This window comes from Zoogloea dura (genome assembly GCF_012927165.1).
Lineage (GTDB): Bacteria > Pseudomonadota > Gammaproteobacteria > Burkholderiales > Rhodocyclaceae > Zoogloea > Zoogloea dura.
The window spans coordinates 55,492-152,398 of sequence record NZ_JABBGA010000011.1; the positions used below are offsets into that span (position 1 = coordinate 55,492).

Sequence of the window (96,907 nt, forward strand, 5' to 3'; positions counted from 1 at the left end):
CGAGCTTGAGGATCTCCTGGTGGGCCGCCAGCAGGTTGCCTTCGACATGATCGGCGATGAAGCCCAGGGCGTCCGCGCTGGCCTTCTGCTGCTGATTCGCGAGGCGCCGGGCGATCCACTCGGGCAGGCGGTCCCGTTCCGGGGCGTTGAGTTCGACCGCCACGCCGGCTTCGGCCAGGGCGGTGAACCAGGCGGCCTTGCGCGTGGCCCAGTCGAGCTCGGGCAGGGTGATCAGCGTGACGACGCCGTCATCCAGGTTGCGCGCATAGCGCTGCAGGGCCTCGCCGCCGTCGCGGCCGGGTTTGCCGTTGGGGATGCGCAGGTCGACGAGCTTGCTGGCGCCGAACAGCGACATGTTACCGGCCGCCGACTGCAGGCTTTCCCAGCGGAAGCCCTGGCCGGCGACCAGCACTTCGCGTTCGGCGTAGCCCTGGCGGCGGGCCGCGGCGCGGATGGCGTCGCCCGCCTCGAGGACCAGCAGGGGCTCATTGCCGTGCAGGACGTAGAGGGGGGCGAGGGCCTTGTCGAGCTGGGAGGCGAGCTGCTCGGGGCGGAGGATCACGGCTTGGGCTGTGCGTCCGGCATCCTGGCAGCAGCCAGCCGGCGCATGAGCTGCTGCACGAGGTCGCTCTGCATGTCGCGGTAGAGCAGGATCTCTTCCTGTTCCTTGGCGAGGACCTGGGAGTCGTCGAAGGCCAGGTCGCGGCGCAGCAGGATCTCGTTGGGGGCCAGGACTTCCTGGTTGTTCTTGTCCACCAGGCGGAAGGCGTAGCGCAGGCGCAGCTGGTATTCGCGGACCCGGCCCTGGGTGTTGAGGGCCAGGATGACCTTTTCCTTGGCGTCGGCCAGAACCTCCAGGCGGACCTGGGCCTCTTCCTTGTTGCTGACCACCCGGGTGTTGCTGCCAGCATGGATCTGGCGCCGGATGGCGGCGGCCAGGTCGGAGTACTCCGACATGCCCAGGTAGAGGGTGTCGAAAGGCAGCGGCCGCTGGCCGCGCAGCTGGAAGCCGCAGCCGGTGGCAAGCAGGGGTAGGGCGCCGAGGGCGGCGAGGGCGCGGCGTCGGCCGGGCCGGGGCGGGTAAGTCATTGGAGCGGGTCCTCCTTGAGGCGCTGGCGTTCCTTTTCGTAGGCCTCGTAGCTGGGGGGCGCCGGGTCGCGGCTGATGTCGCGGCCCGGTTCGTACTGGCGGCGGAGGTTCTCCTGGCGGAGTCCTTCATAGAGGCCCCGCTCACCCGGGGTGTTGGCGCAGGCGGCCAGCAGGGCGAGGCAGGGGGCGAGGAAGATGTGGCGCATGGAGAGCCTCCGGGCGTTCAGCCGACGATGTTGACCAGGCGGCCGGGGACCACCACCACTTTTTTGGCGGGCCGGCCTTCGAGGAACTTGATGGTCGCCTCGTGGGCCAGCGCAGCCGCTTCGATGGCCTCCTTGGCGGCTTCGGCCGGCACCCGCAGGGCGCCGCGCAGCTTGCCGTTCACCTGCAGCATGAGCTCAAGCTCGTCCTGGGCCAGGGCGGCGTCGAGGGGCTCGGGCCAGGCGGCCTTGAGGATGTCCTCGCCATAGCCGAGGGCGGACCACAGGGCGTGGCTGATGTGAGGGGTGAGGGGCGACAGCACGCGCAGCAGGATGCCGAAGCACTCCTCGATCACCTCGGCGGCCAGGGCGCCCTGGCGGGGCGCCTTCTCGATGGCGTTGAGCATCTTCATGGTGGCCGAAGCCACCGTGTTGAACTGTTGCTTGCCCAGGTCGTAGTTGGCCTGCTTGAGGAGCAGGTGGATCTCGCGGCGGAAGGTGGCCAGCTCCTCGGGCAGCTTGGCGCCGGCCAGGCTGCGCTGGGCGCCGATCTGGCCGCGGATCTCGGTGGAGAACAGGTGGCCGAAGCTCCACACCCGGCGCAGGAAGCGGTAGGCGCCTTCAACGCCAGCGTCGGACCATTCGAGGGTCTGCTCCGGCGGCGCCGCGAACATCATGAAGAAGCGGGCGGTGTCGGCGCCGTATTGCTCGATGAGGGACTGCGGGTCCACGCCGTTGTTCTTGGACTTCGACATGGTGGTGAGCTCGTGCTCGAGCTCCGTGCCGTCCTTCTTGAGAGTGGCGCCGGTGATCTGGCCCTTGGCATCCTTGCGGATGTCGATCTCGCTCTCCCAGAAGTAGTTCTTGCCGCCGCCTTCGGGCTTGTGGAAGAAGGCGTTGTTCAGGACCATGCCCTGGGTCAGCAGGTGGGCGAAGGGTTCCCGGTAGGTGACCAGGTCGAGGTCGCGCATCACCTTGGTCCAGAAGCGGGAGTAGAGCAGGTGCAGGATGGCGTGCTCGATGCCGCCGATGTACTGGTCGACGGTCATCCAGTAGCCGGTCTCGTCGTCCACCATCTTGTCCTTGCCGAAGGTGGTGGCGTAGCGGGCGTAGTACCAGGACGAATCCACGAAGGTGTCCATGGTGTCGGTTTCGCGACGGGCCGGCTTGCCGCAGCACGGGCAGGCCACGTTGAGGAAGTCCTCGCGCTTGTGCAGCGGGTTGCCGGAGCCGTCCGGCACGCAGTCCTCGGGCAGCACCACCGGCAGCTGGTCGTCAGGTACCGGCACCGAGCCGCAGCTGTCGCAGTGGATGATGGGGATCGGGCAGCCCCAGTAGCGCTGGCGGGAGATGCCCCAGTCGCGCAGGCGCCACTGGATTTTCTTGTCGCCGATGCCCAGGGCGGTCAGGTCGGCGGCGATGGCGTCCACCGCGGCTTCGTAGTTCAGGCCGTCGTACTTGCCGGAGTTGACGCAGCTGCCGTCCTTGCTGCCGTACCACTCCTGCCAGGCATCCAGGCTGTAGGGCTTGTCGCCGAGGGCTACTACCTGCTCGATGGGCAGCGAATATTTCTTGGCAAAGGCGAAGTCGCGCTCATCGTGGGCGGGAACGCCCATCACGGCGCCGTCGCCGTAGCTCATCAGCACGTAGTTGCCGACCCACACTTCCACCTGCTTGCCGGTGAGGGGGTGGGTGACGAACAGGCCGGTGGGCAGGCCTTCCTTCTCCATGGTGGCCATGTCGGCCTCCATGACGGAGCCGTGCTTGCACTTCTCGATGAAGGCGGCGAGCTCCGGGTTGGCCCTGGCTGCATGCAGGGCCAGCGGGTGTTCAGCGGCGACGGCGCAGAAGGTGACGCCCATGATGGTGTCGGCGCGGGTGGTGAAGACCCACAGCTTGCCGTCGCCGATCAGGCCGCCAGCGTTGTCAGGGGCGGCGATGTCGTGCTTGAAGGCGAAGCGCACGCCGGTGCTCTTGCCGATCCAGTTGGCCTGCATCAGCCTGACCCGTTCGGGCCAGCCGTCGAGGGTGTCCAGGTCGCCCAGCAACTCGTCGGCGTAGTCGGTGATCTTGAGGTAGTAGCCCGGGATCTCGCGCTTCTCGACGAGGGCGCCGGTGCGCCAGCCGCGGCCGTCGATGACCTGCTCGTTGGCCAGTACGGTCTGGTCCACCGGGTCCCAGTTGACCACCTGGGTCTTGCGCTCGGCGATGCCCTTCTCGAGCATGCGCAGGAAGAACCACTGGTTCCACTTGTAGTACTCGGGGGTGCAGGTGGCCAGCTCTCGGTTCCAGTCGATGGCAAAACCCAGCGACTTGAGCTGCTGCTTCATGTAGGCGATGTTGTCGTAGGTCCACTTGGCAGGCGGCACCTGGTTCTTGATCGCGGCATTCTCGGCGGGCAGGCCGAAGGCGTCCCAGCCCATGGGCTGGAGGACGTTGAAGCCCTTCATCTTGTGGAAGCGGGACAGCACGTCGCCGATGGTGTAGTTGCGCACGTGCCCCATGTGCAGCTTGCCCGAAGGGTAGGGGAACATGGACAGGCAGTAGTACTTGGGCTTCGACGCGTCGGCGGTGACGCGGAAGGCTTCGGTGCTGTCCCAGTGCTGCTGGGCGGCGCGCTCGATGTCGGCGGGAAGGTATTTGTCCTGCATGGGCGGGAAATGGGTCGGTGGAGGGTCGGTGGAACGGAACTCCGCATTATAAACTGCCCATTGAAAAGCCTGCTGTAGTGCGCTCAAGACATTGATGTGACGAGATATTTCCCCCCGGGTGCATACGTTCCGGCATGTCAGGAACGAATCGCTCTGCTACAATCCGCGTCCCGCGTTGCAACAAAATCTCATGTCCGAGCCTCTTGTTCGTCTCGAGAACGTGCGTTTCGCCTATGGCGAACGGGCGATCCTGCGCGACATTTCCCTGTCAATCCCCCGTGGCAAAGTGGTGGCCATCATGGGCGGGAGCGGTTGCGGCAAGACGACCTTGTTGCGCCTGATCGGCGGCCAGGAAAAGGCCCGTTCGGGGCGCGTGCTGGTCGACGGCCAGGATGTGGCGCGGCTTGGGCGCGACGACTTGTATGCCATGCGCCGGCGGATGGGCATGTTGTTCCAGTTCGGCGCCTTGTTCACCGACATGTCGGTCTTCGACAACGTGGCGTTTCCGTTGCGCGAGCATACCGAGCTGTCGCCCGAGCTGATCAACGACCTGGTGCTGATGAAACTGCATGCCGTGGGTTTGCGCGGTGCGGCCAAGCTGATGCCGGCCGAACTGTCCGGCGGAATGGCGCGGCGGGTGGCGCTGGCCCGCACGATCGCCCTCGACCCCATGCTGCTGATGTACGACGAGCCCTTCACCGGCCTCGATCCGATTTCCCTGGGGGTGATCGGGCAATTGATCCGGCGCCTCAACGACGCGCTGGGGGCCAGTTCGGTCATCGTCACCCATGACATCCAGGAGTCGCTGCAGATCGTCGATTACATCTATTTCATCTCCGAAGGGCGGGTGGTGGCCGAAGGTACGCCGGATGACATCCGCAACACCTCCGATCCCTTCGTGCACCAGTTCGTGCACGCCGAGGCGGACGGCCCGGTGCCCTTCCACTATCCGGCAGGCGATTACGCCACGGCATTGACCGGGGGGGCGGCCTGATGCTGGGCGTGTTGCGCAAGCTGGGGGCGCTGGCGATCAACGGCGTCTGGCGCCTGGGCTTCATCACCCGCTTCTTCTGGATGGTCCTGCTCTATTCGGGGCAATCCTTCACCCGCCTGCACCTGACCATCCGCGAGCTTTATTTCAGCGGCGTGATGTCGCTGCTGATCATCCTGGTGTCGGGGCTGTTCGTCGGCCTGGTGCTGGGCCTGCAGGGCTATGAAACCTTGCAGCGCTATGGCGCCAGCGATTCCCTGGGCACCCTGGTAGCCCTGTCCCTGGTGCGGGAGCTCGGCCCGGTGGTGGCCGGCCTGCTGTTCGCCAGCCGGGCCGGCTCGGCGGTGACCGCCGAGATCGGCCTGATGAAGGTCACCGAGCAGCTCAAGGCCATGGACATGATGGCGGTGAGCCCGATCGCCCGGGTGGTGGCGCCGCGCTTCTGGGGCGGGGTCATCTCGATGCCGCTGCTGGCCGCCCTGTTTTCGGCGATGGGCGTGTTTGGCGGCTGGTTGATCGGCGTGGTGGCCATCGGTGTGGACGATGGCGCGTTCTGGGCCCAGATGCAGGCGGCCGTGGATTTCCGCTACGACGTGATCAACGGGGTCATCAAGAGCTGCGTCTTCGGCGTGGCGGTCGCCCTGATTGCCGTTTTCGAGGGCTACGACTGCGTACCCACCGCCGAGGGTGTTTCCCGGGCCATCACCCGTACCGTGGTGAGTTCGGCCCTGGCCATCCTGGCGCTTGATTTTGTAATGACGTCTTTCATGTTCCGAGGTTAATGATGAGTCGTACCACGCTTGATCTGTGGGTCGGGGTGTTCGTGGCGATGGGTATCGCCGCGCTGTTCTTCCTGGCGATCAAGGTCGGCAGTGTCTCGGGGTCCGACATCAAGTCGCCCTACACGCTCACGGCCCGCTTCGATAACATCGGTGGCCTCAAGGTGCGGGCGCCGGTCAAGGTTGCCGGTGTGCTGGTTGGGCGCGTTTCCGAGATCCACTACGACAATGAACGCTTCCAGGCCGAAGTGGTCTTCACCGTGGATGGACGCTACAAGTTCCCCACCGACACCTTTGCCAACATCCTCACTTCCGGCCTGCTCGGTGAGCAGTACCTCGGGCTTGATCCCGGCGGTGAGGAAAAGATGCTGGCACCGGGCGATGTCATCAAGAAGACTCAATCGGCCGTTGTACTCGAGAAGCTGATCAGCCAGTTCATGTTCAGCAAGGCGGCCGAGGGAGATACGGCGCCGGCCAAATAAGCCCTGGCACAACACAACAGAGAGCATGCGGCGGGGATGCCCGTGCATGAATCGCAATGAAGAACAGGAAAGCAGAATCGGGAACCGTATCGAGGGGGCTTGCCTGCCTTGCGCTGGGGCTTGGCCTGACGGCCTGTGCCGGCCCGGGCGGCCACCCCAAGGACCCGCTGGAGCCCCTCAACCGGGCAACCTTCGCCTTCAACGAGACTGCCGACAAGTACGTCATGCGGCCGGTGGCGCAGGTGTACGACTATGCGCCGCTGCCCATCAAGGTCGGCGTAGGCAACTTCTTCGGCAACATTGGCGACATCTGGATCGGAGTCAATAATCTCCTCCAGGGCAAGGTCACCGACGGTCTGTCCGATGGCGGCCGGGTGCTCGTCAATTCCACGGTCGGCATCTTCGGCCTGTTCGACATCGCCACCGAGCTGGGTCTCGAAAAACACGACGAAGACCTCGGGCAGACGCTGGGCAAGTGGGGCGTTGGCGACGGGCCCTACCTGGTGCTGCCCCTGCTGGGGCCGAGCAACGTGCGTGACACGGTCGGCCTGATCGGCGATCTCAGCGTTGACCCGGTCTTCCAGGTCGAGGAAGTCGCGACCCGCAATTCCCTTACCGGCCTGCGCTTCGTGAGCAAGCGGGCCCAGTTGCTGGGCGCCGATACCACGGCGGAGCAGGCGGCCCTGGATAAATACGGTTACCTGCGCAGTTTCTACATCCAGTATCGCCTCAACCAGGTTTACGATGGTCAGCCGCCGCGGGTCAAGGACCCGGACGATGACGAGGCGAGCGGCGATGATGGCGCCTCCGCGCCGCAGGCCGCCCCGCAATCCGACAAGAAAGAGACTCAGGAATGAAACGTATCTCCACCGTGCTTGCCGCCCTGGCCCTCAGTGTCGGCGTCCAGTTCAGCGCCTTCGCCGAGGGCATGGCGCCCGACGCCCTGGTCAAGGGTGTGACCGACGACGTGATCACCATCGTGCGCCAGGACAAGGCCATCCAGTCCGGTGACACCCGCAAGGCGGTCGAGCTGGTCGAAACCAAGGTCATCCCCTATTTCGACTTCGCCCACATGACCCGCCTTGCCGTGGGCAAGGACTGGAAGCAGGCCAGCCCCGAGCAGAAGACCGTGCTGACCCAGGAGTTCAAGAGCCTGCTGGTGCGCACCTACTCCAATGCCCTGACCCAGTACCGCAACCAGCAGATTGACTTCAAGCCCTTCAAGGCCAAGCCCGAGGACACCGATGTGGTGGTGCGCACCGAAGTGCGCCAGCCCGGTGCCAAGCCGGTACAGATCGACTATGCCCTCGACAAGCAGGGCGATGCCTGGAAGGTCTACGACGTGATGGTGGCGGGCGTCAGCCTGGTCACCAACTATCGTGACAGCTTCGGCCAGGAAGTCCGTGCCGGCGGTATCGACGGCTTGATCAAGTCCCTCAAGGACAAGAACAAGCAGCTCGATACCACGGCCTCCGCCAAGAAATGATCCGTACCGAAGGCGACCGGCTGAGTCTTTCAGGCCCCGTCACCCTCGCCACCGCAGCCGCGCTGGCGGAGGAGGGGCGCGGGCCGGTGGCCGCGGCCGATCTGGTCGTGGACCTGTCCGGGGTGACCCAGGTGGACTCATCGGCCCTGGCCCTGCTGCTCAGCTGGGTGCGCGTCGCGCGTGGCGCCGGGCGCACCCTGTCCATCGACCAGCCGCCCGCGGCGCTGGTCAGCCTTGCGTCCCTCTACGACGTCGACTCCATCCTGCCGCTGGCCCGTTGAGGCCAGCCTTTCCCTCCGCTCTTTCCCCGCCCATGATTCCTGCGATCCGCATAGCCGGCGTCACCAAGCGTTTCCGTTCCCTCCAGGCTCTGGCCGGCGTGGATCTGGAGGTGGCCCAGGGTGAATTCTTCGGCCTTCTGGGCCCCAACGGGGCCGGCAAGACCACCCTCATATCGTCCCTGGCCGGCCTCGCCCGGCCAGACTCCGGGACCCTCGAAGTGATGGGGCACGACGTGGTCAAGGACTACCGGGCGGCCCGCCTGGCGCTGGGGGTGGTGCCCCAGGAGCTGGTCTTCGACCCTTTCTTCTCGGTGCGCGAGATGCTGCGCATCCAGTCCGGTTACTTCGGCATCCGCAACAACGACGACTGGATTGACGAGATCCTTCATCACCTGGACCTCACTGGCAAGGCCGGCGCCAACATGCGCATGCTCTCTGGTGGCATGAAGCGGCGCGCTCTGGTGGCCCAGGCGCTGGTGCATCGCCCGCCGGTGATCGTCCTCGACGAGCCGACGGCCGGGGTGGACGTGGAACTGCGCCAGGGCCTGTGGCAGTTCATCCGCAAGCTCAACCAGGACGGCCACACCATCGTCCTGACCACCCACTACCTCGAAGAGGCCGAGACCCTGTGCGGGCGCATCGCCATGCTCAAGGCCGGCAGGGTGGTGGCCCTGGATACCACGGCCAATCTGCTGCAGCGCTTTGCCAGCCACACCTTGCGGGTCAGCCTGGAAGAAGCGATCACCCTGGCCGGGCCGCTCGCCGGCAAGCTGCTCAAGACCGAGGGCAGCACCCTCGAGTTCGGCTTCGACGCCTTCGACGAGGTGGCCGACCTGCTGGCCGGCGTGCGTACCTGTGGCGGCAAGGTCGTGGACATGGTCCTCGGCAAGCCCGACATGGAGCAGGTCTTCGTCGGCATCATGAACCAGAACTGAGGCGACCCATGGAAGGCTTCAAGACCCTGCTTTACAAGGAATGCCTGCGCTTCTGGAAGGTCGGCTTCCAGACCGTGCTGTCGCCGGTGCTCAATGCTGTGCTCTACCTGCTGATCTTCGGCCATGTGCTGGAAGACCACGTGCAGCCCTATCCGGGCGTCAACTACACGGCTTTCCTGGTGCCTGGTCTGGTGATGATGACGGTGCTGCAGAACGCCTTCGCCAACAGCTCGTCGTCGCTGATCCAGAGCAAGATCACCGGCAACATCGTGTTCGTGCTGCTGCCGCCGATCTCCTATCGGGAGTTCTACGCCGCCTACGTGCTGGCGGCGGTGCTGCGCGCCACGCTGTGCGGCATCGGTGTGCTACTGGTGTCGCTGCCCCTGACCGATCTGCACTTTGCCGCGCCGGGCTGGATCATCGCCTTCACCCTGATGGGCGGCGCGTTTCTTGCAAGCCTCGGCGTGATCGCGGGAATCTGGGCCGACAAGTTCGACCAGCTGGCAGCTTTCCAGAACTTCCTGATCATGCCGCTGACCATGCTCTCCGGCGTGTTCTATTCGATCCATTCCCTGCCTGCAGTGTGGCAAGGGGTGTCGCATTTCAACCCGTTTTTCTTCATGATTGACGGGTTCCGTTACGGCTTTTTCGGTGTCTCCGACGTGTCCCCGTGGGCCAGCTTCGGAGTCGTTTCTGTCTGTTTTGTCGTGCTCGCCGCCATCACCCTGCAAATGCTTGCCAGGGGCTACAAGCTGCGGGCCTGAGGATCTGAATCATGTTTCTGGCCAGTGAAATCGAACGCCTCGTCGCCGCCGGGCTCGAGTGCGAATTCCTGAAGATCGAAGGGGATGACGGCACCCACTTTGCCGGCGTCGTCGTCAGCGCGGCCTTCGAAGGCAAGCCCCGCGTGCGCCAGCACCAGGCCGTCTATGCCACCCTCGGCAAGCTGATGGGCAACGAGATCCACGCCCTCCAGCTGACCACCTACACGCCCGCCCAATGGGCCGAATTTCAGAAGGAACTGGGCTGAAACACGCCCTTGATGCATGGATAAACTGTTGATCGAAGGCGGCGCCCGCCTGTCGGGCGAGATCGCCATTTCCGGTGCCAAGAACGCGGCCCTGCCCATCCTGTGTGCGGCGCTGCTGACGGCCGAGCCGGTCACCTTCACCAATGTGCCGCGGCTCAACGACATTGCCACCCTGCTGCGCCTGCTCGAGCAGATGGGGGTCAAGGTCAGCCGTGATGGCGACAGCGTGACCCTCGATGCCGCCGGGGTGAACAACCCGCTGGCCTCCTACGAGATGGTCAAGACCATGCGCGCCTCCATCCTGGTGCTGGGCCCGCTGGTGGCCCGCTTCGGTGAGGCGCGGGTCAGCCTGCCCGGTGGCTGTGCCATCGGCGCGCGTCCGGTGGATCAGCACATCAAGGGCCTGCAGGCCATGGGGGCCGAGGTCAAGGTCGAGCATGGCTACGTCCATGCCAAGGTGCCGCGCCTGAAGGGCGCCCGCCTGTTCACCGACATGGTCACCGTGACCGGCACCGAAAACCTGATGATGGCCGCCTGTCTGGCCGATGGCGAGACGGTGATCGAGAACGCCGCCCGCGAGCCCGAGGTGGTCGATCTGGCCAACTGCCTGGTGGCCATGGGCGCGCGCATCTCCGGTGCCGGTGGCGACGTGATCCGCATCCAGGGCGTGCCCGCCCTGCACGGTGCCACCCACCGGGTGATGCCCGACCGCATCGAGACCGGCACCTACCTGTGTGCCGCCGCCGTCACGGGCGGTGAAGTGCGCCTGACCGGCACCTCGGCCAGCTACCTGGACGCGGTGGTGGACAAGCTCATGGATGCGGGCTGCGAAGTCTTCGCCGAGCGGGATGCGGTGCGCCTCAAGGCACCGGCCCGCCTCAATGCGGTGAGCCTGCGCACGGCGCCGTACCCGGCCTTCCCGACCGACATGCAGGCCCAGTTCATGGCCCTCAACGCGGTGGCCGACGGTACCGCGGTGATCCGCGAGACCATCTTCGAGAACCGCTTCATGCACGCGGTGGAGCTTCAGCGTCTTGGCGCCGACATCAAGATCGACGGCAACACGGCCTTCGTGAAGGGCGTGGCGAAGCTGCAGGGCGCCACCGTGATGGCGACCGACCTGCGCGCCTCGGCGAGCCTGATCATCGCCGGCCTGGTGGCCGAAGGCGAGACCATCGTCGACCGGATCTACCACCTGGACCGTGGCTACGAGAAGCTGGAAGAAAAGCTCACCGCGCTGGGCGCCCGGGTCAGCCGCATCCGCTGAGGTGGCCTGTAGGGGCGGCTTCAGCCGCCCACAGGTGCCTGAGCAGAGTCAGGGGACGGCTGAAGCCGCCCCTGCAACGCCCCTGCCATTGCCCCTACAGCACGGTGAGCACACGCAGCTGGATGGCGTGGCCCTCGGGGGTCTTCCAGTCGATCACCTGGCCGGCGGACAAGCCAAGAAGGGCGCTGCCGGCGGGCGAGAAGATGGAGACGCGGCCCAGGGCGGCGTCGGCCTCATGGGGCCAGGCCAGGGTCAGTTCGTATTCGCGGCCCGAGTGTTCCTCGCGGAAGCGGGCGCGGCGGTTGATGGCAATCACATCGGCGGGAAGCTCGTCGGTGTCGACGATAAGGGCGCGTTCCAGCTCGGCGCGCAGGCCGTCCAGGTCGCTGCGGTTGCGGGTGGGCGGCTTGGAGAGCAGGCCCTCCAGGCGTTCCAGGTCGTCGGTGGAGACGGTGATTTCGGGTTTCATGACGAGATCCTCGTTGAATGACAAAAGAAAATGGCCGAGCCGCCTGAGGCGGACCAGCCATGCACCGAAGGCTAACAGAAGCCGGTACGGGGGACAAACCTTCGGACTGGCCCGGCGGCGGATCGTTGCCCGATCGGCTAGAATCTCTTTTTACGCAGACAGATCATCATCTTGAACGGCATTACGCTTGCCCTCTCGAAGGGCCGAATTTTCGAGGAGACCCTGCCGCTGCTCGCCGCCGCGGGGATCACGCCGACCGACAACCCGGAAAGCTCGCGCAAACTCATCATCGGCACGAACCGGCCGGACGTGCGCCTGGTCATCGTGCGCGCCACCGACACGCCGACCTACGTGCAGTACGGTGCCGCCGACATGGGCATTGCCGGCAAGGACGTCCTGATCGAGCACGGCGGCGCGGGCCTCTACCAGCCCCTCGACCTCAACATCGCCAAGTGCCGCCTGTGCGTGGCGGTGCCCAAGGAGTTCGACTACGCCGCAGCCGTGAAGCGCGGCGCGCGCATCCGGGTCGCCACCAAGTACGTCAAGGCCGCCAAGGAACACTTTGCCGCCAAGGGCATGCACGTGGACCTGATCAAGCTCTACGGTTCCATGGAGCTGGCGCCGCTGGTCGGCCTGGCCGACGCCATCGTCGACCTCGTATCCACCGGCAGCACCCTCAAGGCCAACAATCTCGTGGAGGTGGAGGACATCATGCCCATCAGCTCCCGTCTCGTTGTCAATCAGGCGTCCCTCAAGCTCAAGCGCGAGCTCATCCAGCCTGTGCTGGACGCCTTCGCCGGAGCAATCAGGCCATGACTGAAGCCCTCATCCGCCGTCTCTCGTCCAGTCAGGCCGGGTTCACGGCCACCCTCGACGCGCTGCTGGCCTTCGAGGGCAGCACCGACGCCGCCATCGAGCAGGCCGTGGCCGACATCCTGCAGGCGGTGCGCCGCGACGGCGACCAGGCTGTCGTCGAATACACCCGCCGTTTCGACCACCTCGACGTGGCCGACATGACCGCGCTGGAGCTGCCCCGGGCCGAGCTGGAGGCCGCCCTTGCCGGCCTCTCCGCCGAGCAGCGCCAGGCCCTCGAGACCGCCGCCGAGCGGGTACGCAGCTACCACCAGCGCCAGGTGATCGAGTCCTGGCGCTACACCGACGAATCCCCGGGCATGGACGGTACCCGCCTGGGGCAGAAGGTCACCCCGCTCGACCGGGTCGGCCTGTATGTGCCTGGTGGCCGCGCCTCCTATCCCAGCTCGGTGCTGATGAACGCCATCCCCGCCAAGGTGGCCGGGGTGGGCGAGCTGATCATGGTGGTGCCGACCCCCCGCGGTGAGAAGAATCCGCTGGTGCTGGCCGCCGCAGCCATCACCGGGGTGGACCGGGTGTTCACCATCGGCGGCGCCCAGGCCGTGGCCGCCCTGGCCTATGGCACGGCGACCATCCCCCAGGTGGACAAGATCGTCGGCCCCGGCAACGCCTACGTGGCCAGTGCCAAGCGCCGGGTCTTCGGCACCGTCGGCATCGACATGGTGGCCGGCCCCTCCGAGGTGCTGGTGATCTCCGATGGTTCCGGCGAGCCCGACTGGGTGGCGATGGACCTCTTCGCCCAGGCCGAGCACGATGAGCTGGCCCAGTCCATCCTGCTGTGCACCGACGAGGCCTTCATCGGCCGGGTCGAGGCGAGCATCGCCCGTCTGTTGCCCGAGATGCCGCGCCGCGAGACCATCGCCGTGTCCCTGAAGAACCGTGGTGCGTTGATCCACGTGAAGGATCTGGCCGAGGCCTGCGCCATTGCCAACCGCATCGCGCCGGAGCACCTGGAGCTATCCCTGGACGACCCCTACCAGTGGATCGACGAGATCCGCCATGCCGGGGCCATCTTCATCGGCCACTACTCGGTCGAGGCGCTGGGTGACTACTGTGCCGGCCCGAACCACGTGTTGCCGACCATGCGCAGCGCCCGTTTCTCGAGCCCGCTGGGGGTCTATGACTTCCAGAAGCGCACCAGCCTGATCGACATCTCAGAACAGGGCGCCCAGACCCTTGGCCGCATCGCCTCGGTGCTGGCCCACGGTGAAGGCCTGCAGGCCCACGCCCGCTCGGCGGAGATGCGCCTCAAATCCTGAACGGCTTTCCAGCCCAGTCGCACCCATCAAGCCCGGCCCTCGCGCCGGGCTTGTGCTTTCTGGTCAGTCCACCCCGGCCAGCAGGCCGAGGATGTCAGCCCCGTAGGCGTCCAGCTTGCGGTCGCCCACCCCCGAGATGGTGCCCAGCGCGGCTATGCTGTCCGGCCGCTGGCGGGCGATGTCGCGCAGGGTGGCGTCGTGGAAGATCACGTAGGCCGGTACGTTGCGTTCCTTGGCCGTGCTGGCCCGCCAGGCGCGCAGGCGCTCCAGCAGGGCGGCCTCGGCGCCGGTGGCCTCCGGCCAGTCGCGCAGCTTGCGGGTGGTGTCGGCCTTGCGGCCTTTCTTGGCCGGCGCTGCGTCGATGCGCAGGGTGAAGCTGCTCTCACCGCGCAGTAGCGGCCGGGCGGTCTCGGTGAGGGTCAGGGCGCCGTAGCGCTCGTGATCGACCGCCAGGGCGCCATGGGCCACCAGCTGGCGGATCAGGGTGCGCCAGCCCTTGTCATCCAGCTCGGAACCGATGCCGAAGGTGCTGACCTGGTCGTGCTGCCACTCCTTGACCTTGTCGGTGGCCTTGCCCAGCAACACATCCACGATATGCCCGGCGCCGAAGCGGCTGCCCGTGCGGAACACGCAGGACAAGGCCTTGCGCGCCGATTCGCTGGCGTCGCGGACCTGGGGCGGGTTCAGGCAGGTGTCGCAGTTGCCGCAGGGCTCGGAGGCCTCGTCGAAATAGCCCAGCAGGCGCTGGCGGCGGCAGCCGGTGGTCTCGCACAGGCCCAGCAGGGCGTCCAGCTTGGCGGTGGACACGCGCTTGACCTCGGCATTGGCCTCGCCCTGGTCGATGAAGCGGCGCTGCTGCACCAGGTCGGCCACGCTGTAGGCCATCCAGGCCTCGGCGGGCTGGCCGTCGCGGCCGGCGCGGCCGGTCTCCTGGTAGTAGCCTTCGATGGAGCGGGGCAGGTCGAGGTGGGCTACGAAGCGCACGTCCGGCTTGTCGATGCCCATGCCGAAGGCCACCGTGGCCACCATCACGATGCCGTCCTCGCGCAGGAAGCGGTCCTGGTTGATGGCCCGCTCCTCGGTGCCCATGCCGGCGTGGTAGGCCAGCGCGGCGATACCCTTTTCCTGCAGCCAGGCGGCGGTTTCATCCACCTTCTTGCGGGAGCTGCAATAGACGATGCCGGCCTCGCCCAGGTGGCCGTCCTTCAGGAAGGCCAGCAGCTGGGCGCGGGGATTGTCCTTGGGGACGATGGTGTAGCGGATGTTGGGCCGGTCGAAGCTGGAGACGAACTCGCGCGCTTCGAGCAGGCGCAGGCGCTCGGCGATCTCGCGGCGGGTCTGGGCGTCTGCGGTGGCGGTCAGGGCGATCCGCGGCACCTGGGGGTAGCGCTCTGGCAGGATCGACAGCTGCAGGTATTCGGGGCGGAAGTCGTGGCCCCACTGGGACACGCAGTGGGCCTCGTCGATGGCGAAGAGGGCCAGCTGGCCGGCCTCGTGGAGGTGGTCGAGCAGATCCAGGAAGCGCGGCGTGACCAGGCGTTCGGGGGCCACGTAGAGCATGTCGAGGGCGCCGGCGAGCATCGCCCGCTCGATCTCCATGGCCCGCTCGAAGCCCAGGCTGGAGTTGAGGAAGTCGGCCGCTGCCCCCACCTCCTTGAGGGCGCTGACCTGGTCCTGCATCAGGGCGATCAGCGGCGAGACGACGATGGCCACGCCGGGGCGCAGCAGGGCCGGGATCTGGTAGCACAGGGACTTGCCGCCGCCGGTGGGCATCAGTACCAGCGCATCGCCGCCGGCCGCCACGTGTTCGACGATGTCCTCCTGCGGACCGCGGAAGCCGGTGTAGCCGAAGACGTGGAAGAGGGTTTCGCGGGCGCGGCTCATGGGGCCGGAATTCTACCCCGGCTTGGCCGCCCAGGTCAGAACAGCTTTGCGAGGTGGCCCTGCAAGCCGGAAGGGCTGACGAAGCTGAGTTCGTACATGCTGCTCAGGCCGGCCGCCTGCTCGTCGTTGAGACCAAGGCAGCACAGGACGAACTGGCTCCGGTCTATACCCAGGCGCTTGCGCAGCTTGAGGTATTTGTCGATGTCCTGGCGGAATTCGCCGGTCTTGCATTCGATGCATACGGGCGTGTTGCCCTCTATCAGGAAGAACACGTCGAGTTCGTGCAGATCCTCGTTGGGGAACACTATCGAGAGGTTCCGGGTGCACGAGAAGGTCTTCTGCTTTTCCTGGAAGAAGGCCAGCAGCTTCATCAGGGCGTACCACTCCAGCCAGTCCCCGGCAAAGAAGTTACGGATGCCCGGTGCCGTCTGGATGGTGGCTCGGCCGATCTTGTCCTGCTTCTGGTAGAAGTACTTGGACAGGAAGGTGTGTTCGTAGAGACGCTTGCAGAAAGCGTTGATGGCCTGGCCATCCTTCTGGCTGAGATCCCCGAGTTTGAGACTGAAACTGGGCACGTCCTTTTGCTGGGCCCAGCGGATCTTGCCGACCACATCGCCAAGCAGTGTGTAGTTGTCACCGATCTCCACCGCGAATTCATCGAAAAATCCTGTGGTATTGACTGCTTCGGGACTTGTACGGACCTGGATCTGCCGACGCAGGAACCAGGCCACGATCTCTGCATGCCAAGCTTCGCTGGTGAGGTGCTCGGTGTTGTGGACATCGATGTTGTCCAGCGTTGCAGGGGGACTCGCCGTGAGCGTGGGGAAGGGAGGCTCGGCGGAACGAAGCTGTTTCAGCTCGTTCTGGATGGTGAAATACTGGTGCAGCACCTTGCGCACGAAAAGCACGGTGTCGTAGACCTGGACAGGGTTCTGACAGGCGGGGCAGGGCACGCTGGTGCTGATCTGGCTGGCGGGAGCTTCGGCCACATGGCCGCATTTGTTGCAACGAAGGAGGGCCATCTGGGCGGGAGGTAAAGGACGGGTTGACCGATTATGCCAACCCGTTGTCCGTCTGACGACCCCGACGCGGCTCAGGCCGAGCCGTGATGGGCTGCCACGTAGTGCTTCAACACGGTCTTGAGCTCTGCTACGCGGACGAGGTCGCCCTTGTCGCGGGCGTGCTGGATATCGTCGGCGATCATGCGGCGGATGCTCAGGTCGCCCTCGGGGGTGTGGCAGAGATAGCAGCCCATCTCGACGGCCAGCATTTCTGGAATGTGTTCGTGCTCGGCGATGGCGAGGATTTCGTCCTCGGTAAGGTCCGACATCTCGATGCAGTCCTGCAGTGTCAACATGGGAAGTTCCTCCTTCTCGTGGGAACGGGTGAGCTCCCTGTTTACTCTGTTTGGATCCGCTTGTCTGTGCCGGGAAGTAAGCCGGAGTGAGAGGTTCTTTTTGCTGCGATGCAGCTAGAATCCGCGTTTTGCCATCAGGGGATTTCCATGCAGGGTTTGAAGGCGTTCGGGAACGGCATCTACGCGGTCGATTCGGGGTACACGGGGCCTGACGTGGCGGCCATCCACCTGATCGAGGAGGGGGGCCGGGCCGCGCTGGTGGATACCGGCAACAACGATTCCCTGCGCCATGTGCTGGAGGCGCTGGCGGCCACCGGGCTGTCGGCCGGGGCCGTGGATTACGTGTTGCTGACCCACATCCACCTGGACCACGCCGGCGGGGCGGGTGCTTTCATGCAGGCCTTCCCCAACGCGAAGCTGGTGGTCCATCCCCGCGGCGCGCGCCACATGGCCGAGCCGTCCAAGCTGTTCGCCGGGGTGTCGGCGGTGTATGGGCCCGAGCGGGCCCGGGAACTCTACGGCGAGCTGATCCCGGTGCCGGCAGAGCGCATCATCGAGGCGGGTGATGGCTACGAACTGGACCTCGCGGGGCGCACGATCCGCGTCTTCGATACGCCGGGTCATGCCCGCCATCACGTGTGCTACTTCGACACCCGGAGCCGCAGCTTCTTCACCGGTGACACCTTCGGCCTGTCCTACCGCAGCCTGGATGTGGAGGGCCGGCCCAGCATCTTCCCGACCACCACGCCGGTGCAGTTCGAGCCGGAGGCCATGCACGCCTCGATCCGCCGCATGGAGGCCGAGCAGCCGGTGGCCATGTACTTGACCCACTACGCCCAGGTTACCGATGTGCCGCGCCTGGCGGCCGACCTGCATCGCCTGATCGACGCCCACGTCGCCATCGCCGAGCGCCATGCTGCGGCCGAAGGCCGCAAGGCCCTGATCGAGGCCGACCTCTGGACCCTGCTCGGCGCGGAAGCCACCCGCAACGGCTGGACCGTGCCCGAGGCCGAATGGCGGCGCATCCTGGCGCTCGATGTGGAGCTGAACGCGCAGGGGCTGGAGGTGTGGCTGGACGGGCGGGGCGTGTAGGGGCGGCTTCGGAGGGTGTTGTAAAACTCTGCCGTCTCGCCGGGGCTGATGTTGTCCAGGTTGTGTTGGTGGTCGCACTGCGTCTGTGCCTTTGCTGGTCGGCTTTCCTTTTTTCCGCGTTGAGTCGCCCGCCGGGGCGAACTCCCGGCCAATTCAACGTGGATAAAAGGAACGCCGACCAGCAAAGGCGCACCAACTCGAACCCAAAGTGCTTACAGCACCCTCCCACAGGCCTGGACCGGTGGATTTTGCGACACCCTCGTCAGCCCCTGCAGCGCCGTGCCCGCCCTGCCAGGTGGGGCGGGCCATGCCCACGGGGTGAAAGTTGCGGGTGGATTTGCCCAGCCTGTATCCTGTCCCGATACAGCGTCACAGAAGGGGACAGGGATGCGATCACGCATGCCGCAGATCACGCCGTTTGGATTTGCGTTGGCGGTTGCTGCGGCAGCGTTGATGGTGGTGGCGATTGCCGCCGGCATCTTGCTGGACAAGGAGCGGGTTCTCAAGGAGGAGTGGCAGAGCAACCGCCTGTATGCCCTCGGCCTGGCCGAACATGTGGCGCGCTCCATCGACAGCGTCGAACTGCTGCTCGAGAACGTCCAGGAAGACCTCACCGCCAAGGCCTGGTGGGACTGGCCGGATTCCCGGCAGGGCTACCAGTACCTGCAGACCCGCCTGACGGTGCATCTGCCCCAGCTGCGCCACCTCCTCATCTTCGACGCCGACGGCAAGCAGCGCCACGTCAGCTTCGCAGCCGAGTTCAAGCCCATCCGGGTCGTCGACAGGCCCTACTGGAGCCAGTTTCCGGCAGGTGCCCGGAAGGCCAGCTTCGGCCCCTACGTGGGGCGCAACACCGGCCGCCTCACCTATGCCCAGATCCGGCGCCTGGAATATCCGGACGGGCGCTTCGCGGGCATCCTGATGGGGGCCATGGAGCATGGCTATTTCGAGGCCTACTGCCAGTCTCTCCTCAACTACCGCAGCCTGATCGGCGCCCTGGTGAACCGCAGCGGCGAGATCATCGCCCATTGCCGCACGCTGGCCGATGGGCCGGCCGGCGTGCAGAAGATCCAGTCCCTGATCCCGGAGCCGGCCATCACCCTGGCCGCCGAGATCCGGCCGGAGATGCCGCTCGAGGGCAACGACTACCTGCTGGCCGTGGTGCCGGTGGCAGGCTACGACGACCTGCGGGTGGTGACCGCGGTGCGCAAGGACGACGCCCTGGCGGGCTGGCGTGAACGGGTCGAGCAGTTCCTGCTGCTGGCCGTCCTCGGTGGCGGGCTGCTGGCCTGCGCGGGCGTCCTGATCCGGCGCCAGTTCACCAGCCTCACTGCGATGACCCGGGCGCTGGAGTCGCACGGCCGCGGGCTTGAGGCACAGATCCGCGAACGCACCCGCGAGCTCAGCGTCGCCAAGGAAAAGGCAGATGCCTCCAATGTGGCCAAGAGCGCCTTCCTGGCCAACATGAGTCACGAAATCCGCACGCCGCTGCACGGCATCATCGGCATGGCCCAACTGATCCGCCGCAGTGGCCTGTCGCCAGAGCAGGAGGCGCGCCTCGGTACCCTGGAAACCTCCGCCGACCACCTGCTGAAGGTTATCGACGCCATCCTCGACCTGTCCAAGATCGAAGCCGGCAAGCTCGATCTCGAAGCCCGGCCGGTGAGCCCCCGGGCGGTGCTCGAGGAGACCGTGGCCATGCTCGGCGAGACCGCCCGCGGTAAGCGGGTGAGCCTCGAATGGCGCGCCGGGCCGCTGCCGGAGCCCCTGCTGGGCGACGCCGGCCGACTGCGCCAGGCCCTCATCAACTACGCCAACAACGCCATCAAGTTCACCCCCCCCTCCGGGCACATCGTGCTGGCCGTGCACCTCATCGAGGAGAGCGTCGTCGACGCGCTGCTGTGCTTCGAGGTGAGCGACACCGGCATCGGCATCGAGGCCGAGGTGCTGCCGCGCCTGTTCACCAGTTTCGAGCAGGCAGACACCTCCACCACCCGCAAGTACGGCGGCTCCGGCCTGGGGCTGGCGATCACCCGCCGGCTGGCCGAGCTGATGGGAGGGAGAGCGGGGGGCCGCAGTACGCCGGGGCAGGGCAGCACCTTCTGGTTCTCGGCCCGCCTGGCCAAGCCGGCGCAAGGCATGCCGGAGGGGCAGGAGGCGCCGTCCCGGGCCGGGGAGCCGGCCGCCAGCCCTGTAGACTGCCTGCGCAGCCGGCATGCCGGCACCCCGGTGCTGGTTGCCGAGGACAACCTGGTCAATCGCGAAGTGGCACGGGCCCTGCTGGAGGACGTGGGCTTCCAGGTCGACTTCGCCGAGGACGGCGTACAGGCCCTGGCCATGGTGATGGGCGGGCGCTACGCCCTGGTGCTGATGGACATGCAGATGCCCAACATGGACGGCCTCGAAGCCACCCGGCGCATCCGCCAGACCCACCCCGCCGCCAGCCTGCCCATCATCGCCATGACCGCCAACGCCTTCGGCGAAGACCGCGCCCAGTGCCTGGCGGCCGGCATGGACGACTTCATCACCAAGCCGGTGGATACACAGGCCCTCTACGCCACCCTGCTCCGGTGGCTGGAGCGGGGCGGCTGAAGAGGCTCTGCGGGGTCGATCATGTGGCGGTGGCCCGGGCAGGGGCCGTGGCCGGGAGGAGGGAGCTTGAGCAAAGTGCTGTTGGTGACCGGCGGGTCACGGGGGATCGGCGCGGCGGTGGCGCGACTGGGGGCTGCACGGGGCTATGCGGTGGCCATCAGCTACCTGCGCAACCGGGCTGCCGCCGAGGACGTGGTGGCGGAGATTGTCGAAGGTGGCGGCCAGGCCCTGGCGGTACAGGCCGACGTGGCGCAGGAGGGGGACGTGCAGCGCCTGTTCCGCGAGGTGGATGCCACCTGTGGGCCGCTGTCGGCGCTGGTGAACAACGCGGGGGTGCTGGAGACCCAGATGCGGGTCGACGAGATGGATGCGGCGCGCCTCCAGCGGGTCTTTGCCACCAACGTGACCGGCAGCTTCCTGTGCGCGCGGGAGGCCGTGCGTCGCATGTCCACCCGCCATGGCGGCCGGGGCGGGGCCATCGTCAACGTGTCGTCGCGGGCGGCCCGGCTGGGTTCGCCGGGCGAGTACGTGGATTACGCGGCGTCCAAGGCGGCGCTCGAGACGCTGACCCTGGGGCTGGCCCGCGAGGTGGCGGCCGAGGGCATCCGCGTCAATGCGGTGGCGCCGGGCATCATCGACACGGAGATCCATGCCAGCGGCGGCGACCCCGGCCGGGTTGAGCGGGTGAAGGAGGCGATCCCCATGAAGCGCGGTGGTCAGGCGGAGGAGGTGGCCAGGGCGATCCTCTGGTTGCTGTCCGACGAAGCCTCCTACTCCACCGGGGCGATCCTCGACGTCGCGGGCGGGCGCTGAAGTCTGCCGGAGGCTATAACGACAGGGTGGGGGCGTTGCCCTCGATGGAGAGGAGGCCTGCCATGAAGCTGGATGATGTGCGCGGAGGCCTGCTGCGTTACCTGGGGCTGCTGGCGGTGCCGGGCATTCCCTGCTTCTGCTGGTATGCCTTGGGCGGCGCCGGTGATGCCGGCAGCGGCTTCCGTGCCCTGGCGCTGATCGCCTATTCCCTGGCCCTGCTCGGCGTGGGGGGCATTGCCATGGCACTCCTGGCCCGCCGCAATAACGGCGCTGTCAGAGTGCGTGAGGTGCGTGAGGCGCGCAGATCCGATCCCGGGTGATCCCAGGGGACGGGGAGGCCACGGGGGCGACATCCGTTGCCCGCTCCGCTCCGCGCCCGGCGAGTTGGGTTCAGCGCCCGGCGAGTTTCCCTCCGCCTTGAACCTGTTGCCCTGCGGGGCCAGCCAGGCTCCGGGGCCAGTGAGTTTCCATCGGAGCCCAGCTCACCGGGCTCCGAACCCGGCCATCCGGTTTTCGTGGCTGACTCACTGGCTTCGCAGGGAAGCCAGTCAGGCCCGGAGCCCAACTTGTTCTCCTCCGGGCCCAACTTGTCCGGTTCCCCTCGGGGGGGAACTAGTTCCCCCCCGAGGGGAACCGGCCTCCCCGGAGGCTAACTCACTCTCCCGGCTCCGGAGCCGGGAGAGGCTCAGCGGCGGCGCAGCATGAAGCCGGTGAGGCCCAGCAGGGCAAGGGCCAGGCTGGCGGGTTCGGGGATCTGCTGGGCGGCGAAGCCGGGGAGGACGTCGCCGGTGACGCCGAGCACGAAGAACTGGTTGGGGTTGGCGGTGTCGATGCCCTGCACCGTGGCCATGTCGAGGAAGTCGTTGTCGTTGGTGACGATCAGGGTGTGCTGCCACACGCCGTCCACCAGCACGTCGGGGCCGAAGGCCAGGCCCTCGATCTTGGCGGGGATGGTCCGGTCGGTGTAGCCGTTGGCCTTGAGCAGGGCCACCAGGTCCACGAACAGGGTCTTGCCCACGGCCTTGGCGGCCAGGGCCGTCTCGCCGGTGAGGGCGCTCACGTCCTGCGCGCCGCTCAGGTCCACCCGGTAGAGCTTCTTCTGCACGGCCTTGGAGTCGTCGCCGAGGCCCTTGCCGTCCCGTTCGTCGATGATGAATTCATGGTCGTTGATGGCCACGATCTCGCTGATGCTGCCGTACTTGGGCTTGGCGACGGTGCCGATGTTGTCGAGCTGGTAGGCGTATTCGTGGGTGACCTTGCCGGTGGCGAGGTCCACGGTGACGATGCGCACCGTGCTGGCTGCGGTGCCGCCGTCCTGGGCCAGGGGGCTCTGCATGACGCCGACCAGGGTCTTGCCGTCGGGGGTGATGGCGAGGCCTTCCATGCCCTTGTTGGTGACGCGGCCGCTGCTGTTGGCGGCGATCTCGGCGCTCTCGGTGGCGGCCGGGGTGACGGCGGCAAACTTCTCCGGCAGGGTGATCACGCCGGTGCGCTCGCCGGTGCTGCGGTCGAAGCGGTAGATGTAGGGGCCGTACTCGTCGGAGATGTACACGCTCTTGCCGTCGGCGGCGACGCGGATGCCCTCCAGGTCGAGGCGGGCGTTGTCCGGGTTGGTGGACAGGCCGGTGGCGAAGGCGTCGGAGCGGCCGGTGAAGTAATTGACGCCGCTGCCGGTGAGGGCCGGGGCACTGCCGTAGTTCAGCGCAGTGGTGCTGGAGAGCAGGGTGGTGGCGTTGAGCACCGGGCTCAGGCTGGCCACGCTGCCGGCGCTGAAGGTGGTGCTGCTGAGGCCCAGGTCCATGGTCTGGAAGCGCGGGATCCAGCTGGTGGTGTTGTCCACCGCGCTGTTCCAGGCGCTGGCGTTGGGGCCGCGGTCGGGGGTCAGCAGGAAGGTGTTGCCGCCGGCCCAGGCAATGCCCGAACCCAGGCCGCCGAGGGTGTTGGCGGCGGCGCCGTTCTCGAGCGTGCCGGTGAGGCCGGACAGGTCGCTGCCGGTGATCTGGCCGATGCCGATGAGGGAGACGCCGGCGTGGGCGGCCGGGGCAGACAGGGCGAGGGCCGCGGGCACGAGGGCGGCGAGGAGGCGCAGGGTGGAGCGGTGTTGGGCGGACATGGGTGGGTTCCGGATTCGGTTTGACTAAACCCGGAACGCTACCCAGTGCGTGTTACATGCCGGTGAAGGGGCTCGGCGAAAGGGCTCGGCGAAAGGGCTCAGCCGCCGCTCAGCGCCTGGACGATGATCAGCTCGCCGGCCGGGTCGAGGGCCTGCCCCAGGTCGAAGACCTGGGTGCCGTCGGCAAAGAAGCGGATGTGCCGGCGGATGCGGTTCTGCTCGTCGATCATGCGGAAGCGGATGCCCGGATAGCGCCGCTCGAGGTCGGCCAGGGCTTCGGCCAGGGTGGCGCCGTCGGCCTCGGCCCGGGCGCCGCCGGTGTAGCTGTGCAGGGCGCTGGGGATCAGGACTTTCATGCTGCCGGCAGCCGGGCGGTTTCGAGGGCGTAGATCTCGGGCAGGTGGCGGGCCAGGCATTCCCACTGCCGGCCCTCGTCGCGGCTTATCCACAGCTCGCCGCTGCTGGTGCCGAAGTACAGGCCCAGCGGGTCGTGGCTGTCGGCGGTCATGGCCTGGCGCTTGACGGTCCACCAGGCCTGTTCGGCGGGCAGGCCCTGGTTCAGCCGCTGCCAGCTGGCGCCGGCATCCCGCGTCCCATAGACCGCCGGCTTGCCGCCCGGGCTGGTGCGCGGCCAGACATCGGTGCCGTCCATCGGAAAGACCCAGGCGCAGTCGGCGTCGTGCGGATGCACCACCATCGGAAAGCCGATGTCACCCACCTCGGCCGGCATGGCGCGACCGATGCGCTGCCAGGTGTCGGAGGGGCGGTCGATGCGGTAGATGCCGCAGTGGTTCTGCTGGTAGAGGCGGTCCGGATTGCTTGGGCACAGGCGCAGGCAGTGGGGGTCGTGGAAGGTGATGTCGGTGGGGTCGAAGCCGTCCACCACCTGCATGCCGCCGACCAGGGGCCGGAAGCTGTGACCGCGGTCGGTGGATTCGTGGACGCCGCCGCCGGACATGGCGATGTAGAGGTGGGCCGGGTCCCGCGGGTCGACGATGATGGAGTGCAGCTTGGGGCCGTCGGGGGTGCCGTCCTGCGCGCTGCCCATCCAGGCGCGATACTGCGGGTCGTCGTTGATGGTCGAGGCCGGGGCCCAGGTGTCGCCGCCGTCTTCGGAGCGGAACAGGCCCTGGGGCGAGGTGCCGGCGTACCACACGCCGGGTTCGCTGGCGTGCCCCGGAGTCAGCCAGAAGGTGTGATCCACCGCGCGCCCCTGCTGGCCGGCGGGGGCAGGCGCGAAGGCCGGCGGCCGGGCCGCTTCCTGCCAGCTGTGGCCGAGGTCGGTGGAGCGGAACAGGGTAGGGCCGAGGTGGCCGGTCCTGGCGGCGGCGAGCAGGGTGCGCCCGTCGCGGGGGTCGAGCACCAGGTGGTGGACGCTGTGGCCCAGGAAGTGGGGGCCGTCCACCCGCCAGTGGCGGCGCTCGGGATCTGCGTGAAACAGCCAGGCGCCCTTGCGGGTGGCGACCAGCAGAACGGTGTGCTCAGCCATGGGATTCTCCTTCGGGACGGCGATGCCTGATCGAGTTGCCGATGATGCACGCTTTCGGCGTGGGTGGGGAATGCGCCCCGGGCGTCAGCCGGAAGGGGCCGCCGGGGCTGCCTTGTGCGAGGCGCCGAGCAGGCGCCGGAAGACTTGCCGGTATTGGCCCACCCGGCGTTCACCGGCATGGGAGAGGGCCAGGCAGCAGGCAAACACCAGCGCCGCCACCAGGCCGGTTTGCAGCGCGGAGCCGGGCTCTGGAGCCAGGATGGCCGTGAAGAAATAGAGCAGGGGCACATGGAACAGGTAGAGCGTGAAGGTGGAGCCGGCCAGGTAGCGGATCGCCGCGACGCTCCGGGGCCAGCGCCTCAGCGCGCCGGCCGCTGCGCGGACCGAGGCGATCAGCAGGCCCATCAGCGCCCCGACAAGCAGGTCTTCCGGGAGTTTGGGGATGTCGCCGAGGAAGATGGGCAGGCCGGCCAGGTTTATCCGGTTGTCCGGGTAGGCGGCAGCGAGGCTGTGGCGCAGCGGGGCAAGGGGGTTGCCGAAGGTCAGGATCGCCAGCAGGGCTGCGCCGCAGCCGACCAGCAGAAGCAGGCGCCAGCGTGCCGCGGGTTGCCAGTTGCGATCGAGGCGGTAGGCCAGCACGCCGAGCAGCCAGAGCGGGAAATGAGCCACGATGCGGGGGCCGGCGCATAGGCACAGCAGCACGGGCAGGACGTGCCGGGCCCGGCCGCGGGCGAACATGGCTGTGCCGAAGATCAGGTAGTACCAGAACTCGTAGCCCAGCGACCAGAAGGGGCCATTGGAGAGCGGCATCACGGTGAGGTTCCAGTTCTGCTGCAGGAACAGGCCGTTGATCAGCAGGCGCAGCGCCGGGTGATCGGCGGGGACGTCAGCGTAGAGGGCGGGAGCGGCCTGGCGACCGAAGGGGTCGAGCAAGGCGGTGAGGAGCAGGGCGGGCAGGACCACGGAATACAGTCGCCCCAGGCGGGCAGCGGCGAACTCCCGGGCATCTCCCTCCCGGCCCTGGATCACGTGGGCGATGACGAAGCCCGACATGACGAAGAAGACGACGACAGCCTCATGCCCCCAGCGCACCCAGGGCCACACGGTGTTGAACTCGCGCGCCGTGACGTGGCTGAAAAAGACCACGCAGGCTGCCGAGAAACGCAGCAGATCGAGGAAGACCGAAGTGGATGGGTGCATGGTCGCCGGACGCGGGCGGGGCCGTCAGGAGGCATTTTTTGTTATTCACTTTGTAAAAATAGGTTGCGTGAAGACAAAGTCCAGGACGTCGCGACAGGGCGTGAAAAACGACACCGGCCGCTGTCGCGGCCGGCCTTGTTGCTGCTGTGTGCCTGGAGTGGGCTCAGGCGGCGGTCTGTTCCTCTTCGGCGGCTCTTTCCTCGAGCTGCAGGGCCCACATCTGGGCATAGGCTCCGCCACGGGCGAGCAGTTCGGCGTGGCTGCCGCGTTCGAGGATGTGGCCCTGGTCCAGCACGATGATCTCGTCGGCGTTCATCACGGTGGACAGGCGGTGAGCGATGATCAGGGTGGTGCGGCCGCGGGCGGCGGCGTCGAGCTGGGCCTGGATGGCCTTCTCGGTCTTCGAGTCGAGGGCCGAGGTGGCTTCGTCGAAGATCAGGATGTCGGGGTTCTTGAGCAGTGTGCGGGCGATTGCCACGCGCTGCTTCTCGCCGCCCGAGAGCTTGAGGCCACGCTCGCCGACGCGGGTCTGCCAGCCGTCGGGCAGGCGGGCGATGAAGTCCTGCAGCTGGGCGGCGCGGGCGGCGGCCTCGACCTCCTCGCGGCTGGCCTCGGGGCGGCCGTACTGGATGTTGTAGAACAGGGTGTCGTTGAACAGCACGGTGTCCTGAGGAACGATGCCGATGGCGGCGCGCAGGCTGTCCTGGGTGAGCTGGCGGATGTCCTGCCCGTTGATGCGCACGGCGCCCTGCTGCACGTCGTAGAAGCGGAACAGCAGTCGCGCCAGGGTGGACTTGCCGGAGCCGGAGTGGCCGACCACTGCCACGGTGGCGCCGGCCGGGATGCAGAAATCCACCGCGTGCAGGATCGGGCGGCTCGGGTCGTAGGCAAAGCCGACCTGCTCGAAGCGCACCTCGGCCGGTCCGCGAGCCAGGGCTCCGGCGGTGGGGGCGTCGGCGACCTCCCGGTGGGTGCCCATCAGGCCGAACATGCGCTCGATGTCGGTGAGCGCCTGGCGGATCTCGCGGTACAGCACGCCGAGGAAGTTGAGGGGGATGTAGAGCTGGATCAGGAAGGCATTGACCAGCACCAGGTCACCGAGGGTCATGCTGCCGTTGGACACCCCCAGGGCGGCCCGCCACATCATGGCGGTGACGCCCACCGCGATGATCGCCGCCTGCCCCATGTTGAGGAGGGACAGGGACTTCTGGTTGGTGATCTGGGCGGCGGTCCACTTCTTCAGCTCGGTGTCGTAGCGGCGGGTCTCGAAGGCTTCGTTGTTGAAGTACTTCACCGTCTCATAGTTGATCAGGCTGTCGATGGCCCGCGCGTTGGCGGCGGAGTCCAGCTCGTTGGCCTGGCGGCGCAGGGCGGTGCGCCAGTTGGTGACCTTGAAGGTGAAGGTGACGTAGAGCACCAGGGTGACCAGGGTGATGATGGCAAAGCTGGGTTCGTACTTCACCAGCAGGATGCCGATGACCAGGCTGATCTCCACGAAGGTGGGCAGGATGGAGTACAGCGTGTAGCTGATCAGCGAGCCGATCGAGCGGGTGCCGCGCTCGATGTCACGGGTCAGCCCGCCGGTCTGGCGCTCGAGGTGGAAGCGCAGCGACAGGGCATGCAGGTGGCCGAAGACCTGCAGCGAGATCTCGCGCACCGATTCCTGGGTGACCCGGGCGAACACGATCTCCCGCAACTCGGTGAACAGCGAGGTGGAGAAGCGCAGCGCGCCGTAGGCCACCAGCAGGGCCGCGGGCACCACGATGATGGCCTGCTCGCGGGTGATGTCGAGCCCGTCCACCAGCTGCTTGAAGATCAGCGGCACGGTGACGTTGGCGAACTTGGCCGAGATCAGGCAGCCGAGGGCAAACAGCACCCGCCACTTGTAGGCCCACAGGTAGGGCACCAGCTTCTTGATGGTCTGCCAGTCGTGGCGGTCGCCGCTGGCGGGCAGGGCCTGGGGGCCGGAGGGGGCACGTCGCAAGGTGATGTCCTTGAAAGAGGGTCAGTCCGGACGAAGTCCGTCCGTGGCCAGGCGCAGGGCCAAGCCGATGAAGAGGATGCCGCACAGGCGGTCGAGCCAGGGGCCGAGCCGCGGACGACGGGCCAGGAGGGCGCCGATGCGCCCGGCGGCCAGGGCCAGGCCGCCGAAGATGAGGACGGTCTGGGCCGCGAAGAGCAGGCCGAGCACGCCCATCTGCAGGCTCACGCTGCCGTGGGCCGGGTCGGTGAACTGGGGCAGGAAGGCCAGGAAGAACAGGCCGACCTTGGGGTTGAGGGCATTCGCCAGGAAGCCCCGGCGCAGGTCACGTTGCCAGGCCTGGGGCTGCCCGGCGCTGGCCGGGGCGATGCTGCCGCCGCTGCGCAGGGCCTGGATGCCGAGCCACAGCAGGTAGGCCGCGCCGGCCAGCTTCACGGCCAGCAGCAGCCCGGCGGAGCTGCGGATCAGTGCGGCGATGCCGAGGGTGGCCCAGGCGATGTGGGTGAGGCAGCCGGCCGCGCAGCCCATGCCGAAGGCAAAGGCGGCGCGGCGTCCGCGGGCCAGGCCCAGGCCGATCACCATCAGGTTGTCGGGACCGGGGGCCAGGGTGATCAGGATGGACAGGCCGAGAAAGGCTAAGAGGGTGTCGAGGCTGGGCATGGCGCTCGATTCTCGGCGGGTGGGGCGGGGGAGTCAATGACGTCGCCCGGCCCGGGGGGTACTCAATGCGCGTGCCCGGCCTCCGCGCGGCTTAGTGAGTGTGCCCGCCGTCTGCGTGGCACAGGGCGGAAGGATCGTCCATGGCCGCCGTACCCATCTGCTGCAGGTTGTCGAGCACCCGCATGGAGGCCCGTTCCATGATGTCCAGCTGGTTCAGTACCGCGGCCATGTCGGACGATGCATGGGCTTCCAGGGCGGCCACGCCGGCGCGGTGCACCTCGATGTGGGGGGGTTCGATCTCGCGGTAGCCGCTCAGTTTGCTGAAGCAGGCGCGGCCTTCACCTTCGTAATACCACTTGCCGAGGCGGCAGCCGGTGTGGGTGGCCACCTCGCCGGCGCGCAGGTCGAGCAGGCCGAAGATGGCCAGGTAGATGCGGAACTTGAAGACGATGTGGTCGATCTTGGCCACCTCGACGAAGCTCTTCATGGCGCTGCCCGCGATCACGCCTTCCATGTTGCCCGACAGGCTCATCAGCAGCTTCATGTCCTCGGTGGCCTTCTGGCCCCGCTCGCTGAAGCGGCCGGCGGCCTGGGACAGGCTTTCCATGCTGTTGCGGGCGCGGGTGGAGTCCTCGCGGATACGGGTGACGAGGGTAGAGATCTCGGCGGTGGCGGTGGAGGTGCGCTCGGCCAGCTTGCGGACCTCGTCGGCCACCACGGCGAAGCCGCGGCCGGCCTCGCCGGCGCGGGCGGCCTCGATCGCGGCATTGAGGGCCAGCAGGTTGGTCTGGTCGGCCACTCCGTGGATCAGCTTGACGATGGCGCTGATCTCGTCGGCGCGCTGGGCCAGGGCGTCCACTTCCCGGGCCGAGTTCTCGGATTCGGCGGCCAGGCGTTGCAGGTTCTCGGCGATCTCGGTGGTGGCCTGGCCGCTGGTCTGGGAAACATGGGATGCCTCTACGGCCTTCACCTTCTCGTCCCGCAGCAGGCCGGCCATTTCGGCCAGGCTGCCCTGGGCGCCAGACAGGGAGTTGCCGAACTCGGCCATGCGCTGCACCACCGACAGCAGATCGTCGCAGCGGCGTTCCTTGTCGGAGTAGGTACGGCGGAGCGCATCGACTTCGCCGCGCAGGGTATTGATTTCGCCTTGCAGTGCCTGTTCCTGGTTGCGGCTGGCCTGGAGGTCGTTCTGAAGTTGCTCGTATTGCTTCCGGTTGATCCACATAGGGCGTGCTCTACTCTTTTCTTATTGATTGAATTCCGGTGGGCTCTGTATGGGCGTCGGGGGCTGCTGCAGGTCATTACGGCAGCGCCAAGGGTTTCTTGGGAATAGTTCACAATTCTTTTATGAAAATTTGACATAGGTCAGAAGGAGGTCTCTTCTGGCGCAGGGGGCGTCATGTCCTGTGGGAAAGCCGACAAATGCTGACGCCAGCGCGGCTGCCTGAGCTGTCCAGGCTTGCCCGGCGATGTGCTGCAAGTCTTTGCAGGCCCGCAGCTGCGCGGGTTTGCGGATGCAGCGCCGGCGAGTGGCAAGCCCCGGCACTGATCTTGCTGAGTGGGCGGGGAGACCTCTTTTTGTCAGCCCATGCCGACTTCTGCCCCAACGATATCCATGCCAGCCGTAAGCCTTTCGGCCGGTGAGGTGGTCGGCGTCTATCAGCGTCGTACCAAGCACCACTTCGCCGCCTTTGCGTCGGGGCCGACCACGCTGGACTGGGATGCCCGGCCCGAGCCCTTCCGCCACTACGAGGGGGCCGCCGTCCTTCCCCTGCCGCTGGCCAGGGCTGCCGAGCTGACGTCACCGCCAAGCAGGCCCGCCGTCGCCGACCTGGCCGCCCTGGGAGCCCTGCTTCATCTCTCCTTCGGCCTGACCGCGTGGAAATCCCTGGGCCCCGATCGCTGGGCGCTGCGGGCCAATCCGTCCAGCGGAAATCTGCATCCAGTTGAGGTCTATGTGCTGGCGGCCGGCCTCCCGGAAATGGCCGACGGGCTGTATCACTACCTCCCCGATCGCCACGCCCTCGAGCTGCGGGCACGCCATCCGCAGCCCTTTGCGGCGGGACGGGCGCTGGCCATCGGTTTGAGCACTGTCATGTGGCGCGAGGCCTGGAAGTACGGCGAGCGGGCTTTCCGCTACTGCCAGCTGGATACCGGCCATGCCATCGGTGCGCTGCAGTACGCCGCCGCCCTGCTGGGCTGGCGCCCGGTGGAGCAGGGGCGGGTCGGAACGGACACGCTGGCAGCCCTGCTGGGGGTGGACCGGGCCGCGGAATTCCCCGGCCGGCGCGCCGACGTGAGCCATGAGGAGGCGGAGGTGTTGCTGGCCCTCGACCTGGGCGACGGGGCGGCGGAGGTGGCCCCCGAGCTGAGCCCTGAAGCGCTGCGGGCGGTGAGTGGCGCGGCTGACTGGCAGGGAGTGGCCAGCGAGGTCGACCGTTTTCCGATGTTCCGCTGGCCACTCATCGACGAAGTGGCGCTGGCCACCCGGCGCCCCGACGATTGCGGCCTGGCCCCGGTGGTCCGGGCCTTGCCTCCGCTCCAGCCAGCCGCCCTGATCCTCGGCCGGCGCAGCGCCCAGCGCTTCGACCCCACGCACGTGATGAGCGCCACGGGCTTCGCCCGCCTGCTCGATGTCCTGCGGGCGGATGTCGAGGCACGGGTGTCGTTGCTGCTCTTCGTGCATCGGGTGGAGGGCCTGGCACCGGGGCTTTACCTGCTGCCGCGGGGCCCGTGGAGCGGGGCGCTGACCGGAGGGCTGGCACTGGCCGGCGAGCCGGTGCTGGCGCCGTCCGGCCTGCTCCGCTTGCAGGCCATGGAGCCGGTGGCCCTGCGCCGCTTTGTCCGCAGCCTGCATTGCCACCAGGACATCGCCGCCAATGCCTGCCTGGCCTTCGGCATGCTCGCGCCCCTTGAGCCCCTGGTGGAGGCCGTACCCGCCGTCTACCGGGACCTGCTGCGCGAGGCGGGGCTGCTGGGGCAGACGCTCTATCTCGAAGCCGAGGCGATGGGCCTGCGCGGCACCGGCATCGGCTGCTTCTTTGACGACCCGGTGCACGAGGCGGCCGGCATCGACGTGGCCTGCTTCCAGGCCCTGTACCACTTCACCATCGGCCTGTCGGTGGACGACACCCGTATCGAGACAACGCCGGCCTATCCATTCCTGGCCGAGGAGCCCGCAGCATGAGCCAGACCGAAACACCTGCCCGCGCTCGCCGCGGCTTTCTCCGTATTGACGCGACCCGGGCTGCCGACCTGATCCGGCGCGGGCGCAATGGCCAGTTACCCGGGCCCGCCGTGTTCGACGTGCGTGACCGGGCCAGCTTCGAGCACCGTCACGTGGAGGGTGCCGAACACCTCACCGAGGCCGGCATTGGCGAGGTGTTCGGCCGCCTGCCGCGGGCCATGCCGGTCCTGGTCTACTGCTATCACGGCAATGCCAGCCAGGTTTTCGCGGAGATGTTTGCCGACTTCCGCTACGCGGAGGTGTATAGCGTGGATGGTGGCTTCGAGCCGCTGGTGGCGGCTCTGGCGGCCAGTGAGGCGGGGCGCCGCTCGCCCGCCCTGCCCGCCGGGGCGAGCGCCGGGTTGCGTGCCTTCCTGGCCGAGTTCGGTTTCGACCCGGGCAACCTGGATGCGACCCGCGAGCATGGCCTGACGCCGCTGATGCGGGCTGCGCTGCTTGGCCGCTGCGAGCTGCTGCAGGAGCTGCTGGCCGCCGGGGCGGACATCAAGCTGCGCAATGGCGATGGCAACAATGCGCTGTGGCTGGCCTGCGTGTCGCGGGAACCGGCCGCCATCCAGATCCTGGTGGCCGCGGGCATCGACCTGGACAACCGCAATGACGTGGGAGCGACCTGCCTGATGTATGCGGCTTCCAGTGGCCGGGATGAGATCGTCGCAGCCCTGCTGGCGGCTGGGGCCGATGCCTACGTGCGCAACGACGACGACGTCCTGGCGGTGGATCTGGCATCCACGCTGGAGTGCCTCCGTTTATTGAGGCATTCGGCGCGCTGAAGGCCCGACGAGGGCCGATCGAGTTCTGGCCCGGGGAGAGGCGTGGGCGGGCAGCAGGGGGGCTGCCTGCCCACGTCCGGTTCAGGCGGCCTGCCAGAGGATGACACTGCCGCCGGCTTCGATCGGCGGGTGGCGGCGGACCAGGCTTTCGATCTGCGCCGCCGGCACGGGCGGGCTGATCAGGTAGCCCTGGATCTTCTCGCAGCCGATGCTGCGCAGGAATTTCAGCTGGGCTTCGGTCTCCACCCCTTCGGCTACCACTTCCAGCCCCAGCCGGTGGGCCAGCAGCACGGTGACGTCGCAGATGTCAGCGTCGCTGGGGTCGGTCTCGATGTCCTTGACGAAGGAGCGGTCGATCTTCAGCGTGCGGATCGGGAAGAGCTTGAGGTAGGCCAGCGAGGAGTAGCCGGTGCCGAAGTCGTCGATCGACAGGGACAGGCCGCTGCCGGTGAGGGCCCGCATCACCTCGATGGTCTCGTTGGGGGAGGCCATCGACACCGATTCGGTGACTTCCAGGTCGAGCAGGCCGGCGTGCAGGCCATGGACCTCGAGCAGCTCGGCGATACGGGCTGGCAAGGTCTTGTCGAGGAATTGGCCGGTGCTCAGGTTGATCGACATCCGCAGCGGGTCGAGGCCAGCCTCGCGCCAGGCGCCGAGCTGGCGGCAGGCTTCCTGCAGCACCCAGTCGCCGATTGCGTCGATGATGCCGGCCTCTTCCGCCACCGGGATGAACTCGGCCGGCGGGATGAGGCCGCGGCTGGGGTGATTCCAGCGGATCAGGGCCTCGACCCCCACCAGCCGGCCGCTGCGCAGGTCGAGCTGGGGCTGGTAGTGGAGCACGAACTGCTCGCGCTCCAGGCCGCTGCGCAGTTCGGACTCGAGGGACAGGCGGCGGGTTGTCGCCGCGTTCATGCCTTCCGTGAAGAACTGGAAGTTGCCGCGACCCATGGCCTTGGCGTGGTACATGGCCACGTCGGCGTTCTTCAGGAGGTCGCCGATCTCGGTGGCGTCGTCCGGGTAGAGGCAGATGCCGATGCTGGGCGAGGTGCGCTGCTCCTGGCCGTTGATCAGGTAGGGCGCGGAAATGGCGCGGACGATCTTGTCGGCCACGTGGGCCGCATCGGTGGCGTCGGCCCCGTCCGGCAGGACCACCACGAACTCGTCGCCGCCCAGGCGCGCCACGATGTCGCTGGTTCGCACCGTGGCGCTCAGGCGCTTGGCCACCTGGATCAGCAACTCGTCGCCCACATGGTGGCCGAGGGTGTCGTTGATGGCCTTGAAGCGGTCGAGGTCGATCAGCATCAGGGCCAGGGACATGCCGGTGCGCTGGCACAGCCCCACCGCCTGCGCGAGCTTTTCGTTGAGGCTGAAGCGGTTGGGCAGGTTGGTCAGGGTGTCGTGGTGGGCCAGGTGGCGGATCTGCTCCTCGGAGGCCTTCATCTCCGATATGTCGATGAAGTTGCCGATGTAGTTCTGCACCTGGCCGGCGGAATCCCGCACCATCGAGATGGACAGCCACTTGGGATAGGCCTCGCCGTCCCGCCGGCGGTCCCACAGTTCGCCCTGCCAGGCGCCGTTCTGTTCCAGGTCGGCCCACATTTCCCGATAGACCTCGGGGGGCGTGATGCCGGCTGACAGGATGCGCGGGTTCTGGCCCAGGACCTCCTCCTGACGGTAGCCGGTGAGCTTGGTGAAGGCCTGGTTGGTGGCCACTATGCGGTTCTCCGCGTCGGTGACGATGATCGCCTCGTTGCTGTTGGAGAACACGGTGGCCAGCAGGCGCAGGTGCTCGTCGTTGCGTTTGCGTTCGGAGATGTCCTGCACCGTGCCTTCGTAGCAGATGAACTCGCCCTGGGGGCCGCGTACGGTGTGGGCGTTTTCCGAGATCCAGATGCATGAGCCGTCGCGGCGCCGCACCTCGGACTCGAAGTTGATCACCTCGCCGTGCATTGCCATCAGGTGGCGGAAGCGGCGGCGCCTTTCGGGATCCACGTAGAGCCGGCTCTCGATGTCCGACAGGTCAGCCATCAGCTCCTCCGGCGTGGTGTAGCCGTAGAGGCGCGCCAGGGCCGGGTTGGCAGCCAGGTAGCGGCCTTCGCGGGTGGTCTGGAAGATGCCCTCGGAGGCGTACTCGAAGATGTGGCGGTAGCGCAGCTCGGAATGGGCCAGGGCGTCCAGGGTGGCCTGGCGGGGCGTCACGTCTTCGATGAAGCCCTCGATGACCACCCGGCCTTCTTCGTCGGGTACCGTGATGCCGCGTTCGAGCACCCAGCGGGTCTCACCGTCGGCGGTCTGGATGCGGTATTGCACGGCGAAACGCTGGCCTTCCCGCGCGGCCCGGCGGATCTGCTCGCGGATCCGGGCCCGGTCTTCCGGGTGGGTGATGTTCTCCCAGCTGATGAAGGCGTTGTCTACGATCTCGGCCGGCGCATAGCCGCACAGCCCGGTGCTGCCCTGGCTGACGAAGACCATGGTCCAGTGCTCGTCATCCAGGCAGCGGTACACCATCCCCTCCAGGTTGTTGACCAGGGTGTCGAGAATGCGGGTCCGGTCCACGGCCCTGGCGGTGAGGAAACTGTTGCGGCGGAGACGTCCTGCTTGGGCTTGCACGATGGAGTTGCCTGTCGGCGGGCTTGTTGATTGATAGACTCAAAGCAAGCGTTGTGCCGACCCTCTGCGCAGCCCCGCTCTACGGAATGGTCTTGATGCTGCACTGCGGTAGTGCGCCTTTCCGGCGCCGGGCACCGCCATGGGGCGGGTTCTCCGCGGGTGGCTTGCGCGGTGATCTATATCACTAATTTTCCTGGCATTTATGCGCTTTGCGAGTGCCTGTCCGTGCAGTTTTTGCGCCAGCCTCCAGCGCGCATGGTGTCCGGCCTGCCCTGAGTCGGTGCGGTGGTGCCGGCGGCCTGGTCCGGAGGTCCCTCACCGGAGGGCCGGGTGGCCGCGTGGCACGAGGACTGCGTTGGGGGGCATGCGGTCAGTCCGGGCCTGCGGATCGATACCGGTTGCGCGGCCTGGTCAAGAACCGGCGCAGCGACGACAGGGGGCTGGCCGGCCGCGCCGGCTCAGTGCAGGGTGCGTGGCATGGCCAGGGTGAATTCGGGGATGTCGGCATCGAAGTGCCCGCCATCCTCTCCCACCATCTGGTAGCGGCCTTTCATGGTGCCCACCGGGGTGGCGATGGTGCAGCCGCTGGTGTATTCGAAGGCTTCGCCCGGCTTCAGCAGGGGTTGCTTGCCGATCACACCGCTGCCTTCCACCTCCTGCACCGCGCCGCCGGCATCGGTGATGATCCAGTGGCGTCCCAGCAACTGGGCGCTGGCCGAACCGATGTTGCGGATGGTGATGTGGTAGGCGAACACGTAGCGGTCCGCTTCTACGCTGGATTGTTCTTCGATGAAGTGGGCAACCGCCGTGACCTCGATGGCCTTGGGGTGAGAGCTGGTGGTCATTGTCTCTGCAGGGAGGGGGTTCGAAGAGCCGTCATTGAAACGGAATTGTCGCTCAGCCGCAACAGGCGAATCCCGCAGGGCAGGCCGCGCCTGTTGCGCGTTGGCGCTGGGTGGGCGGGCGGGTACACTGCGCAGCTTCCCGCTTCCACCCCGTCAGGCATTTCCATGACTTTCCGTATCGCTCCCAGCATCCTCTCCGCCAATTTCGCCAAGCTCGGCGAAGAGGTCGCCAACGTGATCGCCTCCGGCGCCGACTGGATCCACTTCGACGTGATGGATAACCATTACGTGCCCAACCTGACCATCGGTCCCCTGGTCTGCGAGGCCATCCGTCCGTGTACCACGGCGCCGATCGACGTGCACCTGATGGTCAAGCCGGTGGACCGCATCGTCCCAGACTTCGCCAAGGCCGGTGCCAACATCATCACCTTCCACCCTGAAGCCTCCGAGCACATCGACCGGACCCTTGGCCTGATCCGCGACAGCGGCTGCCAGGCCGGCCTGGTATTCAACCCGGCCACCCCGCTGAACTGGATGGACCACGTGATGGACAAGCTGGACATCGTCCTGGTGATGAGCGTCAACCCGGGCTTCGGCGGCCAGTCCTTCATTCCCGGCGCCCTCGACAAGCTGCGCGAGGCTCGGGCCAAGATCGACGCCTACACGGCCCGCACGGGGCGGCAGATCCTGCTGGAGATCGACGGTGGCGTGAAGGTGGACAACATCGCCGAGATCGCGCGGGCCGGCGCCGACACCTTCGTGGCCGGCTCGGCTGTGTTCGGTGCCGGGAAGGACAGCGACCCGCAGCGCTACAACTCGGTGCTCGCCAATCTGCGCAGCGCCCTGGCCGGCATCTAGGCGCCAGCGCGGCGCCGGACCGAAGGGGGTACTCCCAGCACCCTCAGAAAGGCCCGGCGCATCCTTTCCCCATCGCCGAAGCCACAACGGCGGGCCACCGCCTGGACGGCTTCCTGGCTGCTCTCCAGGGCTGCGACAGCGGCCTCGACCCTCAGGCGCTCCACCGCCCGGGCCGGCGTGACGCCCACCTCCTGCACGAAGCGGCGGGAGAAATTACGGGGGCTCATGCAGGCCAGGGCGGCCAGCTGATCCACGTCCAGTCGTTCGTCCAGGTGGCGTCGCACGTGGTCGAGCAGGTTTGCGAAGGGGCTGCCCGGGGGCTGCATGTCCGCCATTTCCGAGAACTGTGACTGCCCGCCGGGGCGCCGGTAATACACCACCAGCTGGCGTGCCACCTGGCGGGCCACGGCTTCGCCGAGATCGTCGGCGATCAGGGCCAGGGCAAGGTCGATGCCGGCCGTGATGCCTGCGGAGGTCCACAGCGGGCCGTCCCGCACGAAGATCTTGTCCGCATCCAGCTGCACCGCCGGAAAGCGGCGGCTGAAGCTGGGGCCGCGCCCCCAGTGCGTGGTGGCCTTCCTGCCGTCGAGCAGGCCGGCGCTGGCCAGCAGCCAGGCGCCGGAGCAGACGCTCGCGGTGCGGCGGGCGACCCGGGCCTGGCGGATCACCCAGGCAAGGGTCAGCGAGCACTCCGAGGCCGCATCGACACCGGTCCCCCCGGCAATCAGAAGCGTGTCCGGCGCCTCCGCCGCGCTCAGGGGAACGCTCAGCAGCCGGGCCCCGCCGGAGCTCGGCACAAGGCCGCCGTCGAGGGACAGGATGTCCAGCCGGTAACTGTTGGGGACACAGTCGTTGGCGGCTTCGAAGGCGCCCAGGGGGCCGGCCGCATCGAGGAGCTGGAAGCCGGGGAAGATCAGCAGGCCGAGGATGCGGGACATGGCATGAAAAGTGGGGTGTGTGTCATTTACGCCATCACTCTAGCCGGCGAGCATGGACGGGTCAAAGTCCTCCGGAGATCTCTCCATGAACCGCAACCTGATCCTGCTGACTCTCAGCCAGGCCTTGATGATGACGGTGGTCGGGCTCCTGCTGTCCGCATCCGCGCTGGTCGGGGCCCGGCTGGCCGATTCGGCCGCCCTCGCAACCCTGCCGCTTGCCCTGCAATACCTGGTGACCCTGATGGCCCTGCCGCTCGCCTCGCGCCTGATGGCGCAGCGGGGGCGGCGGCCGGTATTCGTGGCTGGCGCGTTGTGCGGCGGGGCGGGCCTGCTGTTGGCGGCGGCGGGCATCGCTCTCGGGCGCTTCTCCCTGTTCTGCCTCGGTGCCGCCTGCGTGGGCGTGTATGGGGCGGTGGGGCAGTTCTACCGCTTTGCGGCGCTCGAGGCCGTGCCGCCCGCAGCGCGGGGCCGGGCGGTGTCCCTGACTCTCAGCGGCGGTGTGCTGGCCGCGTTTGCAGGCCCGGCGATCGCGCGGGTGACCCGGGATCTGCTGGACGCGCCTTTCCTGGCCAGCTTCCTGGGGCTGGTGGCATGCACGCTCTTGTCTGCCTTGCTGGCCATGGCGCTGCGCCTGCCCCGGGCCTCTCCCGGTGAGGCGACCCTGCCGTGCCGGCCCCTGCGCAGCCTGCTGGGTGACGGTGGCCTGCGGCTGGCCCTGGCGGGTGGGATGGTGGGTTACGGCGTGATGAACCTGCTGATGACCGCCACACCTCTGGCCATGCTCTGTGCCCGGCTGGATTTCGGGGCAACGGCTGGAGTGATCCAGTGGCACCTCGTGGCCATGTTCGCGCCGTCCTTCCTCACGGGGGCGCTGATCGGACGCGTCGGCACGCGGGCCGTGATGGGGCTCGGCGGTGTGCTGACGCTGGGGGGCGTCGCCGTGGCCCTGTCGGGGACGGCGCTGGCGCATTTCCAGGTTGCTCTGGTGCTGCTGGGCGTGGGGTGGAACTTCCTCTATGTCGCTGCGACAAGCCTGCTGGCAGAGTCCTGGCGCGAGGAGGACAAGGCGCGGGTGCAGGCAATCAATGACAGCCTGGTCTTCGGGGTGGTCAGCCTGGCCACTTTTGGTGCCGGCCCGCTGGTTGACCGCTTTGGCTGGGAGGCGGTGAACCGGTTGGCGGCGCTTCCTGTCGTGGCGCTGTTGGTGTGGGTTTGTCTCCAGCGGCTGAGGCGAGGGGGGGCGCTGGCGTCCCGGGGCTGATCTCCGTATCCTCACTCCCTTTGCATTCCTGCCCGCGCCGAGGCCAGTCAGTCTCCGCGGCCATCGCGAGTATTCATGGCCATGCACCCCCCCGCCGCTGTGCGTGCCGTCCTCTTCGATCTGGACGGCACCCTGCTCGATTCCATCCCCGACCTGTCCGAAGCCTGCCACCGCATGATGCTGGAGCTGGGGCGGGCGCCCCATGACATCGAGGTGATCCGGAGCTTCGTCGGCAAGGGCATGCTCAACCTGGTGCGGCGCTGCCTCAGCGAGCACGGCACGGCCAGCGAGGCCGACATGGAGCGGGCCGTGGCGGCCTTCCAGCGCCACTACGCCGACGTCAATGGTGCGGCCACGCTGCTTTACGACGGGGTGGTGCCGGCCCTGCAGGCCTTGCGCGAGCGCGGCGTGGCGATGGCCTGCGTGACCAACAAGCCGACCGCCTTCACCGGGCCGCTGCTGGCGCGCATGGGGCTGGCCGATTACTTTGCCGTCACCGTAAGCGGTGACACCGTGGCCGAGAAGAAGCCCCATCCGGCGCCGCTGCGGCATGCCTGTGCGCTGCTCGGGGTGACGGCGGAGCAGGCCCTGATGATCGGCGATTCGGCCAACGACGCCGAGGCCGCCCGTGCGGCCGGCATGCCGGTGCTGCTGGTCACCTATGGCTACAGCGAAGGCATGCCGGTAGACAGCATCGAATGCGACGGTCTACTATCCAGCCTCGTCGAAGCGCTCCCGCGCATTCTCGGCTGAAAAAACGGAAACCATTCCAGTGACCCGCAAGCGCACGATCTTCGTAGAGGAGTTCCCTGCCGTTCGTATCCCCCGCTCTGGCGGATGCGGCGGCCGGTCATGGCTGTTCGCCTGAATTTGCCCTGAATGGTCGCGGGCCCGCCCCGTGATACCCTCGCGAAAAAGCATCATGCACTTCCGGAGTCTCCATGACCGAAGCCGAATTCCACGCCCTGGCCGCCCAGGGCTATAACCGCATCCCGGTTACGCTCGAAACCTTTGCGGATCTCGACACCCCCCTCTCCGTCTACCTGAAGCTGGCCAATGCGCCCAACACCTACCTGCTCGAATCCGTGCAGGGGGGAGAGCGCTTCGGACGCTATTCCATCATCGGCCTGGCTGCCTCCACCCGCATCGAGGTGCATGGCCGTTCGGTGTTGCTGCTGGCCAACGACCGCCTGATCGAACGCCGCGACTACGGCGATCCGCTCAACTACGTGGCCGAGTTCATGGACCGCATCAAGGTGCCGCCGCGCGACCACCTGCCGCGCTTTGCCGGCGGCCTGGTGGGCTGCTTCGGCTACGACACCGTGCGCTACATCGAGCCGCGCCTGGCCAGGACCGAGAAGAAGGACGCCTTGGGTACGCCCGACATCCTGCTGCTGCTGTCCGAAGAGATCGCCATCGTCGACAACCTGTCCGGCAAGCTGACCCTGGTGGTCTATGCCGAGCCGGAAGTGCCCAACGCCTATCCCCGCGCGGTGCGCCGCCTCAAGGAGCTGCTGGGCAAGCTGCGCGAGCCGGTCAAGGTGCCCGACGAGACCCGCGCCGCGTCCGCCGAAGCCGTCTCCAGCTTTGGCGAGGACGCCTTCAAGGCGGCCGTGCAGAAGGCCAAGGACTACATCGTCGAGGGCGACATCATGCAGGTGGTGCTGTCCCAGCGCATGAGCAAGCCCTTCGGCGCCAGCCCCCTGTCCCTGTACCGGGCGATCCGCAGCCTCAACCCCTCGCCCTACATGTTCTATTTCAACTTCGAGGACTTCCAGGTGGTCGGCGCGTCGCCCGAGATCCTGGTGCGTCTCGAGGATGATGAAGTCACCGTGCGTCCCATCGCCGGCACCCGCAAGCGCGGTGTCAATCACGAGGAGGACGTGGCCCTCGAGAAGGAACTGCTGGCCGACGAGAAGGAGCGCGCCGAGCACCTGCAACTCCTTGACCTGGGCCGCAACGACTGCGGTCGGGTGGCCCAGACCGGCAGCGTGCGGGTCACCGAGCAATTCACGGTGGAGCGCTACTCCCACGTGATGCACATCGTCTCCAACGTGGAAGGCAAGCTCAAGGACGGGCTCAACGCCCTGGCGGTGCTGCGCGCCACCTTCCCGGCGGGCACCGTGTCCGGCGCGCCCAAGCTGCGCGCCATGGAGATCATCGACGAGCTGGAGCCGACCAAGCGCGGCATCTATGCCGGGTCGGTGGGCTACCTCGGCTTCCACGGCGACATGGACCTGGCCATCGCCATCCGCACCGCGGTGGTCAAGGACGGCCAGATCCATGTGCAGGCCGGCGCCGGCATCGTCGCCGATTCCAATCCCGAATCCGAATGGCAGGAAACCCAGAACAAGGCCCGCGCCATGCTGCGCGCCGCCGAGATCGCCGAAGCCGGGCTCGACACCCGGCTGTGATCGGAACGGGAGCGGTGGCCGCGCGCCGGCCCCTCCCCGGGTTTGCCTCCCCTGCGCACCCGCCCGCTACGGCCGGTGCCGCGACTGAACAAGACCGGAAAGGATGACCAGCCATGTTGCTGATGATCGACAACTACGACAGCTTTACCTACAACCTCGTGCAGTACTTCGGCGAACTCGGTGCCGAGGTCAAGGTGTTCCGCAACGACGAAATCACCGTCGAGCAGATCGGCCTGATGAAGCCCGACCAGATCGTCGTCTCGCCGGGGCCTTGCTCGCCGGCTGAGGCCGGCATCTCGGTGGCCGCCATCAAGGAGTTTGCCGGCAGGATCCCGCTGCTCGGCGTGTGCCTGGGCCACCAGAGCATCGGTGCGGCCTTCGGCGGCCGCATCGTGCATGCCAAGAAGCTGATGCACGGCAAGGTGTCGCCGGTGCATCACCTGGACAAGGGCGTGTTCAAGGGCCTGCCCAATCCGCTGACCTGCACCCGCTACCATTCCCTGGCCATCGAGCGGGAAAGCCTGCCCGACTGCCTGGAGGTGACCGCCTGGACCGACGACGGCGAGATCATGGGCGTACGCCACAAGACCCTGGAGGTCGAGGGCGTGCAGTTCCACCCGGAGTCCATCCTCACCGAGCGCGGTCATGATCTGCTGCGCAACTTCCTCGAACAATCCCATGCCTGACCGGAGCGCCGCCATGACCATCACCGCCCAGGAAGCCCTGCAACGTACCATCGAACACCGGGAGATCTTCTTCGACGAGATGCTCTCCCTGATGCGCCAGATCATGGCCGGCGAGGTCTCGCCGGTCATGACCGCGGCCATCCTCACCGGACTGCGGGTCAAGAAGGAGACCATCGGCGAGATCAGTGCCGCCGCCACCGTGATGCGCGAGCTGTCCACCAAGGTGAACGTGCCCTACGACTCGAAGTTCCTCGACGTGGTGGGCACCGGGGGCGACGGCTCCCACACCTTCAACATCTCCACCGCCACCATCTTCGTGGCCGCCGCGGCCGGGGCCAAGGTGGCCAAGCACGGCGGGCGCAGCGTCTCCAGCAAGTCCGGCAGCGCCGACGTGCTGGAGTCGCTGGGTGTCAATCTCAACCTCAAGCCCGAGCAGGTGGCCGAGTGCATCGAAGAGACCGGCATCGGTTTCATGTTCGCGCCCAACCACCACAGCGCCATGAAGAACGTGGCGCCGGTGCGGCGGGAGATGGGCGTGCGCACGCTCTTCAACATCCTCGGCCCGCTGACCAACCCGGCCAGTGCGCCGAACACCCTGCTCGGCGTGTTTCACCCCGACCTGGTGGGCATCTGCGTGCGCGTGATGGAGCGCCTCGGCGCCGAGCATGTGCTGGTGGTCTACGGCCGCGACAGCATGGATGAAGTGTCCCTCGGCGCCGCCACCCTGGTGGGCGAGTTGAAGGACGGCAAGGTGAGCGAGTACGAGATCCATCCGGAGGACTTCGGCATGACCATGATGTCCAGCCGCAACCTCAAGGTGGCCGATGCGGACGAGTCCAAGGCGGTCCTGTTGGGGGTGCTCGACAACAAGCCGGGCGCGGCCCGCGAGATCGTCGCCTTGAATGCCGGCACGGCGCTTTACACCGCCAACGTGGCCGGCTCCATCCGCGAGGGCATCGTCCTGGCGCGGGAGGTGATCGCCTCGGGGGCCGCCCGCGCCAAGCTGGAGGCCTTCGTGGCCGCCACCCGGAAGTTTGCCTGAGCAAAGCGAGAGTCCCCATGTCCGACATCCTCAACAAGATCCTCGCCGTGAAGCGCGAGGAGGTGACCGTAGCCCGGCTCGCCGTTTCCGACACAGCCGTGCGCGAGCAGGCTGCCGCCCAGCCGCCGGCCCGCGATTTCGTCGGCGCGATCCGCGCGAAGCTTGCCGCCGGGCGTGCCGCGGTGATCTCCGAGATCAAGAAGGCCAGCCCCTCCAAGGGCGTGATCCGCGCCGATTTCCGGCCCGCCGAGATCGCCGTCGCCTACGAGAAGGCCGGTGCCGCCTGCCTGTCGGTGCTGACCGACCGGCAGTTCTTTCAGGGGGCGCCGGAATTCCTGCAGGCGGCCCGCGCGGCCTGCGCGCTGCCGGTCCTGCGCAAGGACTTCCTGGTGGATACCTACCAGGTGTACGAAGCCCGGGCGATGGGCGCCGACGCCATCCTGCTGATCGCCGCGGCCCTGAGCCTGGCCGAGATGCAGGAGATGGAGGCGCTGGCCGAATCCCTGGGCCTGGCCGTGCTGGTGGAGGTGCATAACGGCGAGGAGCTGGATCTGGCCCTGCAGCTGCGCACCCCGCTCGTCGGCATCAACAACCGCAACCTGCGCACCTTCGAGGTGTCCCTGCAGACCACCCTCGACCTGCTGCCGCGGATCCCGGCCGATCGCATCGTGGTCACCGAGTCCGGCATCCTCACCCCGGAAGACGTGGCCCTGATGCGCGCCAGCAAGGTCAATGCCTTCCTGGTCGGCGAGGCCTTCATGCGTGTGGACGACCCGGGCGCGGGCCTGGCGGCCCTGTTCGGCTGATCCATGGGCGAGGTGCCGGGCGCGGATGAGCGCGCCGCGCCGCCATCCGACCCGGCCCCCGGGCCCGGCCGACGGCGGGGCTGGCCCGCCCGTGGCCTGAGGGCGCTGCTGGCGGCGCTCGTCGGCCTGGTCACGACGGCCATCCTGGTGCTGGGCTGGGTGGGCGGCACGGCCTCCGGCCTGCGCTTCGCCGCGGGCCTGGCGGAGCATTTCAGCGGCGGCCTGCTGGCCGTCGAAGGGGCCGACGGCTATCTGCTTGGCGGCCTGCGCATCAAGGGGCTCAAAATCCGCACGGCGGATCTACAGCTCGAGCTGCGCAATCTCGAGCTGGACTGGCGCCCGGGCGCGCTGAGCAGCGGGCTGCTGGAGGTGGACCGGCTCGCCGCCTCGGAGCTGGCCGTGGCCACGCGATCCAGCACCGAGCCCGCCACGCTCCCGGTCAATCTCGAAATTCCCTTGGCCGTCCGTCTGGGCCAGCTGCGCCTTGATCGCCTGACGCTGGCCGCCCTGGAGGGCGAGCGCGCCGCTGCGCCGCACCTGGAGCTGACCGGCCTGGCAGGGCAGCTCGACTCCGATGGACGCGTACATCGTTTTTCCGGCATCACCGCGGGGACGCCGGTCGGCCACGTCACGGCCGATGGGCAGCTCGACGGGCGGGCGCCTTTCCCGCTGAGCCTGCAGGCCGCCCTGGCCACAACCCAGGGCGGCGAAGCTTATGCGGTCAAGCTGCAGGCCGGTGGGCGCCTGGAGGCGCTGGACGTGGCGGCAACGGCCGACGGGGCCGGCATGAGCGGCAAAGCCGACCTGCTGGCGACACCTTTCGCCCTGCTGCCCCTGCGTTCCGTGCAGCTGCAGGTGACCGACCTGGACCCGCAACGCTTTCACGCCGGCGCCCCGAGCGCACGCCTGGACATCGAGGCCAGGCTGGAGCCGTCGGCCCGCAGCACTCCCGCCGCCGGGCAAAGCCTGGCGGTCGGGGATTGGGTGGTGTCGGGGCCGGTGCGCGTGCTCAACCGCAAACCGGGGCGGAATGACGCGGGCGAGCTGCCACTGGTGTCGCTGGCCAGCCGGCTGCGCTGGGCGGGTGGCGAGCTCGCGCTGTCCGATCTGGATCTGCGCCTGCCCGGCGACGGCCGCGTCTCCGGCGAGGCGAGCTGGCAGGCACCGGCCGCCGGCGAGACCGGCATGGGCCGCGTCCGCAGCGAACTGCGGGTGAGCGGGCTGGATGCGCGCCGCCTGGACCGTCGCGCGGTGGCTACGCAGATCACCGGTACGCTGGCCCTGCGGGGCGACGGCGAGGCCCAGGTGCTCCAGGCCGATCTGCGCGACAAGAAGCTCGCACTGCGTCTGAAGGCCCGCCACGGTGGCGCCCTGTTGCGTGTGGACGAGGCCGTGGTGATGGCGGGGGCGGCCCGTCTGGAGCTGTCCGGGCAGATGGCCCTGGATGGGGTGGGGGCCTTCGAGGCCCGGGGGCGGCTCAGCCGTTTCGATCCCCGCGCCTTCGTCGCGGCGGCGCCACCGGCCGATCTCAATGCGGATTTCTCCGTGCGTGGGCTGCGCAGCCCGATGCTGTCCGGCAAGCTGGATTTCGAGCTGGCGCCGAGCCGCCTCGAAGGCAAGGCCTTGTCCGGCAAGGGAGCCCTGGCGCTGGAGGGGCGCCGCCTGGCTGCGGCCGACGTGGCGGTGGACCTGGCCGGCAACCGCCTGGGTGCCAAGGGCGCCTATGGGCGTGCCGGTGACGCGCTGGAGATCCACGTGGACGCGCCCGTGCTGGCGGCCCTGGGGCATGGCCTGGGGGGCCGTCTGCGCGCCGACGGGGTGCTGCGCGGCACACCGGCCCAGCCGGCCGGCGAATTCGACGTGCAGGGCGAGCGCCTGGCGGCGGGCGGTGTGTTCATCGACAGCGTGGCCGGCCGTGGCCGGGTGTCCGAGGGCAAGGCCGGCACCCTGGCCTTGAACCTCATCGTGGGCGGAGTGCACCGCGGCGACCGGGACGAGATGCTGCTGCAGAAGGCCAATCTGGCGTTCGACGGGACGCGCGCCCGCAACACGCTGCGGCTGGATCTGGACGGCCTGCACAACCACGCCCTGACGACGACCCTGAGTGGCAACCTGGCCGACGGGCCGAGCTGGGAGGGGCGCCTGGAGAGCCTGGACGTCAGGGGGGCGTTTCCGGTGAAGCTGCTGGCGCCGGCCTCATTGCTGCTGTCGGCCGATCAGATCCGCCTGGGGCGTGCGGAATTCCGTGGTGGGGCGGGCGGGCGCTACCTGTTCGAGGACACGCGCTGGGAGACCCGTCACTTGGTGGCCAGAGGCAAGGTGACAGGCGTTCAGGTCGGCTTGATCCTCGATCCGGCCACCCGCAACGTGCAGTCGAAGGGTGACTCCCTGAGCGTCGGGGGAGAGTGGGATGTGGATATCGGCGAGCAGGCCAACGGTTTTGTCCGCTTCTTCCGCGAAAAGGGCGATCTGGTGCTGCAGGGCGACGCTCTCGTGCAGCTCGGGCTGGATGAGCTGCAGCTTACCGTGTCGGCAGCGGCCAGCCGGCTGGCCTTCGGCTTCAGTGCCCATGGCTCGCGGCTGGGCAAGCTGGCGGGGGCGGGTTCGGCCCTGCTGGAGCGGACGGCGGATGGCAGCATCCGGCTTGTCCCGGGCGCGCCGCTGCTGGGCTCGGCGAGCCTGGACATGCCTTCCATCGCCTGGGCCGGCCCGCTGGCCGACCAGAACCTGAAGACCGACGGCAGCCTGAAGGGGGAATTCACCCTGGCCGGCACGCCGGCCCGGCCGGAGGCCGCCGGGCGGATCCGTGGCGAGAAACTCGACTTCCTGATGGCCGACCAGGGGCTGCATCTGTCCGGCGGCACCCTGGTGGCCGAATTCAACCGGGAAGTGCTGCGCCTCGACGAGTTCAGCTTCGTCTCGCCCAACCGGGTGAAGCCCCGCGAAAGCCGGATCGACGTGGCGCGCCTGACGCGCCTGCCGGGCACCCTCAATGCCGCGGGGGCCATGCAACTGGCCAGTGGCGAAGGCCGTTTCACCTTCAAGGCCGAGCGCCTGCCCCTGCTGCAGCGGGCAGATCAGTGGCTGGTCCTGAGTGGTGAGGGCGAGGTGCTGACCGGCTGGCAGTCGGCCCACATCAAGGGTCGCCTGGCGGCAGACGCGGGCTTCGTGGAGTTGTCGCGCACGCCGGCCCCCAGCCTCGGGGACGACGTGGAGGTGCTCGATCCGCGGCGCAATGCGCGGGCGCCGGCCAACCCCTTCCAGACCGGGGTGGATCTGGCCATCAGCCTTGGAAATTCGCTGTACGTGAAGGCCCTCGGCCTGGATACCCGGCTGGGGGGGGAATTGCGCCTGCGCTCGGGCGAAGGCAAGCCCCTCAGTGCGTCCGGGACCATCAACACCGTGGGGGGCGTCTTCGAGGGTTATGGGCAGAAGCTGTCCATCGAGCGGGGTATCGTCACCTTCAACGGGCCGCTGGCCAACCCGGGGCTCAATGTGGTGGCTCTGCGCAAGGGGCTGGCCGTGGAGGCCGGGGTAGGGATCACCGGCACGGCCCGCCGCCCCCTGGTCAGGCTGGTCTCCGAACCCAATGTGCCGGATCCGGAAAAGCTCGGCTGGATCGTCCTGGGGCGGCCGCCCGACCAGGGCTCCGGCGGCGAAATGGCCTTGCTGCTGCCTGCGGCGCAGGCCCTGCTCGGGGGCGGTGGCGGCAACATGTCGGCCGGGCTGGCCAACGCGTTGGGGATCGACGAGCTGTCCTTCGGCTCCAGCATCGATTCCCGCAGCCGGGTGCAGACCAGCAGCGTGGCCAGCGGCAGCGTGACCGGGGCTTCTTCGAGCTACAGCGGCGAGACCGTGCCGGGGCAGGTGATCACCATCGGCAAGCGTCTGTCGGCCCAGGCCATGCTGTCCTTCGAGCAGAGCGTGACCGGCACCTCCAGCGTGGTCAAGCTGACCTACCAGCTGACCCGCCGGCTCTCGGTGATCGGCCGGGCCGGCAGCGAGAATGCGCTCGACGGCGTGTTCTCGATTTCCTTCCGCTGAGCTGCCGTGGCGGGTTCTTGATCCCGCTCATGGATTCCGTCGGCATTCCGGTGCCAGATGGGGCTCTTTGTCCGGAGTGCCGCCGTGGTCGCGTCCCCTGTTCCCCGCAGCGTTTCGTTCTCTCGGTTGAAATGGGTCCTGGCCGCCGGCTGGCGCGAGCTGTGGCGGGGCTCGTTATCCGCTCCGGCGCTCGCCCTGGCCGCCGTGCCGGCCGTGCTGGGGACGCTCATCCTGGCCGGGCTTTTGAAGGCGGGGCTGGCCCCCATGGTGCTGCCGATGGCCGGCGGATTCCTGCTGGTCGGGCCGGCCGCCTGGCCGCTGTTCCTGGCCCTGCGTCGTTGCGGAAGCTTGCACGGTGCGACCTGGGTATTGCGGGGCATGCCCAGGGGGCTGTGGGCCCTGGCGGGAGTCTGCCTGCTGCTGTTCCTGATCTGGATGTCGGACGCCGCGACGGTCTACAGCTTCATGATCGGCGGCGAGACAGGGATCGGTGGGGCACGTGTCGCCTGGTTCCTGCTGCTGACCAGCGTGATGGGGGTGGTGCTGGCCCTGATCGTGTTCTGCATTGCTGTTTTTTCCGTGCCCTTGCTGCTCGACCGGAGGGCAGGCCTGGTGCAGGCGGTGATGGCCAGCGTGAAGGCGGTGTTTGCCAGCCCGGGAACGATGCTGCTGTGGGCCGGGGTGCTGGGCGTGACCGGGATCGTCTCGGCCTTGTGCCCGCTGCTGCTGTTGCCGGCGCTGCCGTGGCTCGCCTTTGCGGGTGATCTCCTTTATCTTGAAATCTTTCCGCCGGACCATGGTCTGCCGGATGTCCCCACAACCCATCAGGACTGACATGGCAGACGACAACACGAAAAAAACCGAGGTGGCCATCCTGGCCGGTGGTTGCTTCTGGTGCCTGGAGGCGGTGTACCTTGGCGCAGAGGGCGTGCTCGGCGTGACTTCGGGCTACCTCGGCGGCCATGTGGATGCGCCCAGCTACCAGCGGGTATGCGACGGCGATACCGGCCATGCCGAGGCGGTACGCATCGAGTTCGACCCGGCCGTCATCGGCTTCGAGGACTTGCTCGACATCTTCTTCGCGATCCACGATCCGACCACGCCCAACCGCCAGGGCAACGATGTGGGTACCCAGTATCGCTCGGCGATCTTCTTCACCACGCCGGAGCAGGAAGCCCTTGCCGCGGAGAAGATCCGCCGGCTGGCCTGGGAGGGCGCCTTCGACGAGCCGATCGTCACCGAGGTGGAGCCGGCCCCGCACTTCTGGCCGGCAGAGCCCTATCACCACGATTATTTCGCCCGCAACGGTCATCAGCCCTACTGCCAGTACGTGGTGGCGCCCAAGGTGGCCAAGTTCCGCAAGGTGTTTGCCAAGCGCCTGCGGGCCGGATGACTTAGAATCCCGCGGTCTTTTACAAGGAGCGTTTCATGACCCAAACCACCACGGCGAGCGGCCTCGTCATTGAAGACCTGGAAGTCGGTACCGGCCCGGAAGCCACGGTCGGCCAGCACGTGCAGGTCCATTACACCGGCTGGCTCACCGACGGCAAGAAGTTCGACTCCAGCAAGGATCGCAACGACCCCTTCGTCTTCCCGCTCGGTGCCCGCCACGTGATCGCCGGCTGGGACGAGGGCGTGCAGGGCATGAAGGTGGGCGGCCGCCGCAAGCTGACCATTCCGCCGAACCTGGGCTATGGTGCCCGCGGCGCCGGCGGCGTGATTCCTCCGAACGCCACGCTGGTGTTCGAGGTGGAGCTGCTGGCGGTCAAGTGACGCCGGCGTGAGCCAATAAAAAGAGGGCGCTCCTGGGCGCCCTCTTTTTATTGGTGCGGAGACTTCGGTTCAGGCGAGGATCGCCTCCAGCGCCTGCACCAGCAGGGCGCACTGGGCGTCGGTGCCCACCGTGATGCGCAGGAACTGGTCGATCCGCGCCGATTTGAAGTGGCGCACGATGATGCTGCGCTCCCGCAGGGCGGCGGCCAGGGTGGCGGCGTCCCGCCCGGGGTGTCGGGCGAACACGAAGTTGGCGGCGGAGGGCAGGACCTCGAAGCCGAGTCGGGCCAGGCTGGCGGAGAGCGCGTCGCGGCTGGCGATGACCTGGCGGCGGGTCTGGTGGAACCAGGCTTCGTCGTCCAGCGCGGCACTGGCGCCGACGAGGGCCAGGCGGTCCAGCGGGTAGGAGTTGAAGCTGTCCTTCACCCGGGTCAGCGCTTCGATCAGCTCCGGCTGGCCGATCGCGAAGCCGACCCGCAGGCCGGCCAGGGAGCGGGATTTGGAGAGGGTCTGGGTGACCAGGATGTTGGGGTGGGTGCGCACCAGCTCCACCGCGGTGGGGATCGCGTCCAGGCCGCCGAAGTCCACGTAGGCCTCGTCGATGACGATGGGCGCATCGGGCAGGCCTGCGGCCAGGCGGGCGATCTCGGCCAGGGGCAGCAGGCGGCCGGTGGGGGCGTTGGGGTTGGGGAAGATCACCGCGCCCACCTTGCCGGCCCCGCGGGCCAGGTAGTCATCCACCCGGATCGCAAAATCGGCATCCAGCGGCACGGCTTCGAAGTCGATGCCGTAGAGGCCGCAATACACCGGATAGAAGCTGTAGGTGATGTCCGGGAAGAGCAGAGGTGCGTCGTGCCGGAGGAGGGCCTGGAAGGTGTGGGCCAGCACTTCGTCCGAAGAGTTGCCGACGAACACCCAGTCGGCCGGCACACCGAAATGGCGGGCCACCGCGGCCTTCAGCTGGCTGCCGGACGGGTCCGGGTAGAGCTTCAGGCGGTCGGCGTCCCCGCCGAGTTCGGCACGGATCGCCTCCAGCACATGGGGGCTGGGCGGGTAGGGGTTTTCGTTGGTGTTGAGCTTGACCAGGTTGGCGAGCTTGGGCTGCTCACCGGGTACGTAAGGCGTCAGGTCGTGGACGACGGGGCTCCAGAAGCGGCTCATGGCAGATCGGGCTCGGCGGCAGGCGCCGCCGCAAGGGACGGTAAAAACGACAGATGCTATCATGGCCCCATCCGTTCCCCAGTTTTCACAGTTTTCCGGAAAATCAGCGCAATGCGGCAAGCCGAAATCTCCCGCGATACCCTCGAGACAAAGATCCGGGTCAAGGTCGACCTGGACGGCTCGGGCAACAGTCAGCTCAACACCGGCATCGGTTTCTTCGATCACATGCTCGACCAGATCGCCCGCCATGGTTGCTTCGATCTCGATATCGAATGCCAGGGCGACCTGCACATCGACGGCCACCACACGGTGGAGGATGTGGGCATCACGTTTGGCCAGGCCTTTGCACGGGCGCTCGGCGACAAGAAGGGCCTGACCCGCTACGGCCATGCCTACGTGCCGCTCGACGAGGCCCTGTCCCGGGTGGTGGTCGATCTGTCCGGCCGTCCCGGCCTGGAGTTCGACATTCCCTTCAGCGCCGGCATGATCGGCGCGCTGGACACCCAGCTGGTGTATGAATTCTTCCAGGGCTTCGTCAATCACGCCGGCGTGTCCCTGCACATCGACAACCTCAAGGGCCGCAACGCCCACCACCAGTGCGAGACTGCCTTCAAGGCCTTCGGCCGTGCGTTGCGCATGGCGGTGACGCCGGATCCGCGCCAGGCCGGCGTGGTGCCTTCCACCAAGGGGGCACTATGAGCAGGGTGGCGATCATCGATTACGGCATGGGCAACCTGCGTTCGGTGGCCAAGGCCATCGAGCATGTGTCTGCAGGTGCCGGCGTGGTGGTGACGGCCGATCCGGCCGAGGTGCTGGCGGCTGAGCGGGTGGTCTTCCCCGGCCAGGGGGCGATGCCCGACTGCATGCGTGAGCTGGATGCCCGCGGCCTGCGCCCGGCGGTGCTGGAGGCCGCCCGCAGCAAGCCCTTCCTGGGGATCTGCATCGGCCAGCAGATGCTGTTCGAGCACAGTGAGGAGGGCAACGTGCCCGGGCTGGGCATCTTCAAGGGCGAAGTCCGGCGCTTCCCGGCAGAAAAAATGGTGGCGGCCGACGGTTCGCGCCTCAAGGTGCCCCACATGGGCTGGAACGAGGTCTGGCAGAAGCAGGCCCACCCCCTGTGGGCCGGCATCGAGGATGGGGCCCGCTTCTACTACGTGCACAGTTATTACGTGGACCCGGCCGACCCGGCACTGGTAGCGGCCACCACCGACTACGGCATCCCCTTTACCGGGGCGGTAGCGCAGGCTAATATCTTCGCCATCCAATTCCACCCGGAAAAGAGCGCGCAGGCGGGCTTGCAGCTTCTGTCGAACTTCATGTCCTGGAAGCCCTGACGCCGTTCCTTTCCATCCCGTCGCCTCGTTTCAACTCCTTTACCGCCCTCTCCTATGCTGCTGATTCCCGCTATCGACCTCAAGGACGGTCACTGCGTGCGCCTGAAACAAGGCGAAATGGACGCCGCCACGGTCTTCTCTGAAGACCCCGGTGCGATGGCCAGACACTGGATTGACCAAGGCGCCCGGCGCCTGCACCTCGTTGATTTGAATGGTGCTTTTGCCGGAAAGCCGAAGAACGGCGCTGCCATCAAGTCCATCCTCGACGAAGTGGGCGATGAGATCCCCGTGCAACTCGGTGGGGGCATCCGTGACCTGGATACCATCGAGCGCTACCTGGATGCCGGCCTGACCTACGTCATCATTGGTACCGCGGCGGTCAAGAACCCCGGTTTCCTGCACGATGCCTGCAGCGCCTTCCCCGGCCACATCATCGTCGGCCTGGATGCCAAGGACGGCAAGGTCGCGGTGGATGGCTGGTCCAAGCTCACCGGCCATGACGTGGTCGACCTGGCGAAGAAGTTCGAGGATTACGGTGTCGAAGGCGTGATCTACACCGACATCGGCCGCGACGGCATGCTCTCTGGGGTTAACATCGAGGCCACCGTCAAGCTGGCTCAGGCCCTGCGCATCCCGGTCATCGCCAGTGGCGGCATCGCCACCATCACCGACGTGGAAGCCTTGTGCGCGGTGGAGTCCGAAGGCATCTCCGGTGCCATCACCGGCCGCGCCATCTACGAGGGCAGCCTCGATTTCGGCGCCGCCCAGTCGCGGGCCGACGAGCTCAACGGAGCGAGCTGACCCCATGCTCGCCAAGCGCATCATTCCCTGTCTCGACGTCAGCGCCGGACGGGTCGTCAAGGGCATCAATTTCGTCGAGCTGCGCGATGCGGGCGATCCGGTCGAAGTGGCGCGCCGCTACGACGAGCAGGGCGCCGACGAGATCACCTTCCTCGACATCACGGCCAGTTCGGACGACCGTAACATCATCCTGCACGTGGTGGAGCAGGTGGCCGAACAGGTCTTCATTCCCCTCACCGTCGGTGGCGGTGTGCGCACTGTCGATGATGTGCGGCGTCTCCTCAATGCCGGTGCCGACAAGGTCAGCATCAACACGGCCGCGGTGAACAACCCGCAGGTGGTGGCTGATGCCTCCGGCAAGGTGGGCAGCCAGTGCATCGTGGTGGCCATCGACGCCAAGCAGGTCGCGCCGGGCAAGTGGGAGGTCTTCACCCATGGCGGGCGCAACCGCACCGGCCTGGATGCCATCGACTGGGCCCGCAAGGTCGCTTCCCTCGGAGCCGGCGAGATCCTCCTCACCAGCATGGACCGGGACGGCACCAAGAACGGCTTCGACCTGGGGCTGACCCGGGCGGTGTCCGACGCGGTGGCGATCCCCGTGATTGCCAGCGGCGGCGTGGGCAACCTGGACCATCTGGCCGATGGCGTGACCGAAGGCCGCGCCGATGCCGTGCTGGCCGCCAGCATCTTCCACTTTGGCGAGCACACCGTGCGCGAGGCCAAGGAGCTGATGCGGGCCCGCGGCATCGAGGTGCGCCTGTGAGTGCCCAGCCTGCTTCCACCGCCTGGCTCGACGAGCTGCTGTGGGACAAGGACGGCCTGATTCCCGCCATCGCCCAGGATGCCGTCACCGGCGACGTGCTGATGTTTGCCTGGATGAACCGCGACGCCCTGGCGCGAACGGTTGAAACAGGTGAGGCGGTATATTTCTCGCGTTCCCGCGGCAGGTTGTGGCACAAGGGCGAAGAGTCCGGTCATACCCAGAAGATCCGCGAGATCCGCATCGATTGCGACAACGACGTGGTGCTTCTGAAGATCGAGCAGGTGGGTGGGATAGCCTGCCATACCGGGCGGCGTAGCTGCTTCTTTCAGAAGTACTATGCGGACGGCCGCTGGGAGGCTGTCGACCCGGTTCTCAAAGACCCGAAGGATATTTACAAATGATCGATATTGAAGTGCTGCACCGTGTGTCCGAGACCCTCGCTGCGCGCAGGGAGGCGAGTCCTGATTCCTCCTATGTGTCCAGCCTGTTCCACAAGGGCACTGACGCGATCTGCAAGAAGGTGGCCGAAGAGGCAGCCGAAACCATCATGGCGGCCAAGGACAAGGACCTGCTCCATGTGGTCTGGGAAGTGACTGATGTGTGGTTCCACACCATGGTGCTGCTGACCCATTTCGGTCTTTCGGTGGACGACGTGCTGGCCGAGTTCCGGCGTCGCGAGGGTGTATCGGGGATAGACGAGAAAAAGTCGCGAACTGCCAAGTAAGGAAAGAGTCTCATGCAGGATTGCCTGTTCTGCCGTATCGTGCGCGGGGAAATCCCCGCTGCCCGGGTGTACGAGGACGAACTGGTGCTGGCCTTCAAGGACATCCAGCCGCAGCGTCCGGTGCACGTGCTGGTCATCCCCAAGCGCCACATCACCTCCCTGGCCGACGCCACCGAGGCCGATACGGAAACCCTGGGGCGGATGCTGGTGGTTGCCGGCCGGATTGCTGTTGATCAAGGCAGCACCGACGGGTTCCGGTCCATCATCAACACCGGTCGCGTCGGCGGGCAGGAAGTCATGCATGTGCACATGCACATAGTAGGTGGGCAGGAGCCTGTCGGGCCGATGCTTAAACGGTAGTTTTCCAGGAGATTTGAATGGGTTCCTTCAGCATTTGGCACTGGCTGATCGTGTTGGTGATCGTCATGCTCGTGTTTGGTACCAAGAAGCTCCGCAACATCGGGCAGGATCTCGGTGGTGCGGTCAAGGGTTTCAAGGACGGCATGAAAGAGGCCGACCAACCGGGCAGCGATGCCAACCAGAAGATTGCCGGCGGCACCGGCCAGACCATCGACGCCGAAGCCAGGGAAAAGAACAAGTCCTGATCCCGGCCCGCGGCAGGCGCGGAAAAGGGGCGGGCAGCCCCTTTTTCGTTTGTGCCGCCCGTCCCCGTATTGCGTATCTCAATTCTTAGGCGAATCGGATGTTCGACATCGGTTTTTCGGAGCTCATGGTCATCGGCATCGTGGCGCTGCTGGTGCTCGGCCCCGAGCGGCTCCCCAAGGTGGCCCGGACCACCGGGCACCTGCTCGGCCGTCTGCAGCGTTATGTCTCTGATGTGAAGTCGGACATCAACCGGGAGATGCAGCTCGAGGAGCTCAAGAAGCTCCAGGACGAGGCTCGCCAGGCGGCGATGTCCATGGAGACGAACATCCGCTCCCAGGTCGCGGAGGTGGAGCAGGGGGTTTCGTCTTCCCTCCAGAGCGCATCGTCCGCGGTGTCCGGGCTGGAGGACAGCTTCAAGGCTGCGGCTGAACCGTCGGCAGCTGAGTCTCCGGCGGCCCTCAGCGATGCGGAGGCTGCCGCCCGCCTTGATCAGCAGCTTGCCGAGGCGGAGAGCCAGTCCGGCTTTGCCGCTTTTCCCGAGACTGCCCCCGGCGCGCCGTCCGCAGCCGTCGCCGAGGATCCTGCCGCTCCGGTGGTGGATGAGCGGCAGCTCGGCCTGAATTTCGATCATTCCGCCATGCCCACCACGCCCACCCGGAACACTCAGTCATGAGCGGCCAGGAAGATACCTTCATTTCCCACCTGGTCGAGCTGCGAGACCGCCTGCTGCGTGCGGTGGTGGCGGTGGTCATCGTGTTTGCCGGCCTGATGCCGTGGGCCGGCGACATCTACGACATCCTCGCCCACCCGATGATGCAGGCGCTGCCCGAAGGCACCCGCATGATCGCGACCGGGGTGGTCACACCCTTCTTCGTGCCCATGAAGGTGACCCTGATGGTTGCCTTCGTGATCGCCCTGCCTTTCGTGCTCTACCAGGCCTGGTGTTTCATCGCGCCGGGACTCTATGCCCACGAGAAGCGTCTCGGGCTGCCGCTGGTGGTGGGCAGCACGGTGCTGTTCCTGGCGGGCATGGCCTTCTGCTACTTCTTCGTGTTTGGCACCGTCTTCAGTTTCATTGCCCAGTTCGCGCCCAAGAGCATCACCCCGGCACCGGATATAGAGCAGTACCTGTCCTTCGTGATGTCCATGTTCCTGGCCTTCGGTATCACCTTCGAGGTGCCGGTGTTCGTCATCGTACTGGTCAAGCTCGGGGTGGTCGATGTGGCCAAGCTCAAGGAGGCGCGTCCCTACGTGATCGTCGGCGCCTTCGTGGTGGCTGCCGTGGTGACGCCGCCGGACGTGGTCTCCCAGTTGATGCTGGCGATCCCCATGTGCCTGCTGTACGAGCTGGGGATCTTCCTGGCGCGCTTCGTCACCGCCAGGCGCAGCGAAGCGGTCAGCGACTGAGTCCTGCCAATCTGTCCTCAAGGTGGCGGGCTGGCACCCGATAACATGGCAATCGAATTTCCCGGTTTGCCTTCATGTCTTCGGCCAATGTCCGCCTCAAGCTGCACTTCGATCTCGATCTGGCCGTTCCGGCCCAACTGAGTGCACTCGATCACGAGCGTTTGTGCAAGGCGTTTGCCACCGCGCTTGGCGCAACCGTCATCCAGGGGCTGCCGGTCATTGCCGGCAAGCAGCTGGGCAAGGCCGGCATCACGGTGGTGGGCAGCCACCATCACCTGGACGCGGTCAGCCTGGTGGCCCAGACAGTGGACCGGCGCCGGATCATCGCCGTGGCCCCGCACCTGACCGACAAGGAGGTGGATCTCCTGGCGGCGAAGGCGGCACCCAAACTGCCGGCCAGTCCCTCCGAGGCGTCCGGCTATCTGCGTCGCCAGGCCCTGGCGCTGGTCAATGAATACCGTCTCGTCCCCTGCTCGGTTGCGGCGTTGCTCAGCAGCGGCCAGCCCACCCGCATTGCGGGGCGTCTCAACCTCACCAACGGCCATATCTTTCTCGGCGAAGAGCACCGCCAGACCCGTCTCCAGGCCAACCAGGGGCCGCTGGAGGTCAGCATTGAGGGTACCTCGATCGTGGTGGCTGCGGAGAGCTCCGGGCATACCCTTACCGGGCCGGTGCTGGACGTGCAGGTGCCTGTCCTGGTGCCCCATCGCGACGCGCTGATTGCGCTCTGGCAGGCGGCCTGACGCGCTTTTGCCGGTCAGTGCCAAATGCGTCATGCCCGTGCTCCATGGTGTGGGTCGATCCGAGAACTAGTTCTCGATCAATCCGGGCGATCTGGCCGATCCTGTTCACCAAGGAAAGAAATCTTGGAGACGGTGATGTACAAGCGCTTGAACAACCCGGAATGCAATGCGAATGAGCGAGGTCTGGAGCGGCGCTCAGGTTCCGACCGGCGCCAGCGGGAAGGACGCTCCCCCACCGGTTACGAGCGTCGTCGGCAAGTCGAGCAGCGCGCCATCGAGGTCGTTGAGCTGTTCCTGTCCAGGGAGGCGCTGGAGATGCTCAAGGAGAAGTGGCGGCATTGATCTCCCTGTTCGCCGGCCTGTAGGGCCGAATCCGATCGTTTGAATTATCAGGAACCCCCGCCGGTGCGAGCCGGCGGGGGTTTTTCATTGTTTGTGGCCATGGCCGGAATTCCGGAGTTGCGCGGAATTTGATTGGACAAATTGTGTTTTTGTCCTGGACAATAATGATTCGAATTTTTGATTTGTCCATGATGAAAAAACTGGCGCACTGCGCCCGCGGATGGGGCCTGGCCCTGTCGCTCGCCTTGCCTGCCCTGGTGACGGGCTGTGCATCGATCGGCCCGCCGCCAGGCGTCACGCCGGTGGCTCCCTTCGACTTTTCGCGCTACCAGGGGCGGTGGTACGAGCTTGCCCGTCTGGATCACAGCTTCGAGCGTGGCATGACCGATGTCTCGGCGGTGTACAGCATCCAGCCGGACGGTAGTGTGCGCGTGGTGAACCGGGGCTTCGATCCCTCAGCCGGGCGGTGGCGCGAGGCGGTGGGAAAGGCCTTGTTCAGTGGCATGCCGACCACGGGGTCGCTCAAGGTGTCGTTCTTCGGGCCCTTCTACGGCGGCTATCACGTGGTGGCCCTGGATGCGGCGTATCGATGGGCCCTGGTGATGGGCCCCGACCGCAGCTACTGCTGGATTCTGGCGCGCGACAAGCAGCTTGATCCCGTGCAGCGCGAAGTCATCACCACGCAGGCGAAGGCGTTGGGGATCGACACCGCCGCGCTGATCTGGGTGGCGCACGAGCGCCAGGATTCCACTCCCTGAGCCTGCTGAGCCTGCGCCATGACCTACTCCGTCGTCTGGTTCAAGCGTGACCTGCGGGTCCACGACCACGCCCCCTTGCTCCAGGCCGCCCGGCGCGGTCCCGTGCTGTGCCTGTACGTTGTGGAACCCAGCCTCTGGGCGCAGCCGGACTGCGCCCTGCAGCACTATCTCTTCCTGGAGGAGAGCCTGCGCGACCTCGCCCGGCAACTGCGTCACTGCGGAGCAGAGCTACAGATCGCCGTGGGTGAGATGACACAGGTGCTGGGGCGCCTGCATGCCCTTGCTCCCTTTGAGACCCTGTTGTCGCACGAGGAAACCGGCAACGGCCATACCTTCGCGCGCGATCGGGCCGTTGCCCGCTGGTGCCGTGAGCAGGGGGTGGCCTGGCAGGAGTGGCCTCAGCACGGTGTCGTTCGACGCCTGTCTTCACGTGATCTCTGGAGCGCCCGGTGGCAGGCGCACATGCAGGCCCCGTGCCTGCCGGCGCTGCTACCGGGGAGTCTGCGGGGCTGCGGCTTGCCCTGGCCCGCCCAGGCCTGGCCAGCGGCAGATGAGCTTGGCCTCGCCGCGCATGACCCACCCCGACGCCAACGTGGCGGGCGCACCCCGGGCGGGCAGGTGCTGCAGGATTTCCTGGGGGAGCGCAGCCGTCAGTACCGGGGCGGCATCTCGTCCCCGCTGATGGCACCCACTGCCTGTTCGCGGCTGTCGCCCTATCTTGCCCTGGGCTCCCTGAGCATGCGCGAGGTGGTGCAGGCTACCAAACACCGCATCGCGGAGATCAGCGACGCTGCGGTGCCGGATTCGGCCTGGCAGCGCCAGGGGCTGACGGCCTTCCTGAGCCGCCTGCACTGGCACTGCCACTTCATCCAGAAGCTCGAATCCGAGCCTGCGCTGGAGTTCCGGAACCTGCACCGGGGCTACGACGGGCTGCGTGAAAGCGAGTGGAGCGAGGCGCATTTTGCCGCTTTGGTGGCCGGGCGCACGGGCTGGCCCATGGTGGATGCCTGCGTTGCCATGCTGCGTGAGACGGGGTGGATCAATTTCCGGATGCGCGCAATGCTGGTCTCTGTGGCTGCGTATCCGCTGTGGTTGCATTGGCGCCCGGTCGGCCTGTGGCTGGCGCGGCAGTTCCTGGATTACGAGCCCGGCATCCACTGGAGCCAGATGCAGATGCAGGCCGGCACCACCGGCATCAACACGACGCGCGTGTACAACCCCGTCAAGCAGGCCCAGGACCATGACCCGAAGGGCCGGTTCGTTCGCCGTTGGCTGCCCGCCCTGCGCCGCGTGCCCGACGCCTGGCTGCTGCAGCCCTGGCGCATGCCGGCCGACGTGCAGGCGCGCTGCGGCGTGCGCGTGGGGCAGGAGATTCCTGCTCCCCTGGTGGAACTGGACGTCGCCACCCGCGAGGCCAAGGCCCGTGTCCATGCCCTGCGGGCCCAGGCGGAAGTGCGTGCCGCGAAGGCGGCCATCGTCGACAAGCACGGCTCGCGCCTGGCGCGGAGCACGCGTGAGCAGCGTCTGCCGCCCGCCCCGGACCCCCGGCAGCAGAGCCTGGACTTCTGAGTCATGCACAAGAAGCCACACCTGCCCCGGAAGCTGTGCCCGCACTGCGGCCTGCCCTTCGCCTGGCGCAGGAAATGGGCGCGAAGCTGGAGCGAGGTGAAGTACTGCTCCGAACGCTGCCGCAGCGCCCACCGGCGCGGCAGCGGCAGCAGGGAGGTCGCATGAGTTCGGTACTGTTCTGGTTTCGTGCCGACCTGCGGCTGCATGATCAGCCGGCCCTGCAGGCTGCCTGCGCTGCGGGTACCCGGCATCTGGTGCCGGTATTCTGCCTGCCTGATTTCGAGGAAGTCAGCCCTTGGGGATTTGCCCGCTGGGGCACGCAGCGCCGTGCGTGGCTGGCAGGCGCACTGCGTGATCTGGGAGACCAGCTCGACGGGCTGAACTGCCCCTTGCTGGTGTGTCCGGGGCCCGCGTCCCTCGTGCTGCCCATGCTGGCACGCGCGGTGGGCACCGACACCGTTGTGTGTGAGGACATCGCCGCCCCCGAGGAGAGGGCCGAAGTCGCCGCGCTGCGGGCCACCGGTTTGTCGGTGCGCACTGTCTGGCAGAGCAGCCTGCTCGATCCTGCTCAGCTGCCGTGGGCGGAGAATGCCTTGCCCGCCACCTTCACGTTGTTCCGGCAGGGGGTGGAGAGGGCGCATCTGAGCCCGCCCGCGCCCTTGCCGCCGCCGTCAGGGCTGCCGTCCTGGCCTCCGGGGGTTGGTCTGCCTCCGCAGCTGCGTAGCGACCCGTCGTGGTGCCTTGCGGAGCCTCCGCCTGCAGACGCACGTTCATCGCTGCCCCATGGGCAGGCCGGGTTGGGTGGCGGCGAGACCGCGGGGCTGGCACATGCGGCCCGCTACCTGGCCTGCCGGCGGCCCGACAGCTACAAGCAGACGCGCAACGGCCTGACCGGCGTGGACTACTCCAGCAAGTGGTCGCCCTGGCTGGCTACGGGGGCACTGTCGGCAAGACGCATCCTTGCCGGGCTGCGGCAGTACGAAGCGGTGCATGGGGCGACGGAGAGCAGCTACTGGTTGTGGTTCGAGTTGCTGTGGCGTGACTATTTCCGCTTCCTGCATCTGCAGCATGGCGCGAGGCTTTACCACGCACGCGGGTTGGGCTCGAACCCCAGCCCGCCACACAACGCGGCGGGCTTCGCGCGCTGGTGCCAGGCGGCCACCGGCGAGCCGCTGGTTGATGCCGCGATGCGCGAACTGGCGGTTACCGGCTACCTGAGCAACCGGCTGCGTCAGGTGGTGGCCAGCTATCTGCTGCATGAGCTTGGCGGTGACTGGCGGGCCGGCGCCGCCTGGTTCGAGGCCTGCCTGGTGGACTACGACGTGTATAGCAATCAGGGCAACTGGCTGTACGTCGCGGGCCGGGGTACCGACCCCCGGGGCGGGCGCCGCTTCAATGTGGCCAGGCAGGCGGCCGAACATGACCCGGAGGGGGGGTACCGGCGCCTGTGGGGCGTGGCATGACGGGCTCCAGCCATACCCTGCGCCTGGTCCTGGGGGATCAGCTGAATCCCGGGCATTCATGGTTTCAGACCGTGGATCCGCAGGTGGTGTACGTGCTCATGGAGGTGCGCCAGGAGACCGACTACGTGCTTCACCATGCGCAGAAGATCATCGCCATCTTTGCCGCCATGCGCGAGTTCGCCCGTCAGCTGCGCGCAGCGGGGCACCGGGTGCGCTACGTGACGCTGGACGATCCGAGCAACCGCCAATCCATCCCGGAGAACCTGGCTGCGCTGGTACAGCACTACGCTGCCCGGCGCCTGGAGTGGCAGTCTCCCGACGAATGGCGGCTGGATGTCCTGCTGCGCAGCTGGGCTGCACAGCAGGAACTGACGACCGAGGAGGTCGGCAGCGAGCATTTCCTGACCGCCCGGCACGAGCTGGCCGAGCTGTTCGCGGGCCGCAAGCAATGGCTGATGGAGCATTTCTACCGCCACATGCGCCGCCGCTTTGGCCTGCTGATGGATGCCCAGGGCAAGCCCGAAGGCGGGCAGTGGAACTTCGATCACGACAACCGCAAGCCCTGGCCGGGCACGCCGGCGGAGCCGCTGGACGCGCGCCCCGTGCATGACCACAGCGGGCTGTGGGCGATGCTTGCCCGCTGCGGGGTCGGCAGCTTCGGCGATGCCCAGGCCGGGGAGATGCGCTGGCCGGTGAATCGCAGCGAGGCGCTGGCCTGCCTGGAGGCCTTCGTCCAGACCGCGCTGCCGCACTTCGGCGACTTTGAAGACGCCATGAGCAGCACGAGCCCGCGCCTGTTCCACTCGCTGCTGTCGTTTGCGCTCAACGTGAAGATGCTCCACCCGCTCGAGGTGGTGCTGCGGGCCGAGGCGGCCTACCGGCAGGGCCGGGCACCCCTGGCGGCGGTGGAGGGCTTCGTGCGGCAGATTGTGGGCTGGCGCGAGTATGTGCGGGGCATCTACTGGGCGCACATGCCCGGCTACGACGAAGGCAATGCGCTCGGCCACCACCTGCCCTTGCCGCACTGGTTCTGGAGCGGCGAGACAGGCATGCGCTGCCTGCAGCATGCGATCGGCCAGTCACTGCGCACGGCGCATGCCCACCACATCCAGCGCCTGATGGTGATCGGCAATTTCGCGCTGCTCGCCGGGCTGGACCCGCAGGCGCTGCACCGCTGGTACCTGGGCGTCTATATCGATGCCTTCGAGTGGGTGGAGCTGCCCAACACCCTGGGCATGAGCCAGTGGGCCGACGGCGGCATCATCGCCACCAAGCCCTATGTCAGCAGCGCGGCCTACATTCGTCGCATGAGCGACTACTGCCAGGGCTGTCGTTACGACCACAAGCAGCGGATTGGCGACAAGGCTTGCCCCTTCAATGCCCTGTACTGGGATTTCTTCGCCCGCCATGAGCCACTGCTGGGCGGCAACCATCGCCTGGGCATGGTGTACCGGCAGCTGCAGAAGATGCCGCCAGCCGAGCGCGATGCCCTGCAGGCGCAGGCTCAGGGCCTTCGTGGGGGCCTGGAGGCGCTTTGATGGGCTACGCCGCTGGAAGTGAAAAAGCCCCGTCTGCACGGGGCTTTTCTGGCACTGGCTGGGAGCGGCCTGGCGTCAGACGTTGAACAGGAAGTTCAGCACGTCACCGTCCTTCACCACGTATTCCTTGCCTTCGGAGCGCATTTTGCCGGCTTCCTTGGCGCCGGCTTCACCCTTGTACTTGATGAAGTCGTCGAAGGCGATGGTCTGGGCGCGGATGAAGCCGCGTTCGAAGTCGGTGTGGATCACGCCGGCCGCCTGGGGGGCGGTGTCGCCCACGTGGATGGTCCAGGCGCGGACTTCCTTGACGCCGGCGGTGAAGTAGGTCTGCAGGCCGAGGAGCTGGTAGCCGGCGCGGATCAGGCGGTTGAGGCCGGGTTCCTCAAGGCCCAGGTCGGCCAGGAAGGCGAGCTTGTCCTCATCGTCGAGGTCGGCCAGTTCGGCTTCGATCTTGGCGCACAGGGCGACGACCGGGGCACCTTCCTTGGCGGCGTGCTCGCGCAGGCGGTCGAGGTAGGGATTGTTGTCGAAGCCGTCCTCGGTGACGTTGCCCACGTACATGGCGGGCTTGAGGGTCATCAGGCACAGGGGCTTGAGGATCAGCTTTTCGTCGTCGCTGAGCTTCATGGTGCGTGCCGGCTGGCCCTCGTTGAGGTGGGGCAGCAGCTTTTCGAGGATGGCGACGAGCTTCTGGGCGTCCTTGTCGCCGGAGCGGCCCTTCTTGTTCTCGCGGTGGATGGCCTTCTCGACGGCGGCCATGTCGGCCAGGGCGAGCTCGGTGACGATGGTCTCGATGTCGGCGAGCGGGTCGACCTTGCCATTCACGTGGATGACGTTCTCGTCCTCGAAGCAGCGCACCACGTTGACGATGGCGTCGGTCTCGCGGATGTTGGCCAGGAACTGGTTGCCCAGGCCTTCACCCTTGGAGGCGCCGGCGACCAGGCCGGCGATGTCCACGAATTCGACAATGGCGGGTTGGATCTTCTGCGGCTTGACGATCTCGGAGAGGGCGTCGAGGCGGGGGTCGGGCACTTCGACGATGCCGACGTTGGGCTCGATGGTACAGAAGGGGTAGTTCTCGGCGGCGATGCCGGCCTTGGTGAGGGCATTGAAGAGGGTCGATTTGCCGACGTTGGGCAGGCCGACGATGCCGCATTGGAGAGCCATGGAATTCCTTTGATGTTCAGTAGCTTCCGGCGGGATGAGCCGGAAAACCCGCTATTGTAAGGCGGGTTCTCCGTTCATCCAAAGGCCGGGCGTGCCGGCTGCCGGTTCAGGCGCGCGGAACGTCGCGCAGCAGGCCGTCGAGGAGGGCGATCATCTGGTCGATCTCCTCGGTGGTGACCGTCAGCGACGGCATGAAGCGCAGCAGGTTGGGGCGCGGCGAGTTGAGCAGCAGGCCGGTGGGGCTGTGCTCCAGGGCCGCCTTGACCAGGGCCGGGCCGCGCTCGTCGTCGAGGATCAGGGCGCGCAGGAGGCCGTTGCCCCGTTCGCCCACCAGGCGGTGCTGGATGATCAGCTTGTCGAGGGCGGCAGCCAGGTAGCGGCCTTTTTCTTCGACGCTGTCGAGGAAGCCGGGGGCGATCAGGCGGCGCAGCACGGCGATGCCGACGGCGGTCATCAGCGGGTTGCCGTTGTAGGTGCCACCCTGGTCGCCGGGCACGAAGCAGCACACCTCTTCGCGGGCCAGCAGGGCGGAGAGGGGGACGCCGCCGCCGATGCCCTTGCCCAGGGTCATGATGTCGGGCTCGATGCCGGAGTGCTCGTAGGCGAACAGGCGGCCGGTACGGCCCATGCCGGTCTGCACCTCATCGACGATCAGCAGGATGCCGTGCTCCCGGGTGAGGGCGCGCAGGGCTTGCATGAAGTCGGGCTCGGCGGGGATCACGCCGCCCTCGCCCTGCACCGGTTCGAGCATCACGGCCACGGTCTTGGGGCCGATCAGGGCCTTCACCGACTCGATGTCGTTCAGGTTGGCCTTGGGGAAGCCCGGCACCTGGGGGGCGAAGAGGGTGTCCCAGCCGGCCTTGCCGGAGGCCGACATGGTGGCCAGGGTGCGGCCGTGGAAGCTGTGGTCGAAGGTGATGATCTCGTAGGCGCCGTCCTTGTGGACGCGGCCCCACTTGCGGGCCAGCTTGATCGCACCTTCGTTGGCTTCCGCGCCGGTGTTGGCGAAGAAGACGCGGTCGAAGGCGGAATGGCGGGTCAGCAGGTCGGCCAGCTCGATCATGGGGCCGTTGTAGAAGGCCGGGCTGGGGTTGATCAGCTTGTGGGCCTGCTGCTGCACGGCCTCGACGATCTCGGCCGGGCAGTGGCCGAGACAGTTCACCGCCCAGCCCTGCACGAAGTCCAGGTAGGCCTTGCCCTTGTTGTCGTACAGCCAGGAGCCTTCACCGCGCTCAAAGACGATTTCGGGCCGGTTGGTGATGTGCATCAGGGCGTTGGCGTCGAATTCGCCGTATTGCATGGCAGTGTTCCTTGTGTTCGAAACCCTCGATTTTAGCGCCAGCGAGGGCCCTGCCGGGCATGTCACGCAAAATTCACCGGAGACGGCCCGGAATGGGCCGCTCAGCGGGCCAGCAGCAGGAACAGCAGGAAGATGTTGAGCACCAGCGAGGTGACTGCCAGGAGCTTGAGCCCGAGTTGCGGGTCGCGCTGCAGCAGGGGGGACTTGCGCGGCACGCTGAGGGGGCGGCGGGCGCCCCGCTCGAGGGCCAGCAGGAACTCTTCGGCCGTTTCGAAGCGGGCCTTGGGCTCCCGCGCCACCGCCTTGAGCAGCACGGCTTCCAGCCAGTCAGGGATGTCGGGGCGGAAGCGGGTGGGCGGCACCGGGTCGCCGAAGCGGGGGGTCTGGAAGGGCTCGATTTCGCCGTAGGGGTACTTGCGGGTGAGGAGCTGGTAGAGGGTCACGCCCACGGCGTAGAGGTCCGTCTGCTCGTCGGCGGCGGCCGGGCGCGGGCCGAACAGTTCAGGGGCCATGTAACTGGGGGTGCCGGGGTTGTTGATCTCCTCGAACTTCTGGCCGTCCCGTTCGCCGTCGGAGGCGGCCACGCCCAGGTCGAGGATGCGCAGGCGGCCTTCCTGGTCCAGGTGCAGGTTGTCGGGCTTGATGTCCCGGTGGACGATGGACAGGCGATGCAGGGCGGCCAGGCCCTTGAGGATGCGCTCGCCCAGCTCGACGGTCTCGCCGCTGCCGAAGCGATGGTCGGTGTCGAGGCGGGCCTTGAGGGTGGCGCCCTCGTGCCAGCTCATCAGGTAGTAGAGGTGGCTGCGTTCCGGGTGGGGGATCACCTGGGGAAACCAGGCGTCGTTGACCCGCCGGGCCAGCCACTCTTCGTGGGCCAGGGCGGCAGCGGCCTCCGCATCGTCGTGCTCGGGGCGCAGGGTCTTGAGGACCCGCAGGCGGCCCTGGGCGTCACACACCCGGTAGAGCAGGGTGGCGATGGATTCGTGCAGCACCGCCTCCACGCTGAGGCCGTCCAGTTGCTGGCCGGGGTGCAGGCGCGGCGGCAGGGGCAGCTGGCGCAGGCGGGTGATGTTGTCCCGCAGGCGGTCGGGCGGCAGGCTGTCCACGTGCAGGACCAGCGCGGTGCAGTTGTCCTGGCTGCCGCCGTCCTCGGCGCTCATGGCGAGGCGGGCGGCGGCGTCCTGGGGGGCTTTCTCGGCTTTCAGGATGTCGCCGATGCGGCGCTCGCCCAACTGGCCCCAGACGCCGTCGCTCATCAGGGCGAAGATGTCCCCGGCCTCGAGGTCCCCGTCGGCGTAATCCACCGACAGGTGGGCATCCAGGCCGACGGCCCGGGACAGCACGTTGTTCAGCTCGGGGTGTTCCCACACATGGTCGGTGGTCAACTGTTCGAGCCGGCCGCCGCGCAGGCGGTAGATGCGCGAATCGCCCACATGAGCAAGGTAGAAGCGGCGCCCGCGCAGGACCACGGCCGACAGGGTGGTGGCCATGCCGGCGCTCTCCCGCGTGCGGCTCGCCAGGGACAGCAGCCAGCGGTTGAGGGCGGCCAGCACGGTGTCCAGGGATTTGTTGACCGCCCAGGTGTCGGGGGTGGCGTAGTAGTCGGACAGCAGGCCACGGACGGTGTATTCGGAGGCCTCGCGCCCGTTGGCGTGGCCGCCCACCCCGTCGGCCACCACCGCCAGGATGCCCTTGGCTTCCAGCTCGGCGCCTTCAGGCGTGACGGCGCCGCAGAAGTCTTCGTTGCGGGGCCGGGGGCCGGTGAGGGAGGCGTAGCCGAGGCGGGCCTGCAGGGAGGGGGTCATGGGCGGGGCCACTCGAGGCGACGCGGCAGTATGCCGCGGAACGGGAAGGAGCTGCAGGGGGAGACAGGATGGATGGTGCTGCCGCGCGTCCGGGCCTGCGGGCCTGGCCGCCAGGGAGCGCGGCCAGGTGAGTGCCAACCCTGAAGACCGCAGGGCCCGGGCCGCGCGGCAGACCTTCTCTCCCCCTCTTCAACTCATCAGATCAGATCTTGGCGCTGGTGAGGTGCGGAGCACCCCAGGTGGTGCGCCAGCGGCTCTTGACGGCGGTGAGACCGACCAGCGCGGCAACGGCCAGGGCGGCGAAGATCAGGAAGCCGGCCTGGTAGCTGCCGGTGACCTGCTTGCTGTAGCCCAGGCTGGAGGCCAGGTAGAAGCCACCTACGCCGCCGGCCATGCCGACCAGGCCGGTCATCACGCCGATTTCCTTGCGGAAGCGCTGGGGCACCAGCTGGAACACCGCGCCGTTGCCCATGCCCAGGGACAGCATGGCGCAGACGAAGACGGCCAGGGCCATCCAGGCCTCGGGCAGGCCGAAGCTGACGATGGACAGGAAGATCGCCGCCAGCACATACATGACGGTGAGGCTCTTGATGCCGCCGATGCGGTCGGCCACGTTGCCGCCGATGGGGCGCACCAGGCTGCCGGCGAAGACACAGGCAGCGGTGAAGAAGCCGGCCATCTTCGGGTCCAGCCCGTACTGGGTGTTGAAGTAGATGGTCAGCGACGAAGCCAGGCCGACGAAGCCGCCGAAGGTCACCGAGTAGAAGAACATGAACCACCAGGAGTCCTTGTCCTGGAGCACCTTCAGGTACTCCGCGAAGGATTTGGCCGGCGGGCATTCGGGGGCATCCTTGGCGAGCACCAGGTACACCACGAAGACGATCGACAGCGGGATCAGGGCCAGGCCGAACACGTTGACCCAGCCGAAGGCGGCCGCCAGGCCCGGGCCGAACAGGGCGGCCAGGGCGGTGCCGGAGTTGCCGGCGCCGGCGATGCCCAGGGCGGTGCCCTGGTGTTCCGGCGGATACCAGCGGGAGGCCAGGGGCAGGGCGACGGCGAAGGAGGCGCCGGCCACACCGAGGAAGAGGCCGAGGATCAGCACTTGTTCGTAGCTGTGGATGCCGAACTTCCAGGCCACCGCCAGGGCGGCGATCACGATGACCTGACCGATGGCACCGGCCATCTTCGGCTTGAGGTGGTCCACCAGCATGCCCATCACCATGCGCAGCAGGGCCCCGGCGAGCACCGGAGTGGCCACCATCAGGCCCTTCTGGGCGTGGGTCAGACCCAGGTCGGAGGCGATCTGCACGCCCAGAGGGCCGAGCAGTACCCACACCATGAAGGCGAGGTCGAAGTAGAGGAAGGCGGCGAGAAGGGTCGGTGTGTGGCCGGCCTTCAGGAATGATTTCTTGTCCATGGTCGTGGCTCTCGGTCTGTTTTCAAAAATCTTGGCGCAAACGCTCCCCCGGACTCCTGCAGGGGCGGCTTCAGCCGCCCGGAGGCCTCGAGGCATTGCGCGGTATTGGGGTGTTGGGAAGGTGCCGGGCGCGAGGGGCACCCCGGCCTTCCCGGGGAGTGGGGGTCAGAGCTGCATATAGACTTGCCCGTCTTCGATCTTCACCGGGAAGGGCGTGACGCAGCCGACGTCGGGCGCCGCCACCTGGCCGTCCTCCAGCTGGATCTTCCAGCTGTGCAGGGGGCAGGTGACGGTGCTGCCGTGGACGATCCCCTGGGACAGGGGGCCGCCCTTGTGCGGGCATTTGTCATGCACCGCGAAGACCTGGTCGGCGCTGTTGCGGAACAGGGCGATGCGGCCCTTCAGGCTGCTTTCCACGACGCGGGCACCGAGCACGGGCACGTCGGCGAGGGCACAGATCAGTGTCCAGTCGTTCATCGCTGCGCCCCTCACACCTTGATGATCTCGAATTCGCGCCTCAGGGCGCCGCCGGACGCGTCCTCGAAGCGCTCGGCCCAGGGATCCTTGTAGTTCTGCAAGGCAAACAGGAGCTTTTCGTGCAGTTCCTTGCGCCTTTCGGCGTTCTCCAGCACGTGCTGCTTGATGTGCTCCATGCCGACCCGCTCCAGGTAATGGCAGGTGCGCTCGAGGTAGAAGCCCTCTTCCCGATACAGCTGGATGAAGGCGCCGCCGTATTCCATCACTTCCTCGTCGTCGGCCACCTTGCAGAAGAACTGGGCGACCTCGGTCTTGATTCCGCCGTTGCCGCCGATGTAGAGCTCGTAGCCGGAATCCACGCCGATCACGCCGATGTCCTTGATGCCCGACTCCGCGCAGTTGCGGGGGCAGCCGGATACCGCGAGCTTGACCTTGTGGGGGCTCCACATGCCGAACAGCATCTTCTCAAGTTTGACCCCCAGGTCCATGGAGCGCTGGGTGCCAAAGCGGCAGTGTTCGGCGCCGACGCAGGTCTTCACGGTGCGCAGGCTCTTGCCGTAGGCGTGCCCGGAGGCCATGCCGGCGCGGGCGAAGTCGGCCCACATGGCGGGCAGGTCTTCCTTCTGCACGCCCAGCAGGTCGATGCGCTGGCCGCCGGTGACCTTGACGGTGGGGACCTTGTACTTCTCCGCGGCGTCGGCGATGGCGCGCAGTTCGGTGGGGGTGGTCAGGCCGCCCCACATGCGCGGCACCACCGAGTAGGTGCCATCCTTCTGGATGTTGGCGTGGGCGCGCTCGTTGATGAAGCGGCTCTGCGGGTCGTCGATGGCCTCGTGGGGCCAGGTCGAGATGCAGTAGTAGTTGAGCGCCGGGCGGCAGGTGGCGCAGCCGTTGGGCGTCTTCCAGCGCAGGTATTGCTGGGTGTCGGCGACGGACAGCAGCTTGTGGTCCCGGATCGCCTTGCGCACGTCGCCGTGGGACAGGTCGGTGCAACCGCACACGGCCTTGTTGTTGGAGTCGGCCGGCTGGTAGGCGCCGCCCACCGTGGAGGCCAGGATCTGCTCGACCAGGCCGGTACAGGAGCCGCAGGAGCTGGAGGCCTTGGTGTGCTTCCGGACATCCTCCAGGGAGAACAGGCCGTGTTCCTTGATGGCCTTGACGATGGTGCCCTTGCAGACCCCGTTGCAGCCGCATACCTCGGCGCTGTCGGGCATGGTGGCTGCCACGCTGTTGCCCTTGTGGCCTACGTCGCCCAGGTGCGCATTGCCGAACACCAGGTGGTCGCGGATGTCGTGGATGTTCTGCTCGTCCTTGAGCAGCTGGAAATACCAGGCGCCGTCCTTGGTGTCGCCATACAGCACGGCGCCGACCAGCTTGTCGTCCTTCAGCACGATGCGCTTGTAGATGCCCAGGCCGGGGTCGTGCAGCACGATGTCCTCGGTGCCCTCGGCGCCGGAGAAGTCACCCGCCGAGAACACGTCGATGCCGGTGACCTTGAGCTTGGTACTGGTCACCGAGCCCTGGTAGCGGCCGATGCCCATCTCCGCCAAGTGGTTGGCGCATACCTTGGCCTGCTCGAACAGCGGAGCGACCAGGCCGTAGGCGGTGCCGCGGTGGTTGGCGCACTCGCCGACGGCATACACGCGCGGGTCGTAGGTCTGCAGGGTGTCATTGACCACGATGCCCCGGTTGCAGTGGATGCCGGCCTGTTCGGCGAGGGCCACGTTGGGGCGGATGCCGGCGGCCATGCAGACCAGGTCGGCGGGCAGGCTGCTGCCATCCTTGAAGCGGATTGCGCAGACCCGGCCGGACTCGCCCTTCACCAGTTCGGCGGTGTGGGCGTTGAGCTTGAACTTCATGCCCTTGGCTTCCAGGGCGGCCTGCAGCATCTTGCCGGCGGTACGGTCGAGCTGGCGTTCCATGATCCAGTCGGAGAGGTGCACCACGGTCACGTCCATGCCGCGCAGGGCCAGGCCGTTGGCCGCTTCCAGGCCGAGCAGGCCGGCACCGATGACGACCGCGTGCTTGTAGCGGGCGGCGGCATCGATCATCTCGTCGGTGTCCTTGATGTCCCGGTAGGAGATCACGCCGGGCAGGTCGTTGCCCGGGATCGGCAGGACGAAGGGGGTGGAGCCGGTGGCCAGCAGCAGGCGGTCGTAGTCGACCGTGATGGTCTCGCCGCTGGCGGAGGTGGCGATCACCGATCGGTTGCGCCGGTCGATCTCGCCCACCCGGGCGCCCAGGTGCAGGTTGATGTCGTTGTCGGCGTACCACTGCAGGTCATTCAGGATGATGTCCTGGATGGTCATCTCGCCGGCGAGGACGGGGGAGAGCAGGATGCGGTTGTAGTTGGGATGCGGCTCGGCACCGAAGACCGTGATGTCGTAAAGGTCCGGGGCGATCTTCTGCAGCTCTTCGAGCGTGCGGACGCCCGCCATACCGTTGCCGACCATGACCAGTTTGAGTTTGCGCATGATTCCTCCGACGATTGATTCTCCCCGGGCGGTCGCAATGCAGCCGACTCGGGCGGTAAGCCTTGGGCAGGAGAAATCGTCGTTGATCGTGGTCGGGCCGTCGTTGGCCTGCCACGTCGCTCCGTCAGGAAGCGGAGCGCAAACACCTGGATTCAGGTGGCGCACTGCGCGGCAACATCATTATTGCCAGGCGTGCGCCTGAGTTGGAATCAATCTAGCAATGGCCGTGCCAGAAAGGGTTTTTCCAGTGATGACACGGAAAACCCTTGCCAGGGAGGGGGCCGGAGAGGGCGCGGGGCGCACTGCGATGGTGCGACTCGCCCCGCGCTGGGGCGCTTGTCAGGCCTGGGTCTTGCGGCGTTGCAGCAGGAAGCTGGCAAGCGAGATGAGGATGAGGGCGAAGACCACGAAGGACCAGTTGGCAATCGACAGGCCGAGGAAGGTCCAGTCGATGGCCGAGCAGTCGCCGGCGCCGCGGAAGATCATCGGCAGGGCCGAGGTGAGCGGAAAGCTCTCGAGCATGTACTCGAGGCCGGGGCCGCATTCGGAGACGGCCGGCGGAAACCACTGCAGCCAGGACTGGCGCGCCGCCACGCCGCCACCGGCAAGCGCGGCCAGACCCAGCAGGCCGGCGTAGAGGTAGAGGCTGCGGCCCCTGGGGTTGTGCAGCCCGGCGAGCAGGCCGATGAGGCCGCAGGCCGCCATGGCATAGCGCTGCATGATGCACATGGGGCAGGGTTCGATGCCCTTCACGTGCTGCAGGTAAAGGCCGAAGGCCAGCAAGGCGGCGCAGAGGCTGAACAGGGCCAGGCCCAGGGAACGGGGGGACAAGCGTGAGAGCATGGGAGAGAGGAACGAAGCCTGCGGGACTGTGAAGAGTATCCCGCAGGCCCCGGAGTTCCGCGCAGAGGGTTTTATTTGCTCTTGATCATCGTGCCGACGCCGTGGTCGGTGAGGATCTCGAGCAGCAGGCAATGCTCAACCCGGCCATCGATGATGTGCACGCTCTTGACCCCATTGCGGGCGGCGTCGAGGGCGGAGCCGATCTTGGGCAGCATGCCGCCGGACAGGGTGCCGTCCTCCACCAGCTCGTCGATCTGGCGCGGGGTCAGCCCGGTGAGCAGGTTGCCGCCCTTGTCGAGCACGCCCGGGGTGTTGGTCAGCAGGACCAGCTTTTCCGCCTTGAGGATCTCGGCCAGCTTGCCGGCCACTACGTCGGCGTTGATGTTGTAGCTTTCGCCATCCTCGCCGACGCCGATCGGGGCGATCACCGGGATGAAGTCGCCCTTGTCCAGGAAGGAGATCAGGCTCGGGTCGATCTGGGTGATGTCGCCCACCTGGCCGATGTCGATCAGGTCGCCCGGCGCGTCCTTGTTCTCCATCTTCAGCTTCTTGGCGCGGATGAAGCTGCAGTCCTTGCCGGTGAGGCCCACGGCCTTGCCGCCGGCCTGGTTGATCAGGCTGACGATCTCCTTGTTCACCTGACCGCCCAGCACCATCTCGACCAGCTCCATGGTCTCGGCGTCGGTGACGCGCATGCCCTGGATGAACTCGCCCTTCTTGCCGACGCGGGACAGCATGGTCTCGATCTGCGGGCCACCGCCGTGCACCACCACCGGGTTGAAGCCGACCAGCTTGAGCAGCACCACGTCGTGGGCGAAGCACTCCTTCAGGTGAGGGTCGGTCATGGCGTTGCCGCCGTACTTGATGACCAGGGTCTTGTCCTGGAAGCGCCGGATGTAGGGCAGCGCCTCGGCGATGATCGCGGCCTTCTGGGCGGGGGAAAGGTCGGAGGTGTCGATGTGTTCGGTCATGGTCGGCCTGCGGGCAAAGGTTTTCAGGTAGCCGCGATTGTAATGACCGGACCTGCAAACAAAAAGCGCGAAACGGTTGCGGGCACGTTGCAGGGGGCTGTCCCACCCACTTCCACTACACTCGAGGGTCTGATCGACAAGGATTTGCGATGGACGAACCGAAGAAGGATGTACCGCTCACCAATGTCTGCCCGGCTTGCGGTGTGCGTTTCACCTGCGGGATGGCGGCGGGGCTGGAGGCCTGCTGGTGTGCCAGCCTGCCGCCCGTGCTGGCGGTGCCGGCCGCAGGGGCGGGGCAGTGTTATTGCCCAGACTGCCTCAGGAAGGTGATTGCGGAGGCGGAGGCGCGCTGAGCCGCCGGGCCAGAAGGCGGATCGCGTCGCGGTTGGTCCACGAGAAGACCAGCGCTGCGGCTTCTTCCCAGGGGAGCCAGCGGCAGGCGGTGTGTTCGTCCGGGGCCAGGCGCACCGGCGTGTCGTCGGCGACCTGCAGGCTGAAGACGTGCTCGGTGTTGTGGGTCACCCCCGGCGCATAGCGGCCGCGCCAGCGGGGCAGGATAGAGAAGCGGTTGCTCAGTTGCCAGTCGGTGAGCGCGTCAGCCGTGATGGTGATGCCGGTTTCCTCGGCGACCTCGCGCAGGGCGGTGTCGATGAGGGCTTCGTCGCCCTCCCGGCTGCCCGTCACCGATTGCCACAGGCCGGCATTGCCGGCGCGTTCCATGACCAGCACCCGCAGCCCGGGGGTGTGGATGACCACCAGCACCGAGACGGGCTGTTTGGGTGGGCTGCTCACGCCAGGTCACGCAGCCAGGGCGCGGTCTCGTCGGTGGCCCCGACCAGGGTCCAGAACGGTACGCCATCTTCCCGCCAGGTGTCGGCGGCATCCTGGAACACGGACAGTGCCATGGCGAAGTCGGCGGGGTGGGCATTGGCGAAGCTGTCGGCGTTTTCGAGAGCGATCACGTAGCCATCCGCGGCGAGCCACGACATGTCGGTCAGGCAGTCAGCCAGCGCGTCCCAGTTGTGTCCATACCAGTCGGGGAAGGACAGGGCCTTGCCGACGGCGTCGAGAAAGCCCGCCCGGTCGGAAACCCGGGAGAGATCAATGCGCAGGAGAGGGTAGTCAAGGCTTTCGGAGGCTTCTTCGAGGGCGAGATCGGCGGCAAAGGGCATGCGGCAAGGCCCGGCCTTTTCGGCGCGGGGGAGCAGGAGGTGGAACTGGGGGGCGGTCATCGGGGGTTCTCCGGGCGCAGGAGGCGTCACATCATTCCTGGATGCGGCGAAAGCTGCGGTAATGGTCGCCGCTGTAATAGAACACGCTGGGCGGGTTGCCGCCGCTGACTATGCGGCGGGCACCCCGGTCGCGGGAGCCTGGTGTGGGGACGGTGTATTCCCGGTAGTAGGCCGGAGCCGCGTCGGGGAGGCGGCCTTCGCGGTTCTGGAAGCGGATGCCGTCGCGGCGGTAGGGAAAAGGGCCGCCCTGGTGGATCAGGGCCAGGGTTTCCCGGGCTTCCGGCGGGAGGCGGTCGACGCTGATGGCCGGGACGTCCTCGCGGCCCCAGTCCAGGAAACCGCGGGCTTCGGCACCGGCTGCGGCGAAGAGGAGCAGAAAACTCAGGAGGCGGAGCAGGCTCATGGGCAGGAGGATGTTGCTGATGTCCTGCGAGTGTAGCAGCCCTGTCGTCAGGGCTGGATGCCGTACTTTTTGAGCAGGTTGTAGTAGTAGGCGGTCAGGGCAGGCAGGCGGGGGTTGCCCGGATCGTGCTGGCGGGCCCGTTCCATCATGTTCCGGGCCTGTTCGGCGAAGCGTTCGTTCCAGCCGCAGTTCTCGATGTGCTTGAGGAGGGCCAGGGTAGCGTTGAAGAGCACATGGGCGTTGCCCGGCATCTTGCGCGCGGCGCTCAGCATGAACTGCACGGCGCCGTCGTAGTCACCGCTCTGGGCCTTGCGGGCGCCCTCGGCGACGAGATCCTTCACCTCGCCGTCCATGCGTGTGGCGAGCTGTTCGCACAGCTCGGGCTTGCCGGCTTCCCGCAGGATGGCCTTGGTGCTCTCCAGGGTGCGCGGATCGGGGGCGTTGCGCATGATGTCGAGGACCACCTCGGTGCCATGCTCGACCAGGTTGCTGGCGAAGCAGGCCCGCGCCAGTTCGCGCTTGAGGCCGATGGACAGGCCCGGACCCCCGGTGAGGTCGTCGGCGAGGCTGCGGATGGCTTCCCCTGCCTTGGCCGGGTCACCCTTCTTGAGATGGACCAGGGCGCTGGACAGGCTGGCGCAGCTGCGGGTCTTGTCGAGGCCCAGCATGGAGCGTTCGAGGTCGCGGATGGTGGCTTCGGCCTGCCCGGTATCGCCCTTGCCGAGCTGGGCCTGGATCAGGCGTACGTGGTCTTCGGGGTCGCGGAAGTCGGAGTACTTGCCCTTGCGGACGACTTCGGTCAGGACTTTCTCCGCGGTGTCGTGATCGCCCGTCTCGATGGCGAGTTCTCCAAGGCGACGCAGGCGTCCGACCCGGTGAGGGGAGAGCTGGGTGGCGGTGGCCAGCACCGAGCGTGCGCTTTCCAGCTCGCCCGCGGCTTCCCGGGTGCGGGACAGCCAGTCGTAGGCGTCCAGGAACATGTCGTTCTCGGCCACCAGGCTTTGCAGGATGTCCTCGGCTTCGGCGTAGCGCTTCTGCATGAAGAGAGCCTTGGCCAGCCCCAGGCGGGCCCAGGGGATGCTGCGCTTCGACAGGATGTGGTCGTAGAGGCGCTGGGCGTCTTCGGCGTGACCGCTGATGACCAGCAGCTCAGCGCGCAGGCGCATGAAGTCGATGGCCCACTGGGGATGCTTTTCCTCGCCGGCGACGCAGGCCTGGATGGCATCCGGGGCGTTGCCCAGCTCGATCAGCTGGTAGGCGGGCATGAAGGCCTCGCGTTTTTCGAGGGCCCGCTCGATGCGGTCGTGCAGGGTGTCGGCGGCGAAGGGCTTGAGGATGTAATCGTTGGGCGCCAGTTCTGCGGCGCTGACCACGCGTTCGTACTGGCGCTCGCCGGTGACCATCAGGAACAGGGTGGCCAGCGGGATGATGTTGTGGAGACGCAGGTCTTCGAGCAGGTGCTGGCCGTCCTGGCCGTCGCCGAGATGGTATTCGCACAGGATCAGGTCGTAGCGGCCATCACGCAGCTTGCGCACCGCGACGCCGGCGGTGACGGCAAACTGGACCTTGCTGATTCCGCTCATGTTGAGCATCGTGCGCAGCTGGGTCCGCATGGTGGGATTGGCTTCGACGACGAGAGCGGAAATATTGCCGAGATCGATCACGGAGAGGGGGCGGTCAGTTGCGGGACGTTTATGGATACGGCCTGCAGGCCTCAATCTTGAGGGGGCAAATGATAAAAGCTGCAAGGGCCACGTCTGGGTGTGGCTCTTGCAGCTCTCGGGGGTAGGGCTTGCCCCTCTGCCTCGAGGGGCGGGCAATCACGCGGCGGGCGTCTCGGGGGTCTTGGCGCGCAGGCGGATGTGCAGTTCGCGCAGCTGCTTTTCGTCCACCGGCGACGGTGCGTCGGTGAGCAGACACTGGGCGCGCTGGGTCTTCGGGAAGGCGATCACGTCGCGGATGGACTCGGCGCCGGTCATCATGGTGACGATGCGGTCAAGGCCGAAGGCCAGGCCGCCGTGCGGGGGCGCGCCGTAGCGCAGCGCGTCGAGCAGGAAGCCGAACTTGGCCTGCTGCTCCTCGGGGCCGATGTTGAGGGCGGAGAAGACCTTCTCCTGCACCTCGGCGCGGTGGATACGCACCGAGCCACCGCCGATTTCCCAGCCGTTGAGGGCCAGGTCGTAGGCCTTGGCCAGGCACTTGCCGGGATCGCTGGTGAGCAGTTCCAGGTGATCGTCCTTCGGGCTGGTGAAGGGGTGGTGGCAGGCGGTCCAGCGCTTGTCTTCCTCGTCGTATTCGAACATCGGGAAGTCCACGACCCACAGGGGTTCCCAGGCCTTGCCGTTGACGTAGCCCTTTTCGTGGCCGAGCTTGATGCGCAGGGCACCAAGCGCGTCGTTGACGACCTTGGTCTTGTCGGCGCCGAAGAAGATCAGGTCGCCGGACTGGGCGCCGGTGCGCTCGAGGATGGTGCGCAGCGCGGTTTCGTGGAGGTTCTTGACGATGGGCGACTGCAGGCCGGTTTCGTTGACCTGGGTGACGTCGTTGACCTTGATGTAGGCCAGGCCGCGGGCGCCGTAGATGCCGACGAACTTGGTGTATTCGTCGATCTCGCCACGGGACAGGCTGGCGCCACCGGGGACGCGGATGGCTGCCACGCGGCCGCCGGAGGTGGCGGGGCCGCTGAACACCTTGAAGGCCACGTCCTTGACGGCGTCGGTGACGTCGGTGAGTTCGAGGGTCACGCGCAGATCGGGCTTGTCGGAGCCGAAGCGGTCCATCGCCTCGGCGTAGGTCATGCGCGGGAAGGGGTTGGGCAGCTCGACGGACAGCACTTCCTGGAAGATCGTGCGGATCATCTCTTCCATCATGGCCGTGATCTCGGCCTCGGTCAGGAACGAGGTCTCGATATCGACCTGGGTGAATTCGGGCTGGCGGTCGGCGCGCAGGTCTTCGTCACGGAAGCACTTGACGATCTGGTAGTAGCGGTCGTAGCCGGCCACCATCAGCATCTGCTTGAAGAGCTGCGGGGACTGGGGCAGGGCGAAGAACTGGCCGTCGTGTACACGGGACGGGACCAGGTAGTCGCGGGCGCCTTCCGGGGTGCTCTTGGTGAGCATCGGGGTCTCGATGTCGATGAAGCCCTTGGCATCGAGGAAGCGGCGGAAGGCCATGGCCGTGCGGTAGCGCAGGATCATGTTCTTCTGCATCTGCGGACGGCGCAGGTCGATGACTCGGTGGGTCAGGCGGGTGGTCTCGGAGAGGTTTTCCTCGTCGAGCTGGAACGGGGGCGTGGCCGAGGTGTTGAGCACCTCGATGTCGTGGCACAGCACCTCGATCTCGCCGGACACCAGGTTGGTGTTCTCGGTGCCACCGGGGCGGCGGCGGACCTTGCCGGTGATCTTCAGGACGAACTCGTTACGGACGGTCTCGGCCACATGGAACATGTCGGCACGGTCGGGGTCGCAGACCACCTGGACCAGGCCTTCCCGGTCGCGCAGGTCGATGAAGATCACGCCACCGTGGTCGCGCCGGCGATGCACCCAGCCGCAGAGGGTGACGATCTGGTCGAGGTAGGCGGTCGAAACGAGGCCGCAGTATTGAGTTCGCATGGTGGGTCTGTATTCCTGGAAAAGACGGAACGCGGTTGGATGTGAACCGCGTTTATTGATTCAGAAGGGCAGAGGCCGGCTGGGGCGCACGGGAGCGCCCGGGTGGCGGGGCCACGACGCCCATCGAGATGATGTACTTGAGGGCTTCATCCACGCTCATGTCCAGCTCGATGGCGTCCTTGCGGGGCAGCATCAGGAAGAAGCCGGAGGTCGGGTTGGGCGTGGTGGGCACATACACACTGACGTAGTCGCTGCCCAGGTGGTGGGCGGCATCACCGCCGGGGGCGCCGGTCTGGAAGCCGATGGTCCACATGCCCTCGCGGGGGTACTGGATGAGCAGGGCCTTGCGGAAGGCCTGGCCATTGCTCGACAACAGGGTGTCGGAGACTTGCTTGACGCTGTAGTAGATGGACTTGACCACCGGGATGCGCGACAGCAGGCTTTCCCAGAAGCGGACCATGCGCTGGCCGACGAAGTTGGCGGCGGCCAGGCCGGTGATCAGGATCAGCAACAGGGAGACGACAACACCGATACCCGGGACGTGGAAGCCGAACAGGGCATCAGGCCGGGCTGCTGCAGGTGCCAGCAGGAGGATCTGGTCGAGGGTGTTGATGATCCAGGCCAGCACCACGAAGGTGATGACCACCGGGATCCAGATCAGCAGTCCGGTGACAAAGTATTTTTTCATTCAGCAGCGTACGCGCGCGTCGTCCCTCAGTGACAGGCGCAACTGCCGCCACAGGGCGTGGCAGCCGGTGCCGCCTCGGCCTTGGGAGCCTCGCTCTTCGGGCTGGATCCGCTGCTGCCCTTGAAGTCGGTGGCGTACCAGCCACTGCCCTTGAGCTGGAAGCCGGCAGCAGAGATCTGCTTGGCGTAGGCTTCCGCGCCACAGGCGGGGCAGGTGGTGAGCGCGGGGTCGCTCATTTTTTGAAGGTGGTCTTTCTGATGGCCGCAGGCGGTGCAGCGATACTCGTAGATAGGCATGACGAGCTCCGGGAAGTCAATGGGACGAAGTTTAGCGCATCGCAACATCGGGCGAAACAGACCCGCTTCTGCGCAGTTGGGGGCGGGCCCCCGGATTTCAAGTCGTCCGGGTCAGAGCATGCCCAGATAGGCCTCCGTGAGCGCGTCGCCCCAGTACAGGGACAGGAGGCCGGCGGCGGCGAGATAGGGGCCGAAGGGGATAGGGTTCTCGCGGCCATGGCTGCGGAACAGGATCAGGGCGATGCCGACCACGGCTCCGACCAGGGAAGACAGGAGGATGGCCAGGGGCAGGACCTGCCAGCCCAGCCAGGCACCGATGGCGGCAAGCAGCTTGAAGTCTCCGTAGCCCATGCCTTCCTTGCCGGTGGTGAGCTTGAACAGCCAGAACACCGACCAGAGCGTGAGGTAGCCGGCCGCGGCGCCGACCACCGCGCTGGAAATGTCGGTGAAGGTGCCCGCCAGGTTGAACAGCAGGCCACACCACAGCAGGGGCAGGGTGATGCTGTCGGGAAGCAGCTGGGTGTCGAGGTCGATGAAACACAGGGCGATCAAAGCCCACAGGAAGACCAGGGCACCGATGCCGGCCGGGCCAAAGCCGAAGTGCGCCGCGGTGAAGCCCGACAGGGCCGCACACAGGACTTCGACGAGAGGGTAGCGCATGCCGATGGGCGCCGCGCAATGACGGCAGCGGCCCCGCTGCAGGACGTAGCTGAGGACCGGGATGTTCTCGAGGGCGCGGATCAGGTGGCCGCAATGCGGGCAGCGGGAGCGGGGCGTCGCCAGGTTGAAGCGCGGGCTCTCGGCGGGCGTTTCGCCCCGCAGCGCGGCGGCTTCGGCCTGCCACTCGCGCTCCATCATCACCGGTAGCCGGTGGATGACCACATTGAGGAAACTCCCCACGAAGAGGCCCAGCAGGGTGCAGACCGCCACGAAGACCAGCGGATAGGTAAAGGCTTCCATGCGGAATCTCAGCCGACGACGGCGCCCAGCTTGAAGATGGGCAGGTACATGGCGACGACCAGTCCGCCGATGACGACGCCCAGGAAAACCATGATGAGGGGTTCCAGCAACTGGCTCAGGCCGGCCACGGCATCATCGACCTCACGCTCGAAGAAGTCCGCGACCTTGCTCAGCATGGAGTCGAGCTGGCCCGACTCTTCGCCGATGGAGACCATCTGCACCACCATGGTGGGGAAGACATGGACATTCTGCATGGCGACGGTGAGGCTGGTGCCCGTGCTGACGTCCGACTGGATCTGCCGGGTGGCGTTCTTGTAAACCACGTTGCCTGCGGCGCCGCCCACCGAGTCGAGGGCCTCCACGAGGGGGACGCCGGCGGCGAACATGGTGGACAGGGTCCGCGTCCAGCGCGCAATGGTGGCCTTGCGGATCACGTCACCAAGGACCGGGATCTGCAGCATCATGCGGTCGACGGTGGCCTGCATGGCTGTGGAGCGCTTGTAGCTGGCGGCCACCCCGAAGATTGTGCCGGCGATGATGCCGAAGCCCAGGTACCAGTACTGGACAAAGAAGTCGGATATGGCGATGACGAACATGGTCGGCGCCGGCAGGTCTGCACCAAAGCTGGAGAAAACCTTCTTGAACTCCGGTACGACGAACAGCATCATCACCGCGATGACCAGGGCCGCCACCACCACCACCGCGATGGGGTAGAACATGGCGGACTTGATCTTGGACTTGATGGCCAGGATCTTTTCCTTGTAAGTGGCCAGGCGGTCGAGCAGGGAGTCGAGGATGCCGGCCTGTTCGCCGGCGGCCACGAGGTTGCAGAACAGGGCGTCGAAGTGCACGGGATGGCGGCGGAAGGCCTGGGACAGGCTGCTGCCGGTTTCCACGTTGGCGCGCACGTCGTTGAGCAGTCGCGCCAGTGACGGATTGCCACAACCCTTGATGGCAATGTCGAAGGACTGCAGAAGCGGCACCCCCGAGCGCATCATGGTGGACAGCTGCCGCGTGAACAGGGCGATGTCCTTGTCGGTGATCTTCTTGCCGCGGGAAAAGGTCTGCTTGCGGATCTTGTGGGTCAGGATGCCCTGCCGCCGCAGGATGGTCTGCACCACGGTTTCCGTGGCCGCTCGCATTTCACCGCGGATGATCTTGCCCGTCTTGTCCTTGCCTTCCCAGATGAACATGTGCTCCCGGGCGGCGCCGGCGGCTCGGGTGGGGGCTTTCTTGTTGCTTGCAGTGGCCATCAATCGTTTCCGCGTGGAGCTGTCACTCGTTGGTGCAGGCGAGCACTTCGCTCAGGGAGGTGACACCCTGTTTCACCTTCAGCAGGCCGGACTGGCGCAGATCCTTGACGCCTTCGAGCTGGGCCTGGGCGGCGATGTCCATCGAGTTGCCGTTTGTCATGATTATACGTGCGATCTCCTCGGAGATCGGCATCACCTGGTAGATACCCACCCGTCCCTTGTACCCGCTGCCCTTGCATCGCTCACAACCGCCGGGGCCATAGGGCTGCCAGCTGCCGTCCAGATCTGTGTCGGCGAACCCCGCCGAGACGAGTGCTTCGAGCGGGATATCCTGGGGTTTCTTGCAGGTGCATAAGCGCCGGGCAAGCCGCTGGGCGGTGATCATGATCACCGACGATGCGATATTGAACGGCGCGACGCCCATATTCTTGAGGCGCTCCAGCGTGGAAGGGGCGTCGTTGGTGTGCAGGGTCGACAGTACCAGGTGACCCGTCTGGGCCGCCTTGACGGAAATTTCCGCGGTGTCGAGGTCGCGGATTTCACCGACCATGATCACATCCGGATCCTGGCGCAGGAAGGCGCGCAGGGCGAAGGAGAAGGTCAGCCCGGCCTTTTCGTTGACGTTGACCTGGTTGATGCCCGGCAGGTTGATTTCGGCCGGGTCTTCCGCCGTGCTGATGTTGACCCCGGCCTTGTTGAGCATGTTGAGGCAGGTGTAGAGCGAGACAGTCTTGCCGCTGCCGGTGGGGCCGGTGACGAGGATCATGCCGTAGGGGCGCTCGATTGCGTCGATGAGGGCCGCCTTCTGCTCCGGTTCGTAGCCCAGGGCGTCCACCCCGAGCATGGCGGAGGATGGGTCGAGGATCCGCATCACGATCTTCTCGCCGTGCAGCGTGGGCAGGGTCGACACCCGGAAGTCGATGGCCTTGTTCTTGGACAGCACGAGCTTCATGCGGCCGTCCTGGGGGATCCGCTTTTCCGAGATGTCGAGGCGAGAGATGACCTTGATGCGGGCCGCGATCTTTTCCTTGAGTACCAGCGGTGGCTGGGCGATCTCGCGCAGGATGCCGTCGGTGCGGAAGCGGATCCGGTAGTACTTTTCGTAGGGCTCGAAATGGATGTCGGACGCGCCCTCGTTGATGGCGTCGATCAATAGTTTCTGGATGAAGCGGACGACCGGGGCGTCATCGACCTCCGATGCGTTGTCTTCCTGCGCGGCCTGTTCCCCGCCGTCCACCTGGCCGAGGAGGTCCATGTCGAACTCTTCGCCGGTCAGGTCCTTGAGGGTCGTCGTGGTGGATTCGGAGAGCTTCTCGACCAGGGCGATCAGCTTTGGCGCTTCCACGACCACCGGGTCCACCGCCAGGCCTGTCTGGAAGCGGATCTCGTCGAGGATGCGCAGGTTCGAGGGGTCGGCGAGGGCGAGGGACAGCCGGTTGCCACGGCGCCCCAGGGCCACCACCTGGTGTTTAGCCATCAATTTGCGGTCGATGGCGTCCGCAGGCAGGTGCGCAGGGTCGAAGGCGTTCAGGTCGAGGGTCGGGGAACCGAAGGTCTCGGCTGCAAAGAGGGCGATGTCGGACGCGCTCATCAGGCCGCGGTTGATCACCTCGATAACGAAGTCGTTTGGATTGGCAGAGGGCGAAGAACAGCCGATCGCCTCGGCCTCAAGGAGCTTGCCGTGCTGGATAAAAGCGCGGGCCAGGCCGCTCAGGGCTGCGGAAGGGGGAGAGGACATGCCGTGGCGTCGAAAGGGGAGTCGGCCGGAATAGCCCACCGATCATGCCGTCAGGCGGCGGGCTTGTAAAGCCGCGAAGACATGACAGGCGTTAGCTGTCGGGCCTCGGGCGAAAAATGCGGGCGGTCTTGATGCGTCGGTTCTCCGCCTGGAGCACCTCGATCGCCACGCCGGCGATCTTGACCGACACCCCCGATTCCGGGATGTCCTGCAGGTGTTCGAGGATCAGCCCGTTAAGGGTCTTGGGCCCTTCCACGGGCAGGTTGAGTTCCAGCTTGCGGTTGAGGGCGCGCAGGTGCTGGCCGCCGTCGGCGATGACGCAGCCCTGGGGATCCCACTGCAGGCGGTCGCTGGCATCGTGGGCGCTGGTGGTGAACTTGCCGATCAGCTCCTCGATGATGTCCTCGAGAGTGACTAGCCCGAGCAGCTCGCCGTATTCGTCCACTACCAGTCCGAGGCGCTCCCGGTTTTCCTGGAAGAACTGCAGCTGGGAATAGACCGGGGTGCTGGCGGGGATGAAGTAGGGGCGGGTGAGCATCTCCCGGATGTCGGCCATGCTCAGATGGCGATCGAGGGTCTGCCCGAGGATGCGGCGCACGTGCAGCACGCCGATGACCGCGTTCATGTCGCCATCGAAGACCGGCTGGCGGGTGTGATAGCAGGTGCCGAGGTGGCGTTCGATAGTGTCCATCGGGTCGGCGGCGTTGATGGCTTCGATCTGGTTGCGCGGTGTCATCACGTCCTCGACGGTGATGTCCTCGAGCTCGAACAGGTTGAGCAGGATGCTGCGGTGCTTGGGCGGGATGAAGGCCCCGGATTCAAGCACCAGGGTGCGCAGTTCTTCGGTGGACAGGGCCTGGGCATCTTCTCCTGCCCTGCCGTGCAGACGCAGCAGGCGCAGCAGGCCGGCGACGAACAGGTTGATGAACCAGACGATGAAATACAGGCCGCGCAGCAGGGCGGTCAGCGGGTAGCTGACGATGCACGCAAGGCGATTGGCGTGGTTGGCGCCGATCACCTTGGGCGTGATCTCGGAAAACACGAGGATCAGGAAGGTGACGACCAGGGTGCTGATGCCCAGCACCCATTCCTCGCTGCCGAAGAGCTGGATGGTGATGACGCTCACCAAGGTGGCCGCGGCGGCATTCACGAGGTTGTTGCACAGCAGAATGATGCCCAGCAGCTTGTCGGTTTTTCCGAGCAGCTCGAGGGCCAGGCGGGCGCCGCGGGAGCCCTGCTGGGCGGCGGAGCGCAGCCGGTAGCGGTTGGCCGCCATCATGGATGTCTCGGCCATCGAGAAAAAGCCGGACAGGGCCAGCAGTGTGGCCAGGATTGCCGACTGGGCGGAGAGGGGGATGCTGTTCAAGCGGGTGGGATGAAATGACTCGCGTCGAGTATTCAGCCCGGGTTCCGGCTTGTCAAGCCGGGCGGGCGAGCAGCACTTCGGCGACGAAGCGGCTCCCGACATAGGCCAGCATCAGGGCGGCGAAGCCCGCCAGGGTCCAGTACAGCGCCTTCTTGCCGCGCCAGCCCCAGGCGTGCCGACCTACCAGCAGGCTGCCGAACAGGATCCAGGAGATGATGGCAAAGACCGTCTTGTGGTCGAAGCGGAAGGCCTTGCCGAACAGGGCCTCGGAAAACAGGATGCCCGAGCCGACGGTGAGGGTGAGCAGCACGAAGGCAATGCCGATCAGGCGGAACAGGAGGGTCTCCATGGTCAGCAGCGGCGGCAGCGAGGCGAAGGCACGGGTCAGTCGCGCCCCGTGCAGGCGGCGCTCCGCCACGGCCATCAGGGTGGCGTGCAGGGCAGCCAGGGTGAACAGGCTGTAGGCCAGCATGGCGACCACGAAATGGGCTCTGAACAGGGGCGAGCTGGTGTTGGCCAGCAGGTGCTGGTCCGGGAAGAAGGCCGGCAGCAGGGCGCAGACCGCCGCGGCCGGCATGGCCAGGGTCTGCAGCCCCTCAAGCCGGGCGTAGAGGCTCTCTATCCAGTAGAACAGCATGGCCAGCCACAGCATCAGCGACAGCGCCACGCTGAAGCCGAAGTGGATGCCGGTGCCGGAGAAGAACACGCTGTGCAGCGCAAAGCCGTGCGCCACCAGCGCGCCGAGCATGACGAGCCGTTCCCACGGCAGGAGGCCCTGGCGTGGCGCCTTGGTGGGGGCGAGCCAGCGGCTGTGCCAGAAATGCACGCCAAGCAGGGCGTACAGGGACGCAGGGAGCAGATGAAGTAGAATCGCGGCCATCTTTCAAGTTTACTCCAAGGCCTCGGTCACGAACCATCATGCTGGATAACCTTACTACCCGCCTTGCAAAAGTCGTCAAGACCCTCCGCGGTCAGGCGCGCCTCACCGAAGACAATATCCAGGAAGCCCTGCGCGAAGTCCGCATGGCCTTGCTGGAGGCCGACGTGGCCCTGCCGGTGGTCAAGGACTTCATCGCGCGGGTCAAGGAAAAGGCTGTCGGCACCGAGGTGCTCAGCTCCCTGACCCCGGGCCAGGCCCTGGTCGGCGTGGTGCATAAGGAGCTGACCGACCTCATGGGCGGCGCCCACAGCGGCCTCAACCTGGCCACCCAGCCGCCGGCCATCATCCTGATGGCGGGCCTGCAGGGCGCCGGCAAGACCACCACCACCGGCAAGCTCGGCAAGATGCTGGTCGAGCGCATGAAGAAGAAGGTGCTGGCGGTATCGACCGACATCTACCGCCCCGCCGCCATCGCCCAGTTGCAGACCGTGTCCGAGCAGGCCGGCATCGAGTTTTTCCCCTCGACGCCGGACCAGAAGCCGATGGATATCGCCCGTGCCGCAGTGGACTACGCCCGCCGCCACTACATGGACGTGCTGCTGGTGGATACGGCCGGCCGGCTGGCCATCGACCAGGTGATGATGGAGGAGATCCAGGCGCTCCATGCGGCCGTCAATCCCATCGAGACCCTGTTCGTCGTGGATGCGATGCTCGGCCAGGATGCGGTCAATACGGCCCGGGCCTTCAACGAAGCCCTGCCACTCACCGGCGTGGTGCTGACCAAGCTGGATGGCGATGCCCGCGGTGGCGCGGCCCTGTCGGTGCGTCATGTCACTGGCAAGCCGCTCAAGTTCGCTGGCGTGGGTGAAAAACTGGCGGGTCTCGAGGAGTTTCACCCGGAGCGGATGGCCAGCCGGATCCTCGGTATGGGCGACATCCTGTCCCTGGTGGAGGATGCACGCCGGGGCGTTGACGAGGAGAAGGCCAAGGAATTCGCCCAGAAGCTCAAGAGCGGCAAGGGCTTCGATCTCAACGATTTCAAGGACCAGCTGGGCCAGATGAAGAAGATGGGGGGGCTCTCCAGCCTTCTCGACAAGCTGCCGGCCCAGTTCGCCCAGGCGGCCGGCCAGCTGCAGGGCGGTGTGGAGGACAAGGCAGTGCGTCGCATCGAGGGCATCATCAACTCCATGACGCCGGCCGAACGGGCCAAGCCCGAGCTTCTCAAGGCTTCCCGCAAGCGTCGTATCGCGGCAGGCTCGGGGGTGACGGTGCAGGAGGTTAACCGCCTGCTCAACCAGTTCGAGCAGACCCAGAAGATGATGAAGCAGTTTTCCAAGGGCGGCATGCAGAAGATGATGCGTGCCATGAAGGGGATGATGCCCGGTGGCGGCCTGCGCTGATACGGGCTCGCCTGACTGATGGGGCCGTGAAGCCCCGGGCCTGCCCCGGTCAAGGGGTTGGCAGCGATTCGACCGGATCCGGGAGGGGCGCCGAGGATGCAGGACGCAGGGGCTGATGCATGCGATGTCGCGGGCGCCGACGGAGAGCGCCAGCGGCATGACTGCGAGGTGTGCTATCGCGCCGTCTTCAGGGCGGTGCCTGAGCCCGTCCTGGTCGCCGACAACAGCGGCTTGATCGTCGATGCCAATCCCGCCGCCCACGATCTGTACGGTTTCGGTGATGGCGGCATGCAGGGGGTGTCGCTGGCGGAGCTCTTTGCCTGGACTCCCCACACCTTTGGCGGTCGTCCGGACCGGCTGGCCGCGGGGCCGCATCGCAGCCGGGATGGCCGGCGCTTCATCGGCGAGGCGGTGCTGTCCTACATCGAACGCCCACCCGGGATGCTGGTGATCCTGGTCATTCGCAATGTCACCGAAACGCTGGAGGCCCAATCCCGCCTTGAAGAAGCCGAGGAGCGCTGGCGCTTTGCCCTCGATGGCGCGGGGGACGGTGTCTGGGACTGGTCCTTGGAAAGCGGTGAGATCGAGGTCAGCTCGTCCTTCCGGGCCCTGATCGGCTGGCCGGATGCGGTGCGCCTGCGGCGCGGCGACATCTGGCCCGGGCGCCTCCATCCGGATGATGTCCGCGGCGCGATGGCGGCCTTTGCAGCCCATCTTGCGGGGGCCCGGCCGATTACCGAGGCCGAGTTCCGGCTGCGCCTTGAGGATGCCTCCTATCGCTGGGTCGCCCTGCGCGGCCGGGTCATGGAGCGGGATGCCGCTGGCTTGCCGCGGCGCATGATCGGTACCGTCCGGGATGTCCATGAACGCTACTTGGGCGCCGAGCGGGAAAAGCATCAGCAGCAGGAGCTGGAGCGCGCCGCGCGCCTGATCCACGTGGGGGAGATGGCCTCCTCGCTGGCTCACGAGCTCAACCAGCCGCTCACCGCCCTGCGCAATTTCAGCGCGGTGGCGCTGCGGCGCCTGGACGAGGTGGGGCCCCTGGACGAGCGGCTGCGGGAGCCGCTCAAGATGATCGCCGAGCAGGCCCTGCGGGCCGGGGCGATCGTCAATCAGGTGCGCAGCTTCGCCTGCAAGGGGGGTGGGCAGGCCGGTGCGGTGGCGCTCAACGAGGTCGTGCGTGGTGTGCTCCGCTTCATGGAGTTCGAGACCCGCGCCCATGCCGTGCAGTGCGTGCTGGAACTGGACGAAGCGCTCCCCGCGGTGCAGGCAGACCAGGTGCAGATGGAGCAGGTGGTCAGCAACCTGATCAAGAACGGCATCGACGCAATGCGCAGCGTGCCGTCCGAGCGCGTCCTGCGCATCCGCTCCCGCCGCCTGCCCGATGCCACGGTGGAAGTGGCCGTGAGTGATTCGGGCGAAGGCCTTGCCGATGCGGTGCGGGCCGACCCCTTCGCGCCCTTCGCCACGACCAAGCCCGATGGGGTTGGCCTCGGGCTGGCCATCTGTCGCAGCATCGTGGAGAACCATGGCGGACGTTTGTGGGTCGACAGCAGCAGTGCTGCCGGAACCTGCTTCTGCTTCTCCCTGCCGGTGGCGCGTGTCTGAGTTTCAAGCCTCCGGCGCCGGCCGGAGCCGTGCCCTCAAAAGAAAAAGATGCAGTCTGCCCGCCAGGAGGTCGTCATGAATGCTCCCCTCGTCTGTGTCGTCGACGATGACGATGCCGTGCGCCTGTCCATTGGCCTGCTTGTCGAGACCCTCGGTTTCCCGGTGCGCTGCTTTGCCGGAGCCCTGGATCTGCTCGCCGACGGTGAGGCCCTGGAGGGTGCCCATTGCCTGGTGCTCGATGTGCGCATGCCGGGGCTCAGCGGGGTCGGCTTGCAGGAGCGCCTGGGGCGTCTCGGCTCGGTGATCCCGATCATCTTCGTGTCGGCGCACGGAGACGTGCCGATGGTTGCCCGCGCCATGCGGGAAGGTGCATTCGATTTCCTGCAGAAGCCCTTCAACGAGCAGGTCTTGCTGGACCGGGTCCATGAGGCCGTCCAGGTGGCGGGTAGGCGTCGCGCCGAAGCCGCCTGGCAGCAGGCTTTCCGGGGCCGGCTCGACGCACTGACGGTGCGCGAGCGGGAGGTGCTCGACGGCATGACGGCCGGGCGGCTCAACAAGCAGATCGCCGAGGATCTGGGCATCAGTATGAAGACCGTGGAGCAGCATCGGGCCAGGGTCATGGAAAAGCTGCAGGTCGAGTCCCTCGCCGAGCTCGTCGCCCATGTCATCCGTGCGGCCAGGACCCAGGAGGGGGCCTGGGGCGGTTGACAAGGGTTTACCCCTGTTTTGTCCCGGGAAAGGCCGGATTCGCCTCGCTGCGGCTCTTCGGCAGAATGTTAATTTGTGCTGAATGGCATGATCAACGTAGGGGAGACGCGCATGGCTGCAATGAACTTTGAGCAATTCGGGCGGGCCCAGGCGGCCGCCATGGACAGCATGCTGGCCGTCAGCCGCGATCTGGCGGCTCAGGTGGAAAAAGTGGCGATGCTGCAGTTCGAGGCCGGCAGACAGGCCCTCGAGGCAGCCCAGGCGCTGGCTGCCGTCAGGGACGCGGAAGGCTTCGCGGCGTGGCAGGCGAGCACCCTGCAGCTGGGGGTGGAGCAGGTCTCCGACAATGCCCGGCAGCAATACGCGGTGCTGGTTGAGATGCGCAATGTGCTGGCCGAGGCCGTGCGCCAGTCTGCCGCAGAAAGCACGCAGCAGGTCCAGGCCGGTATCGAGCGTCTGGTGAGTGAGGCGCCGGAAGGGCTGACTCCCTTCTTTGCCGCCTTGCGTGACGGCTTCAACACGCAGCTCGCCGCGATGGAGAATTTTGGCCGTCTGGGTGCGCAGGTGGATGCTCTGACCGGCACCAGCCAGTTGATCGCCCAGGCTGCAGAGGCTGCGCCCCGAAAGCGCGCACCGGCTCGCCGCAAGGTGGTTTGAAGGCCGGGTTCGGGACCATTCCGCGTATTTTCGCAGTGCATCATGGGGCTGGTAAGATCCGGCCCCATGTTGACTGAGCAAGACCTCCATCAAAGGGCCTTCGCGGCCCTCATGACTGCCGATCCGGCTGCCAAGGGTGACGCCGTGGCTGCGCTCTGCAAGGACCGCAGGCGTGGCCTGCTGCCCTTGTCGATGACCCGTTCAGGGCCTGTTCTGCAGGTTGATGACCCGGGACGGCCTTCCCGTCCCGAGTTGGTCGTGCATACCTCCATGCCGAGGCGCAAGCCGGGCTCTCCCGGAGGGCACGCCGCGCTGCTGCACGCCATTGCCCACATCGAGTTCAATGCCATCAACCTGGCGCTGGACTGCGTCTACCGCTTCCGCGGACTGCCCGATGATTACTACGATGGCTGGTTGCAGGTGGCCGCTGAGGAGGCCTACCACTACGGCCTGGTGGTGGATCGCCTGGCGGCACTCGGTCATGCCTATGGAGACTTCCCGGCTCACCGGGGGCTGTGGGACATGGCGGTCAAGACGGCGGACGATCCCCTTGTGCGCATGGCCTTGGTGCCGCGAGTGCTGGAGGCGCGGGGGCTGGATGCGACTCCGCCCATCGTCGCGGCGCTAAGGCGGATCGGTGACAACGCGACCATCGCCGTGCTCGATATCATCCTGCGCGACGAGATTGGCCATGTGGCCCTGGGCGACCGCTGGTTCCGCCATTTCTGTGAAGAGCGCGGCCTTGAGCCGGAGGCGACCTACCTGTCTCTGATGAGCGAGTTTGACGCGCCGTGGCCACCCCGGCCCCTGAATATTGAAGCCCGCCGGCAGGCGGGCTTCAGCCGCGCGGAGATCGCCTGTCTCGAGGCGGGTAAGCCACGGCCCTGAGGGCGGCGGAAGCCGCCCGTCTCGAGGGAGTTGTATCAGAGCGAGCCGTAGGAGTGCAGCCCGGACAGGAACATATTGACTCCCACAAAGGCGAAGGCCGTCACCAGCAGGCCGATCACCGCCCACCAGGACAGCAGCGCGCCGCGCAGCCCCTTGGTGAGCCGGATGTGCAGCCAGGTGGCGTAGTTGAGCCACACGATGAAGGCCCAGGTTTCCTTCGGGTCCCACTGCCAGTAGGTTCCCCAGGCCTCAGCGGCCCACAGGGCGCCCAGGATGGTGGCGATGGTGAAGAAGGCAAAGCCGATGGCGATGGCCTTGTACATCACGTCCTCAAGCACCTTGGCGGGCGGCAGGCGGCTGATCAGGATGCCATTGCGCACCAGCAGGTCTGCCACGCCGATCATCGCCGCCAGCGCAAAGGCGCCGTAGCCGACGAAGTTGGCGGGTACATGAACCTTCATCCAGTAGCTCTGCAGCGCCGGGATCAGGGGCTGGATCTCATGGGCCTCGCGGGAAAAGGTGTACCACAGCAGGAAGGCCACGGCCGCCGAGATCACCGTCAATACGAACGCGCCCATCCTGCGGGTGGCATAGACGCCTTCGTAATAGAGGTAGAGCAGGCCGGTGATCAGGGAGAACAGCACGAAGACTTCGTAGAGGTTGCTGATCGGAATGTGCCCCACATCGGTGCCGATCAGATAGCTTTCATACCAGCGCACGAGAAGCCCCGTGGTGCCCATCGTGACGGCGCACCAGGTCAGTGCCGTGCCGGTGGCCTCGGCAAAGTCGGAGCGCGCGGCGAGGCCCAGCAGGTAGGCGCCGGTGGCGATGAAGAACAGCGCGCTCATCCACATGATCGCGGTCTGGCTGGAGATCAGGTACTTCAGGAAGAAGGCCTGTTCGGCCCTGGCCAGGTCGCCGCCGTAGAGGCTCAGGCTGAATACGGCGAGGCCTGCCGAGACTGCCAGGAATAGCCGGAAGGGCTTCCAGGCCACAACACCGATGGCGGCCAGCGCCGGTACGGTGAGGAGCAGGATGGCCTTGTCGTAGATGTCCATGAAGTCGCCGTACTGGCGCAGCGCAAACAGGGCTCCGCCAATCAGGGCCAGGGCGAACAGGGCGTCGCCGGGGTTGAAGCGGCGCATAAGGGTGGTGGAGTCCTTGTGGGCGATGTCCATGATCGAAAACCTCGTGTCAGGGGCGGGCGGGCGGGGTGAGCAGGGCCGCGATGGCATCCCGATGTTGCTCGAAGCGTTCATCCACGTCCATCGACTTGCGGTTCGAGCCGAGGGCGATCAGCGCCTCTCCCGAGTCTTTGAGAAGGATGAAGAGACGTCGTTCGCGGATGTACAGCATCGCGAACACGCCGAGAACCAGCAGCAGGGAGCCCAGGTAAACAATGGGCTTGCCTGGCGAGCGGGTCACCTGCAGCACGGTGGCCCGGACTTCATCGAAGCCAGTGAGCTGAAGATAGACCGGCGCACCATAGTGCAGACTGTCGTTGGTGGCGTTCAGGGTGTCGCGCAGCAGGCGCGCGTGCGTCGGGGACGGCGTGGGGGCGGGCGCACCGGCTGCGCTGCGGGCGAGGTTCCAGGCCTCCCAGGCACAGCCTTCGAGGATCTTGATGAAGACGTCGGCAGCCTTGTCGCGTTCGCCGGCCGGGATGGTGCTCTCGATGAACTTGCCGAGGCCGTCGAAACCGCCCAGGGCAAACAGTTCGAGGGTGCGCCGGGTGGTCTCCTCGAGGCGTCCGCGCACCGCGCCGGCGGTGCTGGCGGGCAGGGCCGTGGCCGTGAAGCGGCGGGCGAGCTCGGCGTGGCGCGAGGTGTCGAGCAGCACGCTGCGGATCTCAAACCAGCTGTCCGGGCGGCCCTCGCCGTCCATCGGGATGCGCATGAAACGGAAGGGGGCGGAGGGCGAGTCACGCATGCCGGTGAGCAGATACCAGGCGCCGTCCTGCAGGATGGGCTGCATGAAGTTCTGGTACTCGCGGGCCTGGCCGGCCGAGTCGCGCAGCTTGAACTGGATGCTCGGGCCGACGTTCTGCATGTCCTTGCGGGTGGGCGATCTGGCGCCGCTGCCCAGGTGCTTCTCGAGGCGGGTGAGCGCCCCGGCCTCGCTCTCCGGCGCATCAGTGGCCATGTTCTCGATGTTGAAGGCACGGAAGCTGCCCAGCTCGAGGCTGTGATCCAGCCCCTGGCTGGCCAGCTTGAGCGAGTCGCCCACCGCCGCCTCCAGCGGCATGGCGGAGGTGCCGTGGCCCGGGCGCAGGTCGTGGGCGAGCATGCGCATGCGCGAGCCGCCGTCTTCGAAGCTGGCCTGGTACATCATCACGCCGGCGAACTCGAAGGGCTTGTTGACCTCGATGGTCTTCTCGATCGACTGGCCGGTGGCCGGATCGGTGAGCACGATGTCGCTGGCGAAGCGCTTGGGCATGCCGCTCTCGTAGTGCTCGAGATGGAACTTGCGCAGGGATACGGTGAAGGGCAGGTCCTGCAGCAGGATGCCGTCCTGCACATTGACCACGGCGGTATTGGCGCTCTTGCCCTCCGGGATGAAGACGTTGCCGCGGAAGCTCCAGTTGTCGAGGCCAAGCCGGCTCTCGGGGCCGATGTCGGCGATCAGCTGGTTGCCGCTGGTCACCTGTTTTCCGCCGAGTGCCATCCTCAGCTTGAGGGGCAGGTTGCCGTCGAGCAGTCCGCCAACGCAGATCAGCACGATCGCGCCGTGAGCCAGGAAGTAGCCGACCCGGGTCAGGCTGCCCTGTTTGGCGGCGAGCAGGACGCTGCTGTCCCGCTCATCGCAGCGGACCGCAAAGCCTGTGCGCTGCAGGTAGGCCAGAAGTGCCTCACGGGCCTCGGTGCGGGGCTGCAGCAGCGGAATGCGCGCATGGTGGGCAAAGCTGGCCAGCGAGGCTTCCCGGGCGTGTTCGCGGAAACCCCGCATGTCCTTGAGCATAGGGCGGGTCTGACGAACTATGCAGGCCGAGGTGGACAACACCAGGAAGCCCAGGATGGTCAGGAACCAGAAGGAGTTGTAGACCGAGTACAGGCCCAGCTTCTCGAAGACCGGGAACCAGAAGGGGCCGAACTGGCTGAGGTAGTTGTTGTAGGGTTCGTTCTGCTTGATCACCGTGCCGATGATTGACGAGATCCCCAGCACGGTGAGAAGGCTGATCGCGAAGCGCATCGAGCTGAGCAGCTCGTAGAGGGCGCGTGAGGTGCTGCGTGGTCGCATGAAGGTATTGCGGCGGGGCGCCTGAAAACGGGGGGCCGATAAATGGAAAAAGGGGTGGCCGGAACCACCCCTTTTTTAACGGGCTGCGCCGAGGCGCGCCTTGACTCAGCGCAAACCGGCGGCGTAGTCGGCGACGGCCTTGATTTCCGGGTCGGTCATCTTGATGGCGATGGTGCGCATCATCTTGCTCGGGTCGTTGGCGCGCTCGCCGGCGCGGAAGGCCTTCAGCTGGGCTTCGGTGTAGTCGGCGAACTGGCCGGACAGGCGCGGGTACTGGGCCGGCAGGCCGGCGCCGGCCGGGCCGTGGCAGGCCGCACAGGCGGGGATGCCGCGCTTCACGTCGCCGGCGCGCCAGAGTTTCTGGCCGAGCTCGATGGAGGCCTTGTTCTTGGCGGACTCGGGCTTGAGCGTCTGGCTGGCGAAGTGGGCAGCCAGGCCTTTCATGTCGGCGTCGGACAGCGGTGCGGCCATGCCACCCATCACCGGGTTGGCGCGCTCGGCGGGGGCGCCGCCTTCGCTCTTGAAGTTCCGCAGCTGCTTGTAGAGGTAATCCGCATGCTGACCCGCGAGTTTCGGGTTGGCGGGGATCTGGCTATTGCCGTCAGCGCCGTGGCAGGCGCCACAGATCTGTTCTGCAGTCTGTTTCGCCTTGGCCAGGTCGGGCTGGGCGGCGGCCTTGTCTTGAGCCTGGACCGCGCTGGCGGCCAGAAGCAGCGAAAGCAGAAGGGAACGCTTGATCATGATGTCCTCGGAAAGCCAAGAATGTGGATGTCTCAAACCTGCTATTCTATAGCAATTCCAGTCATTTGCGCGATGCAGTAATTGCCTTGCCGCGTAATTCAAGCATCCTCATGTCCCTCTTCCGCAACGCACAGTTCGAGATTTCCATCGCCAAGGCCAGTGGCCTGCCCACGCCCATCGGTCCCGAGGTGGCGTTTGCCGGCCGCTCCAATGCCGGCAAGTCCAGTGCCATCAACACACTGGCCAATCACACCCGCCTGGCCTATGTGTCCAAGACGCCGGGGCGGACGCAACTGATCAACTTCTTCCGCCTGCAGAACGGGGCGGTGCTGGTGGACCTCCCCGGCTATGGCTATGCCGAGGTGCCCGAGGCGATCCGGCGTCAGTGGCAGCATCTGCTCGAGGATTACCTTACCCGGCGTCCCAATCTGATCGGCCTGGTGCTGATCATGGATTCGCGGCATCCCCTCAAGGAGCTCGACCGGACCATGATCGGCTGGTTTGCTCCCAGTGGCAGGCCGATCCACGTCCTGCTCACCAAAAGCGACAAGCTGACCCGCAGTGAAGCGGCGGCCACCCTGGCAAGGGTGCGCAAGGAGCTGGAACCGCTCGGAGATAAGGTGACCGTGCAATTGTTCTCGAGCTTGAAGAAGACCGGGGTTGAAGAGGTCGAGGTGGTGGTTGGATCATGGCTGAAGGCGCCTGATTCGAGCTTGCCGGAAGAATGACCGTTCGATGACGACGGGTTTTCCGGGCGAGGCGTTAGGTTTACCATTGCCGATAATGCGTTGATCCCGCGGTGTGTTTGTTCTGCGGTGTATCTGCCCCGGTTTCCCCACTTTCACCCAGAGCGGCTCATGCAACTTCAACCCGTAATCCTCTCCGGCGGTTCCGGCACGCGCCTGTGGCCGCTGTCGCGCGAACAATATCCCAAGCAGCTCCTGGCCCTGGTGGGCGAGGACACCATGCTGCAGGCCACGGCGGGCCGGCTGGCCGGCTTTGTCGGGCAGCTGCCGGTGGCCGAAGCCCCGGTGGTGGTGTGCAACGAGGAATACCGCTTTGTCACTGCCGAGCAGCTGCGTGCTGCCGGGCGGGCCAGCGGCAACATCGTGCTCGAGCCCACCGGCCGCAACACCGCGCCGGCCCTGGCCCTGGCGGCCCTGGCCGTGGTGGATGCCGACCCGGTGCTGCTGGTGATGCCGGCCGACCACGTGATCCGTGATCTGCCCGGCTTCCAGAAAGCCATCGACGCCGGCATTCCGGCGGCCCTGGGCGGCGCCATCGTCACCTTTGGCATCGTCCCGACCC

General features: G+C 66.9%; 96 protein-coding genes (1 of these 96 cut by a window edge). 54 read left to right on the forward strand and 42 right to left on the reverse strand.

What is annotated here, in order from left to right; translation table 11 throughout:
• The 4 genes in view from holA to leuS are tightly spaced (at most 17 nt apart) and all read right to left on the reverse strand, a layout consistent with a single transcriptional unit that may run on beyond the window.
• A protein-coding gene (gene holA / locus HHL15_RS14405) for a DNA polymerase III subunit delta (RefSeq protein WP_169146480.1) crosses the window boundary here: on the reverse strand, positions 1 to 562 show its 5' portion. It extends 470 nt beyond the left edge of the window; only the first 562 of its 1,032 coding nucleotides appear in the window; the start codon lies at positions 560 to 562; its stop codon lies off the left edge, out of view.
• Positions 559 to 1,089, reverse strand: a complete 531-nt coding sequence (locus tag HHL15_RS14410) for an LPS-assembly lipoprotein LptE (RefSeq protein WP_169146481.1) — start codon at positions 1,087 to 1,089, stop codon at positions 559 to 561. Before HHL15_RS14410 ends, holA begins: the two co-directional genes overlap by 4 nt.
• Positions 1,086 to 1,295: a hypothetical protein gene (locus tag HHL15_RS14415; protein WP_169146482.1), complete on the reverse strand. Its 210-nt coding sequence runs from the start codon at positions 1,293 to 1,295 to the stop codon at positions 1,086 to 1,088. The genes HHL15_RS14410 and HHL15_RS14415 overlap by 4 nt, the downstream gene beginning before the upstream one ends.
• Before the next feature lie 17 nt (positions 1,296 to 1,312).
• On the reverse strand, positions 1,313 to 3,943 hold the full coding sequence (gene leuS / locus HHL15_RS14420; RefSeq protein ID WP_169146483.1) for a leucine--tRNA ligase: 2,631 nt from the start codon (positions 3,941 to 3,943) through the stop codon (positions 1,313 to 1,315).
• Positions 3,944 to 4,133: 190 nt separating this feature from the next.
• Here leuS and HHL15_RS14425 point away from each other — a divergent pair, with 190 nt between their 5' ends.
• The 10 genes from HHL15_RS14425 to murA are packed head-to-tail and all read left to right on the forward strand — an operon-like array spanning position 4,134 to position 11,194.
• Positions 4,134 to 4,937, forward strand: coding sequence for an ABC transporter ATP-binding protein (locus tag HHL15_RS14425; protein WP_169146484.1), 804 nt, complete (start codon positions 4,134 to 4,136; stop codon positions 4,935 to 4,937).
• Positions 4,937 to 5,716, forward strand: a complete 780-nt coding sequence (mlaE, locus tag HHL15_RS14430) for a lipid asymmetry maintenance ABC transporter permease subunit MlaE (protein WP_169146485.1) — start codon at positions 4,937 to 4,939, stop codon at positions 5,714 to 5,716. Before HHL15_RS14425 ends, mlaE begins: the two co-directional genes overlap by 1 nt.
• 2 nt (positions 5,717 to 5,718) lie before the next feature.
• Complete coding sequence (gene mlaD, locus HHL15_RS14435; protein ID WP_169146579.1) at positions 5,719 to 6,195, forward strand: outer membrane lipid asymmetry maintenance protein MlaD; 477 nt, start codon at positions 5,719 to 5,721, stop codon at positions 6,193 to 6,195.
• A gap of 56 nt (positions 6,196 to 6,251) precedes the next feature.
• On the forward strand, positions 6,252 to 7,052 hold the full coding sequence (locus tag HHL15_RS14440) for an MlaA family lipoprotein (RefSeq protein WP_169146486.1): 801 nt from the start codon (positions 6,252 to 6,254) through the stop codon (positions 7,050 to 7,052).
• Positions 7,049 to 7,681, forward strand: coding sequence for an MlaC/ttg2D family ABC transporter substrate-binding protein (locus HHL15_RS14445; RefSeq protein ID WP_169146487.1), 633 nt, complete (start codon positions 7,049 to 7,051; stop codon positions 7,679 to 7,681). Before HHL15_RS14440 ends, HHL15_RS14445 begins: the two co-directional genes overlap by 4 nt.
• A complete protein-coding gene (locus tag HHL15_RS14450; protein ID WP_169146488.1) occupies positions 7,678 to 7,962 on the forward strand; it encodes an STAS domain-containing protein in 285 nt (94 codons plus the stop codon). Before HHL15_RS14445 ends, HHL15_RS14450 begins: the two co-directional genes overlap by 4 nt.
• 32 nt (positions 7,963 to 7,994) lie before the next feature.
• Positions 7,995 to 8,897, forward strand: coding sequence for an ABC transporter ATP-binding protein (locus HHL15_RS14455; RefSeq protein WP_169146489.1), 903 nt, complete (start codon positions 7,995 to 7,997; stop codon positions 8,895 to 8,897).
• An 8-nt stretch (positions 8,898 to 8,905) separates the two neighbouring features.
• Complete coding sequence (locus tag HHL15_RS14460; protein WP_169146490.1) at positions 8,906 to 9,661, forward strand: ABC transporter permease; 756 nt, start codon at positions 8,906 to 8,908, stop codon at positions 9,659 to 9,661.
• 11 nt (positions 9,662 to 9,672) lie between these two features.
• Positions 9,673 to 9,927, forward strand: a complete 255-nt coding sequence (locus HHL15_RS14465; protein ID WP_169146491.1) for a BolA family protein — start codon at positions 9,673 to 9,675, stop codon at positions 9,925 to 9,927.
• A gap of 16 nt (positions 9,928 to 9,943) precedes the next feature.
• Entirely contained in the window at positions 9,944 to 11,194 is a 1,251-nt protein-coding gene (gene murA / locus HHL15_RS14470) for a UDP-N-acetylglucosamine 1-carboxyvinyltransferase (RefSeq protein ID WP_169146492.1), read from the forward strand.
• A 94-nt stretch (positions 11,195 to 11,288) separates the two neighbouring features.
• Here the strand turns inward: murA and rnk are convergent, their stop codons facing one another.
• Positions 11,289 to 11,663 carry a nucleoside diphosphate kinase regulator gene (gene rnk, locus HHL15_RS14475; protein ID WP_169146493.1) on the reverse strand — a complete coding sequence of 125 codons (375 nt, stop codon included), beginning with the start codon at positions 11,661 to 11,663 and terminating at the stop codon, positions 11,289 to 11,291.
• Positions 11,664 to 11,834: 171 nt separating this feature from the next.
• Here rnk and hisG point away from each other — a divergent pair, with 171 nt between their 5' ends.
• Positions 11,835 to 12,479, forward strand: coding sequence for an ATP phosphoribosyltransferase (gene hisG, locus HHL15_RS14480; RefSeq protein ID WP_169146494.1), 645 nt, complete (start codon positions 11,835 to 11,837; stop codon positions 12,477 to 12,479).
• Complete coding sequence (gene hisD / locus HHL15_RS14485; RefSeq protein ID WP_169146495.1) at positions 12,476 to 13,795, forward strand: histidinol dehydrogenase; 1,320 nt, start codon at positions 12,476 to 12,478, stop codon at positions 13,793 to 13,795. The genes hisG and hisD overlap by 4 nt, the downstream gene beginning before the upstream one ends.
• A 63-nt stretch (positions 13,796 to 13,858) precedes the next feature.
• Here hisD and recQ read toward each other — a convergent pair whose 3' ends face one another.
• The 3 genes from recQ to HHL15_RS14500 all read right to left on the reverse strand — a co-directional run bounded on the left by recQ (position 13,859) and on the right by HHL15_RS14500 (position 17,036).
• On the reverse strand, positions 13,859 to 15,679 hold the full coding sequence (gene recQ / locus HHL15_RS14490) for a DNA helicase RecQ (RefSeq protein WP_169146496.1): 1,821 nt from the start codon (positions 15,677 to 15,679) through the stop codon (positions 13,859 to 13,861).
• A 35-nt stretch (positions 15,680 to 15,714) separates the two neighbouring features.
• Positions 15,715 to 16,668, reverse strand: coding sequence for a PDDEXK family nuclease (locus HHL15_RS14495; RefSeq protein WP_206198773.1), 954 nt, complete (start codon positions 16,666 to 16,668; stop codon positions 15,715 to 15,717).
• A 104-nt stretch (positions 16,669 to 16,772) separates the two neighbouring features.
• Positions 16,773 to 17,036, reverse strand: a complete 264-nt coding sequence (locus HHL15_RS14500; protein WP_169146497.1) for a hypothetical protein — start codon at positions 17,034 to 17,036, stop codon at positions 16,773 to 16,775.
• Positions 17,037 to 17,183: 147 nt separating this feature from the next.
• Here HHL15_RS14500 and HHL15_RS14505 point away from each other — a divergent pair, with 147 nt between their 5' ends.
• The 4 genes from HHL15_RS14505 (at position 17,184) to HHL15_RS14520 (ending at position 21,853) form a co-directional block, all read left to right on the forward strand.
• Positions 17,184 to 18,128, forward strand: a complete 945-nt coding sequence (locus tag HHL15_RS14505) for an MBL fold metallo-hydrolase (protein WP_169146498.1) — start codon at positions 17,184 to 17,186, stop codon at positions 18,126 to 18,128.
• Between the two features lie 387 nt (positions 18,129 to 18,515).
• Positions 18,516 to 20,720, forward strand: a complete 2,205-nt coding sequence (locus HHL15_RS14510) for a response regulator (protein ID WP_169146499.1) — start codon at positions 18,516 to 18,518, stop codon at positions 20,718 to 20,720.
• 75 nt (positions 20,721 to 20,795) lie between these two features.
• Positions 20,796 to 21,533, forward strand: coding sequence for an SDR family oxidoreductase (locus tag HHL15_RS14515; protein WP_328825042.1), 738 nt, complete (start codon positions 20,796 to 20,798; stop codon positions 21,531 to 21,533).
• A 62-nt stretch (positions 21,534 to 21,595) separates the two neighbouring features.
• Positions 21,596 to 21,853: a hypothetical protein gene (locus HHL15_RS14520; protein ID WP_169146501.1), complete on the forward strand. Its 258-nt coding sequence runs from the start codon at positions 21,596 to 21,598 to the stop codon at positions 21,851 to 21,853.
• Positions 21,854 to 22,218: 365 nt separating this feature from the next.
• On the opposite strand, the gene HHL15_RS14525 is transcribed toward HHL15_RS14520, so the two are convergent.
• The 7 genes from HHL15_RS14525 to HHL15_RS14555 form a co-directional block, all read right to left on the reverse strand.
• Complete coding sequence (locus HHL15_RS14525) at positions 22,219 to 23,646, reverse strand: esterase-like activity of phytase family protein (RefSeq protein ID WP_169146502.1); 1,428 nt, start codon at positions 23,644 to 23,646, stop codon at positions 22,219 to 22,221.
• A gap of 98 nt (positions 23,647 to 23,744) precedes the next feature.
• Positions 23,745 to 24,002 (reverse strand): ubiquitin family protein, encoded by a 258-nt coding sequence (locus tag HHL15_RS14530; RefSeq protein ID WP_169146503.1) that lies wholly within the window; start codon positions 24,000 to 24,002, stop codon positions 23,745 to 23,747.
• A complete protein-coding gene (locus HHL15_RS14535) occupies positions 23,999 to 25,135 on the reverse strand; it encodes a WD40/YVTN/BNR-like repeat-containing protein (protein WP_169146504.1) in 1,137 nt (378 codons plus the stop codon). Before HHL15_RS14535 ends, HHL15_RS14530 begins: the two co-directional genes overlap by 4 nt.
• 84 nt (positions 25,136 to 25,219) lie before the next feature.
• The gene (locus HHL15_RS14540) at positions 25,220 to 26,335 is read right to left on the reverse strand and encodes an acyltransferase family protein (RefSeq protein WP_169146505.1); all 1,116 of its coding nucleotides are present in this window, start codon (positions 26,333 to 26,335) and stop codon (positions 25,220 to 25,222) included.
• A gap of 163 nt (positions 26,336 to 26,498) precedes the next feature.
• Positions 26,499 to 28,319 (reverse strand): ABCB family ABC transporter ATP-binding protein/permease, encoded by a 1,821-nt coding sequence (locus HHL15_RS14545; RefSeq protein WP_169146506.1) that lies wholly within the window; start codon positions 28,317 to 28,319, stop codon positions 26,499 to 26,501.
• Positions 28,320 to 28,340: 21 nt separating this feature from the next.
• Positions 28,341 to 28,976: a LysE family translocator gene (locus tag HHL15_RS14550; protein WP_169146507.1), complete on the reverse strand. Its 636-nt coding sequence runs from the start codon at positions 28,974 to 28,976 to the stop codon at positions 28,341 to 28,343.
• A 91-nt stretch (positions 28,977 to 29,067) separates the two neighbouring features.
• Positions 29,068 to 30,201, reverse strand: a complete 1,134-nt coding sequence (locus HHL15_RS14555) for a methyl-accepting chemotaxis protein (RefSeq protein ID WP_169146508.1) — start codon at positions 30,199 to 30,201, stop codon at positions 29,068 to 29,070.
• A gap of 390 nt (positions 30,202 to 30,591) precedes the next feature.
• Here HHL15_RS14555 and HHL15_RS14560 point away from each other — a divergent pair, with 390 nt between their 5' ends.
• Together HHL15_RS14560 and HHL15_RS14565 are read left to right on the forward strand one after the other, a co-directional pair.
• The gene (locus HHL15_RS14560) at positions 30,592 to 32,163 is read left to right on the forward strand and encodes a SagB family peptide dehydrogenase (protein ID WP_235943404.1); all 1,572 of its coding nucleotides are present in this window, start codon (positions 30,592 to 30,594) and stop codon (positions 32,161 to 32,163) included.
• On the forward strand, positions 32,160 to 32,993 hold the full coding sequence (locus HHL15_RS14565; protein ID WP_169146510.1) for an ankyrin repeat domain-containing protein: 834 nt from the start codon (positions 32,160 to 32,162) through the stop codon (positions 32,991 to 32,993). The genes HHL15_RS14560 and HHL15_RS14565 overlap by 4 nt, the downstream gene beginning before the upstream one ends.
• An 81-nt stretch (positions 32,994 to 33,074) precedes the next feature.
• On the opposite strand, the gene HHL15_RS14570 is transcribed toward HHL15_RS14565, so the two are convergent.
• Positions 33,075 to 35,603 (reverse strand): sensor domain-containing protein, encoded by a 2,529-nt coding sequence (locus HHL15_RS14570; protein ID WP_169146511.1) that lies wholly within the window; start codon positions 35,601 to 35,603, stop codon positions 33,075 to 33,077.
• 458 nt (positions 35,604 to 36,061) lie between these two features.
• Entirely contained in the window at positions 36,062 to 36,448 is a 387-nt protein-coding gene (apaG, locus tag HHL15_RS14575) for a Co2+/Mg2+ efflux protein ApaG (RefSeq protein WP_169146512.1), read from the reverse strand.
• Between the two features lie 165 nt (positions 36,449 to 36,613).
• Between apaG and rpe the strand changes: the two genes are divergently transcribed.
• The gene (gene rpe, locus HHL15_RS14580) at positions 36,614 to 37,306 is read left to right on the forward strand and encodes a ribulose-phosphate 3-epimerase (RefSeq protein ID WP_169146513.1); all 693 of its coding nucleotides are present in this window, start codon (positions 36,614 to 36,616) and stop codon (positions 37,304 to 37,306) included.
• Here rpe and HHL15_RS14585 read toward each other — a convergent pair.
• Positions 37,303 to 38,244: a GlxA family transcriptional regulator gene (locus HHL15_RS14585; protein WP_169146514.1), complete on the reverse strand. Its 942-nt coding sequence runs from the start codon at positions 38,242 to 38,244 to the stop codon at positions 37,303 to 37,305. The genes rpe and HHL15_RS14585 overlap by 4 nt on opposite strands.
• 85 nt (positions 38,245 to 38,329) lie before the next feature.
• Between HHL15_RS14585 and HHL15_RS14590 the strand changes: the two genes are divergently transcribed.
• From HHL15_RS14590 to HHL15_RS14635, 10 genes are all read left to right on the forward strand, one after another.
• Positions 38,330 to 39,505 (forward strand): MFS transporter, encoded by a 1,176-nt coding sequence (locus tag HHL15_RS14590; RefSeq protein ID WP_169146515.1) that lies wholly within the window; start codon positions 38,330 to 38,332, stop codon positions 39,503 to 39,505.
• Positions 39,506 to 39,580: 75 nt separating this feature from the next.
• Positions 39,581 to 40,258, forward strand: a complete 678-nt coding sequence (locus HHL15_RS14595) for a phosphoglycolate phosphatase (RefSeq protein ID WP_169146516.1) — start codon at positions 39,581 to 39,583, stop codon at positions 40,256 to 40,258.
• Positions 40,259 to 40,446: 188 nt separating this feature from the next.
• On the forward strand, positions 40,447 to 41,919 hold the full coding sequence (gene trpE / locus HHL15_RS14600) for an anthranilate synthase component I (RefSeq protein ID WP_169146517.1): 1,473 nt from the start codon (positions 40,447 to 40,449) through the stop codon (positions 41,917 to 41,919).
• A 113-nt stretch (positions 41,920 to 42,032) separates the two neighbouring features.
• Entirely contained in the window at positions 42,033 to 42,605 is a 573-nt protein-coding gene (locus HHL15_RS14605) for an aminodeoxychorismate/anthranilate synthase component II (RefSeq protein WP_169146518.1), read from the forward strand.
• Positions 42,606 to 42,618: 13 nt separating this feature from the next.
• Positions 42,619 to 43,647, forward strand: coding sequence for an anthranilate phosphoribosyltransferase (gene trpD / locus HHL15_RS14610; RefSeq protein WP_169146519.1), 1,029 nt, complete (start codon positions 42,619 to 42,621; stop codon positions 43,645 to 43,647).
• Positions 43,648 to 43,664: 17 nt separating this feature from the next.
• On the forward strand, positions 43,665 to 44,453 hold the full coding sequence (gene trpC, locus HHL15_RS14615; RefSeq protein ID WP_169146520.1) for an indole-3-glycerol phosphate synthase TrpC: 789 nt from the start codon (positions 43,665 to 43,667) through the stop codon (positions 44,451 to 44,453).
• A gap of 3 nt (positions 44,454 to 44,456) precedes the next feature.
• Entirely contained in the window at positions 44,457 to 48,497 is a 4,041-nt protein-coding gene (locus HHL15_RS14620; protein ID WP_169146521.1) for a translocation/assembly module TamB domain-containing protein, read from the forward strand.
• Positions 48,498 to 48,623: 126 nt separating this feature from the next.
• Positions 48,624 to 49,331 carry a DUF2189 domain-containing protein gene (locus tag HHL15_RS14625; protein ID WP_169146522.1) on the forward strand — a complete coding sequence of 236 codons (708 nt, stop codon included), beginning with the start codon at positions 48,624 to 48,626 and terminating at the stop codon, positions 49,329 to 49,331.
• A 1-nt stretch (position 49,332) separates the two neighbouring features.
• A complete protein-coding gene (gene msrA / locus HHL15_RS14630) occupies positions 49,333 to 49,890 on the forward strand; it encodes a peptide-methionine (S)-S-oxide reductase MsrA (protein WP_169146523.1) in 558 nt (185 codons plus the stop codon).
• A gap of 35 nt (positions 49,891 to 49,925) precedes the next feature.
• Positions 49,926 to 50,270 carry an FKBP-type peptidyl-prolyl cis-trans isomerase gene (locus tag HHL15_RS14635; RefSeq protein WP_169146524.1) on the forward strand — a complete coding sequence of 115 codons (345 nt, stop codon included), beginning with the start codon at positions 49,926 to 49,928 and terminating at the stop codon, positions 50,268 to 50,270.
• Between the two features lie 69 nt (positions 50,271 to 50,339).
• Here the strand turns inward: HHL15_RS14635 and hisC are convergent, their stop codons facing one another.
• Positions 50,340 to 51,431 carry a histidinol-phosphate transaminase gene (gene hisC / locus HHL15_RS14640; RefSeq protein ID WP_169146525.1) on the reverse strand — a complete coding sequence of 364 codons (1,092 nt, stop codon included), beginning with the start codon at positions 51,429 to 51,431 and terminating at the stop codon, positions 50,340 to 50,342.
• A 111-nt stretch (positions 51,432 to 51,542) separates the two neighbouring features.
• Here hisC and hisB point away from each other — a divergent pair, with 111 nt between their 5' ends.
• From hisB to HHL15_RS14725, 17 genes are all read left to right on the forward strand, one after another.
• Positions 51,543 to 52,130 carry an imidazoleglycerol-phosphate dehydratase HisB gene (hisB, locus tag HHL15_RS14645; RefSeq protein WP_169146526.1) on the forward strand — a complete coding sequence of 196 codons (588 nt, stop codon included), beginning with the start codon at positions 51,543 to 51,545 and terminating at the stop codon, positions 52,128 to 52,130.
• On the forward strand, positions 52,127 to 52,765 hold the full coding sequence (hisH, locus tag HHL15_RS14650; protein WP_169146527.1) for an imidazole glycerol phosphate synthase subunit HisH: 639 nt from the start codon (positions 52,127 to 52,129) through the stop codon (positions 52,763 to 52,765). Before hisB ends, hisH begins: the two co-directional genes overlap by 4 nt.
• Positions 52,766 to 52,819: 54 nt before the next feature.
• Positions 52,820 to 53,566, forward strand: coding sequence for a 1-(5-phosphoribosyl)-5-[(5-phosphoribosylamino)methylideneamino]imidazole-4-carboxamide isomerase (gene hisA, locus HHL15_RS14655; RefSeq protein WP_169146528.1), 747 nt, complete (start codon positions 52,820 to 52,822; stop codon positions 53,564 to 53,566).
• A 4-nt stretch (positions 53,567 to 53,570) separates the two neighbouring features.
• Positions 53,571 to 54,329, forward strand: coding sequence for an imidazole glycerol phosphate synthase subunit HisF (hisF, locus tag HHL15_RS14660; protein ID WP_169146529.1), 759 nt, complete (start codon positions 53,571 to 53,573; stop codon positions 54,327 to 54,329).
• Complete coding sequence (gene hisI / locus HHL15_RS14665; RefSeq protein ID WP_169146530.1) at positions 54,326 to 54,730, forward strand: phosphoribosyl-AMP cyclohydrolase; 405 nt, start codon at positions 54,326 to 54,328, stop codon at positions 54,728 to 54,730. The genes hisF and hisI overlap by 4 nt, the downstream gene beginning before the upstream one ends.
• On the forward strand, positions 54,727 to 55,053 hold the full coding sequence (locus tag HHL15_RS14670; RefSeq protein WP_169146531.1) for a phosphoribosyl-ATP diphosphatase: 327 nt from the start codon (positions 54,727 to 54,729) through the stop codon (positions 55,051 to 55,053). The genes hisI and HHL15_RS14670 overlap by 4 nt, the downstream gene beginning before the upstream one ends.
• Positions 55,054 to 55,065: 12 nt before the next feature.
• Complete coding sequence (locus HHL15_RS14675; protein WP_169146532.1) at positions 55,066 to 55,413, forward strand: histidine triad nucleotide-binding protein; 348 nt, start codon at positions 55,066 to 55,068, stop codon at positions 55,411 to 55,413.
• 17 nt (positions 55,414 to 55,430) lie between these two features.
• Positions 55,431 to 55,658 carry a Sec-independent protein translocase subunit TatA gene (gene tatA / locus HHL15_RS14680; RefSeq protein WP_169146533.1) on the forward strand — a complete coding sequence of 76 codons (228 nt, stop codon included), beginning with the start codon at positions 55,431 to 55,433 and terminating at the stop codon, positions 55,656 to 55,658.
• Positions 55,659 to 55,756: 98 nt separating this feature from the next.
• The gene (tatB, locus tag HHL15_RS14685) at positions 55,757 to 56,332 is read left to right on the forward strand and encodes a Sec-independent protein translocase protein TatB (RefSeq protein WP_169146534.1); all 576 of its coding nucleotides are present in this window, start codon (positions 55,757 to 55,759) and stop codon (positions 56,330 to 56,332) included.
• Entirely contained in the window at positions 56,329 to 57,066 is a 738-nt protein-coding gene (tatC, locus tag HHL15_RS14690) for a twin-arginine translocase subunit TatC (RefSeq protein WP_169146535.1), read from the forward strand. The genes tatB and tatC overlap by 4 nt, the downstream gene beginning before the upstream one ends.
• Positions 57,067 to 57,140: 74 nt before the next feature.
• Complete coding sequence (locus HHL15_RS14695; protein ID WP_169146536.1) at positions 57,141 to 57,809, forward strand: hypothetical protein; 669 nt, start codon at positions 57,141 to 57,143, stop codon at positions 57,807 to 57,809.
• 135 nt (positions 57,810 to 57,944) lie between these two features.
• Positions 57,945 to 58,151 carry a hypothetical protein gene (locus HHL15_RS14700; protein ID WP_169146537.1) on the forward strand — a complete coding sequence of 69 codons (207 nt, stop codon included), beginning with the start codon at positions 57,945 to 57,947 and terminating at the stop codon, positions 58,149 to 58,151.
• A 188-nt stretch (positions 58,152 to 58,339) separates the two neighbouring features.
• Positions 58,340 to 58,909, forward strand: a complete 570-nt coding sequence (locus HHL15_RS14705) for a lipocalin family protein (protein ID WP_206198775.1) — start codon at positions 58,340 to 58,342, stop codon at positions 58,907 to 58,909.
• Between the two features lie 18 nt (positions 58,910 to 58,927).
• Complete coding sequence (locus tag HHL15_RS14710) at positions 58,928 to 60,478, forward strand: cryptochrome/deoxyribodipyrimidine photo-lyase family protein (protein ID WP_169146539.1); 1,551 nt, start codon at positions 58,928 to 58,930, stop codon at positions 60,476 to 60,478.
• Between the two features lie 3 nt (positions 60,479 to 60,481).
• On the forward strand, positions 60,482 to 60,643 hold the full coding sequence (locus HHL15_RS14715; RefSeq protein ID WP_169146540.1) for a DUF2256 domain-containing protein: 162 nt from the start codon (positions 60,482 to 60,484) through the stop codon (positions 60,641 to 60,643).
• Positions 60,640 to 61,941 (forward strand): DASH family cryptochrome, encoded by a 1,302-nt coding sequence (locus tag HHL15_RS14720; protein WP_169146541.1) that lies wholly within the window; start codon positions 60,640 to 60,642, stop codon positions 61,939 to 61,941. The genes HHL15_RS14715 and HHL15_RS14720 overlap by 4 nt, the downstream gene beginning before the upstream one ends.
• Positions 61,938 to 63,479, forward strand: coding sequence for a cryptochrome/photolyase family protein (locus HHL15_RS14725; protein ID WP_169146542.1), 1,542 nt, complete (start codon positions 61,938 to 61,940; stop codon positions 63,477 to 63,479). Before HHL15_RS14720 ends, HHL15_RS14725 begins: the two co-directional genes overlap by 4 nt.
• 75 nt (positions 63,480 to 63,554) lie before the next feature.
• Here HHL15_RS14725 and ychF read toward each other — a convergent pair whose 3' ends face one another.
• The 8 genes from ychF to argB form a co-directional block, all read right to left on the reverse strand.
• Positions 63,555 to 64,646, reverse strand: a complete 1,092-nt coding sequence (gene ychF / locus HHL15_RS14730) for a redox-regulated ATPase YchF (protein WP_169146543.1) — start codon at positions 64,644 to 64,646, stop codon at positions 63,555 to 63,557.
• Between the two features lie 106 nt (positions 64,647 to 64,752).
• Complete coding sequence (locus HHL15_RS14735) at positions 64,753 to 65,946, reverse strand: acetylornithine transaminase (RefSeq protein ID WP_169146544.1); 1,194 nt, start codon at positions 65,944 to 65,946, stop codon at positions 64,753 to 64,755.
• A gap of 101 nt (positions 65,947 to 66,047) precedes the next feature.
• Positions 66,048 to 67,751 (reverse strand): bifunctional protein-serine/threonine kinase/phosphatase, encoded by a 1,704-nt coding sequence (locus tag HHL15_RS14740; RefSeq protein ID WP_169146545.1) that lies wholly within the window; start codon positions 67,749 to 67,751, stop codon positions 66,048 to 66,050.
• A 202-nt stretch (positions 67,752 to 67,953) separates the two neighbouring features.
• Positions 67,954 to 69,168: a nitrate/nitrite transporter gene (locus tag HHL15_RS14745; protein ID WP_169146546.1), complete on the reverse strand. Its 1,215-nt coding sequence runs from the start codon at positions 69,166 to 69,168 to the stop codon at positions 67,954 to 67,956.
• A 165-nt stretch (positions 69,169 to 69,333) separates the two neighbouring features.
• Positions 69,334 to 69,645 (reverse strand): nitrite reductase small subunit NirD, encoded by a 312-nt coding sequence (gene nirD, locus HHL15_RS14750; RefSeq protein WP_169146547.1) that lies wholly within the window; start codon positions 69,643 to 69,645, stop codon positions 69,334 to 69,336.
• An 11-nt stretch (positions 69,646 to 69,656) separates the two neighbouring features.
• Positions 69,657 to 72,119 carry a nitrite reductase large subunit NirB gene (nirB, locus tag HHL15_RS14755; RefSeq protein WP_169146548.1) on the reverse strand — a complete coding sequence of 821 codons (2,463 nt, stop codon included), beginning with the start codon at positions 72,117 to 72,119 and terminating at the stop codon, positions 69,657 to 69,659.
• 339 nt (positions 72,120 to 72,458) lie between these two features.
• Complete coding sequence (locus HHL15_RS14760; protein WP_169146549.1) at positions 72,459 to 72,962, reverse strand: disulfide bond formation protein B; 504 nt, start codon at positions 72,960 to 72,962, stop codon at positions 72,459 to 72,461.
• A 71-nt stretch (positions 72,963 to 73,033) separates the two neighbouring features.
• Positions 73,034 to 73,933: an acetylglutamate kinase gene (gene argB / locus HHL15_RS14765; protein WP_169146550.1), complete on the reverse strand. Its 900-nt coding sequence runs from the start codon at positions 73,931 to 73,933 to the stop codon at positions 73,034 to 73,036.
• Positions 73,934 to 74,082: 149 nt separating this feature from the next.
• On the opposite strand from argB, the gene HHL15_RS14770 reads away from it, so the two are divergent.
• Complete coding sequence (locus HHL15_RS14770) at positions 74,083 to 74,286, forward strand: cysteine-rich CWC family protein (RefSeq protein ID WP_169146551.1); 204 nt, start codon at positions 74,083 to 74,085, stop codon at positions 74,284 to 74,286.
• Here the strand turns inward: HHL15_RS14770 and nudB are convergent.
• The 12 genes from nudB to HHL15_RS14830 form a co-directional block, all read right to left on the reverse strand.
• A complete protein-coding gene (gene nudB / locus HHL15_RS14775) occupies positions 74,252 to 74,725 on the reverse strand; it encodes a dihydroneopterin triphosphate diphosphatase (protein ID WP_169146552.1) in 474 nt (157 codons plus the stop codon). The genes HHL15_RS14770 and nudB overlap by 35 nt on opposite strands.
• Positions 74,722 to 75,165 (reverse strand): barstar family protein, encoded by a 444-nt coding sequence (locus tag HHL15_RS14780; protein WP_235943405.1) that lies wholly within the window; start codon positions 75,163 to 75,165, stop codon positions 74,722 to 74,724. The genes nudB and HHL15_RS14780 overlap by 4 nt, the downstream gene beginning before the upstream one ends.
• Before the next feature lie 31 nt (positions 75,166 to 75,196).
• Positions 75,197 to 75,568 carry a ribonuclease domain-containing protein gene (locus HHL15_RS14785; RefSeq protein ID WP_169146553.1) on the reverse strand — a complete coding sequence of 124 codons (372 nt, stop codon included), beginning with the start codon at positions 75,566 to 75,568 and terminating at the stop codon, positions 75,197 to 75,199.
• 47 nt (positions 75,569 to 75,615) lie between these two features.
• Positions 75,616 to 77,232, reverse strand: coding sequence for a tetratricopeptide repeat protein (locus HHL15_RS14790; RefSeq protein ID WP_169146554.1), 1,617 nt, complete (start codon positions 77,230 to 77,232; stop codon positions 75,616 to 75,618).
• A gap of 156 nt (positions 77,233 to 77,388) precedes the next feature.
• Complete coding sequence (gene aspS / locus HHL15_RS14795; RefSeq protein WP_169146555.1) at positions 77,389 to 79,179, reverse strand: aspartate--tRNA ligase; 1,791 nt, start codon at positions 79,177 to 79,179, stop codon at positions 77,389 to 77,391.
• A gap of 52 nt (positions 79,180 to 79,231) precedes the next feature.
• Positions 79,232 to 79,867, reverse strand: coding sequence for a DUF502 domain-containing protein (locus tag HHL15_RS14800; RefSeq protein ID WP_169146556.1), 636 nt, complete (start codon positions 79,865 to 79,867; stop codon positions 79,232 to 79,234).
• A gap of 26 nt (positions 79,868 to 79,893) precedes the next feature.
• Positions 79,894 to 80,163, reverse strand: coding sequence for an FmdB family zinc ribbon protein (locus HHL15_RS14805; protein WP_169146557.1), 270 nt, complete (start codon positions 80,161 to 80,163; stop codon positions 79,894 to 79,896).
• A 111-nt stretch (positions 80,164 to 80,274) separates the two neighbouring features.
• Positions 80,275 to 81,123: a prepilin peptidase gene (locus HHL15_RS14810; protein WP_169146558.1), complete on the reverse strand. Its 849-nt coding sequence runs from the start codon at positions 81,121 to 81,123 to the stop codon at positions 80,275 to 80,277.
• A gap of 8 nt (positions 81,124 to 81,131) precedes the next feature.
• Positions 81,132 to 82,376, reverse strand: a complete 1,245-nt coding sequence (locus HHL15_RS14815; protein ID WP_169146559.1) for a type II secretion system F family protein — start codon at positions 82,374 to 82,376, stop codon at positions 81,132 to 81,134.
• Between the two features lie 22 nt (positions 82,377 to 82,398).
• Positions 82,399 to 84,114, reverse strand: coding sequence for a type IV-A pilus assembly ATPase PilB (gene pilB / locus HHL15_RS14820; protein WP_169146560.1), 1,716 nt, complete (start codon positions 84,112 to 84,114; stop codon positions 82,399 to 82,401).
• Between the two features lie 91 nt (positions 84,115 to 84,205).
• Entirely contained in the window at positions 84,206 to 85,480 is a 1,275-nt protein-coding gene (locus HHL15_RS14825) for an HlyC/CorC family transporter (protein ID WP_235943406.1), read from the reverse strand.
• Positions 85,481 to 85,532: 52 nt separating this feature from the next.
• Positions 85,533 to 86,360: a cytochrome C assembly family protein gene (locus tag HHL15_RS14830; RefSeq protein WP_169146562.1), complete on the reverse strand. Its 828-nt coding sequence runs from the start codon at positions 86,358 to 86,360 to the stop codon at positions 85,533 to 85,535.
• Between the two features lie 38 nt (positions 86,361 to 86,398).
• Between HHL15_RS14830 and ffh the strand changes: the two genes are divergently transcribed.
• The 5 genes from ffh to HHL15_RS14855 all read left to right on the forward strand — a co-directional run bounded on the left by ffh (position 86,399) and on the right by HHL15_RS14855 (position 91,621).
• Complete coding sequence (ffh, locus tag HHL15_RS14835) at positions 86,399 to 87,760, forward strand: signal recognition particle protein (RefSeq protein ID WP_169146563.1); 1,362 nt, start codon at positions 86,399 to 86,401, stop codon at positions 87,758 to 87,760.
• Positions 87,761 to 87,856: 96 nt separating this feature from the next.
• Positions 87,857 to 89,368 carry a PAS domain-containing sensor histidine kinase gene (locus tag HHL15_RS14840; protein WP_235943407.1) on the forward strand — a complete coding sequence of 504 codons (1,512 nt, stop codon included), beginning with the start codon at positions 87,857 to 87,859 and terminating at the stop codon, positions 89,366 to 89,368.
• A 75-nt stretch (positions 89,369 to 89,443) separates the two neighbouring features.
• Positions 89,444 to 90,076, forward strand: a complete 633-nt coding sequence (locus tag HHL15_RS14845) for a response regulator transcription factor (protein WP_169146565.1) — start codon at positions 89,444 to 89,446, stop codon at positions 90,074 to 90,076.
• A 111-nt stretch (positions 90,077 to 90,187) separates the two neighbouring features.
• Positions 90,188 to 90,733, forward strand: a complete 546-nt coding sequence (locus tag HHL15_RS14850) for a phasin family protein (RefSeq protein WP_169146566.1) — start codon at positions 90,188 to 90,190, stop codon at positions 90,731 to 90,733.
• Positions 90,734 to 90,844: 111 nt separating this feature from the next.
• Positions 90,845 to 91,621, forward strand: a complete 777-nt coding sequence (locus HHL15_RS14855) for a ferritin-like domain-containing protein (RefSeq protein ID WP_235943408.1) — start codon at positions 90,845 to 90,847, stop codon at positions 91,619 to 91,621.
• Positions 91,622 to 91,656: 35 nt separating this feature from the next.
• On the opposite strand, the gene ccsB is transcribed toward HHL15_RS14855, so the two are convergent.
• The 3 genes from ccsB to HHL15_RS14870 form a co-directional block, all read right to left on the reverse strand.
• On the reverse strand, positions 91,657 to 92,799 hold the full coding sequence (gene ccsB / locus HHL15_RS14860) for a c-type cytochrome biogenesis protein CcsB (RefSeq protein WP_169146568.1): 1,143 nt from the start codon (positions 92,797 to 92,799) through the stop codon (positions 91,657 to 91,659).
• 16 nt (positions 92,800 to 92,815) lie between these two features.
• Positions 92,816 to 94,858, reverse strand: a complete 2,043-nt coding sequence (locus tag HHL15_RS14865) for a cytochrome c biogenesis protein ResB (RefSeq protein WP_169146569.1) — start codon at positions 94,856 to 94,858, stop codon at positions 92,816 to 92,818.
• A gap of 105 nt (positions 94,859 to 94,963) precedes the next feature.
• Positions 94,964 to 95,599, reverse strand: a complete 636-nt coding sequence (locus HHL15_RS14870) for a c-type cytochrome (RefSeq protein ID WP_169146570.1) — start codon at positions 95,597 to 95,599, stop codon at positions 94,964 to 94,966.
• Positions 95,600 to 95,709: 110 nt separating this feature from the next.
• Here HHL15_RS14870 and yihA point away from each other — a divergent pair, with 110 nt between their 5' ends.
• Positions 95,710 to 96,327, forward strand: coding sequence for a ribosome biogenesis GTP-binding protein YihA/YsxC (gene yihA / locus HHL15_RS14875; RefSeq protein ID WP_169146571.1), 618 nt, complete (start codon positions 95,710 to 95,712; stop codon positions 96,325 to 96,327).
• A 129-nt stretch (positions 96,328 to 96,456) separates the two neighbouring features.
• On the forward strand, positions 96,457 to 96,907 hold a 451-nt coding region (locus HHL15_RS14880; RefSeq protein WP_169146572.1), incomplete at its 3' end, for a sugar phosphate nucleotidyltransferase.

Coding starts and splice junctions, on each gene's coding strand:
- HHL15_RS14465 (WP_169146491.1), top strand. CDS start 9,673: ATGTTTCTGGCCAGTGAAATCGAACGCCTCGTCGCCGCCGGGCTCGAG.
- rnk (WP_169146493.1), bottom strand. CDS start 11,663: ATGAAACCCGAAATCACCGTCTCCACCGACGACCTGGAACGCCTGGAG.
- rpe (WP_169146513.1), top strand. CDS start 36,614: ATGACTTTCCGTATCGCTCCCAGCATCCTCTCCGCCAATTTCGCCAAG.
- nirD (WP_169146547.1), bottom strand. CDS start 69,645: ATGAACGACTGGACACTGATCTGTGCCCTCGCCGACGTGCCCGTGCTC.
- HHL15_RS14565 (WP_169146510.1), top strand. CDS start 32,160: ATGAGCCAGACCGAAACACCTGCCCGCGCTCGCCGCGGCTTTCTCCGT.
- HHL15_RS14760 (WP_169146549.1), bottom strand. CDS start 72,962: ATGCTCTCACGCTTGTCCCCCCGTTCCCTGGGCCTGGCCCTGTTCAGC.
- HHL15_RS14460 (WP_169146490.1), top strand. CDS start 8,906: ATGGAAGGCTTCAAGACCCTGCTTTACAAGGAATGCCTGCGCTTCTGG.
- HHL15_RS14525 (WP_169146502.1), bottom strand. CDS start 23,646: ATGTCCGCCCAACACCGCTCCACCCTGCGCCTCCTCGCCGCCCTCGTG.
- HHL15_RS14705 (WP_206198775.1), top strand. CDS start 58,340: ATGATGAAAAAACTGGCGCACTGCGCCCGCGGATGGGGCCTGGCCCTG.
- recQ (WP_169146496.1), bottom strand. CDS start 15,679: ATGAGCCGCGCCCGCGAAACCCTCTTCCACGTCTTCGGCTACACCGGC.
- HHL15_RS14740 (WP_169146545.1), bottom strand. CDS start 67,751: ATGACCCCCTCCCTGCAGGCCCGCCTCGGCTACGCCTCCCTCACCGGC.
- HHL15_RS14855 (WP_235943408.1), top strand. CDS start 90,845: ATGACTGCCGATCCGGCTGCCAAGGGTGACGCCGTGGCTGCGCTCTGC.
- HHL15_RS14605 (WP_169146518.1), top strand. CDS start 42,033: ATGTTGCTGATGATCGACAACTACGACAGCTTTACCTACAACCTCGTG.
- hisC (WP_169146525.1), bottom strand. CDS start 51,431: ATGAGCCGCTTCTGGAGCCCCGTCGTCCACGACCTGACGCCTTACGTA.
- pilB (WP_169146560.1), bottom strand. CDS start 84,114: ATGTCCTCTCCCCCTTCCGCAGCCCTGAGCGGCCTGGCCCGCGCTTTT.
- HHL15_RS14815 (WP_169146559.1), bottom strand. CDS start 82,376: ATGGCCACTGCAAGCAACAAGAAAGCCCCCACCCGAGCCGCCGGCGCC.
- argB (WP_169146550.1), bottom strand. CDS start 73,933: ATGACCGAACACATCGACACCTCCGACCTTTCCCCCGCCCAGAAGGCC.
- HHL15_RS14715 (WP_169146540.1), top strand. CDS start 60,482: ATGCACAAGAAGCCACACCTGCCCCGGAAGCTGTGCCCGCACTGCGGC.
- HHL15_RS14620 (WP_169146521.1), top strand. CDS start 44,457: ATGGGCGAGGTGCCGGGCGCGGATGAGCGCGCCGCGCCGCCATCCGAC.
- HHL15_RS14595 (WP_169146516.1), top strand. CDS start 39,581: ATGGCCATGCACCCCCCCGCCGCTGTGCGTGCCGTCCTCTTCGATCTG.
- HHL15_RS14550 (WP_169146507.1), bottom strand. CDS start 28,976: ATGCCCAGCCTCGACACCCTCTTAGCCTTTCTCGGCCTGTCCATCCTG.
- mlaD (WP_169146579.1), top strand. CDS start 5,719: ATGAGTCGTACCACGCTTGATCTGTGGGTCGGGGTGTTCGTGGCGATG.
- HHL15_RS14710 (WP_169146539.1), top strand. CDS start 58,928: ATGACCTACTCCGTCGTCTGGTTCAAGCGTGACCTGCGGGTCCACGAC.
- HHL15_RS14510 (WP_169146499.1), top strand. CDS start 18,516: ATGCGATCACGCATGCCGCAGATCACGCCGTTTGGATTTGCGTTGGCG.
- apaG (WP_169146512.1), bottom strand. CDS start 36,448: ATGACCACCAGCTCTCACCCCAAGGCCATCGAGGTCACGGCGGTTGCC.
- yihA (WP_169146571.1), top strand. CDS start 95,710: ATGTCCCTCTTCCGCAACGCACAGTTCGAGATTTCCATCGCCAAGGCC.
- nirB (WP_169146548.1), bottom strand. CDS start 72,119: ATGCGCAAACTCAAACTGGTCATGGTCGGCAACGGTATGGCGGGCGTC.
- HHL15_RS14870 (WP_169146570.1), bottom strand. CDS start 95,599: ATGATCAAGCGTTCCCTTCTGCTTTCGCTGCTTCTGGCCGCCAGCGCG.
- HHL15_RS14635 (WP_169146524.1), top strand. CDS start 49,926: ATGACCCAAACCACCACGGCGAGCGGCCTCGTCATTGAAGACCTGGAA.
- HHL15_RS14410 (WP_169146481.1), bottom strand. CDS start 1,089: ATGACTTACCCGCCCCGGCCCGGCCGACGCCGCGCCCTCGCCGCCCTC.
- tatC (WP_169146535.1), top strand. CDS start 56,329: ATGAGCGGCCAGGAAGATACCTTCATTTCCCACCTGGTCGAGCTGCGA.
- trpE (WP_169146517.1), top strand. CDS start 40,447: ATGACCGAAGCCGAATTCCACGCCCTGGCCGCCCAGGGCTATAACCGC.
- HHL15_RS14450 (WP_169146488.1), top strand. CDS start 7,678: ATGATCCGTACCGAAGGCGACCGGCTGAGTCTTTCAGGCCCCGTCACC.
- HHL15_RS14785 (WP_169146553.1), bottom strand. CDS start 75,568: ATGAGCCTGCTCCGCCTCCTGAGTTTTCTGCTCCTCTTCGCCGCAGCC.
- trpD (WP_169146519.1), top strand. CDS start 42,619: ATGACCATCACCGCCCAGGAAGCCCTGCAACGTACCATCGAACACCGG.
- HHL15_RS14505 (WP_169146498.1), top strand. CDS start 17,184: ATGCAGGGTTTGAAGGCGTTCGGGAACGGCATCTACGCGGTCGATTCG.
- HHL15_RS14840 (WP_235943407.1), top strand. CDS start 87,857: ATGCAGGACGCAGGGGCTGATGCATGCGATGTCGCGGGCGCCGACGGA.
- HHL15_RS14830 (WP_169146562.1), bottom strand. CDS start 86,360: ATGGCCGCGATTCTACTTCATCTGCTCCCTGCGTCCCTGTACGCCCTG.
- HHL15_RS14440 (WP_169146486.1), top strand. CDS start 6,252: ATGAAGAACAGGAAAGCAGAATCGGGAACCGTATCGAGGGGGCTTGCC.
- HHL15_RS14590 (WP_169146515.1), top strand. CDS start 38,330: ATGAACCGCAACCTGATCCTGCTGACTCTCAGCCAGGCCTTGATGATG.
- HHL15_RS14585 (WP_169146514.1), bottom strand. CDS start 38,244: ATGTCCCGCATCCTCGGCCTGCTGATCTTCCCCGGCTTCCAGCTCCTC.
- tatB (WP_169146534.1), top strand. CDS start 55,757: ATGTTCGACATCGGTTTTTCGGAGCTCATGGTCATCGGCATCGTGGCG.
- HHL15_RS14445 (WP_169146487.1), top strand. CDS start 7,049: ATGAAACGTATCTCCACCGTGCTTGCCGCCCTGGCCCTCAGTGTCGGC.
- HHL15_RS14735 (WP_169146544.1), bottom strand. CDS start 65,946: ATGCAATACGGCGAATTCGACGCCAACGCCCTGATGCACATCACCAAC.
- hisF (WP_169146529.1), top strand. CDS start 53,571: ATGCTCGCCAAGCGCATCATTCCCTGTCTCGACGTCAGCGCCGGACGG.
- trpC (WP_169146520.1), top strand. CDS start 43,665: ATGTCCGACATCCTCAACAAGATCCTCGCCGTGAAGCGCGAGGAGGTG.
- HHL15_RS14415 (WP_169146482.1), bottom strand. CDS start 1,295: ATGCGCCACATCTTCCTCGCCCCCTGCCTCGCCCTGCTGGCCGCCTGC.
- HHL15_RS14865 (WP_169146569.1), bottom strand. CDS start 94,858: ATGCGACCACGCAGCACCTCACGCGCCCTCTACGAGCTGCTCAGCTCG.
- murA (WP_169146492.1), top strand. CDS start 9,944: ATGGATAAACTGTTGATCGAAGGCGGCGCCCGCCTGTCGGGCGAGATC.
- HHL15_RS14670 (WP_169146531.1), top strand. CDS start 54,727: ATGATCGATATTGAAGTGCTGCACCGTGTGTCCGAGACCCTCGCTGCG.
- HHL15_RS14560 (WP_235943404.1), top strand. CDS start 30,592: ATGCCAGCCGTAAGCCTTTCGGCCGGTGAGGTGGTCGGCGTCTATCAG.
- HHL15_RS14500 (WP_169146497.1), bottom strand. CDS start 17,036: ATGTTGACACTGCAGGACTGCATCGAGATGTCGGACCTTACCGAGGAC.
- HHL15_RS14530 (WP_169146503.1), bottom strand. CDS start 24,002: ATGAAAGTCCTGATCCCCAGCGCCCTGCACAGCTACACCGGCGGCGCC.
- HHL15_RS14540 (WP_169146505.1), bottom strand. CDS start 26,335: ATGCACCCATCCACTTCGGTCTTCCTCGATCTGCTGCGTTTCTCGGCA.
- hisH (WP_169146527.1), top strand. CDS start 52,127: ATGAGCAGGGTGGCGATCATCGATTACGGCATGGGCAACCTGCGTTCG.
- ccsB (WP_169146568.1), bottom strand. CDS start 92,799: ATGGACATCGCCCACAAGGACTCCACCACCCTTATGCGCCGCTTCAAC.
- HHL15_RS14850 (WP_169146566.1), top strand. CDS start 90,188: ATGGCTGCAATGAACTTTGAGCAATTCGGGCGGGCCCAGGCGGCCGCC.
- HHL15_RS14720 (WP_169146541.1), top strand. CDS start 60,640: ATGAGTTCGGTACTGTTCTGGTTTCGTGCCGACCTGCGGCTGCATGAT.
- HHL15_RS14455 (WP_169146489.1), top strand. CDS start 7,995: ATGATTCCTGCGATCCGCATAGCCGGCGTCACCAAGCGTTTCCGTTCC.
- HHL15_RS14695 (WP_169146536.1), top strand. CDS start 57,141: ATGTCTTCGGCCAATGTCCGCCTCAAGCTGCACTTCGATCTCGATCTG.
- ffh (WP_169146563.1), top strand. CDS start 86,399: ATGCTGGATAACCTTACTACCCGCCTTGCAAAAGTCGTCAAGACCCTC.
- leuS (WP_169146483.1), bottom strand. CDS start 3,943: ATGCAGGACAAATACCTTCCCGCCGACATCGAGCGCGCCGCCCAGCAG.
- HHL15_RS14805 (WP_169146557.1), bottom strand. CDS start 80,163: ATGCCTATCTACGAGTATCGCTGCACCGCCTGCGGCCATCAGAAAGAC.
- HHL15_RS14770 (WP_169146551.1), top strand. CDS start 74,083: ATGGACGAACCGAAGAAGGATGTACCGCTCACCAATGTCTGCCCGGCT.
- HHL15_RS14780 (WP_235943405.1), bottom strand. CDS start 75,165: ATGACCGCCCCCCAGTTCCACCTCCTGCTCCCCCGCGCCGAAAAGGCC.
- HHL15_RS14555 (WP_169146508.1), bottom strand. CDS start 30,201: ATGTGGATCAACCGGAAGCAATACGAGCAACTTCAGAACGACCTCCAG.
- HHL15_RS14425 (WP_169146484.1), top strand. CDS start 4,134: ATGTCCGAGCCTCTTGTTCGTCTCGAGAACGTGCGTTTCGCCTATGGC.
- HHL15_RS14700 (WP_169146537.1), top strand. CDS start 57,945: ATGTACAAGCGCTTGAACAACCCGGAATGCAATGCGAATGAGCGAGGT.
- HHL15_RS14810 (WP_169146558.1), bottom strand. CDS start 81,123: ATGGAAGCCTTTACCTATCCGCTGGTCTTCGTGGCGGTCTGCACCCTG.
- HHL15_RS14800 (WP_169146556.1), bottom strand. CDS start 79,867: ATGAAAAAATACTTTGTCACCGGACTGCTGATCTGGATCCCGGTGGTC.
- HHL15_RS14745 (WP_169146546.1), bottom strand. CDS start 69,168: ATGGACAAGAAATCATTCCTGAAGGCCGGCCACACACCGACCCTTCTC.
- HHL15_RS14845 (WP_169146565.1), top strand. CDS start 89,444: ATGAATGCTCCCCTCGTCTGTGTCGTCGACGATGACGATGCCGTGCGC.
- tatA (WP_169146533.1), top strand. CDS start 55,431: ATGGGTTCCTTCAGCATTTGGCACTGGCTGATCGTGTTGGTGATCGTC.
- mlaE (WP_169146485.1), top strand. CDS start 4,937: ATGCTGGGCGTGTTGCGCAAGCTGGGGGCGCTGGCGATCAACGGCGTC.
- HHL15_RS14725 (WP_169146542.1), top strand. CDS start 61,938: ATGACGGGCTCCAGCCATACCCTGCGCCTGGTCCTGGGGGATCAGCTG.
- hisA (WP_169146528.1), top strand. CDS start 52,820: ATGCTGCTGATTCCCGCTATCGACCTCAAGGACGGTCACTGCGTGCGC.
- HHL15_RS14675 (WP_169146532.1), top strand. CDS start 55,066: ATGCAGGATTGCCTGTTCTGCCGTATCGTGCGCGGGGAAATCCCCGCT.
- hisD (WP_169146495.1), top strand. CDS start 12,476: ATGACTGAAGCCCTCATCCGCCGTCTCTCGTCCAGTCAGGCCGGGTTC.
- HHL15_RS14535 (WP_169146504.1), bottom strand. CDS start 25,135: ATGGCTGAGCACACCGTTCTGCTGGTCGCCACCCGCAAGGGCGCCTGG.
- ychF (WP_169146543.1), bottom strand. CDS start 64,646: ATGGCTCTCCAATGCGGCATCGTCGGCCTGCCCAACGTCGGCAAATCG.
- hisB (WP_169146526.1), top strand. CDS start 51,543: ATGCGGCAAGCCGAAATCTCCCGCGATACCCTCGAGACAAAGATCCGG.
- aspS (WP_169146555.1), bottom strand. CDS start 79,179: ATGCGAACTCAATACTGCGGCCTCGTTTCGACCGCCTACCTCGACCAG.
- msrA (WP_169146523.1), top strand. CDS start 49,333: ATGGCAGACGACAACACGAAAAAAACCGAGGTGGCCATCCTGGCCGGT.
- HHL15_RS14520 (WP_169146501.1), top strand. CDS start 21,596: ATGAAGCTGGATGATGTGCGCGGAGGCCTGCTGCGTTACCTGGGGCTG.